This window comes from Marichromatium gracile, from assembly GCF_004343155.1.
Taxonomy (GTDB): Bacteria; Pseudomonadota; Gammaproteobacteria; order Chromatiales; family Chromatiaceae; genus Marichromatium; species Marichromatium gracile.
On sequence record NZ_SMDC01000007.1, the window covers coordinates 114,234 to 197,176 of the forward strand.

68 protein-coding genes, 2 tRNA genes and 1 pseudogene (1 of these 71 only partly in view) are annotated in these 82,943 nt (G+C 68.7%); 47 read left to right on the forward strand and 24 right to left on the reverse strand.

Features of this window, described 5'->3' with window-relative positions; all coding sequences use genetic code 11:
* A protein-coding gene (locus EDC29_RS11385) for a peptide chain release factor 3 (protein ID WP_132229907.1) crosses the window boundary here: on the reverse strand, positions 1–1,225 show its 5' portion. It extends 356 nt beyond the left edge of the window; the window shows 1,225 of its 1,581 coding nt (coding positions 1–1,225); it begins with the start codon at positions 1,223–1,225; its stop codon lies beyond the left edge, outside the window.
* Here EDC29_RS11385 and EDC29_RS11390 point away from each other — a divergent pair.
* Positions 1,211–1,450 carry a hypothetical protein gene (locus EDC29_RS11390; RefSeq protein WP_132229909.1) on the forward strand — a complete coding sequence of 80 codons (240 nt, stop codon included), beginning with the start codon at positions 1,211–1,213 and terminating at the stop codon, positions 1,448–1,450. The genes EDC29_RS11385 and EDC29_RS11390 overlap by 15 nt on opposite strands.
* A 270-nt stretch (positions 1,451–1,720) precedes the next feature.
* Positions 1,721–1,957 carry a BolA family protein gene (locus EDC29_RS11395; protein ID WP_005220592.1) on the forward strand — a complete coding sequence of 79 codons (237 nt, stop codon included), beginning with the start codon at positions 1,721–1,723 and terminating at the stop codon, positions 1,955–1,957.
* Positions 1,958–2,020: 63 nt separating this feature from the next.
* On the opposite strand, the gene EDC29_RS11400 is transcribed toward EDC29_RS11395, so the two are convergent.
* Positions 2,021–3,544, reverse strand: coding sequence for a fumarate hydratase (locus EDC29_RS11400; protein ID WP_132229911.1), 1,524 nt, complete (start codon positions 3,542–3,544; stop codon positions 2,021–2,023).
* Positions 3,545–3,797: 253 nt separating this feature from the next.
* Here EDC29_RS11400 and EDC29_RS11405 point away from each other — a divergent pair.
* The 17 genes from EDC29_RS11405 to EDC29_RS11490 all read left to right on the forward strand — a co-directional run bounded on the left by EDC29_RS11405 (position 3,798) and on the right by EDC29_RS11490 (position 21,582).
* A tRNA-Val gene (locus EDC29_RS11405) sits at positions 3,798–3,874 on the forward strand.
* Between the two features lie 125 nt (positions 3,875–3,999).
* On the forward strand, positions 4,000–5,916 hold the full coding sequence (gene thrS, locus EDC29_RS11410) for a threonine--tRNA ligase (RefSeq protein WP_123140305.1): 1,917 nt from the start codon (positions 4,000–4,002) through the stop codon (positions 5,914–5,916).
* Between the two features lie 65 nt (positions 5,917–5,981).
* A complete protein-coding gene (infC, locus tag EDC29_RS11415) occupies positions 5,982–6,515 on the forward strand; it encodes a translation initiation factor IF-3 (RefSeq protein WP_123140427.1) in 534 nt (177 codons plus the stop codon).
* A gap of 155 nt (positions 6,516–6,670) precedes the next feature.
* Positions 6,671–6,868, forward strand: coding sequence for a 50S ribosomal protein L35 (gene rpmI, locus EDC29_RS11420; RefSeq protein WP_005220599.1), 198 nt, complete (start codon positions 6,671–6,673; stop codon positions 6,866–6,868).
* A gap of 27 nt (positions 6,869–6,895) precedes the next feature.
* Positions 6,896–7,252 carry a 50S ribosomal protein L20 gene (gene rplT, locus EDC29_RS11425; RefSeq protein ID WP_005220602.1) on the forward strand — a complete coding sequence of 119 codons (357 nt, stop codon included), beginning with the start codon at positions 6,896–6,898 and terminating at the stop codon, positions 7,250–7,252.
* A gap of 271 nt (positions 7,253–7,523) precedes the next feature.
* On the forward strand, positions 7,524–8,555 hold the full coding sequence (pheS, locus tag EDC29_RS11430; protein ID WP_005220604.1) for a phenylalanine--tRNA ligase subunit alpha: 1,032 nt from the start codon (positions 7,524–7,526) through the stop codon (positions 8,553–8,555).
* A 169-nt stretch (positions 8,556–8,724) separates the two neighbouring features.
* The gene (gene pheT / locus EDC29_RS11435) at positions 8,725–11,103 is read left to right on the forward strand and encodes a phenylalanine--tRNA ligase subunit beta (protein ID WP_132229913.1); all 2,379 of its coding nucleotides are present in this window, start codon (positions 8,725–8,727) and stop codon (positions 11,101–11,103) included.
* A 4-nt stretch (positions 11,104–11,107) separates the two neighbouring features.
* A complete protein-coding gene (ihfA, locus tag EDC29_RS11440) occupies positions 11,108–11,407 on the forward strand; it encodes an integration host factor subunit alpha (protein WP_005220608.1) in 300 nt (99 codons plus the stop codon).
* Positions 11,388–11,762: a MerR family transcriptional regulator gene (locus EDC29_RS11445; RefSeq protein ID WP_005220610.1), complete on the forward strand. Its 375-nt coding sequence runs from the start codon at positions 11,388–11,390 to the stop codon at positions 11,760–11,762. The genes ihfA and EDC29_RS11445 overlap by 20 nt, the downstream gene beginning before the upstream one ends.
* A gap of 38 nt (positions 11,763–11,800) precedes the next feature.
* Positions 11,801–11,877, forward strand: a tRNA-Pro gene (locus EDC29_RS11450).
* Positions 11,878–12,016: 139 nt separating this feature from the next.
* Entirely contained in the window at positions 12,017–12,316 is a 300-nt protein-coding gene (locus tag EDC29_RS11455) for a trypco2 family protein (RefSeq protein ID WP_132229915.1), read from the forward strand.
* 89 nt (positions 12,317–12,405) lie between these two features.
* On the forward strand, positions 12,406–14,154 hold the full coding sequence (locus EDC29_RS11460; protein WP_132229917.1) for a trypsin-like serine peptidase: 1,749 nt from the start codon (positions 12,406–12,408) through the stop codon (positions 14,152–14,154).
* A gap of 3 nt (positions 14,155–14,157) precedes the next feature.
* Positions 14,158–15,252 (forward strand): AAA family ATPase, encoded by a 1,095-nt coding sequence (locus tag EDC29_RS11465; protein ID WP_132229919.1) that lies wholly within the window; start codon positions 14,158–14,160, stop codon positions 15,250–15,252.
* A 541-nt stretch (positions 15,253–15,793) separates the two neighbouring features.
* Positions 15,794–18,754, forward strand: a complete 2,961-nt coding sequence (locus EDC29_RS17505) for a formylglycine-generating enzyme family protein (protein ID WP_243695645.1) — start codon at positions 15,794–15,796, stop codon at positions 18,752–18,754.
* 171 nt (positions 18,755–18,925) lie between these two features.
* Positions 18,926–19,309, forward strand: a complete 384-nt coding sequence (locus EDC29_RS11480) for a hypothetical protein (RefSeq protein WP_132229921.1) — start codon at positions 18,926–18,928, stop codon at positions 19,307–19,309.
* Positions 19,310–19,441: 132 nt separating this feature from the next.
* Positions 19,442–20,368: a formylglycine-generating enzyme family protein gene (locus EDC29_RS11485; protein WP_132229923.1), complete on the forward strand. Its 927-nt coding sequence runs from the start codon at positions 19,442–19,444 to the stop codon at positions 20,366–20,368.
* Positions 20,369–20,619: 251 nt separating this feature from the next.
* Entirely contained in the window at positions 20,620–21,582 is a 963-nt protein-coding gene (locus tag EDC29_RS11490) for a 2-hydroxyacid dehydrogenase (protein ID WP_132229925.1), read from the forward strand.
* A gap of 75 nt (positions 21,583–21,657) precedes the next feature.
* Here the strand turns inward: EDC29_RS11490 and EDC29_RS11495 are convergent, their stop codons facing one another.
* On the reverse strand, positions 21,658–22,599 hold the full coding sequence (locus tag EDC29_RS11495; RefSeq protein WP_132229927.1) for a CysB family HTH-type transcriptional regulator: 942 nt from the start codon (positions 22,597–22,599) through the stop codon (positions 21,658–21,660).
* 108 nt (positions 22,600–22,707) lie between these two features.
* Here EDC29_RS11495 and EDC29_RS11500 point away from each other — a divergent pair, with 108 nt between their 5' ends.
* From EDC29_RS11500 to EDC29_RS11515, 4 genes are all read left to right on the forward strand, one after another.
* Complete coding sequence (locus EDC29_RS11500) at positions 22,708–24,369, forward strand: nitrite/sulfite reductase (RefSeq protein ID WP_132229929.1); 1,662 nt, start codon at positions 22,708–22,710, stop codon at positions 24,367–24,369.
* Complete coding sequence (locus EDC29_RS11505; protein ID WP_132229931.1) at positions 24,362–25,090, forward strand: phosphoadenylyl-sulfate reductase; 729 nt, start codon at positions 24,362–24,364, stop codon at positions 25,088–25,090. The genes EDC29_RS11500 and EDC29_RS11505 overlap by 8 nt, the downstream gene beginning before the upstream one ends.
* Before the next feature lie 71 nt (positions 25,091–25,161).
* The gene (gene cysD / locus EDC29_RS11510; protein WP_132229933.1) at positions 25,162–26,085 is read left to right on the forward strand and encodes a sulfate adenylyltransferase subunit CysD; all 924 of its coding nucleotides are present in this window, start codon (positions 25,162–25,164) and stop codon (positions 26,083–26,085) included.
* Positions 26,086–26,096: 11 nt separating this feature from the next.
* Positions 26,097–27,380, forward strand: coding sequence for a sulfate adenylyltransferase subunit 1 (locus tag EDC29_RS11515; RefSeq protein WP_132229935.1), 1,284 nt, complete (start codon positions 26,097–26,099; stop codon positions 27,378–27,380).
* A 69-nt stretch (positions 27,381–27,449) separates the two neighbouring features.
* Here EDC29_RS11515 and EDC29_RS11520 read toward each other — a convergent pair whose 3' ends face one another.
* Genes EDC29_RS11520 through EDC29_RS11530 form a run of 3 tightly spaced genes read right to left on the reverse strand, consistent with a single transcriptional unit; the run spans position 27,450 to position 32,234 of the window.
* Positions 27,450–30,578, reverse strand: coding sequence for an efflux RND transporter permease subunit (locus tag EDC29_RS11520; protein ID WP_242465931.1), 3,129 nt, complete (start codon positions 30,576–30,578; stop codon positions 27,450–27,452).
* Positions 30,575–31,705, reverse strand: coding sequence for an efflux RND transporter periplasmic adaptor subunit (locus EDC29_RS11525; RefSeq protein ID WP_132229937.1), 1,131 nt, complete (start codon positions 31,703–31,705; stop codon positions 30,575–30,577). The genes EDC29_RS11520 and EDC29_RS11525 overlap by 4 nt, the downstream gene beginning before the upstream one ends.
* 58 nt (positions 31,706–31,763) lie before the next feature.
* Positions 31,764–32,234 carry a MarR family winged helix-turn-helix transcriptional regulator gene (locus EDC29_RS11530; protein ID WP_132229939.1) on the reverse strand — a complete coding sequence of 157 codons (471 nt, stop codon included), beginning with the start codon at positions 32,232–32,234 and terminating at the stop codon, positions 31,764–31,766.
* Positions 32,235–32,519: 285 nt separating this feature from the next.
* Here EDC29_RS11530 and EDC29_RS11535 point away from each other — a divergent pair, with 285 nt between their 5' ends.
* The 4 genes from EDC29_RS11535 to EDC29_RS11550 are packed head-to-tail and all read left to right on the forward strand — an operon-like array spanning position 32,520 to position 36,113.
* A complete protein-coding gene (locus EDC29_RS11535; RefSeq protein ID WP_123141261.1) occupies positions 32,520–32,978 on the forward strand; it encodes a MarR family winged helix-turn-helix transcriptional regulator in 459 nt (152 codons plus the stop codon).
* A gap of 5 nt (positions 32,979–32,983) precedes the next feature.
* Positions 32,984–35,008: an FUSC family protein gene (locus EDC29_RS11540; protein WP_132229941.1), complete on the forward strand. Its 2,025-nt coding sequence runs from the start codon at positions 32,984–32,986 to the stop codon at positions 35,006–35,008.
* Positions 35,005–35,214 carry a DUF1656 domain-containing protein gene (locus EDC29_RS11545; protein WP_005220775.1) on the forward strand — a complete coding sequence of 70 codons (210 nt, stop codon included), beginning with the start codon at positions 35,005–35,007 and terminating at the stop codon, positions 35,212–35,214. Before EDC29_RS11540 ends, EDC29_RS11545 begins: the two co-directional genes overlap by 4 nt.
* Positions 35,211–36,113 carry an efflux RND transporter periplasmic adaptor subunit gene (locus tag EDC29_RS11550; RefSeq protein WP_123142959.1) on the forward strand — a complete coding sequence of 301 codons (903 nt, stop codon included), beginning with the start codon at positions 35,211–35,213 and terminating at the stop codon, positions 36,111–36,113. Before EDC29_RS11545 ends, EDC29_RS11550 begins: the two co-directional genes overlap by 4 nt.
* Before the next feature lie 71 nt (positions 36,114–36,184).
* Here the strand turns inward: EDC29_RS11550 and EDC29_RS11555 are convergent, their stop codons facing one another.
* Both EDC29_RS11555 and EDC29_RS11560 read right to left on the reverse strand, forming a co-directional pair.
* Positions 36,185–36,817: an epoxyqueuosine reductase QueH gene (locus tag EDC29_RS11555; RefSeq protein WP_132229943.1), complete on the reverse strand. Its 633-nt coding sequence runs from the start codon at positions 36,815–36,817 to the stop codon at positions 36,185–36,187.
* Positions 36,818–36,821: 4 nt separating this feature from the next.
* Positions 36,822–37,238, reverse strand: coding sequence for a MerR family transcriptional regulator (locus EDC29_RS11560; protein ID WP_132229945.1), 417 nt, complete (start codon positions 37,236–37,238; stop codon positions 36,822–36,824).
* A gap of 88 nt (positions 37,239–37,326) precedes the next feature.
* On the opposite strand from EDC29_RS11560, the gene EDC29_RS11565 reads away from it, so the two are divergent.
* Positions 37,327–39,624: a heavy metal translocating P-type ATPase gene (locus EDC29_RS11565; RefSeq protein WP_132229946.1), complete on the forward strand. Its 2,298-nt coding sequence runs from the start codon at positions 37,327–37,329 to the stop codon at positions 39,622–39,624.
* A 601-nt stretch (positions 39,625–40,225) separates the two neighbouring features.
* Here the strand turns inward: EDC29_RS11565 and EDC29_RS17300 are convergent.
* From EDC29_RS17300 to cobF, 3 genes are all read right to left on the reverse strand, one after another.
* Positions 40,226–40,366, reverse strand: a complete 141-nt coding sequence (locus EDC29_RS17300; protein WP_160330969.1) for a hypothetical protein — start codon at positions 40,364–40,366, stop codon at positions 40,226–40,228.
* Between the two features lie 252 nt (positions 40,367–40,618).
* The gene (locus tag EDC29_RS11570; protein ID WP_132229948.1) at positions 40,619–41,056 is read right to left on the reverse strand and encodes a DsrE family protein; all 438 of its coding nucleotides are present in this window, start codon (positions 41,054–41,056) and stop codon (positions 40,619–40,621) included.
* Positions 41,057–41,120: 64 nt separating this feature from the next.
* Positions 41,121–41,903 (reverse strand): precorrin-6A synthase (deacetylating), encoded by a 783-nt coding sequence (gene cobF, locus EDC29_RS11575; RefSeq protein WP_123141254.1) that lies wholly within the window; start codon positions 41,901–41,903, stop codon positions 41,121–41,123.
* A 530-nt stretch (positions 41,904–42,433) separates the two neighbouring features.
* On the opposite strand from cobF, the gene bchE reads away from it, so the two are divergent.
* The 3 genes from bchE to EDC29_RS11590 all read left to right on the forward strand — a co-directional run bounded on the left by bchE (position 42,434) and on the right by EDC29_RS11590 (position 46,108).
* A complete protein-coding gene (gene bchE / locus EDC29_RS11580; RefSeq protein WP_123141253.1) occupies positions 42,434–44,074 on the forward strand; it encodes a magnesium-protoporphyrin IX monomethyl ester anaerobic oxidative cyclase in 1,641 nt (546 codons plus the stop codon).
* A gap of 127 nt (positions 44,075–44,201) precedes the next feature.
* Positions 44,202–45,770 carry a cobyric acid synthase gene (locus EDC29_RS11585; RefSeq protein WP_123141252.1) on the forward strand — a complete coding sequence of 523 codons (1,569 nt, stop codon included), beginning with the start codon at positions 44,202–44,204 and terminating at the stop codon, positions 45,768–45,770.
* Positions 45,771–45,784: 14 nt separating this feature from the next.
* Entirely contained in the window at positions 45,785–46,108 is a 324-nt protein-coding gene (locus tag EDC29_RS11590; RefSeq protein ID WP_132229950.1) for a cysteine-rich small domain-containing protein, read from the forward strand.
* On the opposite strand, the gene EDC29_RS11595 is transcribed toward EDC29_RS11590, so the two are convergent.
* The 3 genes from EDC29_RS11595 to EDC29_RS11605 form a co-directional block, all read right to left on the reverse strand.
* Positions 46,105–47,373 carry an HD-GYP domain-containing protein gene (locus EDC29_RS11595; RefSeq protein ID WP_165913498.1) on the reverse strand — a complete coding sequence of 423 codons (1,269 nt, stop codon included), beginning with the start codon at positions 47,371–47,373 and terminating at the stop codon, positions 46,105–46,107. The genes EDC29_RS11590 and EDC29_RS11595 overlap by 4 nt on opposite strands.
* Before the next feature lie 306 nt (positions 47,374–47,679).
* Positions 47,680–48,378, reverse strand: a complete 699-nt coding sequence (locus EDC29_RS11600) for a hypothetical protein (protein ID WP_132229954.1) — start codon at positions 48,376–48,378, stop codon at positions 47,680–47,682.
* Between the two features lie 24 nt (positions 48,379–48,402).
* On the reverse strand, positions 48,403–50,016 hold the full coding sequence (locus EDC29_RS11605; protein ID WP_132229956.1) for a DUF2235 domain-containing protein: 1,614 nt from the start codon (positions 50,014–50,016) through the stop codon (positions 48,403–48,405).
* A gap of 329 nt (positions 50,017–50,345) precedes the next feature.
* Here EDC29_RS11605 and nfsB point away from each other — a divergent pair, with 329 nt between their 5' ends.
* The 3 genes from nfsB to EDC29_RS11620 all read left to right on the forward strand — a co-directional run bounded on the left by nfsB (position 50,346) and on the right by EDC29_RS11620 (position 52,432).
* Complete coding sequence (nfsB, locus tag EDC29_RS11610; RefSeq protein WP_200189219.1) at positions 50,346–51,005, forward strand: oxygen-insensitive NAD(P)H nitroreductase; 660 nt, start codon at positions 50,346–50,348, stop codon at positions 51,003–51,005.
* A 327-nt stretch (positions 51,006–51,332) separates the two neighbouring features.
* Entirely contained in the window at positions 51,333–51,701 is a 369-nt protein-coding gene (locus tag EDC29_RS11615) for a CidA/LrgA family protein (protein WP_123141237.1), read from the forward strand.
* Positions 51,702–51,706: 5 nt separating this feature from the next.
* Positions 51,707–52,432, forward strand: coding sequence for an LrgB family protein (locus EDC29_RS11620; RefSeq protein ID WP_123141264.1), 726 nt, complete (start codon positions 51,707–51,709; stop codon positions 52,430–52,432).
* A gap of 256 nt (positions 52,433–52,688) precedes the next feature.
* On the opposite strand, the gene EDC29_RS11625 is transcribed toward EDC29_RS11620, so the two are convergent.
* The 5 genes from EDC29_RS11625 to EDC29_RS11645 all read right to left on the reverse strand — a co-directional run bounded on the left by EDC29_RS11625 (position 52,689) and on the right by EDC29_RS11645 (position 59,391).
* Entirely contained in the window at positions 52,689–53,588 is a 900-nt protein-coding gene (locus EDC29_RS11625; protein WP_132229958.1) for a PEP-CTERM sorting domain-containing protein, read from the reverse strand.
* Between the two features lie 224 nt (positions 53,589–53,812).
* Positions 53,813–55,204: a hypothetical protein gene (locus EDC29_RS11630; protein WP_132229960.1), complete on the reverse strand. Its 1,392-nt coding sequence runs from the start codon at positions 55,202–55,204 to the stop codon at positions 53,813–53,815.
* Positions 55,201–56,058 carry an outer membrane lipoprotein-sorting protein gene (locus EDC29_RS11635; RefSeq protein ID WP_132229962.1) on the reverse strand — a complete coding sequence of 286 codons (858 nt, stop codon included), beginning with the start codon at positions 56,056–56,058 and terminating at the stop codon, positions 55,201–55,203. The genes EDC29_RS11630 and EDC29_RS11635 overlap by 4 nt, the downstream gene beginning before the upstream one ends.
* Positions 56,059–56,197: 139 nt before the next feature.
* Positions 56,198–58,471: an efflux RND transporter permease subunit gene (locus tag EDC29_RS11640; protein WP_132229964.1), complete on the reverse strand. Its 2,274-nt coding sequence runs from the start codon at positions 58,469–58,471 to the stop codon at positions 56,198–56,200.
* 41 nt (positions 58,472–58,512) lie between these two features.
* Positions 58,513–59,391, reverse strand: coding sequence for a ThiF family adenylyltransferase (locus tag EDC29_RS11645; RefSeq protein ID WP_123141232.1), 879 nt, complete (start codon positions 59,389–59,391; stop codon positions 58,513–58,515).
* Between the two features lie 354 nt (positions 59,392–59,745).
* On the opposite strand from EDC29_RS11645, the gene prsT reads away from it, so the two are divergent.
* From prsT to EDC29_RS11685, 8 genes are all read left to right on the forward strand, one after another.
* The gene (gene prsT / locus EDC29_RS11650; protein ID WP_165913499.1) at positions 59,746–63,513 is read left to right on the forward strand and encodes an XrtA/PEP-CTERM system TPR-repeat protein PrsT; all 3,768 of its coding nucleotides are present in this window, start codon (positions 59,746–59,748) and stop codon (positions 63,511–63,513) included.
* Positions 63,503–64,387, forward strand: coding sequence for an HNH endonuclease (locus EDC29_RS11655; protein WP_200189224.1), 885 nt, complete (start codon positions 63,503–63,505; stop codon positions 64,385–64,387). Before prsT ends, EDC29_RS11655 begins: the two co-directional genes overlap by 11 nt.
* Before the next feature lie 366 nt (positions 64,388–64,753).
* A complete protein-coding gene (gene metH, locus EDC29_RS11660) occupies positions 64,754–68,515 on the forward strand; it encodes a methionine synthase (RefSeq protein ID WP_132229968.1) in 3,762 nt (1,253 codons plus the stop codon).
* The gene (gene cobU / locus EDC29_RS11665) at positions 68,508–69,083 is read left to right on the forward strand and encodes a bifunctional adenosylcobinamide kinase/adenosylcobinamide-phosphate guanylyltransferase (RefSeq protein ID WP_132229970.1); all 576 of its coding nucleotides are present in this window, start codon (positions 68,508–68,510) and stop codon (positions 69,081–69,083) included. Before metH ends, cobU begins: the two co-directional genes overlap by 8 nt.
* A gap of 28 nt (positions 69,084–69,111) precedes the next feature.
* On the forward strand, positions 69,112–69,963 hold the full coding sequence (locus EDC29_RS11670; RefSeq protein WP_223806157.1) for an ABC transporter substrate-binding protein: 852 nt from the start codon (positions 69,112–69,114) through the stop codon (positions 69,961–69,963).
* Positions 69,963–70,964 (forward strand): FecCD family ABC transporter permease, encoded by a 1,002-nt coding sequence (locus tag EDC29_RS11675; protein ID WP_123143246.1) that lies wholly within the window; start codon positions 69,963–69,965, stop codon positions 70,962–70,964. The genes EDC29_RS11670 and EDC29_RS11675 overlap by 1 nt, the downstream gene beginning before the upstream one ends.
* Positions 70,961–71,755, forward strand: a complete 795-nt coding sequence (locus tag EDC29_RS11680; protein ID WP_132229972.1) for an ABC transporter ATP-binding protein — start codon at positions 70,961–70,963, stop codon at positions 71,753–71,755. Before EDC29_RS11675 ends, EDC29_RS11680 begins: the two co-directional genes overlap by 4 nt.
* Positions 71,756–71,780: 25 nt before the next feature.
* The gene (locus tag EDC29_RS11685; RefSeq protein WP_132229974.1) at positions 71,781–73,652 is read left to right on the forward strand and encodes a bifunctional metallophosphatase/5'-nucleotidase; all 1,872 of its coding nucleotides are present in this window, start codon (positions 71,781–71,783) and stop codon (positions 73,650–73,652) included.
* 6 nt (positions 73,653–73,658) lie between these two features.
* Here the strand turns inward: EDC29_RS11685 and EDC29_RS11690 are convergent, their stop codons facing one another.
* Complete coding sequence (locus tag EDC29_RS11690) at positions 73,659–74,057, reverse strand: cobalamin biosynthesis protein (protein WP_132229976.1); 399 nt, start codon at positions 74,055–74,057, stop codon at positions 73,659–73,661.
* Here EDC29_RS11690 and EDC29_RS11695 point away from each other — a divergent pair.
* The gene (locus EDC29_RS11695; protein WP_123140651.1) at positions 74,056–75,414 is read left to right on the forward strand and encodes a cobyrinic acid a,c-diamide synthase CobB; all 1,359 of its coding nucleotides are present in this window, start codon (positions 74,056–74,058) and stop codon (positions 75,412–75,414) included. The genes EDC29_RS11690 and EDC29_RS11695 overlap by 2 nt on opposite strands.
* Here EDC29_RS11695 and EDC29_RS11700 read toward each other — a convergent pair.
* The gene (locus EDC29_RS11700; protein ID WP_132229978.1) at positions 75,297–76,784 is read right to left on the reverse strand and encodes a GGDEF domain-containing protein; all 1,488 of its coding nucleotides are present in this window, start codon (positions 76,782–76,784) and stop codon (positions 75,297–75,299) included. The two genes, EDC29_RS11695 and EDC29_RS11700, sit on opposite strands and share 118 nt — an antisense overlap.
* Positions 76,785–76,838: 54 nt before the next feature.
* Positions 76,839–78,086: a precorrin-6y C5,15-methyltransferase (decarboxylating) subunit CbiE gene (gene cbiE / locus EDC29_RS11705; RefSeq protein ID WP_132229980.1), complete on the reverse strand. Its 1,248-nt coding sequence runs from the start codon at positions 78,084–78,086 to the stop codon at positions 76,839–76,841.
* Between the two features lie 194 nt (positions 78,087–78,280).
* Here cbiE and EDC29_RS11710 point away from each other — a divergent pair, with 194 nt between their 5' ends.
* The 4 genes and pseudogenes from EDC29_RS11710 to cobJ all read left to right on the forward strand — a co-directional run bounded on the left by EDC29_RS11710 (position 78,281) and on the right by cobJ (position 80,816).
* Entirely contained in the window at positions 78,281–78,907 is a 627-nt protein-coding gene (locus EDC29_RS11710) for a precorrin-8X methylmutase (RefSeq protein WP_123140654.1), read from the forward strand.
* Between the two features lie 5 nt (positions 78,908–78,912).
* On the forward strand, positions 78,913–79,644 hold the full coding sequence (locus EDC29_RS11715; RefSeq protein ID WP_132229982.1) for a precorrin-2 C(20)-methyltransferase: 732 nt from the start codon (positions 78,913–78,915) through the stop codon (positions 79,642–79,644).
* Positions 79,644–79,961 (forward strand): annotated as a pseudogene (locus EDC29_RS17675) (precorrin-3B C(17)-methyltransferase); the annotation flags it as partial. The gene EDC29_RS11715 and the pseudogene EDC29_RS17675, both read left to right, overlap by 1 nt.
* Before the next feature lie 129 nt (positions 79,962–80,090).
* Positions 80,091–80,816 carry a precorrin-3B C(17)-methyltransferase gene (gene cobJ / locus EDC29_RS17680; protein ID WP_411910411.1) on the forward strand — a complete coding sequence of 242 codons (726 nt, stop codon included), beginning with the start codon at positions 80,091–80,093 and terminating at the stop codon, positions 80,814–80,816.
* Positions 80,817–80,884: 68 nt separating this feature from the next.
* On the opposite strand, the gene EDC29_RS11725 is transcribed toward cobJ, so the two are convergent.
* On the reverse strand, positions 80,885–81,649 hold the full coding sequence (locus tag EDC29_RS11725; protein WP_123140656.1) for a cobalt-precorrin-6A reductase: 765 nt from the start codon (positions 81,647–81,649) through the stop codon (positions 80,885–80,887).
* Positions 81,646–82,317, reverse strand: coding sequence for a 5,6-dimethylbenzimidazole synthase (gene bluB, locus EDC29_RS11730; RefSeq protein WP_123140657.1), 672 nt, complete (start codon positions 82,315–82,317; stop codon positions 81,646–81,648). Before bluB ends, EDC29_RS11725 begins: the two co-directional genes overlap by 4 nt.
* Between the last annotated feature and the right edge of the window lie 626 nt (positions 82,318–82,943).

Genomic DNA, 82,943 nt, shown 5'->3' on the forward strand with positions numbered 1-82,943 from the left:
GCGCCTTCATCCGCAGCGGGTCCTTGAGCACCACGCGGCGGAACAGCTCGGGGGCGAAGTAGGGCACGCCCTCGTACTTGAGCTCCTCGCCCTCGGTGAAGGTGTCGCCGATCTGGATGGTGCCGTGGTTGTGCAGACCGATGATGTCGCCCGGCCAGGCCTCCTCGACGTGACGGCGTTCATCGGCCTGGAAGGTGATGGCGTTGGCGATCTGAATGGTGCGACCGATACGTACGTGACGCATCTTCATGCCCTTGCGGTAGCAACCCGAGCACACCCGCATGAAGGCCACGCGGTCGCGGTGGGCGGGGTCCATGTTCGCCTGGATCTTGAACACGAAGCCGGTGAAGCCTTCTTCGGCGGGCTCGACCGGGCGCTGCAGGGTGTTGCGCGGGCGCGGCGGCGGGGCGTACTGGACGAAGGCGTCGAGCAGCTCGCGCACGCCGAAGTTGTTGATCGCCGAACCGAAGAACACCGGGGTCTGGCGCCCGGCGCGGTAGGCCTCGAGGTCGAGCGGGTGGCTCGCGCCCTCGACCAGCTCCAGCTCCTCGCGCAGCTCCTCGGCCTGATCGCCGAGCACCTCGTCCATGCGCGGGTTGTCGAGCCCCTCGATCACCTCGCCCTCGACGATGCGCCCGCCGTGCTGGGCCGAGAACAGATGGGTGCGCCCGTCGCGCAGGTCGTAGACGCCGCGGAAGCGCTTGCCCATGCCGATCGGCCAGGTCACCGGCGCGCACTGGATCTTCAGCACCTCCTCGATCTCGTCGAGGACCTCGATGGCGTCGCGGCCCTCGCGGTCGAGCTTGTTGACGAAGGTGAGGATCGGGGTGTCGCGCAGCCGGCAGACGTCCATCAGCTTGATGGTGCGGTCCTCGACGCCCTTGGCCACGTCGATCACCATCAGCGCCGAGTCGACCGCGGTGAGGGTGCGGTAGGTGTCCTCGGAGAAGTCCTCGTGGCCGGGGGTGTCGAGCAGGTTGACGGTGGCCTCGCCGTAGGGGAACTGCATCACCGAGGAGGTCACCGAGATGCCGCGCTGCTTCTCCAGCTCCATCCAGTCGGAGGTGGCGTGGCGGGCGGCCTTGCGCCCCTTGACCGTGCCCGCGAGCTGGATCGCGCCCCCGAACAGCAGGAGCTTCTCGGTGAGGGTGGTCTTGCCGGCGTCGGGGTGGGAGATGATGGCGAAGGTACGACGTTTGTCGAGTTGCGCTTGAAGCTCGCTCATAAGAGGTGTCTGGCGTTGCTGGCTGCGGACTGGGAAAACCATCAATTATATCCCCGCGACCCGGTTGCGTTCATCCGCCGGGTGGGCGGCTCGGGCGGGGAAATGGTTGAACCGCCAAGATACCGTCTTGCCCGTCAATCGCCGATCAAGCACACCAGCTTTGCCGACCGGAGGCTGGATGCTGATTCGAACCGCAAAGCCGCGAAGGGCGCGAAGAAGACTTGATGGAATCGAGGTCTCGGCGGTGGTGCCGGCTTCCCACGGTGGGTGGCAGCTGGCAGCTGGCAGCTGGCAGCTGGTGACTGGTGACTGCAAGCCTTTCTTCTCTGCGCGTCCTTCGCGTCCTTCGCGGCTTTGCGGTTCAATCCTCGTGGCCGCTGGCCGCTGGCCGCTGGCCGCTGGCCGTGGCTTGAGCCAGGGCCGCGCCGCACCAATCTCTGGCGGGTGCGCCGAGTCGGTGCGCGTTCATTCTCAAGCCTGCGCAGGAGTCGAGACGTGGAGACGACAGCGGTTGCCGATCTGATTCGTCGGGGGATGCCCGAGGCCGAGGTGGAGGTCACCGGCGATGGTGAGCACTTCGACGCGGTGGTGGTCAGCGAGCGGTTTGAGGGGCTGACGCCGCTGGCCAAGCAGCGGTTGGTGATGGAGACGGTCAAGGCGGAGATCGCCAGCGGCGCCTTGCACGCCATCTCGATCCGCACCCTGACCCCGGCGCAGCGCGCCGCGGGGTGAGGGCAGGGCGGGTGCCGCCTGCGCGGCACCCGGACGACGCCTTGCGGCGTCGCCCGGCCCGTCTTACTCGATCTCGACCGGGATCTTGCCGATGCGCGCGCGCCACTCGGCCGGGCCGCTCTGATGCACCGCGCCGCCGCGGCTGTCGACGGCGACCGTGACCGGCATGTCCTCGACCTCGAACTCGCGGATTGCCTCCATCCCCAGGTCCTCGAAGGCGACCAGGCGCGAGGACTTGATCGCCTTGGCCACCAGATAGGCGGCGCCACCGACGGCCATCAGATAGACCGCGCCGTGTCGCGCGATCGACTCCACCGCCGCCGGGCCGCGCTCGGCCTTGCCGACCATGCCGATCAGCCCGGTCTCGGCGAGCATCTGCTCGGTGAACTTGTCCATGCGGGTGGAGGTGGTGGGACCGGCCGGGCCGACCACCTCCTCACCGACCGGATCGACCGGGCCGACGTAGTAGATGAAGCGGTTGGTGAGGTCGACCCCCTCGGGCAGCGACTCGCCGCGCGCGAGCATCTCGGTGATGCGCTTGTGCGCGGCATCGCGCCCGGTCAGCAGCTTGCCCGAGAGCAGCAGGCGCTCGCCCGGCTGCCACTCGGCGATCTGCTCGCGGGTGAGGGTGTCGAGATCGACCCGACGCGCGCCGGCGGCACCGTCCCACTCCAGTGCCGGCCAGTCCTCCAGGCGCGGCGGCTCGAGCCTGGCCGGGCCGTTGCCGTCGAGGGTGAACTCGACGTGCCGGGTGGCTGCGCAGTTGGGGATCATCGCCACCGGCAGGGAGGCTGCGTGGGTGGGGTAGGTGTGGATCTTGACGTCGAGTACGGTCGCCAGTCCGCCGAGCCCCTGGGCGCCGATGCCGAGCGCGTTGACCTTCTCCATCAGCTCCAGACGCAGCGCCTCGATCTCGTCCTCGGCGCCGCGCTGTTGCAGCTCGTGGATGTCGATCGGCTCCATCAGCGCCTCCTTGGCCATCAGCATCGCCTGCTCGGCCGAGCCGCCGACACCGATGCCAAGCATCCCCGGCGGGCACCAGCCGGCGCCCATGGTCGGCACCGTCTTCAGCACCCAGTCGACCAGGCTGTCGCTGGGGTTGAGGATGGCGAACTTGGACTTGTTCTCCGAGCCGCCGCCCTTGGCGGCGATCTTCACCTCGAGGCTGTCGCCCGGCACCAGCTCCATGTGCACGATCGCCGGGGTGTTGTCGCGGGTGTTCTTGCGCGCCCCGATCGGCGGCGTGACCATCGAGGCGCGCAGCGGGTTGTCGGGGTGGGTGTAGGCGCGGCGCACGCCCTCGTCGACCATCGCCTGCACGCTCTTGTCGGTCTCCCAGCGCACCTCCATGCCGACCTTGAGGAAGACCACCACCATGCCGGTGTCCTGGCAGATCGGGCGCCGGCCCTCGGCGCACATCCGCGAGTTGACGAGGATCTGCGCCATGGCGTCCTTGGCCGCCGGCGATTCCTCGGCCTCGTAGGCCGCAGTCAGGGCGCGGATGTAGTCCTGCGGGTGGTAGTAGGAGATGAACTGAAGGGCATCGGCGATGCTCTCGACGAAGTCAGACTCGCGAATGGTGGTCATCGTCTCTCGTGGCTGTTTGGCTGTGGGGGAGGGGCTCGCCGTCATCGATGGCGCGCCCCGTGTTGCAGTGGTCGCCATCGCCGGCGGCCGGTCTGTTCGCGCCAGTATATCAATCGGGTTTGACGTGCCGCCTCGCGCGCGCCCGCGCGTTCATTACATGGACGAAGGGTCAGAAACCCTCGATCGTCATTTTTTTCAAAAAAGGGGTTGCGCGATCTGGGGAGGGTCTGTAGTATACATGGCTCACGACGACAGGCGCATAGCTCAGTTGGTTAGAGCACCACCTTGACATGGTGGGGGTCGTTGGTTCGAGTCCAATTGCGCCTACCAAACACCGGGCCGTCAGTCTCCAAACGTCAGTATGCCCCACTACGGTGGCGACGACCAAGGAGGCTGGCGGCTTTTTTTCATGTGATCCCTCGTATCGATCACCACTGAACACCCAAGGTCCGCGCATGCCTCAGATTACCCTTCCCGACGGCTCGACGCGTCAGTTCGACGCGCCGGTCAGTGTTCACGATGTTGCCGCATCCATCGGTCCCGGTCTCGCCAAGGCGGCGCTCGCCGGTCGCGTCGATGGCGAGCTGGTCGACACCTCCTATCGCATCGATCGCGATGTCGAACTCGCCATCGTCACCAGCAAGGACGAGGAGACCGCCCTCGAGCTGATCCGTCACGATGCCGCGCACGTGATGGCCCAGGCCGTCCAGGAGCTCTACCCCGGCACCCAGGTCACCATCGGCCCGGCGATCGAGAACGGCTTCTACTACGACTTCGCCCGCGACGAGCCCTTCACCCCCGACGACCTCGAGCGGATCGAGGCGCGGATGCACGAGATCGTCAAGCGCAACCTGCCGATCGTGCGCGAGGAGCTGTCGCGCGAGGAGGCCAAGCGGGTCTTCGCCGAGCTCGGCGAGCACTACAAGGTCGAGATCATCGACGCCATCCCCGAAGGCGAGACCATCACCCTCTATCGCCAGGGTGACTGGTTCGACGTCTGTCGCGGGCCGCACCTGCCGAGCACCGGCAAGCTCGGCAACGGCTTCAAGCTGACCAAGCTCGCCGGCGCCTACTGGCGTGGTGATGCGGCCAACGCCATGCTGCAGCGCATCTACGGCACCGCCTGGCGCGACAAGAAGGAACTCAAGGCCTATCTGCGTCGTCTGGAAGAGGCCGAGAAGCGCGATCATCGCAAGCTCGGCAAGCAGCTCGATCTCTTCCACTTCCAGGACGAGGCCCCGGGCATGGCCTTCTGGCACGCCAAGGGCCGGGTGGTCTACCGCCTCGCCGAGCAGTACATGCGCGAGAAGCTGGAAGAGTACGGCTATCAGGAGGTCGAGACCCCGCAGGTGCTCGACCGCTCGTTGTGGGAGCGCTCCGGGCACTGGGAGAAGTTCGCCGAGAGCATGTTCACCACCCAGCTCGACGATCGCGACTTCGCGATCAAGCCGATGAACTGCCCCGGCCACATCCAGCTCTACAACCAGGGGCTGAAGAGCTATCGCGACCTGCCGCTGCGCATGGCCGAGTTCGGCGTGGTTCATCGCAACGAGCCCTCCGGTACCCTCCACGGGCTGATGCGCGCGCGTCGCTTCACCCAGGACGACGCCCACGTCTTCTGCACCGAGGAGCAGCTCCAGCCCGAGGTCGCCACCCTCATCGACATGGTCTTCGAGACCTATCGCGATTTCGGCTTCGACAACATCGAGCTGGCGCTCTCGCTGCGCCCCGAGAAGCGGGTCGGCAGCGACGAACTCTGGGACAAGGCCGAGGCGGCGCTCAAGCACTCGCTCGACGCCAAGGGGCTTGAGTATCGCGTACAGCCGGGCGAGGGCGCCTTCTACGGTCCCAAGATCGAGTTCACCCTGCACGACAGCATCGGTCGGGCCTGGCAATGCGGTACCATCCAGGTCGATTTCTCGATGCCGGGGCGGCTCGGCGCGCACTACATCGCCGAGGACAATAGCAAGCAGACCCCGGTGATGATCCACCGCGCGGTGCTCGGTTCGGTCGAGCGTTTTATCGGTATCCTCATCGAACACTACGCCGGCCTGCTGCCGCTGTGGCTCGCTCCGGTGCAGGTGGTAGTGCTCAATATCACCGATCGCCAGGCCGACTATGTCGCTGAGATCGCTAAGACCTTGCGTGCAAAGGGCTTGCGTGTTGAGACCGACTTGAGAAACGAGAAGATCGGCTTTAAAATCCGCGAGCACACCCTGCAGAGGGTGCCCTATCTGCTCGTCATCGGTGACCGCGAGGTGGAAACCCGCTCCGTCGCCGTGCGTGACCGCAAGGGCCAAGATCTCGGAACGCTCGAGCTCGACGCCTTTGTCGAGCGTGTAGGCGAGGAGATGACAAACCGAATCGCCTAACCCGGTCGGGCTGCGCGGACGACGATCGACGTTGCCTGATGCCCGATCGATCGTGATCTGTGCTTTTGGAGGAACCTGCTATCGCTGCACCAAAGAGAAACCGCGTCAACAAGGAAATCAACGTACAGGAGGTACGTCTGATCGGCGCGGACGGTAACCAGGTCGGCGTCGTCAGTACGCGAGAGGCTCTCACCCTCGCCCAGGAAGCGTCGCTCGATCTGGTCGAGATCGTTCCTAATGCCGATCCGCCGGTGTGTCGGCTCATGGACTTCGGTCGTTTTCTCTTCGATCAGAAGAAAAAGAAGAACGAAGCCAAGAAGAAGCAAAAGCAGGTTCAGGTCAAGGAAGTCAAGTTCCGTCCTGGAACGGATCAGGGAGACTATCAGGTCAAACTACGCAACCTGACGCGTTTCCTGCAGGAAGGGGACAAGGCCAAGGTCACCATGCGTTTTCGTGGTCGCGAGCATGCTCACCGTGAACTCGGGCTCGAGCTGCTGCGGCGCGTGGAGAGCGACCTGGCCGAGATCAGTACCGTCGAGCAGCAGCCGCAGATGGAAGGGCGGCAGATGGTGATGGTGCTGGGTCCCAAGAAGAAATAGCGACACCGAACGGATCGTCGATCCTCTTCCCCGAAGAGCACGCCCCGGCGTGGCCGCCGCCCGACCGTCGTCGACACGACGGTCGGGCGATGTGGCGTCGTCGGTTCGTTGCCGTCGCTGTAAAAACAAAAGATCAGCAAATAGCGGAGTATCGAATGCCCAAGCTGAAATCCAACCGCGGAGCCGCGAAGCGCTTCAAGCGCACCGCATCCGGTTCGGTCAAGTGCAACGCCTCCCACCGGCGTCACATCCTGACCAAGAAGAGCACCAAGCGTAAGCGTCAGCTGCGTGCGCCGCAGCGCATCCACAAGTCGGATGTGCGTGCAGCGCTGCGCATGATCCCTTACTGCTAACCCGCTGATTCCAACCGGAGACTCCACATGCCACGAGTGAAACGCGGTGTTACCGCTCGCGCCCGCCACAAGAAGGTTCTGAACGAGGCCAAGGGTTATTACGGTGCCCGCCGCAAGGTCTATCGCGTCGCCAAGCAGGCCGTCATCAAGGCCGGCCAGTACGCCTATCGCGACCGTCGCCAGAAAAAGCGTCAGTTCCGCGCCCTGTGGATCGCCCGTATCAACGCCGCTGCGCGTGCCAACGGTCTGTCCTACAGCCGCCTGATCGCCGGTCTGAAGATGGCCGGCGTCGAGGTCGACCGCAAGGTGCTGGCCGACATCGCCTACCACGACAGCGTCGCCTTCGCCGCGCTCGCCGCTCAGGCGAAGGAAGCGCTGGCTTGAGGCGCGCGGCGTGGTCCGCCTCGGCTGACCACGCCGGTGACGGCGGTCGGTATGGGCGCGTGACGAGCGTCTGCCTGCAACACCTTCCCAGGGATCGGGTCGCTCGACAACGCCAGGGGTGCGTCGCCGAGATCGCGACCCGCCCCGCGCTCGCCGCCATCCCGCCTGCGTAGCCGCCGAACGGAAGAGGGAAAGGCCCCGGTCTTTCCCTCTTTTTGCGTCATGGGGCTGGCAGGCCGTTCAACAGACACCCCTGTCGGAAGATCCAGGTATGGCAGAAGAAATCGGACTCGATATCGACACCCTCTGCGAGACGGCGCTCGCGGCCATCGCCGCCGCCCCCGATCTCGCCACGCTCGATCAGGCGCGGGTGCGCTATCTGGGCAAGAGCGGCGAGCTGACCGCGTTGCTGAAACGGCTCGGCACCCTGCCGCCGGCCGAGCGTCCCGTCGCCGGGCAGCGCATCAACCAGGCCAAGGGCCAGGTCCAGAGCGCGCTCGACGCACGTCGCGAGACGCTGGAACAGGCCGCACTCGAGGCCCGCCTCGCCGCCGAGCGCATCGACGTCACCCTCCCCGGACGCGGCACCCCCGCCGGCGGTCTGCACCCGGTCACCCGCGCGCTGCGCCGCATCGAGCGGCTGTTTGCCGACGCCGGCTTCGCCGTCGAGCAGGGCCCCGAGGTCGAGGACGCCTATCACAACTTCGAGGCGCTCAACATCCCCGCGCATCATCCCGCCCGGGCGATGCACGACACCTTCTATTTCAACGCCGAGCTGCTGCTGCGCACCCACACCTCGCCGGTGCAGGTGCGGGTGATGGAGGAGCAGGCGCCGCCGCTCAAGCTCATCGCCCCGGGGCGCGTCTATCGCTGCGACTCGGACCTGACCCACACCCCGATGTTCCATCAGGTCGAGGGTCTGGTGGTCGACGAGCAGATGAGCTTCGCCGACCTCAAGGGTGTGCTCTACGACTTCCTGCGCAACTTCTTCGAGCGCGATCTGGAGCTGCGTTTCCGCCCCTCCTACTTCCCCTTCACCGAGCCCTCCGCCGAGGTCGACATCCAGTGCGTGATGTGCGGCGGCGACGGTTGCCGGGTGTGCAAACACACCGGCTGGCTCGAGGTCTTGGGCTGCGGCATGGTCTACCCCGAGGTGTTCCGCCACGTCGGTATCGACCCCGACCGCCACCAGGGTTACGCCTTCGGCATGGGCGTGGAGCGACTGGCGATGCTGCGCTACGGCATCGACGACCTCCGACTCTTCTTCGACAACGATCTGCGCTTCCTGCGACAGTTCGCCTGAGGCGCGCTGGACCGCGCCGTGCGCCTGAGCCCAGGCGCGCGGCGCGCTCCGCTCGGGACGGCACCCGCGGGTGCCACGGAAAGCGCCGAGCCGCTCGGCCTTTCGCCAACATCTTCATCGAGGCCCCGGCACCGACGCGCGCCGGGACCGAAGCACAGGAAAGCGGGACATGCGATTCAGCGAGGCATGGCTGCGGGAGTGGGTCAACCCGCCGGTCGATACTCAGACTCTGGCCGATCAGCTCAGCATGGCAGGACTGGAGGTGGACGCGGTGGAGCCCGCCGCGGCCGCCTTCAGCGGCGTCGTGGTCGGTCTGGTGCAGGCGCTCGAACAGCACCCGGACGCCCAGAAGCTGCGCGTCTGCACCGTCGACGTCGGTGGTGACGCGCCGCTGCAGATCATCTGCGGTGCGGCCAACGTCGCCGCCGGCATGCGCGTGCCGGTGGCCACCATCGGCGCGCGGCTGCCGGGTGACTTCAAGATCAAGAAGGCCAAGCTGCGCGGCGTGCAGTCCTTCGGCATGATCTGCTCGGCGAGCGAACTCGGCCTCGCCGAGTCCTCCGAGGGCATCCTGCCGCTGCCCGAGGACGCGCCCATCGGCACCGACTTCCGCGCCTGGCTGGGGCTCGACGATCACTGCATCGAGGTCGACCTGACCCCGGACCGCGGCGACTGCCTGAGCATCGCCGGGCTCGCCCGCGAGGTCGGGGTGATCAACCGCGCCGCGCTCACCCGCCCCGATTTCGCCCCGGTCGCGCCCGCCTGCGACGACCGCATCGAGGTCCGCCTGCTCGCCGAAGAGGCCTGTCCGCGCTATCTCTGCCGCGTGGTGCGCGGCATCGATCCCGCTGCCGCCACGCCGATGTGGATGCAAGAGCGGCTGCGCCGCAGCGGCGTGCGCGCCATCTCCCCGGTGGTCGACGTCACCAACTACGTGCTGCTCGAACTCGGCCAGCCGCTGCACGGCTTCGATCTCGCTCGCGTCGAGGGCGAGATCCAGGTGCGCATGGCCGCCCCCGGCGAGCGCCTCGTGCTGCTCGACGACAGCGAGATCGAGCTACGCGCCGACACCCTGGTGATCGCCGACGCCAGCCGTCCGCTGGCCGTCGCCGGCATCATGGGCGGGGCCGGCTCCGGCGTCGGCGCGGACACCCGCGACGTGCTCCTCGAGAGCGCCTTCTTCTCGCCGCTGGCCGTCAGCGGCAAGGCGCGCAGCTACGGTCTGCACACCGACTCCTCGCACCGCTTCGAGCGCGGCGTCGACCCCGAGCTGCAGCGCCAGGCGATCGAACGCGCCACCGCGCTGCTGCTGGAGATCGCCGGCGGCACCCCCGGCCCGGTGGTCGAGGCGGTGGCCGAGTCGGCGCTGCCGCAACGCGCCGCGCTCACCCTGCGCGAGGCGCGGGTGGGGCAGGTGCTCGGCGTCGTGCTGGAGCGCGAGACCATCGTCGACATCCTCGAGCGTCTCGGCATGACGCTCGAGACGGTCGAGGGTGGCTGGCGCGTCACCCCGCCGAGCGCGCGTTTCGACCTGCTCCACGAGGTCGACCTGATCGCCGACATCGGGCGTATCTACGGCTACGACAACATCCCGGTGCGCCAGGCCACCACCAACAGCGCCATGCGTCCGGTGCCCGAGGGCGCCTTCGAGACCGATCGCGCGCGACTCGCGCTGGTCGATCGCGGCTATCACGAGGTCATCACCTACAGCTTCGTCGGCCCCGAGCTGCAGGCGCGCATCGACCCCGAGCGCGAGCCGCTGAAGCTCGCCAACCCGATCAGCAGCGAACTCTCCTGCATGCGCACCAGCCTGTGGCCGGGTCTGCTGCAGTGCGCCCGCCACAACCAGGCGCGCCAGCAGGCGCGGGTGCGCATCTTCGAGAGCGGGCTGCGCTTCATCCCCGAGTCCGAGGGACTGGCCCAGCGCGAGGCCATCGGTGGCCTCAGTCTCGGCGCGGTGGCGCCCGAGCAGTGGGGGCAGGGTGAGCGCGCCGCCGACTTCTTCGACCTCAAGGCCGACGTCGAGGCGCTGCTCGCGCTCACCGGCGCGCCCGAGCGCTTCGCCTTCGTCGCCGCCGCGCATCCGGCGCTGCACCCAGGGCAGAGCGCGCGCATCGACTGCGACGGCGCGCCGATCGGCTGGATCGGCATGCTCCACCCGGCGCTCGCCGCCGAACTCGACCTCGACGGCAACGCCTTCCTCTTCGAGCTTGAGCTGGCCCCGCTGGATCTTGGCGTCGCGCCGCGCTTCAGTCCGATCTCGCGCTTCCCCAGCATCCGCCGCGATCTCGCCATCGTGGTCGATGCCGAGGTCGACTTCGCCGCCGTCGCCGCCTGCGCCCGCGCCGCCGGCTCCGAGCTGCTGCGCGACCTGGTGCTGTTCGACGTCTATGCCGGCGACAACATCGAGAAAGGACGAAAAAGTCTGGCTTTGGGATTGATTTTACAGGCTTCTTCTCAGACACTTACCGAAGAAGTGATCGACGACGCAGTGGGCCGCATCCTGGCCCGGTTGACGTCCGAACTTGACGCACGATTGAGGGATTGACGGTATGGCTTTGACCAAAGCCGACATGGCTGAACATCTGTTCGACGAACTGGGGCTCAACAAGCGCGAGGCCAAGGACATCGTCGAGATGTTCTTCGAGGAGATCCGTACCGCGCTCGAGCGCGGCGAACAGGTCAAGCTGTCCGGGTTCGGCAATTTCGATCTGCGCGAGAAGAAGGAGCGACCCGGCCGCAACCCCAAGACCGGGGAAGAGATCCCGATCACCGCGCGTCGCGTCGTCACCTTCCGTCCAGGCCAAAAGCTCAAATCGCGGGTGGAAGCCTATGCCGGAAACGAAAGGTAGCGTCGGCAGCCAGGGGGAGGGCGAACTCCCGCCCATCCCCGGCAAGCGCTATTTCACCATCGGTGAGGTCAGCGAGCTGTGCGGCGTCAAGCCGCACGTGCTGCGCTACTGGGAGCAGGAATTCCCCCAGCTCAAACCGGTGAAACGGCGCGGCAACCGCCGCTACTATCAGCGCCACGACGTGCTGATGGTGCGCCAGATCCGCAACCTGCTCTACGACCAGGGTTTCACCATCGGTGGCGCCCGTCAGCAGCTCAGCGGCGAGGGCGCGCGCAACGACCTCAACCAGACGCACCAACTGCTCCGGCAGATGCGTCTGGAACTCGAAGAGATCCTTCAGGTCCTGAGGCGTTGACAAGAGACCGCTAGCCCGATATTATATCGGTCTCTTCACGGGGCGTAGCGCAGCCTGGTAGCGCACCTGAATGGGGTTCAGGTGGTCGGAGGTTCAAATCCTCTCGCCCCGACCAAAATAGAAAAAAGCGGCTCTGCTTTGGCAGGGCCGCTTTTTTTGTGTCTGTAATTCCTGCGCTTGTGGTTTGTCTCCCTGATCGGCCGGAGGCTGCGTTAACATCTGTCGCGTGTCCATACGCTCAGGAGTTGATTCCGGTGTCGGAAATTCCGCTTTCGAAGACGCTTGCCTGCCTGCGCCAAGAGTTGCGCGCCGCTCAGCAAGAGGCCGAGCAGTCGGGTGATGTCTGGTTCCTCGTCGAAGAACTCGAGCTGGAGCTGCAGGTCGTCGTCTCACAACAGGGGGATGGCAAGGTCGGCTTTTCTCTGCTCGGCTTTGAGGCTGGTGGCGGCGGTGGGGCAAGCAAAGAAACCGTTCAAAAGATTCGCTTGAAACTCGGGCCGCGAGGGGCGGACAAGGAAAAGCGTTTGTTCACGAGCGATGAAGGAGAGATGTAAAGGCTTGACTCGGACGCATGACAGACCGGATGAGGCAGGGAAAGCCTCAATGTGACGGCTGCTCGTGACAAGCCTTGGAGACGGTTAGCATGGATGTTCGGTATTTCGTGAGGATTGAGGTTCCGACGTTTCGCAATGGGACGGAAGATGGTGGCGGCACCTACGGTGCCACCGGAACCGGCTATCCCGTGGGCCGGGACTTGATTCTGACGGCTCTGCATGTAGTGAAGAGAAAAAATCGGGACGACCGCTATCCCATCAGGATCCGCTGGGTTTGTTTCCCTGAATTTGGCGAAGGTGGCCGTGTCGAGTTGGATTCAAACGATGCGGTAGCCATTGCATATCCAGCCAAGAATGAGGCAGAGCAAAACGACGACGGTATTGCCTTGTTGCGCTGCCCGAGCCGTCCCCCCGAAGTGAAAGTGCCTTCCTGGGCTTGGTCTCGTATCCCACTGGATGATAAATCTTATCGAAGCATCGGGTATCCTTCAGCGACTGAGTTGAAAGTCCCTGATACGAATGCTCCAAAGCCAACGCAGAATGTCTTCAAAGGCGAGATCCGCGTCAGCGCAGAGCGGTGTTTTGAAATCACGGATCCGAGCGATCCAAAGACCGCTGAGGGCTGGCAAGGTGCCTCTGGGATGCCGATCTTTGTTGGCGATAAGATCGTCGGTGTCTTGAGTGCCTGCCTCAGTCAAGTTAACGCAAAGGGTCACGCCATCCCGATCGCGCCGTTGCTGAATGATCCAGCTTTCAAAGCGCTGTTTGAAGATGAATCACTATTTGATGAGCATTGGAATGGTCAGCGTGAAAAGACGCGTGATGAGGTGGCGAGAATTCTGCGTGGATCTCCGATGCTGCTTGAGCAGATGCTCCATGAGCTTGATCGGCTGCCCAGCTCGGCAAGCAATGATCAGCATCCAGCGCGGATTGCCTCTCGTTTGCTTGGGATCGATGAGCGCGAGCGATCCGATGGTGATGTCGGCAAGTCGGCGAAAGATGCCTTTGCTAACTTTAATAAGTTGATTACGTCGGTCTACCATGCGCTCAGACGCGAGCAAAGAGACCCTGGTAGATCCAGGGCCGCCGAGGATGCGCTTGACGCACTGCTCGCCGTTACGCTCTACAGCATGCCCGTGCTCTACGATCCTCACCAAGCGAGATCGGCCTACGTGTCGGCGACACGGGCCGAGCTTGTCGAACTACCGGCTGCGCTCTATGCGGTGGCAGAGCTTATGATCGCCACGGCGGAGGGGCGTAAGGCTGCTTTTCAACGCCTATCTGATCCTAATGAAAGAGACGTGCGTGGACTGGCGTGTTTGAGTATCCATGTGCCCGAATTGGGAATCGACGCGACGCAGGAGAAATACTGCGAGCGGATGGATATGCACCTCGGACGCAAAGTGATGTCTTCCGAGCTGTTCGAAAAAGCGATGTATTCCGAGCCGTTCGAAAAGGATGAGTTTTTGAAAGATTGCCACCAATTTTTAAAGCACTTCTACCCGAAAGGACGGCCAATCAGGGGGCAGACTAAGGAAGATCGTCACGCTGATGAGTGCCGTGGAATCAACCATAATCTCGGTCAGTGGAGCGATCTCAATAGAGAGACTCACAAGCTTTACACCGTTTTTCGCCCAGACGGCCCGCAGGAATATAAGGAGATGTATGAGACCGCCAAGATTCTGGAAAGCCGTTACTCTAATCTGCGGATTATCTTTCTGACCGCCTATAGCGATAGCGGCCAGCGCGGGAACCACGCATGGGATGACGAGGCCGAAAGGCTGGACGCCCTGATCAAACTTCTTCCCCTGCGCACTGTTTCAAAAAGAGATGTTTGACCCATGATGCCTCTGGACCTCAAAGAAGGAAGCCAAGTTACGTTGCCGGCCGAGGCTGCAGGGGAACAGGAGCGTGTCCATGTCTTCAGCCAATGGGAGGTCGATGCCGTCAATGCCGCCTTGGGTGCCGGTCGGCCTTTGCTGGTGCGGGGGGAGCCTGGAATCGGCAAGACACAGCTCGCCGAAGCGGTTGCTGCTCAATCCGGGCGCGTTCTGCTGCCGTTTGCGGTAGATGCTCGTAGTGAGTCTCGCGATCTGCTCTGGCACCTGGATACCGTTCAGCGTTTGGCCGACGCGCAGTTGCTTGGTGCCGCACGTGAGCTGCTGCCCGTATCCCGAAGTCAGGACGAAAACAAACAGACGACTCAGGGCGAGCCCTGCCGTCACGATCGCATTGATGAGCTGTTGGGTGGCCTGCGCGAGATATTGGCACTGGAGAACTATCTGCGTCCTGGCCCTCTCTGGTGGGCCTTCGACTGGGAAAACGCCCGTATCCAGGCCGAAAAAGTCCACGTTGCACCGCCGAGTCTCAGCAAGCCGACCGCTGGCTGTTTGGTTCTGATCGACGAGATCGATAAGGCTGAAAGTGATTTTCCGAACGGCCTCCTTGAGGCCTTGGGCAGCCGACGGTTCACGCCCTGGGGGCGAGTCAACGCCGTGACGGCGCAAGATGAGCCGCCGCTGGTGATCATCACGACCAATGAAGAGCGCGCCTTGCCCGATGCCTTCGTCCGTCGCTGCCTGGTGCTGCACCTGACCTTGCCCGATCATCCCAACGGCTTGATCCAGCACTTGGTCGAGCGTGGACAGGCCCACTTCCCGGACGCGGATGAGTCTGTGCTGCGCCAGGCGGCCGCCATGCTCGTCGAGGATCGCAGTCACGCCGACGCCAATCAGTGGTTCCCGTTGCCCGGTCAGGCGGAGTATCTGGACTTGCTACGCGCTGTCATGGCCTTGAAGAACACTCCCGAGGCACAGTGCGCTTGCCTGGTCGAGCTTCGTCGCTACGTCTTGATGAAGCACCCAGAGGCGGCGCGTGCCGCGCCGGATCCGAGCACGCGGAGCAGCAATGATGAAGCGGCGCTCGCCTCCGACTGAAAACTCCGCGTGCTCTGGCGCTGAGCCCGCTGATATTCCACGCCTTCGTCTCGGGGCACAGTGCTCCCGAGCCGATCTGCTCTTGGCCCTGGCGCGCGATGCGGAGCAGGGCGCGGCGATGGCGCGGTTGCTGGGCTATGATCGGCGCCCGGACGAGCCAGCGAACGCCGTGTTATCGGGCGCGGAGAAGGTTAAGTCATTCACATTCACCGCGTCCTCGGACAGTCGTTCCGCCTTGCCCGAAATCGCCGCAACGGCACGGCAGCCCGCATCCTATTGGTTGCCGGTACAGCTCACTCCGCGTCTCGAACGCGAGCGACTTCCCGTGGTCGAGAGCCCAGTGCCACGAGCCCCACGGACAGATAAGCCCCCGATTGCCCCCCTCCTGGCCCCCTGGCGTGAGCTACGCACCCGGCTTCAGCCGCGACTTCGGCAGGGCCGAGAGGGCAGGGAGGTGGATGTGGAGCGGTTGGTCAAGTGTCTGAGTCAAGCACATCACATCGAGCGCATCCCCAGACGCATGCAGCCCTGTCGGCGACCGGTGTTGCTGATCCTGGCCGACCGGAGCGAGCATTTGGTGCCTTACTGGAGAGATCAGGAAGCACTCATCGAGCAGCTGGCGCATGAGGCGCCTCATAACAGCCTGCGACTGGCTCCGGTCCATGAAACGCGCGATCCGCCTCGGGTGGATGAGCCCGGGGCCGCGTCCGCGTTGCCGTCAGGCAGTCTCGTCCTGTTGCTCGGGGATCTCGGGTGTCTGCGCGGACGGGATCGCATGCGTGAGCGCCAATGGCTGGCCTATGCCCGCCACCTGCGGCAGGCGGGCGTCACCCCGCTGGCATTGTTGCCCTGTGCGCCCCGGCGCTGTCCGGCTACCCTCAGACAGGCTTGGAAGGCCCTGCCGTGGGAGCAACCGCGAGCGAAGACGACACCTGCCTCATCGTCTCCGTCAACATCGCCGCTGGAGCAGTTGCTGCCGCTTCTTGCGGCGGCGATTCGGCTCGAACCCGGCTTCGTGCGTGCGGCGCGGTATCTGCTTCCCGAGGGGCGTCGCGACGCCGGGCTGGAGTCCGACGTTTGGCAGCATCCGCACATCTGCAGTACGCACAGCGATGCGGCCAGTTGGGATCCGACGCAGCTTAATCGCTGGCGTGCCCGGTTCGATGTCCTCGACCCGCCGACCCGCGAGCGCCTGCTGACGTTGCAAAAGACCTGGCGCATGCACCTTCCCGGCGAGATCTGGTTCGAGGAGCTGCTGAGTCTGCCGCCCTCAACCAGACAGCTTGAGGCAGTACGTGCGGACGCCTCTCTGGCCGAGCACTTCTATATCCAGCTCAGTGCCGAAGCGCGCTCGGAGGATGCGGCGGCGCTCTCGAAGGGAGCGCCGAGCTGGTATCAGCGCAGCCGTCGTCGCCTCAGTGACCACGCCTATAACGGTCAGGTTGGGCAAGCACTGCATCAGCTCACGGCCCATTGGGATCCGGAAGATCCAGAGTACCGAGACAAGCCGGGTTACGACCCACGGTATGGTCGTTCCAATCCGCAAGAGGAGTGGCGCTGTGCCGTTCGCCAGATCGGGCCGCATCTGAATGTTTCGCGGGAGCGTGTGGCGGTTTCTTCGGGCAGTCCTTTGGGCGAGCTACACACCGGCAACGGCGAGATCAAGGTCGAGCGGTACGACAAGCGACCGCTCGGGTTTTGGGAAAACGGTGCCCCCCCTCCGCCCTGGGCCACCGACTGGGGCTGGGACGTCTACGGTGCCTGGGTGGAATTCGCGATCGAGGACAAGACCGGTCAGCCGGTCACCCAGCGCATGCGCTGGATCGAGCCGGGGCGCTTTTGGATGGGGTCGCCGGTGGGCGAGCCAGAGCGCCGCAACAATGAAGGACCGCGGCATGAGGTGACGATTCAGGAGGGCTTCTGGCTGTTCGAGACCGCTTGTACCCAAGCCCTGTGGGAGGCGGTGACGGGCGAGAATCCGAGCCGTTTCCAAGGTCCGGAGCGTCCGGTGGAGCAGGTGAGCTGGAATCAGGTTCAAGGCTTCATCGAGACGATCAATGCCCGCCTGCCGGGACTGGCGTTGAGCCTGCCGAGCGAGGCGCAGTGGGAGTATGCGTGTCGGGCGGGGAGCGATACGGCCTTCAGTTTCGGCGAGACCATCACCCCCGAGCAGGTCAACTACGCTGGCAATCATCAGGGGACCGTCCCGGTCAAGGCATTGCCTCCAAACGGTTGGGGGCTCTACCAGATGCACGGCAATGTTGACGAATGGGTGCAGGACGCTTGGCACAGCACTTACAAAGGTGCGCCTAAAGACGGCTCGGCCTGGGAGTCCGCCGAATCCGGCGCGCTGCGGGTGATCCGCGGGGGCGGCTGGAGCAGCGCTGCGCGGTTCTGTCGTTCCGCCTACCGCGACAGGGACAGGCCCGACGACCGCAGCAGCAACCTTGGCTTCCGGTGCGCCCGAGTTCAGGTCCGTGAGTCAGGCACGCCGGAGGCAGAGCGAGTGGAGCTGGCGCGACCCGGCCCGCGGAGCGGATCAGGCCGGGGCGAGATGGCTCCGTCTCGCGCAGCCGGGCAGGGGCACGTCAAACCGCAATTGTTGCGACTCGACATCGCCGCTTCGGACTCGGCTGAACTGCCGGATGCGTCGGGGCTGGAGATCCGCTCCGATCGCGAGGTCCTGCGCTTGCAGCGCTGCGCCAAGCCAGCCTGGGCCAGCGCCATGGGGCGCGATCGCTTTGGTCTCTGGGCCGAGATCCCGATCGAGCCGGTATCACCCAATAAAGCGCCGCAAGCAGTTCCCGAGAACGTGTCGAAGCCCGTCATCCAGCGTCTTCGCTGGATTCCGCCCGGTCGCTTCCTGATGGGCTCGCCGGAGGACGAACCGGGGCGTTGGGGCACCGAGGGGCCTCAACATTCAGTGACCGTCGGTCAGGGCTTCTGGCTGTTCGACACCCCCTGTACCCAGGCGCTATGGGTGGCCCTGGGTTTGGAGAATCCGAGCCGCTTTCAGGACCCGGCGCTGCCGGTGGAGCAGGTGAGTTGGGACGAGGTTCAGCAGGAGTTTTTACCGGCGCTGAACGAGCGCATTCCGGGCTTCATCTTGCCGAGCGAGGCGCAATGGGAGTATGCCTGTCGGGCGGGGAGCGATACGGCCTTCAGCTTTGGCGAGACCATCACCCCGGAGCAGGCCAATTACGGTCGCAGCCAGAAGGAGACCATCCCGGTTAAGGCGCTGGCCCCAAACGGTTGGGGCCTCTACCAGATGCATGGCAATGTTGACGAATGGGTGCAGGACGCTTGGCACGGCACTTACGAAGGTGCGCCTAAAGATGGTTCGGCTTGGGAGTCCGCTGAACCCGGCGCGAGTCGGGTGATCCGCGGGGGCTCCTGGGACGTCACTGCGGGGAGCTGTCGTTCCGCCTTCCGCCTCAGGTACGGGCCCGGCCGCCGCTACAACAACCTTGGCTTCCGGTGCGCCCGAGTTCAGGTCTTGTGAGCCAGGCGAGGATTAGGAAGAGCGGAGCGAGGGGGCGCGGCCTGGACCGGCCCGCGGAGCGGATCAGGCCGGGCCTGGCCGCGCCTCCTCGCGCAGCGATGGCCAGGGATGGCCTGCTCCGACAACAGACGCCCGGTGTGCGCGCCCGCTCGCTAACCGGAGGCATCTTGTATGCAACTGCGTTTCTTTACCATCCCGATCCACGGGGGTGAGGCGACCGCCGAGGCGCTGAACCGCTTTCTGGCCGCCCAGCGGATCCTGTCCGTCGAGCGCCACCTGATCCAGGACGGCGGCGCGAGCGCCTGGGCCCTCTGCATTGCCTACGAACCGGCCGGCGAGGGCGCTCGACCACCGACCACCCGGCGCGGCAAGGTTGATGATTGCGGGGTCTTGCGCGATCCCCGGCACCGACCACGGTTGACGCGATGCCGCAACCCAATGGCCCCCGGTGTGCCGGTAGCCGGCGCAGTTGCCCGGCGAAGGCTCGCCGGTGGGTCGATCCGATCTCGATCGTCAACGCTGAAAGGGGCCGTCGAGCCGCGTCGAGTCCCATGACGGTAAAGGGGTTCAAGGTGTTGTCCGCGAGGCGGTCGTCATTCGTCGGGTGGTGGGGCGCGCGCGGCAGCTCATTTTTGCTTCGTCGTGCCGGCGTGGCTCCGGCTGGCGAAATCAGGTGACAGGGTTCAGATGACCAGCGTCCTCTCAATCGATCCGTCCTTGCATCCGCTGATCAACGGCTGCCCGCCCGCGTGGGCGAGCGAGTGGGGCGAGGACCGTTACGGCGTCTTCGTCGCCTTCACCCTGGATGCGGTCACGCAGCGGCTGCGGTGGATTCCGCCGGGGCGGTTCCGGATGGGCTCGCTGGAGGAAGAGACCCAGGGGTTAGCCGAGGATGATGCGGAGCGCGTTTTGTTCGAGCAGGAGCATCCACGGCATGCGGTCATCATCTCGCGCGGCTTCTGGCTGTTCGATACACCCTGCACCCAGGCGTTGTGGGAGGCGGTGATGGACGAGAACCCCAGCCGCTTCAAGAGCCCGGATCGCCCCGTCGAGCAGGTGAGCTGGGACGATGTACAGACCTTCATCGACCGGATCAATGCGCGGATTCCCAACCTCGGGCTGAGTCTCCCGACCGAGGCCCAGTGGGAGCATGCCTGTCGGGCCGGCACCGAGACCGCGCTCTACACCGGCCCTATCGAGATCCTTGGCGAGAACAATGCCCCGGCGCTGGATCCGATTGCCTGGTACGGCGGCAACAGCGGCGTCGATTTCGAGCTGGAAGAGGGCAATGACTCCTCGTCCTGGCCCAGTATGCAGCATCCGAATCCCCGCTCTGGCACCCATCCGGTAGGCAAGAAGCAGCCGAACCCCTGGGGTTTGTACGACATGCTCGGCAATGTCTGGGAGTTGTGTGCCGATGGTCTACGTCATTATGAGCCGACTATGGCGGTCGATCCTGAAGGTCCGACCAAGATCGGCGCGGAGCGGGTGAGCCGCGGGGGCTCCTGGGGCGGCGAAGCGCGGAGCTGTCGTTCCGCCTTCCGCGTCAGGGGCGGGCCCGGCGGCCGCGGCAGCTACCTTGGCTTCCGTTGCGCCCGAGTTCAGGCTTCGTGAGTCGAGCAGGTTAGAGGATGGATGAGCGGAGCGCGTGAGCCCGTCAGGAGCCGGCCCGCGGAGCGGATCAGGCCGGATTCTGACGGGCTCGTCGCGTGGAGCGAAGGCCAGGGATGGCCTCGTCGGCTCTGCGTTTCTGTGGCTGAGCCGCGGTTTTTTCGTCGGGTGCCGAGTGGTCCAGTTCGAGACCTGACATCCTTCCTACCCCCTCGGTATGATCCCACCAAATCCTTTCTCCCAAGAGTGTTGCGATGTCCCTGAAGAATGGTGTTCTGCTCGATCTTGCGACGATCGATCGGGACGATCTCGATCTCTCCGCGCTGGCGGAGGTGTGCGGGGGGTGGCGGCGTCATGCCTATACCGAGCCCGCCGAGGTGGCGGCGCGGATCGCCGATGCCGAGGTGGTGGTGACCAACAAGGTGGCGCTCGACCGGCAGGCGTTGAGCGGGGCGCGGTCGCTGCGGCTGGTGTGCGTGGCCGCCACCGGCACCAACAATGTCGATCTGGAGGCGGCACGCGAGCTGGGCATCGCCGTGGCCAATGTCGCCGGTTACGCGACGCCCTCGGTGGTGCAGCACGTCTTCTCGCTGATCCTCGCGCTGACCACCCGGCTGCCCGAGTATCAGCGCGCGATCGACGCCGGGGCCTGGCAGCGTCACGACAGCTTCTGCGTGATGGACTACCCGATCCGCGAACTCGCCGGGCGCACCCTGGGGATCGTCGGGCTCGGTGATCTCGGCGGCGGGGTGGCGCGGGTGGCCGAGGCCTTCGGCATGAAGGTGCTGGTCGCGCAGCGTCCGGGTGGGGCGCTGCGTGTCGGGCGGCTGATGCTGGAGGCCTTGCTGCCGCGGGTCGACGTGCTCAGTCTGCACTGTCCGCTCACCGAGTCGACGCGCGGGCTGATCGGCGCGCGCGAGCTGGGGTTGATGCGTCGCGACGCGTTGCTGATCAACACCGCCCGGGGCGGTATCGTCGACGAGCAGGCGCTGGCCGACGCGCTGCGCGCCGGCGCCATCGGCGGCGCCGGGGTCGACGTGCTGAGCGCCGAGCCGCCGCGCGCGGGCAATCCGCTGCTCGACCCCTCGATCCCCAACCTGATCGTCACCCCGCACATCGCCTGGGCCAGTCGCGAGGCGCGCCAGCGCATGGTCGACGAGATCGCCGCCAACATCTCCGCCTTCCTCGCCGGCACGTCGCGCAACCGCGTCGCCTGAGTCCTCCCGCGTGCGTCGTCTCGCCCTTGCCCCCGGGGCGGGGGCGGCGCGCTCGTCCCGTCGCCCGTCGCGCGCTCAGATGCTGAACGCGCTCCCCGTCTCGCTCAGCGCGCGCTCGATCACCCGTCGGGTGAGGTGCGGGGCGAAGCACTCGATGAAGGCATGGACGTAACCGCGCAGCCAGGCCTTGTGACGGAGACCGATGCGGGTGAGGCTGGTGTCGAACAGATGGCTGGCGTCGGCCACGCCGAGACCGTGATCGGTCTCGGGGTCGTGCGCCATGCGCGCGATCAGCCCGATGCCGAGCCCGGTGCGCACATAGGTCTTGATGACGTCGGCGTCGAGCGCGGTGAGGACGATGCGCGGCTCCAGCGCGCGGGCGCGGAAGGCGCGGTTGATCAGCCCGCGTCCGGTGAAGGCGCTGTCGTAGGTCACCAGCGGCCAGCGCGCGATCGCCTCCAGCGACAGCGGCGAGGTGTCGAGGATGGGGTGGCCGAGCGGGGCGATGACGCAGCGGTTCCACTCGTAGCAGGGCAGGCTCACCAGCTCGGGGGTCTCGGCGACGGCCTCGGTGGCGATCACCAGGTCGGCCTCGCCGGCGACCACCAGCTCGCAACCCCGGGTGGGGCTGACCTGGCGCAGCGACAGGCGGACATCGGGATAGCGCGCCATGAAGGCGTGGATGACCGGCGGCAGCACGTAGCGTGCCTGGGTGTGGGTGGTGGCGATGGTGAGGCTGCCGGCGCTCTCGCTGCTGTACTCGGCGCCGACTTGGCGCAGGTTGTCGAGTTCGCCGAGCAGGCGCGCGGCAATCGCCAGCACGTGCCGGCCCGGCTCGGTGACCGCCACCAGCCGCTTGCCCTGGCGGCGAAAGATCTCGATGCCCAACTCCTGTTCGAGCTGGCGGATCTGTTTGGAGACGCCGGGCTGGGAGGTGAAGAGCGCCTCGGCGGCGGCCGAGATGCTCAACCCCTGGCGGGCGACCTCGTGCACGTAGCGCAGTTGTTGCAGGTTCATCGGGGCTTCAAATAACTAAAAGGAATATCAAGATAACGATAAATTCCTTTTTTGTCTTATGGGCGCTCGCTAGCATCGCCGCCATCGATATCCCCAGCGAGCATCCCGATGACCGAACAGACCCCCGCTGCCCCACTCGACCCGCGACGACGGGTCGAGCACTTCCGTGACCTCACCCGTGACTATCTCGATGGCCGTCTCAGCGAGGAGGCCTTCCGCCCGCTGCGGCTGATGCACGGGCTCTATCGTCTGCGCGAGACCACCATGCTGCGCGTGGCGGTGCGCGATGGCCGGCTCGACGCCGCGCAGTTGCGCGCCCTGGCGCGCATCGCCCACCGCCGCGGGCTGGGCGGCGTCCGTCTCACCACCCGGCAGAACCTCCAGTTCAGCGGCCCGGCGATCGCCGAGGTGCCGGAGATCCTCGCCGAGCTGGCCGAGGTCGGGCTGTCGAGCTTCATGACCTCGGGCGGCTGCGTGCGCGGCATCACCCTCGACCCGCTGGCCGGCGTCGCCTGCGACGAGCTGGAGGACCCGCGCCCGTGGCGCGCGTTGCTCGATCGCTGGCGCGAGACCCTGCCGCTCGCCTCGCGTCTGCCCGGCAAGTTCAAGATCGCGATCAATGGCGCGCGTGAGGACCGGGTGGCGCTGGCCGCGCACGACCTCGGGCTCGATCTGGTGCGCGACGCGCGCGGCGAGCTGGGCTTTCGCGTGCTGGTCGGCGGCGGGCTGGGGCGCGATGCGCGACTCGCCGAAGAACTCACCGGGTTCCTCCACTGGCCGCACCTGCTCACCTATAGCGAGGCGGTGCTGCGGGTCCATGCCCGCGACGGTGGCGGCGCGCGGCTGCGCACCCTGGTGCGACGCATCGGCATGGCGGCCTTCGCCGACCGGGTGGCGCGCGAGTGGGCGGGGTTGTGCGACGGCCCGGGGACCCTCGACCGGGAGCAGGTCGCCGCGGCGGCGCGCCGCTTCGCCGTCGCGCCCGTTACCGCCGAGGCGCCGGCGCAGCCCGTCGCGACCACCGGCCCGGCCGACTATCGCCACTGGGTGGCGACCAATGTGCGCGCCCAGCGCGATCCCGAGCGCGCCATCGTCACCCTCTCGACCAAGGGGCGCGACGTGCTGCCCGGCTGGTTGTCGGCGGCGCAGCTCGAATGGCTCGCCGGGGTGGTCGAGACGGCGAGCGACGACGAGGCGCGGCTGACCGGCGCGCAGCAGCTGGTGCTGCCCCGGGTGCGGCGTGCGCGGCTGTTCGAGCTCTGGGCCGAGGCGCGCGCCCAGGGGTTGGCCGAGGCCAATGTCGGGCTGTTGACCGATCTCGTCGCCTGCCCGGGGATTCGCGAGTGCGATCTGGCGCACGGCGATCCGCAGTCGATCGCCGCGGCGATTCGCGACCGTTTCCAGGATCGCGCGGCGCTGCGCGACATCGGCCCGCTGACGCTGCGGATCTCGGGCTGCCCCAATGCCTGCGTCCACCACAACCTCGCCGACATCGGCATCCGCGGGCTGCGCAAGCAAGGCGGGGCGCGCTATCAGGTGTTGATCGGCGGGCATGGCGGACGCGGGGCGCGGCTCGGCGAGCCGCTGGGCGCCTCGTTCGCGGCCGCCGAGGTGCCCGAGGTGATCGACACCCTGCTCGGCGTCCATCTCCAGTGGCGCCTGCCCGGCGAGCCCTTCGCCGGCACCGTGCGCCGGGTCGGCACCGCGCCCTTCCGCGCGGCGCTGGAGCTGCGCGCCGCCGCGGCGCCGCGGGAGGTGGCCCATGGCTGATCGTCGCGCCCCGACACCAGAACAGCTGGCCGCCCGCGAGCGCGAGCTGGTCGAGCGCCTGCGCGCCTCGTGTCGCGCGTACTCGCCGATCGTCTTCGCCACCAGCCTGAGCGTCGAGGACATGGTGCTGACCGAGGTCATCTGCCGCGAGCGTCTGCCCATCGGCCTGTTCACCCTCGATACCGGGCGGCTGCCGACCGAGACCCTGGCGCTGATCGAGCGGGTCGAGCGTCACTACGACATCCGCATCACGCGTTATGCGCCGCGCCCCGAGGCGGTCGCCGACTATGCTCGCGAGTACGGCATCGACGGCTTCTACGACTCGATCGCCGCGCGCCGGGCGTGCTGCCGGGTGCGCAAGCTCGAACCCCTGGGGCGGGCGCTGGCCGGACAGGCGGCCTGGATCACCGGTCTGCGCGCGGCGCAGTCGGTCACCCGCGTCGGTCTGGCGCCGCGCGCCTGGGACGCCGAGCACGGGCTGGAGAAGCTCAGTCCGCTGATCGACTGGAGCGAGGGCGAGGTGTGGGCCTTCATCCGCGCCCATCAGGTGCCCTACAACCCGCTCCACGACCAAGGCTATCCGAGCATCGGGTGCGCCCCCTGCACCCGCGCCATCACCGTCGGCGAGGACATCCGCGCCGGACGCTGGTGGTGGGAGCAGCCCGAGACCCGCGAGTGCGGGCTGCACCGCCGCGCCGAGCACGACGCGCCGTCGCCTTGATCGACGCCATCCCGAGCACGTCCCGGCCGTTGGTCGGGGCGGGCCCCATCGTATCGACACACAGGCCAGAGATGACCACCCTGACACCATCCCGTACCCGCACGCTCAGCCATCTCGACTGGTTGGAGGCCGACGCCATCCACATCCTGCGCGAGGTGGTCGGACAGTGCGCCAACCCGGTGCTGCTGTTCTCCGGCGGCAAGGACTCCATCTGCCTGCTGCGCCTGGCCGAGAAGGCCTTCCGCCCCGCGCCGCTGCCGTTCCCGCTGCTGCACATCGACACCGGACACAACTATCCCGAGGTGCTCGCCTTCCGCGACGAGCGCGCCGCCGAGCTGGGTGCGCGGCTGATCGTGCGCTCGGTGGAGGACTCGATCGCGCGCGGCTCGGTGGTGCTCCGCGACCCCGGCGAGTCGCGCAACCGTCACCAGTCGGTGACGCTGCTCGAGACGATCGAGGCGTTCGGCTTCGATGCCTGCATCGGCGGGGCGCGTCGCGACGAGGAGAAGGCGCGTGCCAAGGAGCGGATCATGAGCCTGCGCGATGCCTTCGGTCAGTGGGACCCGAAGCAGCAGCGCCCCGAGCTGTGGAGCCTCTACAACGCGCGCACCCACCCCGGCGAGAACATCCGCGCCTTCCCGATCAGCGACTGGACCGAACTCGACGTCTGGCAGTACATCCGCCGCGAGCGGCTGGCGCTGCCGTCGATCTATTTCGCCCACTATCGCCCGGTGGTGCGCGTGGGGTCGCGGTTGCGTCCGGTCACCCCGCTGACCCCGGCGCGCGAGGAGGAGCGCATCGAGACGCTGCGGGTGCGCTTTCGCACCGTCGGCGACATCACCTGCACCGCGCCGGTGGCCTCCGAGGCCGACACCCTGGAGGCGATCATCGCCGAGACCGCCGCCGCCACCCAGAGCGAGCGCGGCGCCACCCGGTTCGACGACCACACCAGCGAGTCCTCGATGGAGGAACGCAAGAAGGCCGGTTATTTCTGAGAGGACACCCCATGTCATCGCCACACGCATTCCCCGAGATCGACGACCACGGCCTGCTGCGCTTTCTCACCTGCGGCAGCGTCGACGACGGCAAGAGCACGCTCATCGGTCGGCTGCTGCACGACACCCGCGCGATCCTCGCCGACACCCTGGAGACGCTCGCCGCCACCTCGCGCCGACGCGGACTCGACGGGGTCGACCTGTCGCTGCTCACCGACGGGCTCGCCGCCGAGCGCGAGCAGGGCATCACCATCGATGTCGCCTACCGCTACTTCACCACCGGCACGCGCAAGTACATCATCGCCGACGCCCCCGGCCACGAGCAGTACACGCGCAACATGGTCACCGCGGCCTCCAACGCCGATCTCGCCATCATCCTCATCGACGCGCGCCGCGGCGTGCAGACCCAGACCCGGCGCCACGCCTATCTCGCCCACCTGCTCGGCATCCCCAATCTGGTGGTCGCGGTCAACAAGATGGATCTGGTCGATCACGACGCCGAGGTGTTCGCGCGCATCCGGCGCGACTTCCTCGACTTCGCCGCCTGGCTCGGCATCGAGGGGGCCTGCTTCGTGCCGATCTCGGCGCTCCACGGCGACAACGTCGTCGAGCGTGGACCGCACCTCGACTGGTATCGGGGGCCGACCCTGGTCGAGCTGCTCGAGTGCGCGCCCAGCGCCCAGGGCACGCGCCCGGACGTCTTCCGCTGCCCGGTGCAGTACGTCTGTCGCCCGCGCGACTCTGCCGATCCGGCGCTGCACGACTATCGCGGCTACATGGGGCGGGTGGAGTCCGGCGCCATCGCCGTCGGCGATGCGGTGATGGCGCTGCCCTCGGGGCGGACCAGCCGGGTGCGCGACATCCAGATCGGCGGGGTCGGTCAGCCCGAGGCCGGGCCCGAGCAGTCCGTCACCCTGTTGCTGGAGGATGCACTCGACATCTCGCGCGGCGACCTGCTGGTGCGCCCCGATCAGGCGCCGGCGCCCCGGCGCGAACTCGAGGCCCATCTCTGCTGGCTCGCCGAGCGTCCGCTGTCGGCCTCGCGTCACTACCTGCTGCGCCACACCACCCGCGAGGTTCGCGCCCGGGTCGCGGCCATCGAGCACCGCATCGACCTCAACGCGCTGACGCACCAACCGGCCACCGAGCTGGGGATGAACGACATTGCCCGGCTGCGCCTCCGGCTCGCCCAGCCCATCCACCCCGACCCTTACGCCAGCAACCGCGCCACCGGCGCCTTCGTGCTCATCGACGAGAGCACCAACGACACCGTGGGGGCGGGGATGATCCTCTGAGCGCCGCGCCGGGGTTGCCGACGGCAACCCCGGCGCGGTGGCGGTTTGGTGTCCCCGCGCCGCGCGGGCTCAGCGCTCGATGGTCGGCCAGTGGTGCGGGTCGTGCCGGGTGCGCCAAGTCGAGCGGCGTCGTGTCGCGCGCGTGCCCGGGGGTGCCTCATGGTGCGTCGCCTCGGGCTCGACGCGGAAGACGCTGGCATAGATCACCGGCACGACGACCAGGGTGAGCACCGTGGCGATGGTCAGCCCGCCCATGATGGTGACCGCCATCGGCGAGAAGAAGGCGTCCCACAGCAGCGGTGCCATGCCGAGCACGGTGGTGAAGGCGGCCATGGTGACCGGGCGCACGCGGCTGACCGCCGCGTCGAGGACGGCGCGATAGGGCGGCTTGCCGGCTGCGCGTTCGAGATCGATCTGGTTGAGCAGCACGATCTCGTTCTTCATCAGCATGCCGAACAGGCTGAGGAAGCCGAGCATCGCCATGAAGCCGAACGCCTTGCCGGCGAGCAGCATCGCCGGGGCCACCCCGACGATCACCAGCGGCAGGCCGAGGAAGATCACGGTCGCGTGGCGGAGCGAGTTGAACAGCATCACCGAGATCACGAACATCGCGAGGAAGGCGATGGGGAAGTTGGACATCAGCTTGGCGTTGGCCTCGGTCGCCGCCTCGTGCTCGCCGCCCCATTCGAGTCGGTAGCCGTCGGGGATGTCGAGCTGCTCGATCTGGGGGCGCAGCCGCTGGAACAGCGCCTCGGTGGTGCCCGAGACCGGCTTGCTCAACACCGAGAGGGTGCGCTCGCGGTCGCGGCGGCGGATCACCGGGTCCTCCCAGTCGGTGGTGGCGGTGGTGGTGACCTGTTCGAGCGGCACCCAGTGGTCGTTGGTCTCGCTCCACACCCGGACGTTGCCGAGGGTGTCGATCCGGGTGCGCTCCTCGGCCGGGGCGCGCACCAGGATCGGCAGCAGGTCGTCGCCGTGACGATAGGTGCCGACGCGCACGCCGGAGAAGTTCATCGCCACCGCCTCGGCGATCTCCGGGCGGGTGACGCCGATGCGCTGGGCCTGGGAGCGGGCCATGGTCATCACCTGCACCGGCACCGGCTCGCCCCAGTCGGTGCGCACGGTGCGGGCGTTGTCGTCGCGGCGCATGATGGTCTCGACCTGTTGCGCGAGGTGGCGCAGCACCGCGATCTCGGGGCCGATCAGACGCGCCTCGACGGCGCCGCCGCCGGGACCGAGCTTGAAGGCGTCGGCGGTGACGGTGATCTCGGGGTGGTGGTGCTCGATGTGCGTCATCACCGTGCGCGCGAGCGTGGGGATGGCATGGAAGTCCTCGACATCGACGAGCAGCATGGCGTAGGCGCTGTTGGTCATCTCCGGCTCGTAGGTCAGCAGGAAGCGCAGCGAGCCGGCGCCGACGAACCCGGTGGTGGCGGTGACGCCCTCGAGCCCGGCGACGTGCCGCTCGATGGTGGCGAGGGTGGCGGCGGTGCGGTCGATGTGGGTGCCCTCGGGCAGCCACAGCTGCACCATGAACTGATCGCGGTTCATGTCGGGCATGAAGTCCTGCTGGACCTTGGAGAAGCCGGCCATGGCCGCGACCAGGACCGCGAGGGTGACGCCGAGCGCGATCGGCCGATGCCCCAGACACCAGGCGACCAGACGTCGATAGCGGCGATAGAAGGCGGTGTCGGTGACGCTGCCCGTCCGACCGTCCTGCCCGACCCGCAGGAAGCGCGCGCAGAGATAGGGCGTGACGGTGATCGCCAGCAGCCAGCTCAGTCCCAGCGACAGACAGATCACCTGGAAGAGGCTCTCCAGCCACTCGCCGGTCATGTCGTCGGACAGCGAGATGGCGGCGAAGGCGAGGATCGCGATCCCGGTCGCGCCGAGCAGCGGCCACTGGTGCTCGCTGACCGTGGTCTCGGCGGCGCGGGTGCGCTCCATGCCCGCGCGCATCTTCTCGAGGATGTCCTCGGTGACGACGATGGCGTTGTCGACCAGCATGCCCAGCGCGATGATCAGCGCGCCGAGCGAGATGCGCTGCAGGGTGATGTCGAGCGCGCGCATGCACAGCAGCGTCGCCATGATCGTCAGCAGCAGCACCGCGCCGACGATCAACCCCTCGCGCGGCCCCATGAAGACCACCAGCAGCAGGATGACGATGACCACCGCCGAGATCAGCCCGTGGACGAAGCCCTGCACCTTGTCGCGCACGGTGTCGCCCTGGTGGGCGATGGCGTGGATCTCGATGCCCGCGGGGATGCGCGCGCGCAGCTCGGCGATGCGCTGGTCGATCGCCTCGCCCATGGCGATGACGTTGCCGCCGGAGACGGTAGAGATGCCGAGCCCGATGCCGTCCTCGCCGTTGCGCCGCAGCAGCTGGCTGGCTGGGGTGATGTCGCCGCGGCTGATGGTGGCGATGTCGCCGATGCGCAACAGCCGCCCGTTGCCGCCCTCGACGAGTTGCTCGCCGAGTTCGTCGATATCGCGATAGTCGCCGTCGACCCGCAGCCGCACCTGTCTGCTCCCGACCCTGACCTCGCCGGCGCTGGTCACGCGGTTTTGCTGGGCGATGGCCTCGAGGATCGTGCGCGGGTGCAGCCCGAGCTGGGTCAGTCGGGCGCGGTCGATCTCGATATAGACGGCCTCGTCCGGCATCCCCCAGAAGTCGATGCGACCGACGTCGGTACAGGTCAGCAGTGACTTGCGCAGGTCCTCGGCCACCTCCTTGAGCTCGGACTTTGAATAGCCCTCGCCGGTGAGCGCGAGGAAGACGCCGTAGACGTCACCGAAGTCGTCGTTGACCACCGGCGTGCCGCTGTCCGGCGGCAGCGTGCCGGCGGCGTCGCGCACCTTGCGCCGCAGCTCGTCCCAGACCTGGGGCAGGCTGTGCCTGTCGTGGGTCTCCTGGATCTCGGCGAAGATGATCGACAGCCCGGCGCGCGAGATCGAGCGCACCTCATCGAGCTGCTTGAGCTGCTGGATCGCCGTCTCCAGCGGATCGGTGACCTCCTGCTCGACCTCCTCGGCGGTGGCGCCGGGGTAGTGGGTGACGATCAGCGCCTCCTTGATCGAGAACTCCGGGTCCTCCAGCCGGCCGATGCTGGCGTAGGAGAGCAACCCGCCGATCAACAGCAGGATGCAGAGCAGTTGGGTGACCGCCCCGTTCCTGATCGCGATACCGGCGGGGTTCATCCTTCCAGCCCTCGCTTGCCGGCCAGTCGGGGGCGCACGGGCAGGTCCTCGCGCAGCGCGCGCAACCCGGCCACGGCGACCCGCTGACCGGGACGCAGCCCGGAGAGGATCAGCATCTGACCGTCACGCAGCGGCCCGGGCTCGACGCGGACGCGGCGCGGCGTGCCGCCGGCCTCGGGGACGACCCAGACATGGCAGCCCCCGTCGGCGTCGCGCCACACCGCCTCGCTCGGGACCCGGGTGATCACCTCGGTGGGCGCCCCGGTGGCGACCGGCGGCTGATCGATGTCGGTGCGCACGGTCGCGTTCATCCCCGGCAGGATGTTGATCCCCGGGGGCGGGGCCAGGGCGATGGTCAGGTCGTAGGTGCGGGTGGCCTGGTCCGGCTGCAGCCGGTACTCGTGGGTGCGCGCGGCGAACCAGCGCTGTCCCTCGACGTCGAAGCGCACCCGGGGGTTGCGCAGCGCCTCCAGTCCGCCCTGGGCGATCAGCCGCTCGGGGACCTGGATCACCACCTCGATGCGCGAGCCGTCCTGCAGCGAGAGCACCGTCTGGCCGGCGGTCACGCGCTCGTGATTCTCCAGGTGGCGCGCCGCCACCACGCCGTCGAAGGGCGCGCGCAGCACGGTGTCGGTGACCGCCTTCTCGCGCGCCTGCAGCTCGGCGCGGGCGATGTCCAGGGCCGCGCGCGCCTTGTCGTACTCGGACTCGGAGACCATCCGCTGGCCGCGCAGCTCGCGGGCGCGATCGAGGGTGCGGCGGGCGTCGTCGAAGCGCGCCTGGGCGGCGCTCAGCGCATTGCGCGCGTCACGGTCGTCGAGCCGGGCCAGCACCGTGCCGGCGGCGACAGCGTGGCCCTCGCGCGCGTCCAGCTCGACGAGCAGGCCGTCGAGGTCGAAGGCGAGCTCCACGCGCCGGTTGGCGCGCACGCTGCCGGGGAAGTCTCGTGTCACCCAGGGCGTGTCGCGGGTGACGACGGCGGTCGGCACCGGACGCGTCACCTCGGTTGCGGCCGGCTGCGGTGTCGTCGCCTCGCTCGACCAGTCCCCGTACAGCGGCAGGGCGAGCGCGGTCAGCGCCGCGAGCCCGGTCAGTCCCGCCGCGGTCCGTTTACGCATGATCGTCATGGTGGGGTCCTCCGGCGCAAAATGTTTAGGAGCTAAACCTTTTGCGCGAAAAAAAAGATCACTGCTCGCGCAGCCGTTCGTTCATCACGCCTTCCATGATGTCGAGTACCACCGTCACATCGTCGAGCTGCTCGCGGGGGAGGGCGGCGAGCCGTTCGATCAGCTCGGTCTTGGCCCTGCCGTGGTAGTGCTCGTGGGCGCGGAAGGCGCGCCAGCCGAGGTCCGTCAGGCTCAGCTCGAATTCCTTGTTGCTGTGCGCGGCCGCCCGCTTGGCGACCAGCCCGCGCTCGACCAGCCGGCTGATCCGCTGCGAGGCCGCGCCCTTGGTGATGCCGAAATGGGTGCCGACCTCGGTGACGTTCATCGTCCCGCGCTTGCCGATCGCCTCGACGGTGTGGATCTCCTTGGTGCTGAGATCGAGCCCGTCCTCCACCTGGATCGGCTGCTTCTCGATACGGTCGAGCTTGTTGAGCAGTCGCAGCAGGTGGCGGATCAGTGCGTCGATCGAGTCGTGTGCCGGGGTGTCCATGGGATTAATTGTATAGCTCCTAAACCATTTTGCAACAACCCGGATCACCGGCCCGGGGCCGGGGCCTTCCCGCCACGCCACGGGCGACTGGTTTGCTGCCCCGGGACCGGGAGTCGACCCGAAGCGTGGCGCCGCGCTGGGGTGCCTGCAGACGGCAAGAGGAAGAGGGCGCCTGGGGTCAGTGGCTGGGCGGATGGCGCGATCAGGATGATGCACCGCGTCCATTGACAGATAGTTAGCATGCTAACTAGTATTTAGACATCTATTGGTTTTGTGGAAGCTGTCGTGACCGAGCACAGACAGGAACGGGAGCGTGCGCTGACGACACGGTTGGTGCGGCTGTCGCGGCTCTATCGTCAGGAGGTCAACCGCGAGCTGGCCCGCTACGGGATCTCCGACGCCCAGGCGGTGCCGGTGCTGCACATCGCCCGCGACGGCGGCGGCATGCGCCAGCACGCGCTCGCCGAGGAGATCGGCATCCGCGGCTCGTCGCTGGTGCGACTGCTCGATCAGCTGTGCGCGAGCGGGCTGGTGGAGCGGCGCGACGACGGCAGCGACCGCCGCGCCAAGACGCTGCACCTCACCGCCGCCGGTGAGGCCCTGGCCGAGCGCGTCGAGGCCGCGCTCGGATGCTTGCGCGAGTCGCTGCTCGGGCCGGTCGCCGATGACGACCTGGCCGCGGCGTTGCGGGTGTTCGAGGCACTGGAGCAAGGGCTGGCGGCGCGTGGCGAGGGCCAGCGCTGAGCCCCATGCCCAAGCTCTCGCGCAGTGCGCTGCTGTTCTCGGCCAATACCTTCGTCGCGGCGATGCTGGCGCTCTATCTGGCCATGAGCATCGGTCTGGAGCGTCCCTATTGGTCGATCATGACCGTCTATATCGTCAGCGGTCCGCTGGCCGCGGCGGTGCGCTCGAAGGCGCTCTATCGCTTTCTCGGCACCTTCGTCGGCGCCGCCGGCGCGGTGCTGCTGGTGCCGTTGCTGGTGCACGCGCCGCTGCTGCTGTCGTTGGCGATGTCGCTGTGGGTTGGCGGCTGTCTGGCGCTCTCGGTGCTCGACCGCTCGCCGCCGAGCTACATCCTGATGCTCGCCGGCTATACCTGCGCGATGATCGGCTTCCCGGCGGTGAACCAGCCGACGGCGATCTTCGACATCGCCGCGGCGCGGGTCGAGGAGATCCTCATCGGCATCGCCTGCGCCGCCCTGGTCCATAGTCTGGTGTTCCCGCGTCCGGTGGGCACGGCGTTGCGTGGGCGCATCGGTCACTGGCTCGGCGAGGCCGATCGCTGGGCGCTGGCGCTGTTGCGCGGCGACCTCGATCAGCTCGAACGCGACCGTGGTCGGCTCGCCGGCGCCGTCAGCGAGATCCAGCTGATGGCCAGGCACCTGCCGTTCGACACCTCCTTCCTGCGCGAGACCACCGTCGTGGTGCGTCAGCTGCGCGACCGGGTGCTGGTACTGGTGCCGGTGCTGGCGAGCCTGTCGGACCGGCTCGCGGCGCTGCGCGCGATCGCGCCCGAACTCGATCCCGAGCTGCGCGGCCTGCTCGCGGCGCTGGCCGAGTGGGTCGAGTCCGGCGCACCCCGTGCCCGCGGCGAGGCGCTGATCGCCGAACTCGAGGCGGCGCGGACGTCGATGTCGGTGCGCGACTGGTACGGCTTCAACCGTTCGAGCCTGCTCACGCGCGCCATCGAGCTGGTGCGCGCGCAGGCCGACGCCCATGCCCTGCATGCCTATCTGCAGGACCCCGAGGGACCGCCGCCGCGGCTGCTCGGCGCCGGGCAGGCGAGCGAGCGCCGCCCGTTGCATCGTGACCTCGGGCTGGCGGCGCTCTCCGGCGCGGCGGCGTTCGGCGCGGTGCTGCTGTGCTGCGTGGTGTGGATCTGGAGCGGCTGGCAGGAAGGGGAGTCGGCGGCGATCACCGCCGCGATCACCTGCTGTCTGTTCGCCGCGATGGACGACCCGGTGCCGGCGATCCGCAAGTTCGGCGTCTATCTGCTGGTGGCGATGGTGCTCGGCGCGCTCTATCTGTTCGTGCTGATGCCGGCGATCGGCGGCTTCCCGATGCTGGTGCTGGTGCTCGCGCCGACCCTGCTCGTGGTGGGCGCGATGATCCCCGATCCGCGTCTGGCCTTCCCGGCGCTGTCACTCATCGTCAATCTCGTCAATACACTCGTGATCCAGGACCACTTCTCCGCCGATTTTGCGCGCTTCGTCAACATCAATCTCTCGCAGTTCTTCGGCGTCTTCGCCGCGGTGCTGGTCACCCGCACCCTGCGCTCGATGAGCGCCGAGGTCAGCGCCCGGCGACTGCTGCGCCACACCTGGGGCGATCTCGCCCGGGTCGCCGGGGGGCGTGACGACGACTCGGCGGTCGATCTCGCCTCGCGGCTGGTCGACCGGGTGGGGCTGCTCAGTCCCAAGCTCGCCGCCGCCCGCGCCGGCGATCTCGAGGGACTCGACATCCTCCGCGAGCTGCGCGTCGGCATCGATCTGGCGACCCTGCGCGCGCTGCGCCGGCGCCTGCCGCAGCCGATGGTCGTCGAACTCGACGGCCTGCTCGACGGGGTCGGGGCCTGCTATCAGGCGCGGGCCCTCGGCGCGCCTGAGCCGCCCGGGCCGCCGTTGCGCGAGCGTCTCGACCGGTTGCTCGGGCGGTTGGCGCGGGACGATCTGGCCGCGACCGGCGCGCGCGGGCTCTGCGCCCTGGTCGGGCTGCGGCGCAATCTCTTCCCCGAGGCCGCGCCGCCGGCAGCGGTGATGGAGGGCGCGGCATGAGCGGTGAACTCAACCTGTTCGGCGTCTATCTGCACGCGGAGCTGGTGACCAGCGCCATCGCGCTGGCGCTGACCCTGGTCCTCAACCGGGTGCTGATCCACCTCGGTCTCTATCGTCATCTCTGGCACCAGGCCCTGTTCGAGGTCGCCGTGTTCGTGATCCTCTGGGCCCTGGTGGTGAAACTCTCCTCATCCTGGTTGCTATGACTCAAGCCTTTCTGTTCCCGTCCGCCACCTGGCAGCGCATCCGCCGGGTCGGCCTGACCCTCGCCGCCGTCGCGCTCGCGCTCCTCGCCGGCCAACGGCTGTGGATCCACTATCAGGTCGAGCCCTGGACCCCCGACGGGCGGGTGCGCGCGGATATCGTGCGTATCACCCCGGACGTCTCCGGGTTGGTCACCGAGGTCTTCGTCACCAACGACCAGCGGGTGGAGGAGGGCGACCCGTTGTTCCAGATCGATCGTCGACGCTATGTGCTGGCGCTGCGCGAGACCGCCGCCGAGATGCTGGCGCGGCGGACCGATATGGAGCAGGCGCGGCGCGATGCCGAGCGCGCGCTGGCGCTCGGCGACGTCATCTCGACGGAGGACCGCGAGGACAGCCTGTCGCGCCAGATCCTCGCCGAGGCGGCGTTGACCCGCGCCGAGGTGGCGCGCGATCTGGCCTCGCTCGATCTCGCCCGCACCACGGTGCGCGCCCCGACCGATGGGGTGCTGTCGGACTTCGCGCTGCGCGTCGGCGACTATGTCACCGCAGGCACGCCGGTGCTGGCGTTGATCGATGCCCGCTCCTACCGGGTCGAGGGTTATTTCGAGGAGACCAAGCTGAGCCGGATCGAGGTCGGACAGCCCGCACTGGTGCGGCTGATGGGCGAGCAGCGCACCCTGAGCGGTCATGTCCAGAGCATCGCCATGGGCATCGAGGATCGCGATCGCGGTGCCGGCGACAGCCTGCTGCCCGACGTCAATCCCACCTTCAGCTGGGTGCGTCTGGCCCAGCGCGTGCCGGTGCGCATCCGCCTCGACGCCCTGCCCGAGGACGGACTGGTGGTGGGACGCACCGCGACGGTGATCGTGTTGCCGTTCGACCAGACGGCGCGACGATGACCGACCCTTCCACGGCATGATCGGTCTCTACCGGAGTTGACGCGGCGCCGTCGGTGATCGCTGTCGTGCGCTCAGGTGTCAGTGTCGGCCCGGGTCGCCGTCCGCGGCTGTCCGCGCTCGCGCGCCCGTGCGTCGCGCAGGCTGTAGAGACAGCCGCAATAGGTCTGCTGATAGAAATCGAGTTCGCGCACCAGCTGGTTGCGCCGCTCGGTGAGCCCCTGCTTGCGCCAGTTGCGCGCCCAGTAGTGGACGCCGGGGTTGGCGGCGGCGGCCGCCGCGCCGGCGGCGTCGATCTGGGCCAGATCCTTCCAGCGCGAGGTCGACAGGGTGGTGGCGAAGAGGGTCAGTCCCTGGGCCGCGGCCTCGGCGGCGGTGGCGCGTAGCCGCTGGTCGAAGCAGCGCGCGCAGCGCGCGCCGCGCTCGGGTTCCTGTTCGAGCCCGCGCATCCGCGCGACCCAGTCGGCGGGGTCGTAGTCGGCGTCGATGAAGCGCAGCCCCAACCGCTCGGCATGGGTGATGGTCTCGGCCTTGCGCAGCCGGTACTCGCGCTCGGGGTGGATGTTGGGGTTGAAGTAATAGAGCACCGGGGTGATGCCGTTGTCGAGCAGACACTCGACGATCGCCGTCGAGCAGGGCGCGCAGCAGGTGTGGAGCAGTAGCCGGTCGGTTGCGACCGGTGGGGTCAGTGGGACGCGTGGCGGCATGGGGTCAGTGTTCCTGGTGACGGCAGTGGCTGTGATCGGCGAGCACCTCGAGCACCCGGCAGTGGTCGTCGCAGGCGCGGTCGCAGTCCGCGAGCATCTGGCTGATCTCGTCGCGCAGCGCGGTGAGACGCGCGATGCGCTGGTCGATCTGGTCGAGATGGGCGCGGGCGATGGCGTCGGCGCGATGACAGGGCGGCTCGCCGTCGCCCTCGAGCGCGAGCAGCGCGCGGATCGCGGGGATGTCGAAGCCGAGTTCGCGGGCGTGACGGATGAAGCGCAGCCGTTGCACCGCCTCTAGCGGGTAGCGACGGCGGTTGCTCGCGGTGCGCGCCGGGGCGGGCAGCAGCCCGATCTCCTCGTAGTAACGGATGGTCGGGACCTTGACCTCGGTCGCGCGGGAGAGCTCACCGATTCCAAGCATGATTCTGATTCTCACTTGATGCTCTAGTCACTAGAGATTGTAGCCTCATCGATGACGACAGGATTGTATCGATGAGGTGAATCTGAAGATGTCTAGCCAAGCTGTCGGGGCGCCGCTGACGGTGCCCGTGGAGACCCGGTTGCGGGTCGATGGGATGGATTGCGGGGCCTGCGCGAGCCGGGTGGAGACGGCGCTCGGTCGGTTGCCCGAGGTGCGCGCGGTGACGGTCTCGCTCGCCACCGCCGAGGTGCGGGTCGAGCATCTGCCCGGAATCGAGCGGGCGCGACTCGCCGAGACCCTGTCGCGCCTCGGCTTCACGCCACGCGAGACCGCATCGACCGGGGCCACGGCCTGCGGCTGCGGCGCGTCGGCCTGCGCCGCCCCGGAGGCGCCGCCGAGGGGCGCCGATCGGCCGACGCCCTGGTGGCGCAGTCGTCAGGGGCTGCTCACCCTCGGCACCGGGGCGCTGATGCTCACCGCCTATGGCGCGGCGAGCCTGTTCCCGGCCTTCGAGCGCCCGATCTTCCTCGCCGCGGTGCTGCTCGGCCTGGTCCCGGTGGCGCGGCGCGCCTGGGCGGCGGCTCGGCTCGGCTCGCCGCTGTCGATCGAGACGCTGATGAGTCTGGCGGCGCTCGCCGCGGTGGCCGTCGGCGCCGAGGCCGAGGCGGCGGCGGTGCTGTTCCTGTTCCAGGTCGGGGAGTCGCTCGAGGGGCTGGCGGCGCGGCGCTCGCGCGCCGGGATCGGCGCCCTGATCGAGCTGTTGCCGCGCAACGCGCGCCGGCTGCGCGCCGACGGTACGCTGGAGACGGTCGCCGCCGAGCGGTTGCGAGTCGATGATCGCATCGAGGTCCACCCCGGCGAGCGCATCCCCGCCGACGGCGAGGTGCTGGAGGGGGTCGGCGGCGTCGACGAGTCGCCGCTCAGCGGCGAGAGCCTGCCCCAGCTCAGGCGCCCGGGCGATGCGGTGTTCGCCGGCAGCGTCAACCTGGAGAGCCGGTTGCGGTTGCGCGTCACCGCCGATGCCGCCGACAACACCATCGCGCGGATCACCCGGTTGGTGCGCGAGGCGCAGGCGCGCAAGGCGCCGAGCGCGCGTTTCATCGAGCGTTTCGCCCGCGTCTACACCCCGCTGGTGGTGCTCTTCGCCACCCTGGTGGCGGTGGTGCCGCCGCTGTTCCTGGGCGCGCTCTGGTCGGAGTGGATCTATCGCGGCGCGGCGATCCTGTTGATCGGTTGCCCCTGTGCCTTGGTGATCTCGACCCCGGCTGCGATCGCCGCCGGGCTGGCCGCCGGGGCGCGTCAGGGGTTGCTGATGAAGGGCGGGGCGGTGCTCGAGGGGTTGGCGCGGATCACCCGGGTGGCCTTCGACAAGACCGGCACCCTGACCCTGGGCCAGCCCCGGGTGACCGAGGTGGTCGTCCTGGAGGGTGAGCGCGCGCGCCTGCTCGAGTGTGCCGCGGCGCTCAGTCAGGGCTCGTCGCACCCGTTGTCGCGAGCAATCCTCGCCCACGCCGAGGCGGCGGGACTCGCCGCCGTCGCGCCCGAGCGCGTGCGCGCGCTCCCCGGTCGCGGGGTGCGTGGCGAGATCGGTGGGCGTGAGTGCTTCCTCGGCTCGCTGACGGCGGCGCGCGAGCTGATCGGCGGCGATGCTTCCGGGCTGGTCGTCGCCGCCGAGTCGCAGCAGGCACTGGGGCGAAGCCTCTCGGTGGTGGTCGAGGACGGGCGTGCGCTCGGGCTGATCGCGATGCACGATGCGCCGCGTGAGGATGCCGCCGCCGGCATCGCGGCGCTCGACCGGCTGGGGATCGGCGCCCTGGTGCTCAGTGGCGATCAGCGCCCGGCGGTCGCGGCCCTGGCCGGGCCGCTGGGCATCGAGGCCCACGCCGGGTTGTTGCCCGAGGACAAGCAACGGCTGGTGAGCGAGCTGCAACAGACCGGCGAGCGGGTCGCCAAGGTCGGCGACGGCATCAACGACGCCCCGGCGCTGGCGGCCGCCGAGATCGGCATCGCCATGGGCGGCGGCACCGAGGTGGCGCTGGAAACGGCCGACGCCGCCAGCCTGCATGCTCGGGTCGGTGATGTCGCGGCGATGGTGCGGCTGTCGCGCCGCACCCTGCGGGTGATCCGCCAGAACGTCGCCCTCGCCATCGGGCTCAAGCTCGGGCTGATGGTCACCACCCTGCTCGGCGTGACCGGGCTGTGGCCGGCGGTGCTCGCCGATACCGGCGCCACCGTGCTGGTGACCGCCAACTCGCTGCGACTGCTGCGGGCGCGGGTCGTCGAGCCGACGGCGGCAGGGGCCTCGGGCCGTCAGGAGGCCAGTGGTGCGAAGCCGGACGAATGCTGCCGGGACGGCGACCAGTCGCCAGCGGCCAGCCTCCAGTAGGAGAGAGCGCCTTTCCGTAAGCCGGGCAAAGCGCAGCGTGCCCGGCGAAGGGGTTGAGGTCTCTGGTGTGGGCCTGGACTGCCGGGGCAGCTAGCCGTCAGCGGCCAGCCTCCAGCCTCCAGTCGGAGCGGGTCTCCCTGTCACCGGTCGGTGATCGCGAGCGGTCGAGGTGCGTTAGCTGTCATCGCAGTCGAATCCCCAACCCCCTTTGGACAAAGGGGGCTTGAGAGCAGTGGGCTTGTCGGACGGAGCGCGGGGGAGAGGTGTAGCTGGTCGCTGACGGCTGAAGGCTGGAATCTCTCCCGCCTTCGCGCCCTTCGCGGCTTTGCGGTTCACATCAGCTTCCAGCGATCAGCATTCAGCTTCCAGTCGGGGAGGCTGGTGTGCATGGTCGGCCGTTGACGGGAAAGACGGTATCCCTTGGCGGCTGAAGGCTGGAATCTCTCCTGCCTTCGCGCCCTTCGCGGCTTTGCGGTTCAATCTCTTGGCGGCTGGCGGCTGGCGGCTGGCGGCTGGCGGCTGGCGGCTGGCGGCTGGACGAAAAACGGCCAACCGCATTGCGGTTGGCCGTTGTGGTTGAGGTGGTGGTGAGGGGCGCGGGTCAGCGGATGCGCGTGCGGGTGCGTCTGACCGGGACGGTCTGGCGGGCACGGCGCCGGGCATGCTGGAGCTGCCAGGCCATGGCGCCCAGGGCGCCGGTGAAGAGCGCCAGCTGGAGTGTCGTCAGGAGTGCCTCGCTCATTGGGCTGTCCTCGCGTGGTCGTGGGTCATGTTGCCGGGCGACCAGCGCGCCCGACCCTCGTTGTCGAGAATCGGGCTTTTCGCGGCCCGGTTCAAGGGGGCAAAAACCCTTAGCCGTCCGGGGTGAGACCCGGGTCGCGTCCTCAGGCTACACGCCGGTGCCGCGCGCGCAGTGTCTCGGCGCGGCGCGGGCGAGCGCGCAGCGGGCGGGATCGTGGCGGCCCGCGGCGGCGTGGTGCCGCTGCCGGTCGGGTCAGTAGCTGATCACCACGGTGTCCTCGGCGCTCATCGCCGCGAGGCTGCGTGCGCAGTCGACCTTGACGGTACCGGGGAGCATGTCGGCCATCTCCAGTCCGGCCTTGCGCAGACACATGCCGCAGAGCATCACCTCGGCCCCGGCGTCGATCAGCGCGCCGAGCTGGCCGCGCAGGTCGTCGGGGGCGCCGCCGGCACGGTCGGTGGCGAAGCCCTGCTGGGCGAGATAGACGCCGCGTACGTTGAGGAAGACGGTGACGGCGTAGCCGGCCTCGAGCGCCCGGGTGGCGTGGCCGAGCGCCATGCCGGCGCGCCAGGCCTCGTCGCTGGTGAGGTTGTAGAAGACGTGACGATCGGGGGCGGCGAGGGCGCTGGCGGGGATGCTGAGCAGCAGTGCGATGAGCAGCGCGCCGAGGCGCGTGGTGCGAGCGGACATGGTTCGACCTCCTGTCGTGGTTGGGATCCTGCAGCGGCGCGCCCCTGTGGGCGCGCCGGCCCTGTCAGTCCTCGTCCTGCTGCTCGTCGCGCCGTCGGCGCAGCAGGTAGATGTCCATCTGCCAGCCCTTCTCGGCCTTGAGTTCGGCGCGGGCGCGCAGCGCCTCGTCGACCACCTCGTCGAGCGGTCCGGCGACCAGGCGCTCGTCAGCGGTGCCGACCAGCCCGCCCCAGTAGAGATCCATGTCCTGGCCGGTGAAGCGCTGGTAGGAGGCGTTGTAGTCGAGCATCACCACGGCGTTGTCGAGCGTGGCCGGGTCGCAGTGCTCGGCATGGCGTCCGGTGGTGATGGTGATCGCCTCGCCGACGCGGTTGAGCGGGATCTTGTGCCGGGCGGTGAGCACCTGGACCGAGGTGATCCCGGGGATGACCTCGAAGCGCAGCTGCTCTGGCTGCTCGGCGACCAGCTCGGTGATGTTGGTGATGGTCTGGTCGTAGAGCGCGGGGTCGCCCCACAGCAGGAAGGCGCCGGACTGGCCGTCGGCCAGCTCGCGCTCGATCAGCTCGGCGAAGATCTCGCGCTTGCGCTGGTGCCAGCGGCGCACGCCTTCCTTGTAGTCGCCGTTCTCGATGGTGCGCTGGGGGCTCTCGGCGATGACCACCCGGTAACTGCCGGGCTCGCAGTGCGCCTCGAGGATCTGGTGGCGCAGTGCGAGCAGATCCTCCTTGCCGCGCCCGGCCTTGTCGAGCATGAAGAAGACATCGGTCTTCCGCATGGTCTCGATCGCCTGCAGGGTGAGATATTTCGGGTCCCCCGGACCCATGCCGATGAGATAGAGCGTCTTCATGTGTATAACCAGCGACCAACCTGGCCTCGCGGCCGGAGTGACGGACTGTCTGGCCCCATGATCTGGTGTGGTGCCAGCCAACCGCGTCGGCGGTGGCCGATGGTAGCAGTATCCTCGCCGGACAGTCAGCCGTATCGGTCGTGGCGCATTCTGGGATCCGTTGGTAAGATGCCTGCCCGACGTAGAACCGGCTTTTTGCAGACATGATGCGGGCGAGAATTTTTCCCACAAGGGTTTTGTGGTTGCCAGCGCCGAAGGGGCTGACGCATGCTCGCGGATCGTGGTCGATGCTTGCCCTTGCGTCATCTACTACTACACCGACTGTTTCGAATTTGGCCAAGCGCTCGCCCGTCACAGGACTCCCGTCATGATCGTTCGTCATCGCACGCCGTCGAGCGAGCCGTTCGCCCCGGCCCCGTCGCGCTGCGCCGGTCGACGGTGTCTGTGCCAACTGTCGCAGTCTGGCGGGGCTTCACTACACTCAGCAGAGCCCAGCTGAGTCCGACGATCGAGATAACCCGGAGCTGACAATGCGAATCCTTTTTGTCCACCCCAACTATAGCGCCGGTGCCGCCGATATCGCCGGCAACTGGTCGCCGGCGTGGGTTGCCTATGTGGCTGGCTATCTGAAGTCCGGTGGCTACGAGGACTACCACTTCATCGACGCCATGGTGGACAAGCTCGACGACGATCAGCTGCGTGCCGCCATCCGGGAGATCGAGCCCGATATCATCGCCACCACCGCGATGACGCCGATGATCTACGCCGCGCAGCGCCTGCTGCAGGTTGCCAAGGAAGAGCGCCCGCAGGCCCTCACCGTGCTCGGCGGCATCCACGCCACCTTCATGTTCCAGCAGGTGCTCGAAGAGGCGCCCTGGATCGACGCCATCGTGCGCGGCGAGGGCGAGGCGGTCACCCTCAACCTGGTGCGCAGCATCGATCAGACCGGCTGGCCGGGTGATCGCGACAAGGTCAAGGGTATCGCCTTCCTCGGCGACGACGGCGAGGTGGTCGCCACCCCGGCCGAGCCCTCGATCAAGGACGTCGACTCGATCTGGCCGGACTGGGGCATCCTCGACTGGCAGAAGTACATCTACATCCCGCTCGGGGTGCCGGTGGCCACGCCCAACATGGCGCGCGGCTGTCCCTTCACCTGCAGCTTCTGCTCGCAGTGGAAGTTCTGGCGCGACTACCGCGTGCGCGATCCCAAGCGCGTGGTCGACGAGATCGAGGAGCTGGTCAAGGTCCACGGCGTCGGCTTCTTCATCCTTGCCGACGAAGAACCGCAGATCAACAAGAACAAGTTCGTCGCCTTCTGTCAGGAGCTGATCGACCGCGATCTCGGTATCCACTGGGGCATCAACACCCGTGTGACCGACGTCATGCGCGACGAGGAGCTGCTGCCCTTCTACCGCAAGGCCGGTCTGGTGCACGTCTCGCTCGGCACCGAGGCGGCCGCGCAGCTCAACCTCGACCGCTTCGTCAAGGAGACCACGGTCGCGCAGAACAAGCGCGCGATCCAGCTGCTCCAGGAGAACGGCATCGTCACCGAGGCGCAGTTCATCGTCGGTCTCGAGAACGAGACCCGCGAGACCCTGGAAGAGACCTATCAGATGGTCATGGACTGGGGCGCGGACATGGCCAACTGGTCGATGTACACCCCCTGGCCGTTCGCCGACATGTTCACCGAGATGAGCGATCGGGTGGAGGTCTTCGACTACTCGAAGTACAACTTCGTCTCGCCGATCATGAAGCCCGACAACATCGATCGCGCCGAGCTGCTCGACGGGGTCATGGCCAACTACCGACGCTTCTACATGAAGCGGATGTTCTTCCAGTACCCCTGGGTGCGCGACCCCTTCCGTCGCAAGTACCTGATCGGCTGCATCAAGGCCTTCCTCAAGAGCGCCATGGAGCGTCGCTTCTACCAGCTCGGCAAGCAGAACTACTGGGGGCCGATGTTCAAGAAGCTGATCAAGTTCGACTACGACAAGAGCCGCGCCAAGATCGTCGAGCCGGATCACAACGCCTGGAAGAAGGCGCCGCCGGCCAAGCGTCCGGCGGTCTCGGCCACCGGTGCCGCGCCCCAGGCCTGCGCCGGGCCCAAGGCCTGTGGCGGTGGCGATCAGCAGATGACCGAGGAGCAGGTCAAGCAGTACGAGAACGCTTGATCCGCGACTTGGTCGACGCGGGCGGGTGGACGGTCGCGGCCGTTCCGTCCGCTCGCGCCGCATAGGCAATCAGCGGCCCGCTTCGTCGCACGACGAACGCGGGCCGTGTCGTTCAGAGATTCATCGCATGACCGATTCCGCACCGACGATCAAGATCGACCTCCCGCCGCTGCGCGACAGCGGCCCGCGCCGTGCCCGCACGCTGATGATCCAGGGCACCGCCTCGGACGTCGGCAAGAGCATGCTGGTCGCCGGCCTGTGCCGCGCCTATGCCCGCCGCGGCCTGGTGGTGCGCCCGTTCAAGGCGCAGAACATGAGCAACAACGCGGCGGTGACCATCGACACCGACGCCGCCCCCGGCCCCGACGGCGAGCAGCCGCGCGGCGAGATCGGTCGCGCCCAGGCACTGCAGGCGCGCGCCTGTGGAGTGGCGCCCTCGATCCACATGAACCCGGTGCTGCTCAAGCCGCAGAGCAACGTCGGCTCCCAGGTGGTGCTGCGCGGACGCGCGCTCGGCAACTGTCCGGCGCGGGTCTATCACGAGATGCGCCAGGGGCTGATGCCGGCGGTGCTCGACAGCTTCGAGCGGCTCTGCGCCGAGGCCGATCTGGTGCTGGTCGAGGGCGCCGGCAGCGGCGCCGAGGTCTATCTGCGCGACTGCGACATCACCAACATGCACTTCGCCGAGCGCGCCGAGGTGCCGGTGGTGGTGCTCGGCGATCTCGACAAGGGCGGCACCATGGCCTCGCTGGTCGGCACCTGGCTGCTGCTCGATGAGGCCGACCGCGAGCGGGTGGTGGGCTACATCGTCAACAAGTTCCGTGGCGACTTCTCGCTGTTCGAGCCTGCCTGCGAGACCATCACCGAGATCACCGGCTGGCCCTTCCGGGGCGTGCTGCGCTGGTTCGAGGGGGCGGGGCGGTTGCCCGCCGAGGACTCGCTGGCGCTCGAACGCCCGGCCGAGACCAGCGGCGGCGTGCTCAACGTCGCCATCCCGCGTCTGTCGCGGGTGGCCAACTTCGACGACATGGACCCGCTGGCCGCCGAGCCGAGCGTCAACCTGCGCTGGATCCAGCCGGGCGAGGCGATCCCCGCCGAGACCGACGTGGTGATCCTGCCCGGCTCCAAGGCCACCCGCGCCGATCTCGACTGTCTGCGCCGCGAGGGCTGGGACGTCGACATCATCGCCCATGTGCGCCGTGGCGGTCGGGTGGTGGGGCTGTGCGCCGGCTACCAGATGCTCGGGCGCGTGGTGCGCGACCCCCAGGGCATCGAGGGCGAGCCGGGCGAGACCCCCGGGCTCGGGCTGCTCGACATCGAGACCGAGATCGGCGGCGACAAGCGGCTGATCGAGATCGATGGCCGCGACCAGCGCAGCGGTTGTCGCCTCACCGGCTACGAGATGCACATGGGGCGGACCGCCGGGGCCGGGCTCGAACGCCCCTGGCTGATGCTCGACGACGGCCAGGGCGGGGTGCGCGCCGAGGGCGCGATCAGCGCCGACGGACGGGTGATGGGCGGTTATGTCCACGGCATCTTCGGTGGTGACGCGTTCCGCGCCCACTGGCTCGACCAGGTCGGCGCTCAGGCGGCGCGGATCGACTTCGAGGCACGCATCGAGGCCGCGCTCGATGCCCTGGCCGACCACTGCGAGGCCAATCTCGATCTCGACGCCCTGCTGACACTGGCGCGCTGAAGCGGAGGGGCGTCGTGACCGAACCCAAGGAGCTGACCGACAACCCGTCCTTCAAGGGCTTCACCAATCACGACTGCCCCTTCTACCCCTGTCATCCCGGGGTGCGGCGAACGTTCAACTGTCTGTTCTGCTACTGCCCGTTGATCGCCTACGACTGTCCCGGTCCTTACCGGATCTACACCGACCGTCACGGCAACCGGCGCAAGGACTGCACCGACTGCCGCCTGCCGCACGAGGGCTATCACTCCGCCTGGTCGTTCATCCAGAAGTGGCTCGACGACCCCCGACCCTGGTGCGGCGAGCCGCAGCGGCGCTATCGTCGACGCGATCCCTCCTAGCCGTTGGCGAGCGCGGTGGCCGATGGCTGCTGCTCCTGCAGCGCCTGCCGCACCGCCGTGAGCAGCTCCCCAGAGCGCCTGATCCAGTCTTCGAGCCGGCTCGATCGTTCGCCGGCGCGACGCAGTGTCTCCAGCCGCAATCGTCGCAGCCTGAACAGCGCCTCGCGCAGCAGCTGCTCCTGTTCGAGCCGTATCTGCTGATCGTCGCCGAGTAGTTCGGGGTCCGACCCCATGGCGCCGGGAGCGAGGCCCGCGCGCACCAGCATCAGCCTGATCTCCGCCAGTCCGGGGCTGAGCAGTCGATCGCCGGCATCCGGTGGCTCGACGACCTCCCAGAGCGTATCGAGCGCGCTGAGCAGTCGTTCGGTCTCGAGGCGCGGCGCCGGCGCCGGCAGCCACTCCACGCGTTCGCGCATCCCCTCGATCAGCTGCCCGATCAGGGCGCGATCGAAACCCGCGTCCTGGGTCTTGGCGATGGTGAGCAGCTCGTGCGCTCCCAGCCGCTGACTGGTGGAGACGATGAACTCGGTGAAGGCGAGCAGGATGCCGAGTCGGCTGAGGTCCTTGCCGCGTCGGCCATGAGGGTAGCCGCTGCCGTCGAGGCGTTCGTGATGTTCGAGTACCGCGCGCGCGATCCGTCCGCGGGTCTGTGGCTCGCCCTCGAGGATCAGCGCGCCGATCCGTGGGTGGGCATAGAACTGACTCCAGTGCTCGGGGTGCAGGGGCTGCGAGGGAGCCAGCGAGGCGGCCTCGAGATGGAGGATGCCGATGTCGTGACAGAGCGCGGCCAACGCCAGACGCTCCTGGTCGCGAGGCTCCAGGGCGCGTGCGCTGGCCAACGCATCGGCCGCGAGCAGGGTGGCGACCCCATGCTCGAACAGCGCCGGGTTGAGGTGACGGGCAACGGCGAGCTTGTTGCCGAGCACGCCGGGTGGATCGATCCGCGCGGCTGTGCGGCGCGGGTCGTGGTGCGGTCCGCCGAGACAGGCGATCAGTGCGGCCAGGGTCGGGTCCCGATCGAGCAGGCGCGCGATGGTCTCGAGCAAGGTGGTGCGATCGACCCGCTCGGCGAGGCGAGTGGTGCGGTCGATCGGTTCGAGCAGCTTGTGGCGCAGCAATCGCTCCAGCACCGAGCGATCGATCCGCGCGCCACGGGCCAGCAACTTGCTGCCATTGGCCGCGCGGATATCGGCGCTGGCGGCGATCGGCTGTGTGTCACCGAGGGTGGTGAGACGACGGATATAGACCGACTCGTCGAGCGTCATCGCGAGCCGTCCGGCAGACGGTGAGCGGCGTGGGGCACTGATTGAACATCCATGTTGCAGCATTGCGTGCGGCCCCGATCCGGGCCGTGTCAACACGCGAGCGGACACCGCCTGGGACGGTGCTCCATACCCCATCCTAACACCAGATGTTGATCTGGTGCGTCTCCAGCGCCACGCCGCTGGGTGAGGTCTGTAAACCGCCAGCGGGGCTGGACGCGGTTCAGAAGACGGTATGGCGCCGCGGTGGCGGGCGATGGGGGGCGAGACCCGCGGGTTGCCGTCGATCTCGCGGGCAGGGAGGGTTTTTCAGTCGAAGGGCAAGGTCAGTCGGTCGTCGATCTCGCAGGCGCCTTGCTCGCAGCCGGGGTTGGCGGTGCCGCCGCCGTCCGGGTAGTGCACGAGCGTGACCGAGAGGTGGCGCCAGTCGGTGCCGATCCGCCATTGCCTGCCCGGACCCGGCAGGGTCTGACGGCCCGGGATCAGGGTTCGACCGCGGGTTGCGGCGATGGCCGAGGTGATCGTCCGACCCCGGGTGTCGACCGGCGCGAACTCGACATGGGCGCTGCCGGTTCGGGCGTCCGCCGTCGTCGGGACGCAGAGGGTGACCGACTCGACGGCGAGCAGGTCGCCTGGCTTGGCTGCCAGCGGCTGATCGGCCTCGACCAGCCTGGTGCTGTGGTTGACCGCGACCAGCAGGGCCTCGATGGCGATGGCCGGCGGTATGTCTCCGGGGCCGCTCGTCGCTCGACACTCGACGGCCTGGGGCGCTGCTGTCGCAGCGGGTGTGCTGTCGGATGGGTGCTCCGGGTGCACCGGCGGATACAGCAGCAATCCGCTCAGGGTCAGCGCGGTGCCGATCAGCAAGGCAGCTCGCTGGCGGGCGCGGGAGAGTTCGAGCAAGCGCCCGATCCTGCCGGTCAGGGCGAGCAGCAGCAGGAGCAACCCGGCGAGGACGAGCCAGGATGCGGGATGACCGATCAGCAGCGGTGAGATGTCGAGTGTCATGTCGCAGGCTTCCCGAGCAGGGGGTCAGCTCAGCCGGCTGATCCTCAGCCGAATCTGCCCCGCGTTGTTGTCGTAATGATCCGGCGCATCATTGGCGTAGCACAGCAGCATGCCGCTTGCCGGTGGCTGGAAGCGTTCGGCCGGATGCGCGCCGAGGCAGAAGTGGTGGCGGGCGCCGCTGTCCTCTCGGATCTCGCCGACCAGCTCGAACCAGTTCGCCTCGGGGTGCTGGCGCTGGTTCTCGAACAGATGGATCACCGGGCGGAGCAGGCGGCGCAGGCCGCGCAGATCCTGTCGGTCCCAGCCGTCGGCCGAGCAGGGTGGCAGCTCGCCGTCCTGCCAGACCTGGGTCGGACTGAGTGCGAAGGTGTAGGTTGCGCCGGCCTCGAGATGGAGCCGCCAGGGCTGGTCGGCGAGATCGCGGGTGCGGGCGGCGACCTCGATCTCGACCTCCTGCCCAGGGGCGAGGTGACCGTCGGCCGGTAGTTCGGTGAGCGGGTTGGGATGGTCCTCAGCCCAGCGATCAAGGGTCGCGGCGAAGGGGGCGAGTGGCTGCGGTCGCCACCAGGCGCAGTCGCGCCAGCGCTGGCCGACGCTGGTATGGAGGTCCACCTGCTGATGCGGGGCGTGGGCATGGAGCTGGGGACGTGTCTCGCGCTGCAGGCGCGCCGGGTCGCGTTCGCCCGCGGTGTAGGGGAAGGGGATGTCGTCGTCGACGAAGATGCAGGGATCCTCGGGGGCCAGACCCTCGAGGACCGGTTCATGGTGCTTGAAGTGACGGCTGACATCGACCTCGATGTGCCGGGTGTCGCTCTCCAGACCGAGATCGCCGGCCTGCTCGAGCATCCAGCGCAGGGTGATGCTCGAGAGTCCGCGCTTGACGAAGCTGCCGCCACCGATGCAGCCGTGGTCGCCGGGAAACCAGGTCTCGCGCACCTGGGTGCGGGTCGGGTCATCGGCATCGGCGAGGGTGACCATGAATTGAGCGCGGGCCTCGTCGATCGCGACGGCATGGGCGACCTGCTCGACGTGCGCGCCGATGCGGTTGTTGTGGAAGCGGTAGCGGCGGTTGAGCGCACGGTCGAGGGTCAGTCCGGGGATGACGTCGGGGAAGCCGAGGCTGCCGACCGTGTCCCAGCAACCGAGCAGACGGATCGGTGCAGGTTGCGGGTTGTGACGGTCGCGAAACGCGCGATAACGGGCGACCTCGTCGCTGTCTGCGTCGGGGTCGCGATAGAACTCGTAGGCCTCGCGGATATAGCGCAGCTGATGACGCTGCAGCAGGCCGGCGGCGCCGATCAGTCCGGCGAGGCTGCGCACCGTATAGGCGCCGCGGCTGAAGCCGAACAGATAGATCTCGTCATCGGGCTGGTGGTTGAGCACCAGGAAGCGGTAGGCGTCCATGATGTTCTTGTCGATCCCGCGCCCGAAGGCGCCGCCGATGATGGCGGTGAACTCGCGGCTGAGCGCGCCGATGCCGCCCTCGGCGCCGACACCCTCGTCGTAATAGACGACCTGTTCGGTCGTGCTGTCGTCGCATTGTGTCCGTATCGCCTGGGCGAGCTGGACGACATTGGTGGGGTAGTCGGATTCGAGATGTTGCCAGGTGCCGTCGCAGCAGACGATGAGCCGTTTCATGCGTGGGTCCTCGTGTACCTGCAGTTGTGTTGCTGACGCTGACGACTGAAAGCATAGGCTTGCAGGGGTTTTGTGTACACGAAAAGGTTTCTTTGCTCGCGCCCATCACCCGATGTCCTCGCGCCACCTGCCCGAGGGCGACGTGCAGCAACCGCCGCCGCGCCCTATCGCCTCGCGCTTGCTGGATCTGGTAGCCTGCCGACCGGACCGGTCCCGCCCGCCCCCAGGTCGGGGACGCCCTATTTGAGTGGCACACGCGCTCGGCGCCCGCCGGAGCCTTGTGTCTGTGACTGATCTTCCCGAGGAGGCACGCCCTGATCGCGTGCTCGATGCCGATGAACATTGCCCATTACGCCCAGACCCGTCATGCCACCAAGGCCTTCGATCCCGAGCGTCGGATCCCCGAGGCCGAGATCGAGACGCTGCGCGCGCTGTTGCGCAATGCCCCCTCGTCGGTCAACGCCCAGCCGTGGCACTTCGTCATCGCCGCCACCGAGTCCGGCAAGGCGCGGGTGAGCATGTCCACCGAGGCCGGCCACACCTACAACACGCCGAAGATCGTCGATGCCTCGCACGTGGTCGTCCTCTGCGCACGCACCGAGATCGATGACGACTATCTCGAACACCTGCTGGCACAGGAGCGCGCCGATGGTCGCTTCCCGACCGAGGAGGCCGAGGCGCGTCAGCGGGCCACCCGGGGGTTCTATGTCGGACTGCATCGCGATGAGCTGGGCGATCTCGATCAGTGGGCCGAGAAGCAGGTCTATCTGGCGCTGGGTTCGCTCCTGCTCGGCGCGGCGACCCTGGGCATCGATGCCTGCCCGATCGAGGGTTTCAATCGCGAGGTACTCGATGTCGAGCTGGGGCTGCGCGAGCGTGGGCTGAGTGCCGTGGTGTTGGTCGCGCTCGGCTATCGCGCCGAGACCGACTTCAACGCAGGACTGCCGAAATCGCGACTTCAGGAACAGGAAGTGTTCAGTGATTTGTGAATTCAAGACGGATTGAGCGTAAGATTTTGTTTTTTATCGTCGTAAATTAATTCGACGTAAACTTTTAGTGTTCTGTTTTGGGCCGATTGACAAGGCGCTCAGCGCCGCTGAATCGCTGCTTACTCAACATTTTTAGTCTTTACGTGTGCGAATTTTGTCTCGAACTCGGCTTTTCTTGCCGTGAGATCAGTTTTAATAGGGGTGTCAATCATCTCGACGTGTACATTTCGTGTTTTCTGCCTTTGCCCGCTTCGTCAACCATTCCGTCGCGCCACTCGCGTGATGCCGATCGTTTTCAACCTTCCATGAACGCGAGTCCTTATCGAGATGATTGAGGCCCTGACCCTGATCCTGACCTGTCAGCTGCTGGGCGAGAGTCTCGTCCTGCTGTTCGGGTGGCCGCTTCCCGGGCCGGTGCTGGGGATGCTGTTGCTGTTCCTGCTGCTGGTGGTGCGCGGCGGGCTCGCCGCGCGCGTTGCCGAGACCGCCGACGGGTTGCTCGCGCATCTGCCGCTGCTGTTCATCCCCGCCGGAGTCGGGGTGATGGTCCACTGGGAGCTGCTCTATGCCCACTGGCAGGCGCTGGGCGCGGCGCTGTTGTTCGGTACCCTGATCGCCCTGGTGGCGACGGCGCTGGCCATGCAGGGCACGCTCTGGGTGGTGCGCCGAGTACGGGCGGCGAGGGCGCGGTCGTGACCGAGATGCCGCTCGAGACGCTATGGGTCTATCTCGCCGCGCGGCCGCTGTTCTGGCTGACCCTCACCCTGCTGGTGTGGCTCGGCGCGCGCAGGCTCCAGGCCTGGTGCGGGGGGCTGGCGCTGCTCAATCCGGTGGTGCTGAGCATCGCGACCCTGATCGGGCTGCTGGTGCTCACCGACACGCCTTATGCGCAGTACTTCGACGGTGCCCAGTTCATCCACTTCCTGCTCGGTCCGGCGACCGTGGCGCTGGCCATCCCGCTCTATCGGCTGCGCGCCGAGCTACACGTGCTGGCGCTGCCGATCACGGTTGCCCTGGTGGTCGGGGCGGTGGTGGCGGTCGTCAGTGCGGTGGGGCTGGCGGCGGCCCTCGGCGCGGATCGCGCGGTGCTGCTCTCGCTCGCGCCCAAGTCGGTGACCACGCCGGTGGCGATGGGGATCGCCGAGAAGCTCGGCGGCATCCCGGCGCTGACCGCCGCCCTGGTGGTGCTCACCGGCCTGGTCGGGGCGCTGTTCGGGGTCGGGGTGCTGCGCCGTCTGGGGATCCGCGATCCGGCGGTGATCGGGGTGGCCCTGGGCACCGCCGCGCACGGCATCGGGACCGCCCGGGCCTTCCAGCTCGGTCATCGCGAGGGCGCGATGGCGGGTCTGGCGATGGGACTCTCGGCGGTGCTCACCGCGCTGCTGCTGCCGTTGCTGCCGCGCGGCTTGGCGCTGCTCGGGATGTAGGGGGGATCAGCCATCAGCGACCAGCGATCAGCCACCAGTGAGGGGAGGTGGTTTGTCTCGTCGTCGCGCAGCTGATGGCAGGCCGACACCGAAGACGGGTCGCGTTCTTCGCGCCTCTGGCAGCTTTGCGGTTGCGGGGCATTGGGCGCAGGCATCTAGTATAGACGCCCACTGGCGGCTGGCGGCCCTTCCCCAAACGCCGACGGCGGCCCGGAGGCCGCCGTCGGATCATGCGAGCTGACGAGAGGTCAGCGGATCAGGCGTGCTTGCGGCGGCGGCTGCCGGCGAAGCCGATGCCGAGCAGACCGGCGCCGAGCAGGCCGAGGGTGGCCGGCTCGGGGATGCTGCCGGTGACCGAGCCGTCGAGAGGTTGCTGGCGGACGGCGGCCGGACCGCTGGGGCCGGCGACGAGCAGCAGCTGGTCGGGCGTCGGGATCGGCGGATCGACGTTGGTGTCGAGTTCCAGCGTCGGGGTGCCACCGGCGCTGAGCTTGTCGAAGGCATCGACGAAGACGCCGTTGTCGTCCTGGATGAACAGGAAGTTATCCACGACGAAGGTGATGTCGAAGTACAGGTACAGGTTGGCTGGGGAAAGCAGCGAACCGGTGAGTTCGCCGGTCAGCACCAGACGGTCATTGGTGTCGTCGTTGAGGTCGTTGAAATAGACGTCGAAGGTGCCGCTGGTATAGGTCGGGCCGCTGGCGTCGAGGTCACCGTAGAAGGTGTACTCGACCTGCAGGTCCCAGGTCTGCAGGAAGCCTTCGTTGTCGGTCGCGAGCGGCGGTACCAGCGGGCTCAGGGCGTCGATGTCGCACTGGCCGAGCGGGCAGTTCGGCATGACCAGATCGACGGTGGAGACGCCGTCGAGCGCGGTCCCGGAGGTCGGGATGCCGTAGCTGGCGAGCGTGGCGGGGTCGTTGGTGTCGAAGAAGGACCCGGCCACCGAGCCGTCGGTGAAGTCGTAGATCGAGGTCGCGAGCAGCTGGCTGTAGCCGAACTCGCTGAAGGTCCCGGTCATGGTGTTCGCGTCCGGCGCGCCGATGAAGCGGGTGGCGTCGTAGCTGTTGTCCGGGAGATTGAGATACATCAGGCCGGCGCTGGCGACATTGGCGGTCAGTGCGGTCGCTGCGGCCAGCGAGATCGTCAAGGTCTTCATGGTTTCACTCCTGCGAGGTTGAGCTGTATGCGCGCTGTCGGGGCGTCGTCGGCAGCTTCCTTTGCCGGAGTCACGCGGCCCTCGCTGGAGTTGTATGCAGATGTTGGGCCAGATTTTTTTGTTATTATTTTTCAATTACTTGAGAATTTTGATTGGATTTATGCAGGCATGTGAGGGGCGGGTTGTAAAGTCTGCCGACACTCCTGTGCAGGGCGTTTCGGGGGTCAGTAACGCACCCGCCAGCCGGTGGCGATGAGGGTGTCGTCGGCATAGAAGTCGCCGAAGGTGCCGTCCTCGCCGTCGAAGTAGTGCGCCCCGAGATAGAACTCGTGGGGCTCGCGGGCGATATAGGCGATCTCGGGGTTGAGATACAGGTCGTGGCGGTTGAGTCCGGCGGCGAAACGCAGCCGACCGCGCCAGCGACCCTGGCCCCACTCGCTCTCGAGCTGGCCGTTGAGGCTCAGGGTGTCGACCCAGTCGATCACCGGCGGCGCGTCGAGCAGGTGCCGCCCGGCCAGCTGCAGGTTGATGCGGGTGTCGGCGTCGCCCGGATAGAACTCGATGCCGGCCACCCAGTCGAGCCCGGCGACGGTGTCGAGACGCAGGTCGCGGGTGGTCACCGGGACATCGCTGAGCCAGGCGGCCTCGAGCCGCAGCGTGGCGCCGCCGACCACCACCCCGAGGTCTCCGCCGAGGATGGTGGTGTAGGGGTGACGCCCGAGGAAGGTCGGGCGCTCGCCGCCGGCGGCGAGCGCGCTGGCGACATCGGCGCCGTCGAGCAGCGCACGCCGCACCGCCGGGTCGAGTTCGTAGTAGGGCAGTGAGTGACGGGTGTGCTGCACGGTGAGTGCGTAGTCGAGACCGCTGAGGCTGTGGCTGAAGCGCAGACCGGCGCCGGCGCCGCCGGGGCGATCGTCGCCCGTGCTGGCGCCGCGCACCAGGGCCGCGAGCAGTGGATCGGAGCGGATCCCCAGCAGCCGCCCCTGGTCACGGTCGACCGGGTACCAGACGCTGTCGTCGTCGGGCAGCTCGGCGGGACGGAATGCCGGGATCACCACCAGGTCGAGCTTGTGATCGGTGCCGAACTCCTCCCAGCGCAGCAGCGGCACGGCGCGGCGGCGGTCGTCGAGTTCATCGATGGCAAAGCGGCTGATGTCCTGCACCGAGAGCCGGTCGGTCGGCGGGATCTCGTCGACCCGCCCCCAGAGCACGGTCTGGGTGCCGAGGGTGACGCGTCGCTGCGGGTTGCGGTAGCGCAGATAGCTCTCGTCGTAGTCGAGCGCGAGCGCGCGCAAGCGGTCGGCGCCGGACTGGGCGTCGCCATCGAGGCGTAGTGCCGCGCGCAGCTCCCAGGCCGGCGCCGGGCGCCACGCGGCGGCGACCACCCCGGTGAAGTGGGCGCTGGTGGCCGCGCGCGCCTCGCCCTCGGTGAAGGCGCCGAACTCGGTCCACAGTCGGTCGATGCCGAGTTCCAACGTGTGTCGCTCGATCGGCGCCGTCGGCTCGGGCAGCACCGCTGCCGGCGTCTCGGGCGTGCCGATGATCAGCACCTCCTGCGCCTGGATGGGGGCTGCGGCGAGCGCGAGCAGCAGCGGTGCGAGGGCGCGTGCGCTCATGGCCGGAACCTGGACTCGAATACCGGGTCCTCGAGCGCGCGGCGCGAGAACAGCACTGGGTCGAGTCCGCTGTCATAGCGGGTGAGGGTGCTGGTCATCCGCGTCTGGTGGCCGCTGTCGAGATCGGTCATGAGGCTGTCGGTCACCGTCCAGTAGCCCTGGATGCGCTCGAGTCGGCGGGCGGTGAAGCGCTTGAAGGGCTGGTTCTGGCCGGGACGGAAGAAGTCGATACGCAGCGCCACCAGCGCCTCGGGGTGGATCCAGCTCAGCCGCTTGCCGTAGACCGAGTTGCCCGGATCGACCGGGGTGCTCTCGAGCACCTCGGTGCGCACCCCCTCGTAGGTCTCCTGGCGCAGCCAGCGGTGTTCGTCGAGGGCGACGCGGCGATCGCGCAGGTCCTCGTAGAACAGGTCCGAGCCGACGAAGCGCCCGCCCTGGCGGGCGGCGGGGATGCGCCTGGGCTTGCCGAGCGCGGGCAGATAGACCCACTGGTCGCTCTCGCCGGCGCGATGGTCGATGGTCAGCAGTCCGGTGTCGGCGATGTCGCCCGGCGCGGTGAAGCGGATCAGGGTGGAGACCTCGCCGCCACCCTGGTCGCGACGGTAGATGAACATCTCGCGGGTGCGCGGGGCGTGGCCGCGCTCCTGCAGCACCATGGTGCCGCGGGTGGTGAGGTCGCGCCCGTCGGGGCGGTCGTAGACCTGCTGGGCGAGGCGCTCCCCCTTGGGGTCGGCGTGCACCGGGGTGAGCAGGGCGCAGGCGAGCAGCAGCGCGAGCGCCGTTGTCCAGTGATGCGTTCGTGGCGGCGTGAGCCGTCGTGACGTCCGCTGGGGGCGGGGCGATGGCGTCGACATGGGCTTCCTCGCTTCAGGCTCGGTGGCGCGGCGGTCCGCAAGGCCCGGCGCGGCGCTTGGGGGGTTCAGTGGGGCGCGTTGGCGGTGCTCGCGCATCCGGTTCGCGCCCCACTGACACTGCGCAAAGTCTGGTGCGATTTCACCGACCTGTCCAGTCCGCTCGCGCGCGCCGTTCGCGCAGTCGTCCGACGGCCATCAGCAACGCCGGGAAGAGCAGCAGATCGAAGATCAGCGCGGTGAGCAGACCGACGGCGGTGAGCAGGCCGAACTCGCGCGTCGGCACGAACGCCGAGCTGCCGAGCAGCAGGAACTGGCCGCACAGGATCAGCGTGGTGGCGACCACCGCACGACCGCTGTGCTGATAGGCACGGGCCAGCGCCCAGACCCGCGAGCCGTGCGCGGCGAGGTTGCGACGGTAGGCGTGGAAGAGATGGATGGTGTCGTCGATGGCGATGCCAGCGGTGACGCTGGCGATCATCGCGGTGGCCATGTCGAGCCAGATCCCGAGCACCCCCATGGCGATGAAGATCAGCAGGATCGGCGCGATGTTCGGCACCATGCACAGCGCGGCGTCGCCGGGGCGGCGCCACATCGCCAGCATGAACAGCGAGATCAGCACCACGGCGGCGGCCAGTCCGCGGATCTGGCCGTCGATGAGCAGCCGCTCCTGATCGGCGAACAGCCTGCCGAACCCGGCCACCTGCACATCCATGCCCTGCAGGTCGAGTTCCGCGAGCCGCGTCTCGATCCGCGCGATGAAGGCGTTGATCGCGCGCGCGCCACGGATGTCGAGATTGAGCGTCAGCCGGGTGCGCGCGAACTCGCGATCGACCAGCTCGTAGAGGTCGGTGCCGTCGTAGATGAAGAGATACTGGGCGATCAGTCGGGGGTCGCGGGGCAGGGTGCGGTAGTCGGCCCGTTCGTCGTGGAAGCCCCAGTGCATCTCCTCGATCAGGTCGACCATCGACAGGGTATGGCCGACCTCGGGCTGGTCCTCGAGCCATCCCTGCACGGTGTCGATCAGCGCCAGGCGCTCGGGGCGCTTGAGCGCGTCGCGCGCGCCGGCGTCGAACACCAGCTCCAGGGTGGTGGTGCCGATCAGGCGCTCCTGGATGCGGGTGTTGGCCTGGGTGATGGGGTGCGCCGGGGTGAAGAAGCGCAGCATGTCGGTCTCGGTATGGATGCGCCAGATCTGCGGTACCCCCAACGCCAGTACCAGGGCGGTGACGGCGAGCACCCAACCGGCGTGACGCATGCCGAGATGGCGCAGCCGTCCGACCGCGTGGTCGAGCGGTCGCAGTGTCCGGCGGGTTTGCCACTCGCCACGGTCCCAGCGCGCGAAGATCGGCGGCACCAACCCGATCACGATCGCGCACTGTGCGAGCATCCCCGCTGCTGCGACCAGCCCGAAGGCGGCGATCGGCTGGATCGGGCTGAAACCGAGCGAGGCCAGCCCGGCGGCGGTGGTCAAGGCGGTGAACAGGGTGGGGCGGGCGACCCGGCGTCGCGCCCAGTCGATGCGCGCGCTCCCGGCGAGTCCGTGACGCGATGCCTGGGCCAGGGCGTTGAGCCAATGGATCAGCGAGGCGATGGTCAGCGCCGACATCAGCGGCGGCAGGAGGGCCGAGACCAGGGTGTAGGGCTTGCCGGCGAGCACCAGCAGGGCGACGGTGAGGTTGACCACCACCGCGATCACCAGGGCGCTGACCGCCACCGCCAGCACCCGCCTGAACATCAGCCAGATGATCAGCAGGCCGAACCCCATGGTTGCCGGTACGAAGATCAGGGTGTCGTGGATCATCGCGCGCAGCTGCGCGACGTCGAGCGCCACCTGTCCGGCGATGGCCGTCAGCCGTCCCTCCAGTCCGGCCGCGGCGATGGCCGCGCGGGTGTCCTGTTCGAGCGCGAGACGCTGCAGGCTGTCGCTGAGTTCGAGCGGGCGCACGATCAGCGCCATGGCCCGGCCGTCGTCGGCGACCAGGTAGGAGGCGGCGAGGCGATCGTCGAGCACCCGTTGGCGGCGCTCGGCGGGGGTGAGTGCGGCGGCGATCTCGGCATCGAGCAGTGGCTCGACGACGAAGCCCTCGGCGGTGCCGCTGATGTGGTCGACACCGGCCACCGCCAGCACCCGCTCGACCCTGGGGTTGCGCTCGATGTCCTCGATCAGCCCGAAGAAGGGCTGGAGGAAGGCGTCGCTGAACAGGTCCTCGCCCTCGAACAGGGCGATCAGCACCTGATCCGGGGGGAAGTCCGCGCGCAGCGCCGACTCGAAGCGTACCGCCGGGGCGTCACCCGGGAAGTAGGCCTCGGGGGCGTTGTCGAGATGGAGTCTGGGTAACAGGGCGCCCGAGAGCGCGCCGAGCAACAGCAGCAGCGCGAGTGCGAGCGCCCCGGGGAGGCGTGGGACTGTCATGCCAGGGTCCTTGTCCTTGGTCGAGGGTGATTGTCCGGCGCTCAGCTCGTCTCGCGCATGCGCTTGAGCTGGTGTCTGGCGATCGCCAGACCGATGCGCTGCAGCGGGTTGCGATTGCCGCCGGGACGCCAGGTGACGCTGAGCTTGTTGCGATAGGCGTCGAAGTGCAATGCCCGCGGTGCGGCGATCACCCGGCCACGCCCGGTGAGCAGCTTGAGGACCTGGGTCGCGGCGATCCCGGCGCAGAGCTCGCAGGCCATCGGCGTCGAGGGGCCGAGGTGTTGGTCGAAGTCGACCGCCTCGGGTGCGACCAGATAGCTGCGCTGGAGCATCGCCGGCGACAGCCCGAGGAGGAAGCGGATCAGCTGCTCGTCCTCGCTCCTGCCCTCGAGCTGGAAGTAGTCCTCGAAGCCCATCCCGCCCGGCACGAACACCAGCACCGCAGCGCCCATGCCGAGCGGCGCGGCGGTGACCGCCGGGATCGATTTGCGCGCGCAGGCGGCGAATACCAGCCGGCGCGCCTCGACGGCGAAGTAGTCGAGCCCGTCGACATAGATGTCGACGTCCTCGAGAAAGGCGTCGACGTTGGCGGCCTTGATCCCGTCGGGGAAGGCCCGGATCTCCAGTTCAGGGTTGACGTCGCGCGCCATCTCCGAGACCACCTCGATCTTGGGGCGGTCGATCGAGCGCAGCGAGGCGCCGGCCTGGCGATTGAAGTTGACCAGACCGAAGGTGTCGAAGTCGGAGATGCTGAAGGCGCCCAGCCCGAGCCGGGTGAGGGTCATCAGGTGACTGCCGCCGACGCCGCCGAGTCCGGCGATGGCTACGCGCCGCTGGCGCAGGTCCTGCTGTTCCTGTCGGGTCAGCCAGCCGATGTTGCGGCTGAACGCGGTCTCGAAGTCGAATCTGTGTAAGGGCATGACGATCTCGGATATGGTGACTCAGGGCGCGCGCAGTAGGTTACATGCACACGGTGTTGGCAATGCGCGGCGTCTGAGTTCATTCCCATCACCCGGGGTCGCCACGGTTCACCGCGTCGCCTGGCTTCCGGGTGTTGCCGGAAGGCCGAAGCTGTGCGGCGATGGCCGTCGTCGTGGCCGTTGCTCAGCGGAGACGGGGGCGCGTTGAGTTTGCGTCCACGATCCGGCATGATCGCTCGGGCCTTGCGGGGTATCCATCGCGTGTTCTTGCGTCCGTCCACGCACTCGGCAAGGACGGACGACGGGGCGGACGGCTGCTGTCCATCCATTGAATCGGTCGTTGAGGGGAGAACGATGACGAGCTTGACGGTGTTGCGCAAGTGGTGGCTGGTTGCCGTGGTTCTGGCCCCGTTGGGGAGCGGCTGCGAGGCCGGGCGCTCGACCGGCGATCCCGGCGAGCTGATGAGCGAAGGCCAGAGTGCGCTCGCCGAGGGTGAGTGGCGCGCCGCCGTCATCGCCTTCAAGAACCTGTTGCAGGCCGAGCCGCAGAACGCCGAGGCGCGGGTGTTGCTGGGGCGCGCCTTCCTGAGGCTGGGGGACGCGGTCGCCGCCGAGCAGGAGTTCGAGCGCGCGCAGCGCCTCGGTGCCGAGCCGTTGGCGCTGCAGCCCTGGCTGGCGCGGGCCTGGCTGATCCAGGGCGAGCTGGCGCGCCTCGATGCGCTTTCCGTCCCTGAGCAAGCCAGCGATGCGCTGCGTGCTGAAATCTTGGCCATCAAGTCGGAAGCCGCCTTGCGAGAGGGTGACGGCGAGCGCGCCGAGCGTGAGGCAGTGGCTGCGCTGCAAGCCGATGATACGTCGTTTCGTGCACAGTTGGCGATGGCCAAAGTCCATTTCAATTCCGCCAGGATGGCCGATGCCCGCGCCTTGGCCGAGCGGGCGGTCGCGGCCGACGATCAGGCGGTTGTCGGCGGCGCATGGGCGCTGCTGGCCGATATCGCGCGGACTGAAGACGACCTTGCCGGCGCCGAGGCGGCTTATGGCAAGGCGATGAAGTCGCCCACCGAGCAGGTCAGGGCGCAACTCGGCCGGACCTATGTGCGCATCCAGGCCGGCAAGTTCGACGAGGCGCAGCAGGATATCGATCGCCTGCGCCGGGTGATCAAGGACAGCGTCCTGGTCGACTATGCCCAGGGCATGCTGCACTACAGCCGGCAGGACTTTTCCGCGGCGATCGAGTCGCTCGATGCCGCCCTCGGTGACAGCCCCGAATTCGGCCCCGCGCTCTATCTCGCCGGCGCCACCCGACTCGCCCTGGGCGAGCCCGAGCTGGCGCTGATCCATCTCCAGCGCGCCGTCTCCGAACGTCCCGATGACCTTGCCGCACGCCGCCTGCTGGCGACTGCGCTGCTCCAGGCCGGCGATGTCGCCGAGGCCGAGGGGCAGGCGCGGCGCATCCTCGAACAGGCCCCCGACGATCTGCCCACCATGGATCTGCTGGCCTCGGCGCTGATGCGTCAGGGCAAGCGCGACGAGGGCATCGGCTATCTGCGCCGGGTCAAGGCCGAGATTCCCGAGTCGGCGACCGTCAGCGCACGCCTCGGTGCGGCGCTGCTCGATCAGGGCGATGCCGAGGAGGGCGTGCGCGCGCTGCAGGACGCACTCGAACAGGCGCCGGACTTCGAGGGCGCGAGCGAGCAACTGATCATCGGGCAGCTGCGCAGCGGCGACCTCGACAGTGCACTCGAGGCCGCGCGCGCCTATCGTGACCGGGCACCCGATTCGGTGCGTGCGCTGGCGCTGCTCGGTGCGGTGCATCTGCGCCGCCAGGAGCCCGAGGCCGCTGCCGAGGTGTTCAACGCCGCGTTGGAGCGCGATCCCGGCAGTCTCGCCGCGCTCAGCGGATTGGCGGTGATCCGTCTCGGCAGCGGTGACATGGATGGTGCGCGCGCCGAACTCGAACGCGGGCTCGAACATCACCCCGACAGCGTGCCGTTGCTGATCGCGTTGGCCAGGATCGCCGTCTCGCAGGACGACCTGGCTGGCGCCGACGCTTATCTGCGCCGCGCCCGCGCGGCCGATCCCGAGGCACTCGAGCCGCAGCTCTATCGCGCCGCCTATCAGCTGCGCACCGATGCCCCCGAGCAGGCGCTGCGTACCGCCACCGAGGCGTTGGATGCCTTCCCGGACAATGCCCTGCTGCTCGGCCTGGTGGCCGATGCCGAGCTGGCGTTGCAGCGCTATGGCGATGCCGCCTCGACGCTCGCACGACTCGCCCGCCTGACCCCGCAGGATCCCAGGGTTCTGGTCTCGCTGGCCTCGGCGCGTCTCGGTCTCGGTGATCTCGAGGCCGCCGGCGAGGCGCTGGAGCGGGCGCAGCGGATCGACGAGGGCTTCGTCCCCGCGCTGCGAGGGTTGGCGCGGCTGGCGCTCGCCGAGCGTGATCAGGAGACGGCCCAGCGCTGGCTGCGGGTCCTGGCGTCGCGTCTCGGCGACGATCACCCCGAGGTGCTGCTGATCGCCGGCCGGTTGGCGCAGCTGCAAGGCAATCGCGCCGCTGCGGCGGCGGCCTTCGAGCGCCTGCTCGAGAGTGCCGATGTTGCGCCCGTGCCGGGCGGTGCGCTGTGGGGGGCCGCAGAGCAGCTGGTGCTCGGTCAGCTGCGCGCCGGCGACCCCGACGCCGCGCTGGAAGCGGCCGAAGCGCTGCGCGCGCGTCGCCCCGAGGCGGCACGAGGTCATGTGCTGGTCGGTCAGGTGCTGCGACGCATGGAGCGTGACGACGAGGCGAGGACCGCTTGGCGGCGCGCGCTCGAACTCGATCCGGCCAATGTCGCGGCGAGCAGCGGCCTGGCCGAGCTGGCGCTCGAGGCCGGTGATCCGGCTGCGGCGCAGAGGCTCTACGAGGCCGCGCACCAGGCCCACCCCGAGGCAATCGCGCCGCTGGTCGGGCTGGCGCAGGTGGCGCTGCAGCGTGACGATCGCGTGGCCACCGAGGCCTATCTCGAGGCCGCAGTGGCGCTCAATCAAAGCGCGCTGCAGCCGCGGCTCTATCTCGCCGCCTTCCATCTGCGCGCCGGTGATCCGGCCCGCGTGCTTGCGGTGCTCGAACCGGTGCGCGCGGATCACCCCGAGGACCTCAACCTGCTCGCACTGAGCGGCGAGGCCGAGCTTGCGCTCAAGCGCTATCAGGCCGCGCGCGACACCCTGCTGCGTCTCACCGAGCTGGTGCCGACGGCCAAGTCCTTCGTCGCGCTCGCCTTCGCCGAGGCCGGGCTGGAGCGCCCGCAACGGATGGCGCGGGCGTTCGAGTCGGCGCTCGCGCTCGACCCCGAGTCGGTGCCGGCGCTCAGTGGTCTGGCGCAGTACGCGATCGTCCAGGGCGAGGTCGACGAGGCCGTCGCGCGCATCGCCGCATTGCGCGAGGTCGTCGGTGCCGAGCACCCCGATGTGCTCGCCCTCGAGGGTCGTCTGGCGCTGCGTCAGGGCGAGGTCGAGGAGGCCCGGTCGCGCTTTCGTGCGCTGCTCGAGGAGGCGCCCTCGGGGCTCAATCTGCGACGCCTGACCCAGGCGCAGCTGGCCGCAGGCGAGCCCGAGACCGCCGCAGCCGAGATGACCCAATGGCTCGACGGCAACCCGGAGGATATCGAGACCCGCTTCGCGCTCGCCCAGCTCTATCTCGATCAGCTCGACCAGCCCGATGCGGCGACCGAGCAGTTCGAGCAGGTGCTCGAGACCCAGCCCGAGAACCTGATCGCGCTCAACAATCTCGCCTGGCTGCTGCGTGAGCGCGATCCGGCGCGTGCGATCGATCTCGCCCGGCGCGCCCACGGTCTCGCCCCGTCCGTGCCCAGCATCACCGATACCCTGGCGATGGTGCTGCTCGGCGCCGGTGAGATCGAGGAGGCAGGCGCCCTGATCGACCAGGCGCTCGCCGTCGCGCCGGGCAATGTCACCATGCAGTTCCACAAGGCGCGCATCCTCCACGCCGCTGGCGAGGACGCCAAGGCACGGGTGTTGCTCCAGTCGCTGCTGCGAGGGACCGAGGACTTCGCCGAGCGCGGGCAGGCCGAGGCGTTGTTGCGCCAGCTCGATGGCAGAGTAGATCAGCGCCAGGATGAAGGTTGATCGACAGTGTGCCGATGATGCACGGAAGGTCTTCGAACGCTTGATCCCAGACGCGTCGGCACGCCTGCAGATCGCTCAGGTACTGGCCACCGATGTGCTGGTCGTTGCTGCTCACGATGCCGGGAACTGGAACCTGAATCTCGATATCAATGGGGCCTTTGTTCGGCTGAATTTTGGCCAAGAATACGCCGTGGAAGTCGATCGGCACGGTTGTCTGCTTGCCGGCATGAAGTCTGGAATCCCTGCCCAGGTCGACTCGGTGAAGTTTTTGGGCCACCAAGGTCGAAAGAGCGTGACAGCGGTTCGTGCGGAAGGGGTGCCTGACTTGCTGATCAAGGTGCCAGGCTCGGTTGGCTGTTTGATCAATCTGGACGGCGCTGCTCCGTCACTGGAGCGGCTGCTGCCGTCTCATCAGGCGTTTTGTCTGAGGGCCATCCGCCATACTCGGATCAAGCCGCGGATGTGCCGGGCGCATTCGACTGGCGCAATCGCCTATCTTGCTGAATTGCTCGGCCTCACGATCCCCGATCCAAGCTACATCTCGGCTCCGTTCGAGGGGCAGGGGGATTCGAGGGAATCTTCTGCGCTATCAGAGGCCATGTCATCAAGTGAGGTCCAAGCCGGTCACCCTGCTCGGGTCTCGATGTTGACCACACGGTACCTTCGCGATCCTGCGGTGGTTCGGGCGGCTAGGGAGCGAGCGAATGGCGTCTGTGAGCATTGTGGAAAGCCTGCACCCTTCGTGTCCCGCGAAACAGGCCAACCCTTCCTTGAGGTGCACCATTTGACTCCGCTTGCTGAGAAGGGAGAAGACGTCCTCGATAATGTGAAGGCGCTATGCCCTAACTGTCACCGTCAACTGCATCACGGCTAGCGGAAGGGGCCTGCCAGAATTGACTCCCCTGCACGGGCCGGGCTGACGTTCGCCCTTGGGTGCGGAACTCGATCCCGTTTTCTGTTATCGTCCGAAACTTGTCTACGAGTGTCCCGGACCCCCAGGGTCTTCACTGACTAGCCCGGTGCCGAACACCTCGCGTGCGGCGCGCCGGTCTCCTCTCGACGGTCTCCGCGCCGAATGGGCCTTCATCCCGGATGCGGATGGAGCGGTCCGCAGGTCCGGGATGGACAGCCACAGAGCGGACGTCTGCGCGGCGTCGTGTACGGGTTCGGTGCGTCTGCCGTGAGCGCCGGGACACGCGACGATCCGGCGCGCGTTGCCACTGAACATCCGCGAGCACCCATGACTGACTCCAATGCCCTCATCCGTGAGCGTCTCGAACGCTCGATCCTGATCCTCGATGGCGCCATGGGCACCATGATCCAGCGTCATGGTCTGTCCGAGGCCGACTATCGTGGCGAGCGCTTCGCCGACTGGTCCTGCGACCTCAAGGGTAACAATGACCTGCTGGTGCTCACCCAGCCCGAGGTCATCGTCGGCATCCATCGCGACTATCTCGAAGCCGGCGCCGACATCATCGAGACCAACACCTTCAACGCCACCTCGGTGGCGATGGCCGACTACGGCATGGAGGCGCTCGCCCGCGAGATCAATGTGGAGGCGGCGCGACTGGCCCGCGTCGCCGCCGATGCCTGTTCGACCCCGGAGCGTCCGCGCTTCGTCGCCGGCGTGCTCGGCCCGACCAACCGCACCGCCTCGATCTCGCCCGACGTCAACGATCCGGGCAAGCGCAACATCGACTTCGACACCCTGGTGGCGGCCTATGCCGAGTCCACCCGCGGGTTGATCGAGGGCGGCGCCGACCTGATCCTGATCGAGACCATCTTCGACACCCTCAACGCCAAGGCCGCGGTGTTCGCCGTGCGTCAGGTGTTCGACGAGGACGGGGTGGAGCGCCCGATCATGCTCTCGGGCACCATCACCGACCAGTCCGGGCGCACCCTCACCGGCCAGACCACCGAGGCCTTCTACAACTCGCTGCGTCACGCCGAGCCGCTCTCGATCGGGCTCAACTGCGCGCTCGGTCCGAGCGAGCTGCGTCCCTATGTCGAGGAGCTGTCGCGGATCGCCGACTGCCACGTCTCGGCCCATCCCAACGCCGGACTGCCCAACGAACTCGGCGGCTACGACCTCGACCCCGAGACCATGGCCGGGCAGGTCTCGGAGTGGGCGCGCAGCGGCTTTCTCAACATCGTCGGCGGCTGCTGCGGCACCACCCCGGATCACATCCGCGCGATCGCCGCGGCGGTCGCCGAGGTCTCGCCGCGACAGCGTCCCGAGATCGCCCCGGCCTGTCGGCTCTCCGGGCTCGAACCGCTCAACATCGGCGCCGATGGGCTGTTCGTCAACGTCGGCGAGCGCACCAACGTCACCGGCTCGGCGCGCTTTCGCCGGCTGATCAAGGAAGAGGACTACGACACCGCGCTCAGCGTCGCGCTCGAGCAGGTCGAGAACGGCGCTCAGGTGATCGACGTCAACATGGACGAGGGGCTGCTCGATGCGGTTGCGGCGATGCGTCGCTTCCTCAACCTGGTCGCCGCCGAGCCCGAGATCGCCCGGGTGCCGGTGATGGTCGACTCCTCCAAGTGGGAGGTGATCGAGACCGGGCTGAAGTGCGTCCAGGGCAAGCCGATCGTCAACTCGATCTCGCTCAAGGAAGGCGAGGAGAAGTTCCTCCACCAGGCGCGGCTGTGTCGACGCTACGGCGCGGCGGTGGTGGTGATGGCCTTCGACGAGGTCGGCCAGGCCGATACCCGTGCGCGCAAGGTCGAGATCTGTACCCGCGCCTATCGGCTGCTCACCGAGCGGGTCGGCTTCCCGCCCGAGGACATCATCTTCGACCCCAACATCTTTGCCGTCGCCACCGGCATCGAGGAACACGACAACTACGCCGTCGACTTCATCGAGGCGGTGGCCGAGATCAAGCGCACCCTGCCGCACGCCAAGATCTCCGGGGGCGTGTCCAACGTCTCCTTCTCCTTCCGCGGCAACAACCCGGTGCGCGAGGCGATCCACGCCGTCTTCCTCTATCACGCCATCCGCGCCGGCATGGACATGGGCATCGTCAACGCCGGTCAGCTCGCCATCTACGACGACCTGCCCGAGGCGCTGCGCGAGGCGGTCGAAGACGTCATCCTCAACCGTCGCGCCGACGGCACCGAACGGCTGCTCGACATCGCCCCCGAGTATCAGGCCGGCGGCGGTGGCGGCGAGTCGCGCCAGCAGGATCAGGAGTGGCGTAGCTGGCCGGTGGAGAAGCGCCTGGAGCATGCCCTGGTCAAGGGCATCACCGAGTACATCGACGAGGACACCGAGGCGGCGCGTCAGGCCCTGGGGCGTCCGCTGCACGTCATCGAGGGACCGCTGATGGCGGGCATGAACCATGTCGGCGACCTGTTCGGTGCCGGCAAGATGTTCCTGCCGCAGGTGGTCAAGTCGGCGCGGGTGATGAAGAAGGCGGTGGCCTATCTGTTCCCCTTCCTCGAGGCCGAGCGCGCCGCCTCCGGCGCCGAGGAGCAGCACAACGGTCGCATCCTGATGGCCACCGTCAAGGGTGACGTGCACGACATCGGCAAGAACATCGTCGGCGTGGTGCTGCAGTGCAACAATTACGAGGTGATCGACATCGGCGTCATGGTCCCGGCCGAGACCATCCTCCAGCGCGCCCGCGAGGAGCGGGTCGACATCATCGGGCTGTCCGGGCTGATCACCCCCTCGCTCGACGAGATGGTGCACGTGGCCAAGGAACTGGAGCGTCAGGGCATGAACATGCCGCTGCTGATCGGCGGCGCGACCACCTCCAAGCTCCATACCGCGATCAAGATCGCGCCCCAGCGCGAGGCCCCGGTGATCTATGTCCCCGATGCCTCGCGCGCGGTCGGTGTCGCCTCCAACCTGCTCAGCGAGGGGCAGCGCGCCGGCTATATCGCCGGCATCCGCGAGGAATACGCCAAGGTGCGCGCCGATCGCGAGGGCAAGCGCACGGCGCGCAAGGCGATGCCGATCGATGCGGCGCGCGCCAACCGGGCGGGATTCGACTGGGCGGCCTACCAGCCGCCGCGCCCGGCGCTGCTCGATCCCGCGTTCACCGCCCCCGAGGGGCTCGACCTGCGTCTGGAGCGCGTCGGCGACGGGGTGATCGCGGTGATCGAGGACTATCCGCTCGACGACCTGGTCGGCTGCATCGACTGGACGCCCTTCTTCAAGGCCTGGGAGCTGGCCGGCAAGTTCCCGGCGATCCTCGAGGACGAGATCGTCGGCAAGGAGGCGAGCGAGCTCTATGCCGAGGCGCTGCCCTTCCTCGATCAATTGGTGCGCGAGCGTTGGTTGCGCGCGCGCTGCGTGTTCGGCTTCTTCCCCGCCAACGCCTGGGGCGAGGACGACATCGCGCTCTACGCCGACGAGGCGCGCGCCGAGCCGCAGGTGGTGCTCCATCATCTGCGCCAGCAGATGTTGCGCGCCCAGGACGGCACCCAGCCGAATCTCTGTCTGAGCGACTATCTGGCCCCGCACGACTCGGGCCGGGCCGACTATCTCGGCGCCTTCGCGGTCTCCACCGGGCACGGCATCGATGCGCATCTCGAACGCTTCGAGGCCGATCACGACGACTACAGCGCGATCATGCTCAAGGCGCTCGCCGACCGCCTCGCCGAGGCCTTCGCCGAGCGGCTGCACCAGTTGGTGCGCACCCGCTTCTGGGGCTATGCCGCCGACGAGGCCCTCGACAACGATGCGCTGATCGCCGAGCGCTATCGCGGTATCCGCCCGGCGCCGGGCTATGCCGCCTGCCCCGATCACACCGAGAAGGGCACCCTGTGGCAGCTGCTCGAACCCGAGCGGCGCATCGATCTCAGCCTCACCGAGAACTATGCGATGTGGCCGACGGCGGCGGTCTCGGGGTGGTACTTCTCGCACCCCGAGTCGCGCTATTTCGGCATCGGCCGGGTGCAGAAGGATCAGGTCGAGGACTATGCCGTGCGCAAGGGCATGACGCTCGCGGAGGCCGAGCGCTGGCTCTCGCCGGTGCTGGGCTACGATGCCTGAGATGCGTCCCGATCATCGCATCGAGCCGCGTACCGGCGCCATCCTGGTGACCGGTCCGGCGCGCAGCGGCAAGAGCGAGTGGGCCGAGCGTCTGGCGCGTGACTCCGGGTTGACGGTGGTCTATGTCGCCACCGCCGCGCTCGACCCCGAGGACGCCGAGTGGTGCGCGCGCATCGAGGCGCACCGCGTGCGCCGCCCGCCCGAGTGGCTGACCTGCGAGGCGCCGACCGCGCTGGTCGCGGCGCTGGCCGAGCACGACCGCACCGGTCACTGTCTGCTGGTCGACTCGCTCGGCACCTGGGTGGCCAACTGGCTGGAGGCCGCCGAGGCCGAATGGGCGATCGAGGTCGAGCGTCTGCTCGAGCAGCTCGGGCGTACCCGCGCGCCGGTGATCCTGGTCGCCGAGGAGACCGGCTGGGGCGTGATCCCGGCGCACCCGCAGGGTCGGCTGTTTCGCGATCGGCTCGGCGCCCTGACCCGACGGCTGGGGCCGCGCTGCGCGGCGAGCTATCTGGTCAGCGCCGGACATGCCGTCGATCTCTCCCGACTCGGTATCCCCATCGACTGATCCGCCGATGTCCAGGTTCGCTTCTCGCATGCGCCACATCTGGGTCTGGTGCCTGCCGCTGGTCGTGCTGTGCTGGCACCCGCCGTTGGCCGCCGCGCCCGCGCCGAGCGTGGCCAGCACCAATCTCTGCGCCGACCTGCTGTTGCTGGCCGTCGCCGATCCCCGACAGATCCGCTCGGTCTCGGTACAGAGCCAGCGGCCCGGCTCGCCGCGCGCGGCGCTCGCCGAGCGTTATCCCGGGAATCGGGGGCGCGTCGAGGAGTTGCTCCATCTCAAGCCCGACATCGCCCTGGTCTACAGCGGCTGGGGCGGGCGGCGCCACGCCGGGCTGCTCGCCGAGCGCGGGGTGCGGTTGATCGAGTTGCCCTATCCGCATGACTGGGACGACAGCCTGGAGACGGCGCGCGCGGTCGCCGCCACGATCGGGCGTGCCGAGGCCGGGGCCGCGCTGGCCGCCGAGGCGCGCCGCCGGATGCGCGCGCTCGCCGGGCGGCTTGCCGGTCGGCGTGCGCTCTATCTGCGCCCGAGCGGCGGCAGTGCCGGGGCCGGGACCTATGTCGACGGACTGATGCGCCATCTCGGGCTGGTCAACCTCGCCGCCGAGGCAGGCCATCGCGGCTGGGGCCGCTTCCCGCTGGAGCGGCTGGTGAGCGATCCGCCGGATCTCTTCCTGCTCGGCTATTTCGATCGCCGCCAGCCGCCGAGCGCCTCGACCTACGCCCGTCACCCGCTGTTTCGCGACCAGCTCGCGCGCATCCCCGCGGTGCGGGTGCCGGGCGATGCCTGGGGCTGCGGCGGGCTGGAGCTGGTCGCGGCGGCCGAGGCCATCGTCGCCGCGGTCGAGGCGCTGCCGCCGTCGAGCGTCGGGGGAGGGCGGTGATGCGCCGGTTGTTCGCGCCCTGGTCGCTGAACCTCGCGCTGCTCGTGGCGCTCGCGCTCGCCAGCCTGCTCTCGCTCGGTCTCGGTGCCGCGCCGCTCACGCCGGGCGAGGTGCTCGCCGGGTTGCTCGGTACCGGCAGCACCGAGCAACGGCTGATCGTGCAGCAGATCCGGCTGCCGCGGGTGGTGCTGGCCTGGCTGGTCGGCGCCGCGTTGGGGGCCAGCGGTGCCGCGTTGCAAGGGTTGCTGCGCAATCCCCTGGCCGAACCCGGGCTGCTGGGGATCTCGGCGAGCGCCGGACTCGGCGCCGTGCTCACCCTGCATTTCGGTCTCACCGCCATCAGCCTGTGGCTGTTGCCGGGGGCGGCGATGCTGTTCGCGCTGCTTGCCACCCTGGCGCTCTATCTGCTCACCCGGCGCGGCGCCAGCAACCTGACGCTGATCCTCGCCGGGGTGGCGCTCTCGGCGCTCGCCGGGGCGCTGACCTCGCTGGCGCTCAACCTCGCGCCCAATCCGGCGAGCGTGCAGGATATCGTGCTCTGGCTGCTCGGCTCGATCAGCGATCGCAGCTTCGACGACGTGCTGCTGGCACTGCCCTTCGTGGTGCTGGGGCTCATGCTGCTGCTGGCCACCGCGCCGGCGCTGGAGGTGCTCGCACTCGGCGAGGCCGAGGCGGCGAGCCTGGGGGTCGATCTGGCGCGGCTGCGCGGGCTGATCGTGCTCGGCGCGGCGCTGGCGGTGGGCTCGACCGTGGCGGTGAGCGGCACCATCGGTTTCGTCGGTCTGGTGGTGCCGCATCTGCTGCGTCGGCTGGTACACCACCGTCCCGGCGCCTTGCTGGTGCCGAGCGCACTCGGCGGCGCGCTGCTGGTGCTGGTCGCCGACATCGCGCTGCGTCTGCTCGACACCCCGCGCGAGCTGATGCTCGGGGTGGTCACCGCGCTGGTCGGCGCGCCCTTCTTCCTGGCGCTGGTACTGCGCTCGCGCGGGGCGCCGGGATGAGCCTGCTGACGGTCGATGGGCTGGAGGTCCGGATCGGCGCGCGGACGCTGTTGCGCGAGGTCGCGCTCGCCCTCGAGGCCGGCGAGCTGCTCGGGGTGGTCGGTCCCAACGGTTCGGGCAAGAGCACCCTGGTCAAGGCGATCGCCCAACTGCTGCCCCATCGCGGCGAGGTGCGGCTCGCCGGCGAGCCGCTGGCGCGGCTGCCGGCGCGCCAGCGGGCGCGGCGTCTGGCCTATCTCGGTCAGGACGACGGCGTGCGCTGGCCGATCTCGGTGGCTGATCTGGTCGCGCTCGGGCGCCATCCCTGGCAGTCCGGCGGCTGGGGCGGCGCCTCGGCGGCGCGCGCCGCGCGCGATCGCGAGGCCGTCGAGCGCGCGCTCGTCGCCGCCGAGGTCGAGGCGCTGCGCGCGCGCCGGCTCGACACCCTCTCCGGCGGCGAGCGCGCGCGCGCCAGGCTGGCGCGCGCGCTCGCCGTCGAGGCCCCGCTGCTGCTCGCTGACGAGCCGATCGCCGCCGCCGACCCGCGTCATCAGCTCCGCATCATGGAGCTGTTGCGCGCACACTGCGCGCGCGGCGCCGGGGTGGTGCTGGTGCTCCACGACCTCACCCTGGCCAGCCGCTTCTGCGATCGCCTGCTGCTGCTCCACCAGGGGCGGGCGCTGGCGCAGGGGCGGCCCGGAGAGGTGCTCGACGCGGCCAATCTGCGCGCGGCCTATGGCATCGAGGTGCTGGGCGGCAGTCACCAGGGCGAGCCCTATCTGATCCCCTGGCGTTGTCTCGACGATCACTGAGCCGCCGACGCGGCGGGAGCTGGACATGCGTATTCATCTGCTGGTGCTGGCCCTGTGCCTGTGGGGCGGGGCGGCGGTCGCGGACGATCGGCTCCGCATCCTCCACATCAACGACCACCACTCCCATCTCGACCCCGAGCCGGGCGCGCTGGATCTCGCCGGACTCGACGACGTCGAGGTCGAGATCGGCGGGCTCGCCCGGGTTGCGGCGCTGATCGCCCGCGCCCGCGCCGCCGACCCCGAGGTGCTGGTGCTGCACGCCGGTGATGCCATCACCGGTACGCCCTATCACAGCCTGTTCGACGGCGAGGCCGATGCCGCGGCGATGCGTGAGATCTGCTTCGACGCCTTCGCCCTCGGCAACCACGAGTTCGACGGCGGCGATGCCGGGCTCGTCCGCTTCCTGCGCGCGCTCAATCCGTCGGACGGCGCGGGCTGCCGCACCCCGGTGCTGGCGGCCAACGTGGTGCCCGCGCCCGGCACCCCGCTGGCACCGCGCGGCGAGGCGCCGCTGATCGACTCGCACGTGGTGCTCGATCGCGGTGGCGCGCGGATCGGCATCGTCGGGCTCGACATCGCCGGCAAGACCCGGCGTTCGTCGAGCCCGCTGCCGAGCACCCGTTTCCTCGACGAGCGCGAGACGGCGCAGCGCGAGATCGACGCGCTCACCGCCCAGGGCGTCGAGCGCATCGTGCTGCTGACCCACTACCAGTACGCCAACGATCTGGCGCTGGCGCGTGCGCTGCGCGGGGTCGACGTGATCGTCGGCGGTGACTCGCACAGCCTGCTCGGCGCCGGCCTCGCGCCCCTCGGACTGAACCCGGTCGGTCCTTATCCGAGCCGGGTGCATGATCTCGACGGCAATCCGGTGTGCGTGGTCCAGGCCTGGCAGTACGCCGCTCTGGTCGGCGAGCTGGAGGTGGTGTTCGATGCCGCCGGACGGGTGCGCGCGTGCACCGGAACCCCGCGTCTGCTGCTCGGCGAGACCTTCCGCCGCGACGGCGCGCCGCTCGACCCCGAGGTCGAGGCGCGGGTGCGGGCGCAGGTCGCGCGCACCCCGGAGCTTGTGCCGATCGCGCCCGACCCCGCGGTGGCTGCGGTGATCGCCCGCTATGCCGATCAGGTGAAGGCGCTCGGCAGCCAGGTGGTCGGCGAGGTGAGCGAGGATCTCTGCTTCGAGCGTATCCCCGGCGAGGGCCAGAGCGCGCGCTGCGACCGACGCGCCACCCAGCTCCACGGCGGCGACATCCAGCAGCTGGTCGCCCAGGCCTATCTGGCGCGTGGTGCGCACGCCGACGTCGCGCTGCTCAATGCCGGGGCGGTGCGTATCGATCTGCCCGCCGGGCCGCTCACCCTGGCCGATGTCTATCGGTTGTTGCCCTTCGGCAACACCCTGGTCGAGCTGGAGTTGAGCGGGCGCGAGCTGCGCGCGCTGCTCGAAGGGGCGCTGGCGAGTTTCCTCGACGGTCCCGGGTCGAATGGTGCCTATCCCTATGCCGCCAACCTGCGCTGGACCCTGGATCTCTCGCGCCCGGCCGGTGAGCGGCTCTCGGCGCTGAGCTTCCGGCGGCGCGGCGAGACCCACTGGCGCCCCCTGGGCGACGACGACCGACTGAGCCTGATCACCAACAGCTTCCTCGCCGCCGGTCGCGACGGCTACGACGGTCTTGCCGCCATCGTCGGGCACGACATCGGCACCACCGACGCTCAGGTCTTCATCGAGTATCTGCAGCGTGATCTCGGCGGCGCGGCCCCAGGCGCGGCGCTGCTTGCCGTGCCGCCCCGGGTGAGGCCGCTGCCCTGCGCCGAGTACAGCACCCAGCGGTTGATCGGGCGCGACGGCGACGCGCGTCGTGCGGACCCCGAGGTGCCTGCGGTGTGCGCGAGCGCGGGCTGAGTCGGCTCAGTCGGCGCAGACGGCGATCGCCAGGGTGAAGGCCTTGCCGGCGGGGTCGCGGTGGATCTGGCGGGGGAGCAGCAGCCGACCGTCGCCAGCGGCGAGCAGCGCCGCGGCCTCGGCGACGCTCGGTGTGGCGACCGCCGTGGCGACCCGCGCCGAACCGCCCGGCACCTCGACGGCGGCCAATCGCGCGGCCGCGAAGCCCCGCAGCGGCCAGCCGCGCGCGGCGGCGAGTGCGTGCAGCGCGGGCTCGGCGCACTTGTGATCGAGGCTGGCGATGGCGCGCACCTCGATCGCGCCGAGTGGCCCGAGCGCGGCGTCGATGGCAGACTCCAGGCTGGCGCGCGCCACGCCGCGCTGGAAACCCACCCCGATCGTGATCGCCCGTCCGGATTCAGCCATGTCGAACGCCCCCGTCCATCACTGTCCCGCACTCTTCCTCAGCGCCTGCTCCTCGGGGCAGGGCAAGACCACGCTGGTCGCCGCGCTGGCGCGTCATCATCGTCGTCAGGGCCGGCGGGTGCGGGTGTTCAAGATCGGGCCGGACTTCCTCGACCCGATGATCCACGCCCGCGCCAGCGGCGCCGAGGTCGAGCCGCTCGATCTGTGGATGGTCGGCGAGACGGCCTGCAAGGCCAAGCTCCATGCCGCCGCCGGCGCTTCCGACCTGATCCTGGTGGAGGGCGCGATGGGGCTGTTCGACGGCACCCCCTCGGGCGCCGATCTGGCCGAGTGCTTCGGGCTGCCGGTGGCGGCGCTGATCGATGCCCGCGGCATGGGCCAGACCTTCGGCGCGCTGGCGCTGGGGCTGGCGAGCTACCGCCCCGGGCTGCGCTTTGCAGGGGTCGCGGCCAACCAGGTCGCCAGTGCCCGTCACGCCGAGATGATCGCCGCCGGGATGCCCGCGACCGTGCCCTTCCTCGGCGCGCTGCCGCGGCTGGCCGAGGCGGCGCTGCCGAGCCGTCACCTGGGACTGGTGCAGGCCGCCGAGATCGCGGATCTCGAACGTCGTCTCGACGCCGCCGCCGAGCGGATCGCCGACAGCGCCCTGGCGCGCCTGCCCGAACCGGTCGCCTTCCACGCCCCGGCGGCGATCGAGCCGCCGCCCCGGCTGCTCGCCGGGCGCCGGATCGCGGTGGCGCGCGATGCGGCCTTCTCCTTCCTCTATGCCGACAACCTGCGCCTGCTGGAGACGCTGGGCGCCGAGGTCGTCTTCTTCTCGCCGCTGGTCGATGCCGGGGTGGAGGCCGATGCCGTCTACCTGCCCGGTGGCTACCCGGAGCTGCACCTCGACCGGCTCGCTGCCAATCAGGCCATGCACCGGGCGCTGCGCGCCCATGTCGAGGCCGGGAGGCCGCTCTACGCCGAGTGCGGCGGCATGCTCTATCTGCTCGAGCGGCTGGTCGACAAGGCCGGTGACGGCGCTCGGCTCGCCGCGCTGTTGCCGGGCGAGGGGCGGATGCAGCAGCGTCTTGCCGGGCTGGGGATGCAGGCGCTCGGCGGGCTGCGCGGTCACAGCTTCCATCACTCGACGATGCAGGGCGCGCCTGCGCCGGTGGCCTTCGGCACGCGTCAGCGCGACGGCGCCGAGGGCGAGCCCTTCTATCGTCACGGTTCGATCCGCGCGAGCTATCTGCATCTCTATTTCCCCTCCTCGCCACGCGAGGCCGCCGCGCTCTTCCTCCCCGATGCGGGCGACGCGGCGGGCGCGATGGCGCCGTCGCTGACCCGGTCGCGGCCCTCGCGCTTGCTGCGATAGAGCGCGCGATCGACGGCCTCGATCAGGTCGTGCTTGTCGACCGCTCGGGGCTGTCCCTCGGTGCTGATGACGCCGAGGCTGATGGTGAGTCGCAACCGCTCGCCGGGCACCTGGAACTCGTCCCTGGCGATGTCCCGGCGCAACCGTTCGGCGAGCGCCATCGCCTGCGCACGTCCGGTCTCGGGAAGGATGACGAGGAACTCCTCGCCGCCATAGCGCGCGAGCTGGTCGGTCTCGCGGATCGCCTCGCGGCAGCGCCGGGTGAGGATGCGCAGCACCCGGTCGCCGGCCTGGTGGCCATGGCGGTCGTTGACCTGCTTGAAATGATCGATGTCGAGCAGGATCAGCGACAGCGGCCGGTCGTAGCGCGCGGTGCGCGCCAGCTCGGCGTCGAGCAGCTCCTGCATGTAGGCGTGGTTGTGGGCGCCGGTGAGTCCGTCGCAGCGCGAGCGGGCGAGCAGCGCCTTCTGTTCGAGCAGGGCGGCGATGATCGGGCGCAGGGTGATGACGGTGAGCAGGTAGATCGCCGTGGTCGAGGCGAGTATCGCGACCAGGAGCGGCAGGATCTGGCGTTCGATCGGACGCGCGTGCTCGGCATCATCGACGATCAGCAGGATGCGCCAGTCGGGGTAGCGTTCGAGCCTCTGCTGCCTGATGGTGAAACCGTCGGTCGGGGTAGCGGCGTCGAGATGCTGCATCAGTGCGGCGCTCATCCGTGGTGTGATCTTCTGTGTCGAGCAGTAGCTGCTGCGTACCTCGCCGAAGATCAGGGCCAGCCCCACGCCGGGTCGGGTCTGGCGATCGACGGCCTCGTGCAGCCGCTGATCGTGCATCACCAGTAGATCGGTGCCGATGCGTCGGCCCGTCGCGTCGTGCAGTGGTGAGCAGTAGTACAGCCGGTGTCGCGCCTCGTCCGCCGCGAGCAGTTCGATACGGTCGTCCGGGGCGGTCGAACACTTCTGGTCATAGAGCGCCGGCACCGCGACGCCCGCGCTGTAGAGACGGCTGCCGTCGGGGGCGTAGCGGGCCACCGAGACCAAGTCCTCATGGGCGCCGATGGCGTCGGCGAGCTTGGGCCGGCTGAAGGCGACCAGCGCCTCGCGATCGATCTCGTCGCGCAGATAGGCCGCCTGGCGCGCGCGGATGGCGCTGCGGCTGGCGACCTGGCGGGCGATGTTGCGCTGGTCGTCGAAGATACTGTGGATCAGTGCGCTGCTTTCGGTGAGCTGGAAGGTGATGCGCTCGTCGTGGATGTACTCCAGGTGCTTGATCAGCGGGCGCATGCCCAGCAGATAGAAGCTCGCGACCAGAAGGGTCACGGCGAGCCCGACGATGACATAGATGTTATGGATGTTCTGGCGGTGTTGCATCCCGGGCTTCGGCTGTTGCTGATGCCGCTCCGGCGCATGTCGGCCGGACCTGGTTTATTGCTCGGGCTTGATCGCGCTCAACAGGGTCACCGGCATCGCCGTGCGCCAGCCGTCGAAGGCGCCGAGCGGGCTGGCGTGGGCCACCGAGATCCGGGTCAGCTCGCCGCCGATGCGCCCGCGCAGCTCGACCAGGAAGGCCTCGCTCTGCAGGGTGACGGCATTGGCCACCAGCCGCCCGCCGGGTTTGAGCGCCGCCCAGCAGCGCTCGGCGACCCCGGCGCGGGTCAGACCGCCGCCGATGAAGATCGCATCCGGCGCTGCCAACCCGTCGAGCGCCTCGGGCGCGCGTCCGGCCACCAGCATCAGGTCAGGGACCCCGAGCGCATCGCGGTTGGCGGCGATCAGCGCCTGACGTTCGGCGTTTGCCTCGATGGCGATGGCGCGCGCCGTCGGCTCGGCGCGCAGCCACTCGATGCCGATCGAGCCGCTGCCGGCGCCGACGTCCCACAGCAGCTCGCCGGGCAGCGGTGCGAGCCGCGCCAGGGTCGCCGCGCGCACGTCGCGTTTGGTGAGCTGGCCGTCGTTGGCGAAGGCCGCGTCGGGCAGCGCGCCGCGGCGTGAATACGACTGCCTGCCGGCGTCGGCACGGCACTCCAGCGCGATCAGGTTGAGCCGCGCACACTGCTCGATCGACCAGTCGGCAGCGCGTCCCTGCAGGCGACGCTCGACCGGACCACCGAGGTGCTCGAACACCGTCAGCCGACTCTCGCCGTAGCCGCGCGCCGTCAGCTCGGCGGCGAGCGCGGCCGGGGTCTCGCCGTCGGCCGAGAGCACCAGCAGCCGCGCCCCCGGGGCGAGGTGCAGGTTGACCCGGGCGAGCGGACGACCGTGTGCGGGCACCACGGTGATCTCGTGCAGCGCCCAGCCGAGCCGGGCGGCGGCGAGCGAGACCGAGGAGGGCGCCGGCAGCACCCGCAGCGCGGCGGCGCCGAAGCGTGCCGCGAGGCTCGACCCCGCACCGTAGAACATGGGGTCGCCGCTGGCGAGCACGCAGACCGCTCGTCCGCGCAGCGCCTCGAGCTGGGGGTAGGCGTCGCTGAAGGGGCTGGGCCAGGGGCGCAGTTCCTGCTCCGATCGCGACTCGATCAGGCCGAGATGACGCGCGCCGCCGAAGATCACCTCGGCCCCGGCGATCGCCGCGCTCGCCGCCTCGCCGAGCCCGGCGAGTCCGTCCTCGCCGATGCCGACGACGGTCAGCCAGGTCGAGTTGAGAGGGGCGCTGGCTGGGGTCGGGTCGGTCATCGCAGGCTCGGTCGGTCGGGGTGGATTGCAGGGTGGCGCCGGAGTGGCCGCCCGCTGGCGCAGGCATTATAATCAATCTTTTGCTGAACATGCCTCCCTCTTCCCCCAGGCAGACCACCCTCGGCCATGGCTTGTTCGTCGGGATCCACCGCGACCCTGACCCCTCCCGTCTTGCCGCTCGATAGAGATTTGCGATGATCGAATACAACCGCGACGCCCACGACATCTACCGCCAGTCCTTCGCCATCATCCGTGCCGAGGCGAACCTGGCACGCATCCCCGCCGACCTCGAGAAGGTCGCGGTGCGCGTGGTCCATGCGTGTGGCATGCCCGACGTGGTCGAGGACCTGCTGTTCTCCGAGGGCGCCGGGGCCGCCGGGCGCGCCGCGCTCCAGGCCGGTGCGCCCATCCTCTGCGACAGCCGCATGGTCTCCGAGGGCATCACCCGGGCGCGGATGCCCGCCGACAACCCGATCATCTGCACCCTGCAGGATCCGCGCGTGCCGGAGCTGGCACGCGAGCTGGGCAACACCCGCACCGCCGCCGCGCTGGAGCTGTGGCGCCCGCACCTGGAGGGGGCCGTGGTGGTGGTCGGCAACGCCCCGACGGCGCTGTTCCGTCTGTTCGAGATGCTCGATGCGGGCGCGCCGCGCCCGGCGCTGATCCTCGGCTTCCCGGTCGGCTTCATCGGCGCGGCCGAGTCCAAGGAGGCGCTCGCCGCCGACAGTCGCGGCGTGCCCTATATCGCCCTGCGCGGGCGGCGTGGCGGTAGCGCCATGGCGGTGGCGGCGGTCAACGCGCTCGGCAGCGAGCACGAGTGAGCGACATGGGCAAGGGCCGTCTACTCGGCCTGGGCATCGGCCCGGGCGACCCCGAACTGCTCACCCTCAAGGCGCTGCGCCTGTTGCGCGCCGCGCCCGTGGTGGCCTACTACATCGGCAAGGGCAAGCGCGGCAACGCGCTCGCCACCATCGAGCCGCATCTCTGCGAGACCCAGGAGCGCCTCGCGCTGGTCTATCCGGTGACCGGCAAGCGCCCGCCGCCGCCCTACGACTACGAGGGGGTGATGCGCGCCTTCTACGACGAGTCGGCCGCGCGCATCGCCGATCATCTCGACGCCGGGCGTGATGTCGCCGTCGCCTGCGAGGGCGATCCCTTCTTCTACGGTGCCTTCATGTATCTGCACGACCGCCTCGCCGAGCGCTATCCGGTCGAGGTGGTGCCGGGCATCTGCTCGGTGATGGCCAGCGCCTCGGTGCTGCGCACCCCGTTGGTCTATCGCGACCAGTCGCTGCAGGTGATCGCCGCCACCCTCCCGGAGGCGGAGCTGGAGGCGCGGCTCGCCGGGGTCGAGGCCGCGGCGATCATGAAGCTCGGCAGCAACTTCGCCAAGCTGCGCCGGGTGCTCGAACGCCTCGGCATCGCCGATCGCGCGCGCTATGTCGAGCGCGCCACCATGGACGGCGAGCGGGTGCGGCTCTTCGCCGAGGTCGAACCCGAGCAGGTGCCGTACTTCTCGATGGTGCTGATTCCCGGCGAACGCTGGCAGGGGGCATGATGGAACGGATCGAACAGGGACCGCTGCTGCTGGCCACCAGCGCGCGTGGACGGGTGACGGCCGGACGTATCGCCGCCGCCTGCGACGAGATCAACCCGCACCCGTGCGCCTTCTCGACCGAGGCCGAGCAGGGCTGCGACGAGGCGCTGCGCGCGAGCTATCGCGCCGGGTTGCCCTGCGTGGTGCTCGGCGAGGTCGGCGCCGTGGCGGTGACCCTGGCGCCGCTGCTCGATGCCCGTGGCGATCACGCCGGTGCGGTGGTGGTGGTCGCCGAGGACGGCTCGGCGGTGGTGCCGCTGCTCGGCGCGGCGCGTGGCGCCGACGCCCTGGCCGAGCGCATCGCCGAGGTGCTCGGGGTGCGCGCGGCGATCACCGCCGTCGAGCCGTCGCGCCCGCGTCCGGGCCGCCTCGCGGTGGTCGGGCTGGGACCGGGCGCGCACGCGCTGATGGCCCCGGCGGCGCGGCTCGAACTCGACCGGGCGCAGGACATCATCGGCTACAACACCTATGTCGAGATGGCCGGTCCCTTCCGCCCCGATCAGGTCATCCACGGCTCGGACAACCGCTGCGAGATGGATCGCGCCCGCGCCGCCTTCGCGCTGGCCGCCGAGGGGCGGCACGTGGTGGTGGTCTCCTCCGGCGACCCCGGCGTCTTCGCCATGGCCACGGCGGTGCTCGAGGCGCTCGACGAGCACGCCGAGCCGGCCTGGCACGCGGTGGAGCTGGCGGTGGTGCCGGGGATCTCGGCGGCGCAGGCCGCCGCCGCGCGCATCGGTGCGCCGCTCGGTCACGACTTCTGCATCCTCTCGCTCTCCGACAACCTCAAGCCGTGGTCGCAGATCGTCCACCGGCTGGAGCTGGCCGCCCGCGCCGATCTGGTGATCGCCTGCTACAACCCGATCTCGCGGGCGCGGCCCTGGCAGCTCGGCGAGGCGCTGGCGGTGCTGCGCGGGGTGCGTGACGCCGACACCCCGGTGGTGCTCGGTCGCGACGTCGGTCGTCCCGCCGAGCGGGTGCGGGTGACCACCCTGGGCGCGCTCGACCCGCAAGAGGTCGATATGCGCACCGTGGTGATCATCGGCTCCTCCCAGACCCGTCACTTCAGTGCCCCCGAGGGGCGTGACTGGGTCTATACCCCGCGCTGGTATCCGCAGCCTGCCGAGCAGGACTGAACCTGCCAACGGCAGACGTCGCCGCTGCGGGCGGCGTCTGCCTCCAAGCGATCTCTTTCAGTGACCGCTCAGCGCTCGGGCGGGTGGTCGAGCTTGCGTTCGAGCCAGGCGAGCGCCTCGTCGACCCGCGCCACCGTGGGGCGTTGCGGGCGCGGCGGGCGGCGGCGCATCACCACCTCGATGCCGCGTTCGCGCGCCGCGGTGAGCTTGGCGGCGGTAGCGGTGCCGCCGCTGTTCTTGCAGACGATGGTATCGATCCGGTGGGTGTCGAGCAGGTCGCGCTCCTCCTCCAGGCCGAAGGGCCCGCGCGCGAGCAGCAGCTCGGCGTCGGCGAAGGGCGGCATGGGATCGGGCGCGCTGACCGCGCGGATCAGGAAGTGGATGTCGTCGAGTCCGGCGAAGGGCGCAAGCTCCTGACGACCGAGCGCGAGCAGCACGCGTCGTGCGCCGCGCGCGCGCAACCGGGCGCGCGCGCCCTCCCAATCGTCGGTCTCGAACCACTGGTCGTCGGGCTGCGGCTGCCACGCCGGGCGCTCGATGCGCAGCAGCGGCACCGCGGCGGCGGCACAACCGGCGTGGGCGTTCCAGCCCATCGCCGCGGCGAAGGGGTGGGTGGCGTCGATCACCGCATCGGCCTGGACCGTCAGCAGGAAGTCGGCCAGCCCCTCGGCGCCGCCGAAGCCGCCGACCCGGGTCTCGCCGGCGGGCAGCCTGGGGTTGTCGGTGCGTCCGGCCAGCGAGTTGATCAGCCGGATCCCGGTGCGTCCCGCCAGCGCCTCGGCCAGCGCATAGCCCTCGGTGGTGCCACCGAGGATGATCACCGTTGCCCTCATCGTGCCTGTCCGCCCTGCCAGCGCTCCTCGTGGATCAGGCCGTCGAGCGCGGCGCGCTCCAGCCAGCCGGCGCTCTCCAGCTCCGGGCGTTCGTGGAAGAAGCGCACATAGCCGACGCAGAGATAGGCGATCACGTCGATGTCCTCGGGGATGGCGAGGATCTCGCGCAGCCGCTGGTGGTGGATGATGCTCACCCAGCCGACGCCGATGCCCTCGGCGCGCGCGGCGAGCCACAGGTTCTGGATGGCGCAGACGCTGCTGTAGAGATCCATCTCGGGGTTGGCGGTGCGCCCGATCACCACCGGGCCGTGACGGCTGCGGTCGCAGGTGACGCAGATCCCCAGCGGGGCCTCGAGGATGCCCTCGAGCTTGAGGCCGCGATAGGTCTCGCGCGATGCGGGATCGAACTGCTCGGCGGCCTCGGCGTGGGCCTGGGCGAAGGCGGCCTTGATCTCGGCGCGGGTGTCGCGGTCGCGCACCACCACGAAGTCCCAGGGCTGCATGAAACCGACGCTCGGCGCGTGATGGGCGGCGGCGAGCAGACGGCGCAACACCGGCTCCGGGACCGGGTCGGGGAGGAACTCGCGGCGCACGTCGCGCCGCGAGAAGATCGCCTTGTAGACCGCCTCGCGTTCGCTGTCGGTGAATGCCCATTGGTTGTGCGCCAAGGCTCTGTCCTCCTTATCGTGCTGTCGTGGTGGGAGGCCGGATGACGGTTCGATGACCGCACGGCGCGCGGATTATACCCGGGGCGGGGCGCGGGTGCGGCGATGACGCGCGCGATCCCCGCGCGCAAGGGGTATGGGTCAGTTCGGCGGCCGCCAGTCGCCAGCAGCCAGCCGCCAGCCGCCAGCCGCCAGCCGCCAGCCGCCAGCCGCCAGCAGCCAGCAGCCAGCAGCCAGCAGCCAGCAGCCAGCAGCCAGCAGCCAGCAGCCAGCAGCCAGCAGCCAGCAGCCAGGATATTGAACCGCAATGGCGCGAAGGGCGCGAAGGGTTTGAGCAGAGACGGCGATCCGGTAGGCCGGGCAAAGCGCAGCGTGCCCGGCGGAGCAAGGCGTCTTACGCTGTCGCTGAGCGTTCAGCGTTCAGCGTTCAGCGTTCAGCCGCCAGCAGGCGCGCTGACCAGACGGCGGTGCGGACCCGCGCCGGTCGCGACCTACGCCAACCTTACCCCCTCACTCACTTTGCGCGCTTCGCGACTTGTATCTTGCCACCCCGTGGTGGTTAGCTCCCACCGCGCGAGATTGAGGCAGCTCGATTGCGACTGAAGGCCTGGACCTTGCCGCAAAGATTC

Bases quoted from the DNA above. Each gene is read 5' to 3' on its own strand.
- rplT (WP_005220602.1), top strand. From the start codon at position 6,896: ATGCCACGAGTGAAACGCGGTGTTACCGCTCGCGCCCGCCACAAGAAG.
- bchE (WP_123141253.1), top strand. From the start codon at position 42,434: ATGCGAATCCTTTTTGTCCACCCCAACTATAGCGCCGGTGCCGCCGAT.
- EDC29_RS11585 (WP_123141252.1), top strand. From the start codon at position 44,202: ATGACCGATTCCGCACCGACGATCAAGATCGACCTCCCGCCGCTGCGC.
- EDC29_RS11530 (WP_132229939.1), bottom strand. From the start codon at position 32,234: ATGGACACCCCGGCACACGACTCGATCGACGCACTGATCCGCCACCTG.
- EDC29_RS11600 (WP_132229954.1), bottom strand. From the start codon at position 48,378: ATGACACTCGACATCTCACCGCTGCTGATCGGTCATCCCGCATCCTGG.
- EDC29_RS11525 (WP_132229937.1), bottom strand. From the start codon at position 31,705: ATGACGATCATGCGTAAACGGACCGCGGCGGGACTGACCGGGCTCGCG.
- EDC29_RS11710 (WP_123140654.1), top strand. From the start codon at position 78,281: ATGATCGAATACAACCGCGACGCCCACGACATCTACCGCCAGTCCTTC.
- EDC29_RS11555 (WP_132229943.1), bottom strand. From the start codon at position 36,817: ATGCCGCCACGCGTCCCACTGACCCCACCGGTCGCAACCGACCGGCTA.
- EDC29_RS11645 (WP_123141232.1), bottom strand. From the start codon at position 59,391: ATGCCCTTACACAGATTCGACTTCGAGACCGCGTTCAGCCGCAACATC.
- EDC29_RS17300 (WP_160330969.1), bottom strand. From the start codon at position 40,366: ATGAGCGAGGCACTCCTGACGACACTCCAGCTGGCGCTCTTCACCGGC.
- metH (WP_132229968.1), top strand. From the start codon at position 64,754: ATGACTGACTCCAATGCCCTCATCCGTGAGCGTCTCGAACGCTCGATC.
- thrS (WP_123140305.1), top strand. From the start codon at position 4,000: ATGCCTCAGATTACCCTTCCCGACGGCTCGACGCGTCAGTTCGACGCG.
- EDC29_RS11635 (WP_132229962.1), bottom strand. From the start codon at position 56,058: ATGTCGACGCCATCGCCCCGCCCCCAGCGGACGTCACGACGGCTCACG.
- EDC29_RS11465 (WP_132229919.1), top strand. From the start codon at position 14,158: ATGATGCCTCTGGACCTCAAAGAAGGAAGCCAAGTTACGTTGCCGGCC.
- EDC29_RS11695 (WP_123140651.1), top strand. From the start codon at position 74,056: ATGTCGAACGCCCCCGTCCATCACTGTCCCGCACTCTTCCTCAGCGCC.
- pheT (WP_132229913.1), top strand. From the start codon at position 8,725: ATGCGATTCAGCGAGGCATGGCTGCGGGAGTGGGTCAACCCGCCGGTC.
- EDC29_RS11685 (WP_132229974.1), top strand. From the start codon at position 71,781: ATGCGTATTCATCTGCTGGTGCTGGCCCTGTGCCTGTGGGGCGGGGCG.
- EDC29_RS11675 (WP_123143246.1), top strand. From the start codon at position 69,963: ATGCGCCGGTTGTTCGCGCCCTGGTCGCTGAACCTCGCGCTGCTCGTG.
- EDC29_RS11560 (WP_132229945.1), bottom strand. From the start codon at position 37,238: ATGCTTGGAATCGGTGAGCTCTCCCGCGCGACCGAGGTCAAGGTCCCG.
- EDC29_RS11715 (WP_132229982.1), top strand. From the start codon at position 78,913: ATGGGCAAGGGCCGTCTACTCGGCCTGGGCATCGGCCCGGGCGACCCC.
- EDC29_RS11655 (WP_200189224.1), top strand. From the start codon at position 63,503: ATGAAGGTTGATCGACAGTGTGCCGATGATGCACGGAAGGTCTTCGAA.
- prsT (WP_165913499.1), top strand. From the start codon at position 59,746: ATGACGAGCTTGACGGTGTTGCGCAAGTGGTGGCTGGTTGCCGTGGTT.
- EDC29_RS11505 (WP_132229931.1), top strand. From the start codon at position 24,362: ATGGCTGATCGTCGCGCCCCGACACCAGAACAGCTGGCCGCCCGCGAG.
- EDC29_RS11550 (WP_123142959.1), top strand. From the start codon at position 35,211: ATGACTCAAGCCTTTCTGTTCCCGTCCGCCACCTGGCAGCGCATCCGC.
- EDC29_RS11485 (WP_132229923.1), top strand. From the start codon at position 19,442: ATGACCAGCGTCCTCTCAATCGATCCGTCCTTGCATCCGCTGATCAAC.
- cobU (WP_132229970.1), top strand. From the start codon at position 68,508: ATGCCTGAGATGCGTCCCGATCATCGCATCGAGCCGCGTACCGGCGCC.
- cbiE (WP_132229980.1), bottom strand. From the start codon at position 78,086: ATGACCGACCCGACCCCAGCCAGCGCCCCTCTCAACTCGACCTGGCTG.
- nfsB (WP_200189219.1), top strand. From the start codon at position 50,346: ATGCCGATGAACATTGCCCATTACGCCCAGACCCGTCATGCCACCAAG.
- EDC29_RS11570 (WP_132229948.1), bottom strand. From the start codon at position 41,056: ATGTCCGCTCGCACCACGCGCCTCGGCGCGCTGCTCATCGCACTGCTG.
- EDC29_RS11515 (WP_132229935.1), top strand. From the start codon at position 26,097: ATGTCATCGCCACACGCATTCCCCGAGATCGACGACCACGGCCTGCTG.
- EDC29_RS11520 (WP_242465931.1), bottom strand. From the start codon at position 30,578: ATGAACCCCGCCGGTATCGCGATCAGGAACGGGGCGGTCACCCAACTG.
- cysD (WP_132229933.1), top strand. From the start codon at position 25,162: ATGACCACCCTGACACCATCCCGTACCCGCACGCTCAGCCATCTCGAC.
- EDC29_RS11490 (WP_132229925.1), top strand. From the start codon at position 20,620: ATGTCCCTGAAGAATGGTGTTCTGCTCGATCTTGCGACGATCGATCGG.
- EDC29_RS11500 (WP_132229929.1), top strand. From the start codon at position 22,708: ATGACCGAACAGACCCCCGCTGCCCCACTCGACCCGCGACGACGGGTC.
- EDC29_RS11595 (WP_165913498.1), bottom strand. From the start codon at position 47,373: ATGACGCTCGACGAGTCGGTCTATATCCGTCGTCTCACCACCCTCGGT.
- EDC29_RS11630 (WP_132229960.1), bottom strand. From the start codon at position 55,204: ATGAGCGCACGCGCCCTCGCACCGCTGCTGCTCGCGCTCGCCGCAGCC.
- EDC29_RS11605 (WP_132229956.1), bottom strand. From the start codon at position 50,016: ATGAAACGGCTCATCGTCTGCTGCGACGGCACCTGGCAACATCTCGAA.
- EDC29_RS11445 (WP_005220610.1), top strand. From the start codon at position 11,388: ATGCCGGAAACGAAAGGTAGCGTCGGCAGCCAGGGGGAGGGCGAACTC.
- cobF (WP_123141254.1), bottom strand. From the start codon at position 41,903: ATGAAGACGCTCTATCTCATCGGCATGGGTCCGGGGGACCCGAAATAT.
- EDC29_RS11690 (WP_132229976.1), bottom strand. From the start codon at position 74,057: ATGGCTGAATCCGGACGGGCGATCACGATCGGGGTGGGTTTCCAGCGC.
- EDC29_RS11545 (WP_005220775.1), top strand. From the start codon at position 35,005: ATGAGCGGTGAACTCAACCTGTTCGGCGTCTATCTGCACGCGGAGCTG.
- pheS (WP_005220604.1), top strand. From the start codon at position 7,524: ATGGCAGAAGAAATCGGACTCGATATCGACACCCTCTGCGAGACGGCG.
- EDC29_RS11495 (WP_132229927.1), bottom strand. From the start codon at position 22,599: ATGAACCTGCAACAACTGCGCTACGTGCACGAGGTCGCCCGCCAGGGG.
- rpmI (WP_005220599.1), top strand. From the start codon at position 6,671: ATGCCCAAGCTGAAATCCAACCGCGGAGCCGCGAAGCGCTTCAAGCGC.
- EDC29_RS11620 (WP_123141264.1), top strand. From the start codon at position 51,707: ATGCCGCTCGAGACGCTATGGGTCTATCTCGCCGCGCGGCCGCTGTTC.
- EDC29_RS11725 (WP_123140656.1), bottom strand. From the start codon at position 81,649: ATGAGGGCAACGGTGATCATCCTCGGTGGCACCACCGAGGGCTATGCG.
- EDC29_RS11565 (WP_132229946.1), top strand. From the start codon at position 37,327: ATGTCTAGCCAAGCTGTCGGGGCGCCGCTGACGGTGCCCGTGGAGACC.
- EDC29_RS11615 (WP_123141237.1), top strand. From the start codon at position 51,333: ATGATTGAGGCCCTGACCCTGATCCTGACCTGTCAGCTGCTGGGCGAG.
- ihfA (WP_005220608.1), top strand. From the start codon at position 11,108: ATGGCTTTGACCAAAGCCGACATGGCTGAACATCTGTTCGACGAACTG.
- EDC29_RS11400 (WP_132229911.1), bottom strand. From the start codon at position 3,544: ATGACCACCATTCGCGAGTCTGACTTCGTCGAGAGCATCGCCGATGCC.
- EDC29_RS11680 (WP_132229972.1), top strand. From the start codon at position 70,961: ATGAGCCTGCTGACGGTCGATGGGCTGGAGGTCCGGATCGGCGCGCGG.
- EDC29_RS11700 (WP_132229978.1), bottom strand. From the start codon at position 76,784: ATGCAACACCGCCAGAACATCCATAACATCTATGTCATCGTCGGGCTC.
- cobJ (WP_411910411.1), top strand. From the start codon at position 80,091: ATGGCCCCGGCGGCGCGGCTCGAACTCGACCGGGCGCAGGACATCATC.
- EDC29_RS11480 (WP_132229921.1), top strand. From the start codon at position 18,926: ATGCAACTGCGTTTCTTTACCATCCCGATCCACGGGGGTGAGGCGACC.
- EDC29_RS11540 (WP_132229941.1), top strand. From the start codon at position 32,984: ATGCCCAAGCTCTCGCGCAGTGCGCTGCTGTTCTCGGCCAATACCTTC.
- EDC29_RS11670 (WP_223806157.1), top strand. From the start codon at position 69,112: ATGCGCCACATCTGGGTCTGGTGCCTGCCGCTGGTCGTGCTGTGCTGG.
- EDC29_RS11625 (WP_132229958.1), bottom strand. From the start codon at position 53,588: ATGAAGACCTTGACGATCTCGCTGGCCGCAGCGACCGCACTGACCGCC.
- EDC29_RS11640 (WP_132229964.1), bottom strand. From the start codon at position 58,471: ATGACAGTCCCACGCCTCCCCGGGGCGCTCGCACTCGCGCTGCTGCTG.
- EDC29_RS11460 (WP_132229917.1), top strand. From the start codon at position 12,406: ATGGATGTTCGGTATTTCGTGAGGATTGAGGTTCCGACGTTTCGCAAT.